Origin of the sequence: Bacillus sp. BD59S, assembly GCF_007363175.1 — a bacterium.
Taxonomy (GTDB): Bacteria; Bacillota; Bacilli; order Bacillales; family Bacillaceae_G; genus Bacillus_A; species Bacillus_A pacificus.
Map to the genome: position 1 here is coordinate 2,210,046 of NZ_CP034686.1, position 115,343 is coordinate 2,325,388.

The window sequence follows — 115,343 nt, forward strand, 5'->3', positions numbered from 1 at the left end:
AATTCAGGCTGATCCCCTTGGCTCATTACAACTTCAACAAAGGTAAGTTGATTCTTATCAATACTTATTTTACTTAAGGCTTCTTCTAACTCTGTTTCATTTTCTACTTTAAATGTTTGGCTTTTTTCTTCTGTTCCGAATACGTTCGCTAGTTTTGTGTAATCCCACATTTGTATGTCATTATACGGTTCGTTTTGGCCGTGAATTGCACGTTCAACAGTGTATCCATTGTTATTAATTAAAAATATAATCGGTTTTAAATTTTGCCGAAGTATTGTCGATAACTCTTGAACAGTTAATTGGAAAGAACCATCACCAATAATTAATATGTTGCGCCGCGATAAATCAGTAAGCTGTGTACCAAGTAGAGCAGGTAATGTATAACCGATTGATCCCCATAATGGTTGCGCTACATATGTAGTGTTATTAGGTAATGGGATAACGGCACTACCAAAGAAAGGCGTTCCTTGTTCTACGATTAAGACGTCATTTTCTTGTAAGAAATGGTACATTTGCTGCCAAAAACGTTTTTGCGTAACCATTTGCATTTTTGGATTAAACTTTTCTGTAATAGAAACTGATTCTGAAATAAACGGCTTAATTTCAAGAGTTCCCTCATTGCGATGCTCAATTAAGTCACTAAAATGTTGTAAAACATCTTTCATTACAACTGGCCCGTATTTTTTATCTATAATTTTCACAGTGTAGGGATGAATTTCTATAACTTGTTCTTTCGTAAAACCTTGTGTGAAACCGCCTGTAATAGTATCAGTTAACTTCACACCAATACTAATAATACAGTCAGATTCATCAATTCTTTTTCTCAAGTACGAAGAACTTACATCACCAGTATAAACCCCTATGAATTGAGGGTGTTTTTCTGGAAATATTCCTTTCCCCATACTTAATGTCGCGATAGGAAACCCAGTTTTTTCTACGAATTGATGCAAATATTCTTCCGCATGAAAACGAGCCACTTCAAAATCAGCTAAAATAACAGGTTTTTTGGCGCTATTTATTTTTGAAATGGCATGTAGAAGCATTTTATCCAGCGCATCTTTATTACTTAAAACTGGTTTATGTAAAATTGGTTCCGTAGGTTTGTTAATAGGTTTATTATACACATCAATTGGTAATTGAATATGAACAGGGCGTTTTTCACTCCAACATGCACGTAACACACGGTCAATTTCTTCAGCGGCATGTTCAGGAATCAAATTTGTTTGTGCGACAGTGATTTCTCTATACATATTGGAAAAATGATGGAACTTTCCATCACCTAACGTATGATGAACGAGTGCTCCATTCTCCATTACTGTTGTTGGTGGTGTCCCCGTGATTTTTACAACAGGTACGTTTTCTGCGTATGAGCCAGCAACACCGTTAATGGCGCTTAATTCTCCAACACCGAAAGTGGTAATAAGAGCGGCGATTCCTTTTATACGAGCATATCCATCAGCAGCATATGCCGCATTTAACTCATTACAATTGCCAACCCACTCTAACTTTTCATGTGCTACTACGTCATCTAAAAAAGCTAAATTATAATCACCAGGGACACCAAAAATATGCTCAATTCCTAATTCGCTTAGTCGGTCTAATAAATATGTACTTACAGTATATTGCGTTTTCAAGTGAATCATCTCCTCATTGTTTTGCTTTCTTGTAATTAACGAAAGCAGTTCTAGAGTATTGATTAAAATATTCATTACTAGATTGTGGTATAATTTACATACAGGGGGAAAGTAGATGACACAACATAAAGAAGAACAGATGAATGAAGCATTAGCATTATTTTACTTTGCATATAAAACATTTACTGAAAAGCCAGATGAAATTATAAAAGAGTATGGTATACAACGAGTACATCACCGAATTTTATTTTTTATCGCACGCTTTCCAGGGATAAGTGTAAATGAGTTATTATCATTATTAGAAATAAGTAAACAGGCTCTTCACGGACCACTGCGTCAACTTGTAGAAAAGGGTTTAATTGAGAGCAATGAAGCTACACATGATCGCCGTGTGAAACAGTTATCTTTAACAGAAAAAGGTGTAGATTTAGAGAAAAAACTTAGCGATGTACAAAGGCAACAAATGAGTACTATTTTTTCAAAATTTGGTGAATCATGTGAAGAAAATTGGCATCAAGTTATGAATGAAATGGCAAATAGCCGAACAGGTTTTGATGCTTGGATATCGAAACGGGAAGTTGTAATCGATCAAAAATAATGAAAACTATATTTGTTTTTATAGTTTGAAAAAGAACAAATTTTATCCATACATTTGGCAACTATGGTTTGGTCATAGAGTGAATGGATAAAAAGATACATTACTAGATACTTTATACGTGTACGCAATGAAACAATAAAATTCACATTTCCGAGAGGGGAATTATCATGATTAAACTTGTACTTATTCGTCACGGACAAAGTTTATGGAATCTTGAAAATCGCTTTACTGGATGGACAGATGTAGATTTATCAGAGAATGGATTAAGTGAAGCGAGAGAAGCAGGAGCAATATTAAAGAAAAATGGATATACTTTCGATGTTGCTTATACATCTGTATTAAAACGAGCAATCCGGACCTTATGGATTGTGCTGCATGAGATGGACCTTACTTGGGTGCCAATACATAAATCTTGGAAGTTAAATGAAAGACATTATGGTGCATTGCAAGGTTTGAATAAAGATGAAACTGCGCAAAAATATGGTGAGGAGCAAGTTCATATTTGGAGAAGAAGTGTTGATGTGAGACCACCAGCTCTTACTGAAGAGGATACTCGATATGAAGCGACGGATCCAAGATATAAAACACTCAAAAAAGGTGAATTTCCGTTAACTGAATGTTTAGAGGATACGGAGAAAAGGGTGCTTGCTTATTGGCATTCAGAAATCGCGCCGACATTAAAGAGTGGTAATAAAGTAATCATTTCATCACACGGTAACACAATTCGCTCACTAGTGAAATATTTAGACAACCTTTCAAGTGATGGTGTAGTTTCATTAAATATCCCAACTAGCATTCCGCTTGTGTATGAATTAGACGAAAATTTACGTCCGATTCGTCATTATTACTTAAGTATGGACGGAGAAGTACCTGAAGGGGAAATTCCGAAACATATTACTTTTTAACATGAAAATTTGAAATGAATGCTTGTCTACATATACAATGTAGACTCATGATAAAGACGTGGCACCTTCTAATGTATATGCGATGTAGCTAAATTTAGAAGCTTGTCCACGTCTTTTGTCATAAAGAGAGTTGCTTGTGCATGTAATGATATCGTGAGTATTTTTTGAATGGAGGGTGATGTCATTGGTGATCTCTAACATTCGAATCGGCTTATTTATTTTAGCAATCGTTTTTCTATTACTTGTTTTCTTCTATTGGAAAAACGAAGAGTTGTACGAGGAGAAGAAGCAACGTATTCGAAAGACTTGGTATGGGTTGTTTATAATATCAGTCACCGTATATTTCATGATAAAAGGAATTGATTTAACCCTCTGGAAAAATCTTTTAATGTTCACTGCAATGGTTATTTTCGTTGATGTTGCATTTATTTTAACACCTAATATTTCAGAAATATGGGGAGCGAAATTTAGCGATATCGGCAAGACGGTTCAATCGATAAAACGGTCATTAATTGCTTCTAAAGCAAGAGGAGAAATATACACAACAATTATTCAAAATGTCAATCCAGCAGTATTCGGTACGATGGAATGGCATACGGAGGAAGAATATACAAAAAGCTTAAACGTATTTTTAGATTCGTACGGGGAAAAGATTGGAGCAAAAATTGTTGTATTTGAAGCGGCAAAGGAATTAAATACAAACTTTCGTGGTATCCGTTCTCAATTTAGTATTATGATTCCGTTAGAGTACATTGAGCAATTGAATGAGCAGAAAGCAGTGCAAGTAGAAAATGTCGGAATTATACCAGCAAAAATAGTGAGTGATGTTTTCATTGTTATTGACGGGAAGAAAAATAATCTTCAAGACCGGGATTTTGAAAATGTATATAATTTAACGATACATCATAGTTATTTTATTAAGTAGGACAGAATCTTCTGTCCTACTCTTTTATACATAAATTCGGACAAAGTTGAATAAAATCGGACAATCATTCCTACACTAGCACGTAGAGGTGATTGTAGTGATAAAAGATTATGACAATGATTTTTTCAAAGAAGATAATGAAGATACAACTGATTTCTCTTTAATAAAAGGAGATACGTTGCAGCAAGTAGAAGAGTTAGAAGAAGAATTAAAAAGAAAATGATACTTGTACACGCTGTCTACATTTGCGATATAATATAAATAGAAGATTGTATCTTTTTGAAAAGGGGGAGAAGAGATGGCTGAAGTAAATGTACAAAAGTCTTCGTTTTTTAAAGAAAAAAAAGAAGAACCAAATACAGATTTCTCTCTTGTGAAAGGTGCGTTAACGGAAAATATAAATCGCTTAGAGAAACTGATGAATAATAGCAGTTCAAAATATATACGAGTGAAAAAAACAAAAGAAAATGCATAGTGCATTTTCTTTTGTTTTTTATTTAATATTAAACTTTTCTTTTATTTTTTCAGGTAAATCTGCTTTCTGAATCTCTTCATAGGATTTTACTTCAATTGATGATATTTCATTTTTGTTCTTATCATCTTGATCTACATAAAGACATAAAAATGCATTTTCATTTAATTTATGTTCGTTTGATGCTTTCTTACTTCTAAATGTAATTTGTTTTTTTACTCCGTCTTCGTCATAAGCAGGCAGTGTGTAGTTTCTTAAGTTTTTACCTTCAACTTTTTCGATAGTTCCTTCGCCTTGTATCTGTACGTAATATACATCTTTACCAATTCGATTTAGTGATGCTCTCTCACAGCCAATAGTAAAACTAGAAAATAATAAACATAGTGTAATAATTGTTAAAAACTTTTTCATTTTCTTTATCTCCTTCAATTTCTTTCTTTACACAGTATACGGTTATTATGAAGTGAGAAAAATCGATATAGATTACAACATCCTTACAATGTTGTAAGAGTGTTGTACATAAAATGAATAACATATTAAAAAGTTAAAAGAAAAGTAAAATAACGAATCATGGTATAATGATAAAAGACCTACATATTATTTTGTTATTTTGAGAGGAGCTTAAAAATGTATTCTACTTTAGAACAATTAACAAAGCATCCTGTATTTTATCATTTTGCAGAAATTTCAAAGATTCCTAGAGGATCAGGTAATGAAAAAGAAATTAGTGATTACTTAGTAAATTTTGCGAAAGAGCGGAGCTTAGAAGTTATTCAAGATGAAGCGTTAAATGTCATTATTAAAAAAGAAGCAACTGTTGGTTATGAAAATGTACCAGCTATTATTATTCAAGGTCATATGGATATGGTTTGCGAAAAAAATCAAGCAACCGTACATGATTTTGAAAAAGATCCAATTGAATTACGAATTATTGGGGACATGTTATATGCAAATCAAACAACTTTAGGAGCTGATAATGGTATTGCAGTTGCATATGCATTAGCTTTATTAGATTCAAAAGACATTCCACATCCAGCACTTGAAGTAGTTATAACTACTGAAGAAGAAACGACAATGGGCGGAGCTTTCGCTGTTGATTCAAATCATTTTGAAGGAAAGATTTTTATTAATATTGATTCTGAAGAAGATCATAAATTATTAGTAAGTAGCGCAGGTGGTGCGAAAGCTGTTGAAACGATTCCAGTAATTTGGGATGAAGCACCCGCGAATATGGATGCATACCGTCTATATGTTGGTGGTCTAAAAGGCGGACATTCTGGTATGGAAATTGATAAACAACGTGGTAATGCGAACAAAGTATTAGGACGAGTATTACGCGATTTATCAGCAAATATTCAATTTGATATAAGTGAAGTTCACGGCGGATTAAAAACAAATGCAATTCCGCGTGAAAGTGTAGCTACAATTTTATTACGTCAAGAAGATGTAGAGAAGGTAGAAGAAAAGCTAGAGTCATGGACACGAGTATTACAAGAAGAAATGCGTGCTGTTGATCCAGATGTTCATGTTACACTTACAAAATTGGATGAGAAAGTAGAAAAAGTATTTGCTAAAGAGACACAAAAACAACTTATTGCATCATTATTCTTAATTCCAAACGGCATTCAAAGTATGAGCATGGATATTAAAGGTCTTGTAGAAAGTTCAACAAATTTAGGTGTTATTGAAACGTTGCAAGATGAAATTAAATTACGTAACGAAGTGAGAAGTTCTGTAAGTAGTTTAAAACAACATGTTGCAGATGAGATTAAATGTATCGCCGATTTAGTTGGTGCAACATTTGAAATCGAGTCAGAGTATCCAGAATGGCCATACAATCCGAATTCACAAATTCGTAATTTGTTTGAAAAAGTGCATCAAGAAAAATACAATAAAGATGTTGAAATCTTTGCTGTACATGCAGGAATCGAATGTAGTGTATTCGTTCAAAAGATGCCTGAATTAGATGCAATTTCATTCGGTCCAGATATATTTAATGTTCACACTCCAGATGAACATATTAGTATTTCTTCTGTTGTGAATAACTGGGGATTCTTTGTTGATGTAATGAAGGGTACGAAGGAATTAGCTAAATAATAGTAATGAAATGAAAAGTAGCCTATAAAACTTTATAGGCTACTTTTTGTATAGAGTTTTATTAGAAATTCGTTTTTATGTAAGTATTTAATTTTTACTTTTATTTCTAAAAGAGATTGTACCAAAGATTGCTCCGGATATTGCTCCGATTAAAGTCATAAAAATTGCACTCCAAGCTGCAATTGACATTATTACACCTCCAAATAATAAATTATTATTTCTTATTCTTTTTAATAGAAATGATGATTGCAACAACTGCTAAGAAAATAAGAGGAGACCAAGAAAAGAAAGACATGTAGCATTCTCCCTTCAATAATTATGTAAGATATTTATATAAATTAATTATCACATGTTTTAAAATCGAACATGTGTAATATGCAATATTGCATATTGAATTGTAGAACTTAAAGAAGTGGAAACAGTTATTGAATAAAAATGATAATTTATAAAGAAAGTAAGGATTTTTTCTAACCTTAAAAAGGCAAACAATCAAAAAACTCCTCTATCTTATATAAGGTAGAGGAGTTTTTTGATTGTTGTTTAAGGAAAATAGTATTCAATATTTATTTACTGGTGAGATAAACGTAAATTATTTTGAGATTTTAAAGCTGCCCCCATAATAATAATTTTCTCCAAGTTTCATAACAGCTACATATGTTCCTGGATTATACACATTAGTAATAGGCGTTACAAATCTACCATAATTATGTTTTAAACCAGTGTCATAAATGGTTTTATATCTATGCAAGTTTATTTCATCATTTCCACTCAATTGATATATTTTTACAATACCAGTATCCTTACCACCAGTATATATAGTAACATCGAATGTATCTCCATGTTTTAAGTCACCAACTGCTAACTCTTCTATAAAATCTGCATTATGATGTAATAAAAAATAGCTTTGCCACTGCCAATTATCTAAAAATCGTGATTCTTTTTGTGTAAGTTGCGATTCAGCAGACACAGGTGGGAGCGTACCAATTGTATTCGAAAATAAAAATCCTCCAACAGTCAATGCACCAATAATTGTAGATTGCCTTAAAAGTTTCATCTTCTAAACCTCCTATTTACTTAAGGATTCAGAAATCGTTTTTGTGAAAAACTAGCTGTGAAATCTAAAGGATGATTATATCTTCTATAATTATATTAACATTTATTGATTTATCAGACAAATTAAAGGGTATAAAATTATATTAAGGGAGTTAAGGGGAATATAAGAAAGAGGTTAGATGTAAAACTAAGCAATCTTTATCATATGTAATTAGGATTTATTATTTCAAAACCTGATTATTTTAATACTGAAATTTTAATTCACACCATAAGTTTGAGTACATAATTTTACAATTTGACTAATATAATTTATCACGATATGATTCCTTTATAATAAAAGAAAGGCTTGAAGACAATGATTCGTCGTTTGAGAAAGCTAAAAAATGTAGCAGTCGTAGTAAGCTTCTAAGTAAATTACAAAAATCTACACTACTTAGAAGCGAGGAATAAAGTTATGGAGCATCCATTATTTAATCATTGGTCGGAAACAAAGTATATAAAAGATATAGTAACAAATCCACTTATTGAAGTAGGAGAGCACTCCTATTATTCAGGTTATTATGGTCATCAAAATTTTGAAGATGGCTGTGTAAGGTATTTGTGGGGGGATGCTAAGTCCCGAACACTGTTCAATCCAATTGAACAAATGGGATGGCATCTTGATAAACTCATTATTGGGAACTATGTTTGTATTGCCAGTGGAGTAGTCATTTTGATGGGTGGTAATCACAATCATCACTCAGAATGGATTACAGTATATCCATTCGCTGAGCAAATCGAACATTCATATAAACCGAAGGGTGATACAGTCATTAAAAGTGATGCTTGGATTGGAATGAATGCTATAATAATGCCTGGCGTTACAATCGGTGAAGGTGCAATCGTTGCAGCAGGATCTGTCGTTAGTAAAGATGTTCCGCCGTATACAATAGTGGGTGGAAATCCTGCTAAGGAAATAAAGAAGCGGTTCACAGATACAGAAATGAATATGCTAATGGAGATGCGTTGGTTTGATTGGGATAGAGCATTAGTTGATAAGGCAATTCCTATTTTATCTAGTTCATCTATTGAATTATTATATGATTTTTATAAAAAGGAAGTAAAAAATAGATAGATCTGTGAAAAAACTACATTCTATATAGGATGTAGTTTTTTTATTATAAAAAATGAATAGTCTAGACTAAGGAAAATTCATCTCTAGTATGAGTTTAGCAAATAACTGAATTAAATAATTAAAATCCTTGATAGATAATAAAACCGGTGTGTCTCGATATTTAATCGGGACACACTGGTTTTATTTTTTGAAAATGTGGAACAAATGTATAATTTTGATTGTCTATTCATTGTAATCCTAAAAAATATGAAAGTACGGATCATCTTGAAAAATACAAGGGTATTAAAAATAGGTATGTGTGTAGGAACACAAAGTATCAGTGCGCCTAAAAGTGTGGGATGAGATGGTCTATATGAAAGCGATCCTAACGTCGTATATGTATATAGAATTTGAGAATACTGTCTATTTTTTGAGGATTATGTAAGAATAACATTTTTTTGAGTACAAAGATATTGGAGGTAACAGAAGTGAAAGGTATGTTTTGCAAGAGAAGTATTTCAATAGTAACAGTGCTTACACTATTTTGTAGCATGGTCGTTACATTTGGAAGAGCATCAGCGGAAACAGTGCCTGCTATAGACGTGGAAGCAGGATCAGCAATTTTAGTAGAAGTAAATTCCGGGAAAATTTTATATCAAAAAAATGCAGATGAATCATTAGCAATTGCTAGTATGACAAAAATGATGAGTGAATACTTAGTTCATGAAGCGGTGGATAAAGGAAAACTTAAATGGGATCAAAAAGTTAAAATCTCTGAATATGCATATAAGATTTCACAAGATCGCTCATTATCAAACGTTCCATTAGAAAATGGTGGCTCTTATACAGTAAAAGAGTTATATGAGGCAATGGCAATTTACTCTGCAAACGGTGCAACAATTGCTTTAGTTGAAGAAATTGCTGGAAAAGAATCCGATTTCGTGAAAATGATGAATGATAAGTCAAAAGAGTTTGGAATGAAAAATTATAAATTTGTAAACTCTACAGGTTTAACAAATCAAGATTTAAAAGGATATCACCCAGAAGGGACAACTCTAGACGAGAAAAATAAAATGTCCGCAAGAGATTGTGCGATTTTAGCACAACGTCTCATTCAAGATTTTCCGAAAATATTAGATACAGCAAAAATCCCCAAAAAAACATTCCAAAAGGATGGCAAATATCCAATTGATATGGTGAATTTTAACATGATGTTAAAAGGTTTAATTAAGCAATACGAAGGTGTTGATGGATTGAAAACAGGAACTACTCCAGAAGCTGGTGATTGCTTCACTGGCACAGTAGAAAGAAACGGTATGCGTCTAATATCTGTAGTGATAAAAGCAAACTCCCATACAGCACGTTTTGATGAGACGAAGAAATTATATGATTATGGATTTGCGAATTTTGAAGTGAAGAATATTTACGGAAAAGGTTCAGTAGTAAAAGGGCATGAAACAGTGCGAGTAGCAAATGCAAAAGACAAAGATGTAGTAGTTCAAACGAAGCAAACTGTTTCACTTCCAATACCGAAGAGCAACAAAGACGTTTATAAAAAAGAATTTAAAGTATTGAATAAAGAACAAGAAGCACCTATTAAAAAAGGTGTAACAATTAGTAAAATGATTATCTCGCCTAAAGATAATACAGATCCTGGGTTCTTATCAGGTAAATCATTACAAATAGACCTTGTAACAAAATCTGATGTGGAACAAGCAAATTGGTTTACACGTTTTATACGTAAAACAGGATCTTTTTTTAGTAGTATGTGGGATAGTGCGATTGATATAGTAAAAAGCTAATTTTATAGGATACAACTAAATGTTTCACTTTATAAAAATTTAATAAAATCTTTTCTTTGTATTAAATATTTTGTTTTAAATTATGTATATAAAGAAATGGAGGTCAAATTAACTTTGTACTGCTTATATTAGGAATTTAAAGAAAGAATATGTACAATTCTCCCACTACATTCTTATAGTGGCCTTTATGAACAGCAAAATTTACAATTTACAAGGAGAACATTTTATGAGTAAGAGAATAAAAGAATTAGATTCCATACGAGGTTTAGCGGCACTTACTGTGGTATTTGGACATTTTTGTTTAATGCTACCATCGTTGCCTAATTCTATTAAATTTTCCCCGCTAAGGTTTTTATGGGCGGGTGGAGAAGCTGTTATCGTTTTTTATGTACTAAGTGGTTTTGTGTTATCTATGGCACTTTATCATTCAAAAATAAATTATTGGGGGTATTTAATTAAGAGATTTGTAAGAATCTATATTCCTTATTATTTTTGGATAATCGTTACCTTTGTTTTATTTATTTTGTTTTCGTCGTATGAAGTGGTAGGACTAAGGGATTGGTTCTATGATAGGTGGCAAGGGTCTACAACAAAATTAGATATTTTAAACCACTTTGTGCTTCTTAATAACTTTTTTACGGAAAATTATAATCCAGTTATTTGGTCATTGGCTCAAGAAATGCGTATATCTATTGTGTTTCCTTTGTTGTTCCTTCTTTTTTATAAACTGAATTGGAAGAAAACGATACTATTTGCTTTGAGCTTTTCTTTAATTAGTGTTGTTCTTAATATGTTGCATATTGGGAAAGCTGAAGGATTTTATAATGGTTATGCTGATACACTGCATTTTACATCTATGTTTATGGTTGGAATGTTACTTTTTAAGTATCAGGAAAAACTTATCTACTCATATAGAAATATGAAAAAATTTAAAAAAGGATTTCTTATTGTATTAGGGATTATTCTATATTTATATTCCATTTTAATTTATGGTTTTTCCCGTAATGATACAACTTTCTTATTAAAAGATTGGGGTGTCGTAATGGGGGTTAGTATATTTATTATAATGGCTATGAGTAACCTAAAAGTAAAAGCATTTTTAAATAAGAGTGTATTTGTATACTTAGGAGAAATTTCATACAGTATCTATTTGTGTCATTTTCCAATCATGATGGTACTATTTAGACTATTGTATACAAAGATACCTATCTTTTTCCTTCTTACTTTGTGCAGTGCAATGACATTACTTTTTTCTATAGTTTCATACCATTTAATCGAAAAGAAATGTATCAACTGGGCAAAACAAAGAACAACAAATTTTTTGAAAAAAGTATAATTCCTAGATAGATTTTATTTTTTTAGTAAATATATGAATATGACCGATTCCTAAGTATACTTAGGAATCGGTCAATTTTAGATTCTAAATGTAAATATAGTAAAGTGGAATATAATTGAAATCAAAAACTACTTAGAAATAACAATTACGGTGTGAGCTATTGTATAGTATAGATATGGTTAATAATAAAGGGGGAATACATATGTGGAAGCGATTTGTAGCAATTGGCGATAGTTTTACAGAGGGGATAGGGGATGAAGTTGAGGGAATTGCATTAAAAAGCTGGGTAGATCATTTTGTTCAACTGTGTGAAAACGATATAGAATATGCCAATTTTGCAAAGCGTGGGTTAGTAACTAAAGAAATTCGCTCGCAGCAATTGGAAAAGGCGCTAACTTTTAATCCAGATTTGGTTAGTCTCATTGCAGGGGCAAACGATGTTTTAAAAGGACGTTGGAATCATGATGCATATAAGAACGATATGGAATTTATGATAGATACATTAAGTAAAGCAGGGGCTGATATTATTATAGCAAACCTTCCAGATTTTACAGTTAGGCTTCCTTTTGCTTCTGAAAAAAAACAAGTAATAAAAGAACAATTATTAGAGGCGAATGAAGTTATACATTCATTGAGCAGAGAGTATAAGCTTTATCATGTTGATTTTTGGAATCATCATTTAGTTAATGACAATACGCTTTGGTCTAAGGATTTAATTCATCCAAACTCAAAAGGATATGTAAAAGTTGCTGAATTGATTTTTAGTAGTTTGCCTGTACAGAAGACAAAATAATAGTTTGCAATTTAACAAATATGATATTAATTGTATGAAGCTATGTTTTTTAATAAATGGAAAGAACTAAACATTTAGCAAACAAAGCGTATCTACGATATATTTCTACAGTAGTGCACAAATGCAGAATCACAAGAAAAGATCACCTACGGAAATAGGTGATCTTTAAACATTCTTATACCTAAATTAACATATTATATTACTAAATAAATTCGTACTACATAAAAATTAAGTTCTTTTATAGAAAAAATGATGATACATTAGCTTAAAATATATTATATTTTACAAGAGATTCATAACAATATTATATAATAACATAGTCAAATCATATTTTAGGGATTTATCCCGATTGTGTATAATATGTAATTTTTTTGAAGTAGTAATGTCTAATAAATTAAATAGGTAGTAAATGTATAGGTTCAATACTATATGATTCAATCTTTGTTATGAGTGCATTAGTAATTGTTTACAAACTTCCCTCTTCTAATGCAACTTAAGTGTAAATTTATTTTTTTGTAAATATGGAACAATGTCATTACTAAAAATGTCTATTAAGCGTTGAAACATTTTTTATTTAATAAATTAAGAAAGGAAAAATGATTTTTAATTAAGGGAGAAGATTGAATTGAAAAAATTATGGATGCTGCTTTTCTTTTGTTTTGCAGTTATGTTGGTAGGATGTAATAAAAACGAATCGCCAAAACAATCATTTGAAGAATATATAAATTTATGGAATGATAGAAAATTTGCAAATATGTATGATCATTTATCAGAACATGCTCAAAAAACAATTTCTAAAAAGGAATTCACAGAGAAATACCAAAAAATTTATGAAGGTATTGGCGTTAAGAATTTAAAAGTTAAAACGAAAGGAGAGAATACTAAAGATAAAGAACTTTTTCTTTTTGAAGTTAAGATGGATACGGATGGAGGACCAGCTTTATTTATCCATGAAGCAAAACTCGTGAAAGAAAAGGAATCTTGGAAAATAGATTGGACACCAGATTTCATTTTTCCAGGTATGAAAAAAGATTACAAAGTACGTATGCAAATAGAACAAGGAAAACGTGGAGAAATATACGATCGAAATGGGAAGGGTCTAGCAACGAATGGTAAAGCGACTGAGGTTGGAATTATTCCAGAGAAACTAGGCGCAACGGCGGCACAAACAAAAGAAACAGTAGCGCAGTTATTTGATATGTCTATAGAAGAGGTTGATCAGAAGCTTACAGCGAAATGGATAAAACCAAATTCTTTTGTACCAATTGGGATTTTAAAAGAGGGAACTAGACAGAATGATTATATTGAATTAGAAGGAGTTGCTTCTCGCCCAGTGAATATTCGTTCGTATCCGTTAAGAGAAGCAGCCGGACACTTAACGGGATATATAGGAAAGGTGAATGCAGAGGAATTAAAATCGCTTCAAAAAAGAGGTTATCAAGCTGATGATTTAATAGGTAAGACAGGTTTAGAGAAAGTACTGGAGAATAAATTGCGTGGTGAAAAGGGTGGACGCGTATTTATAGAAGATGGAAACGGGAAAGAAATTAAAAACGTAGCCAAAAAAGAAGCGAAAGCAGGGGAAAATGTTACATTAACAATTGATGCTGCAATTCAAGAAAAAATCTATAATGAGATGAAAAATGAAGCCGGCTCTAGTGCAGCGATCAATCCTAAAACAGGTGAAACAATCGCGCTTGTAAGTAGCCCTGCGTATAATCCAAATACAATAGTTAGAGGAGCATCAAAGGCCCAACGAGAAGCATGGAATAACGATTCGAAACTACCAATGATGAATCGCTTCACAAAAGCATTTGTACCAGGTTCCGTATTTAAAACGATTACAGGTGCAATTGGTTTGGAAACAAACATAATAAATCCTAAGGAAGAATTTAATATTCAAGGATTAAAGTGGACAAAAGATTCAGCTTGGGGAAATTATTATGTAACACGTGTGAAGGATGCAAGTCCAATTGATTTTGATAAGGCAATGAAGTACTCTGATAATATTTATTTTGCTCAACAAGCTTTGAAAATGGGAAAAGATCAGTATGTGAATGAATTTAAGAAATACGGATTTCATGAAAAATTACCAATTGAATACGAATTTCCTATTTCAATCATTGCAAGAGATGGGATAAAAAATGATATTCAACTAGCAGACACGGGATACGGACAAGGGCAAGTATTAATGACACCACTTCATTTAGCATTAACATATGCATCGATTGTGAATGAAGGGAATATTCCGTCGCCTCATCTTTTAAAAGAAGCAAAAGTTACGGGGAATTGGAAAGAAAATGTGATTTCTAAAAAGAATCAAGACATATTAAAGAGTGCATTAATCAAAGTGATTAATGACCCTGATGGCGCGGGGAGAATTGCTAAGATTGATGGTGTAACTCTTGCTGGTAAAACAGGTACAGCAGAATTGAAAGAATCGAAAGAGGCAGACGGAAAAGAAATCGGATGGTTTGCAGCTTTTGATGCAAATGAGCCAGACATGATTGTAACCATGATGATTGAAGATGTAAAAGGAAGAGGAGGGAGCAATGTTCCAGGCGAAAAAGTAAAACATGTTTTTCAGAAATAATAGCTTATCATAAGGTGAAATCTTCTAGTAAATTCACTATATGTTTGCTTAACTCAAAGGTATAAATTGCGTGAAATATAGAACAAATATATTTTGAAAAAGCATTCTTGCTAGTCGAGAATGCTTTTTTACTGTGGCTACAGAAAGTTGATAACACATCTTCATTTTCATTTTTGAAAGGTTGACATTGTAAATAGTAAATAGAAGAATAAAACAAAATGAAATGGACAAGTTTTAAAATTAAACAAAACAGTTATTTAGTAAAACATAAATAGAGCACACAAATAAGCATTCTCAAGAGGATTTTTCTATCAAAAAAAGATAAACAATGGAACAAATGAAATTTGTATCTTGTCTATATATTGAAACCATAATAAAAGTGAGGGCAGTTTTATGTTTATTCAAATAAGTTTGAGGTGTGGAAATGGAACAGACGTTTATTGAAAAGTGTAATCATGATGAGCTGGACTATGTTATAAAAGATTATTGGCAAGATGTATGGAATTATTCATTTATTATTACGAAAGATCCACACTTATCAGATGATATCACGCAAGATGTATTTATAAAGGTATTTAAAAATTGGAATTCATTTCGAAAGGAGTCATCTATTAAAACGTGGATATTAAAAATCACAAGAAATACGGCAATAAACTATTTGAAATCGTCTTATTTTAAAAGAATATCTTTAGTAGGTTTTTTTAGTGATGATAAGCAAACTGTGTCGGCAGAACAAGAATTTTTTAAGCAAGAAGAAATGAATGATGTGTGGAAAGTTGTATTAAAACTACCTAAAAAGCACCGTGAAATAATAATATTGGATGCAAAATATGAATTATCTTATGAAGAAATGGCTGAAACACTAGGAGTATCCATTGGAACTGTAAAATCTAGATTAAGTAGAGCAAGAAGTAAGGTTTCAAAATTAATAGGGGAGGGTAGTAGTGATGAACAATAAACAAAATCCTGACTGGTATAGAAAATTAAAAAAAGGCCCAATGGAACACCGTAAAAACGAAGAAGAATATATTTATAAAATAAAGCAATCTATATATGAAAGTAATGAGGGAGGCTCTCTAAAACAAACAAGACGATTTCGTAAAAAAGCATTGCCAATTGTTGTGGTTTTAGCATGTACATTTTTATTTTTTATTGTTCAACAACCTTGGCTTGATGATAATAAATCACCGGTACAAAGTAGTACACAAATTAAGCCTAAAACAAAAGATGAGTCTGCTCAAGATCCAACATTAAAACAATTCATGAATGAGTTATATCAAAGTACAAATGTAAAAAATAAAAATGAATTGTATAAAGCGTTAAACGATGAAGTTCAATTTAAAGGGAAGAGCTATAAGAAGGATGAATTGAAGTTTGATGAAGATATTTTTCATGAGTTGCAAGTCGCTCTTACAATGGGGGGAGAATTTGCAAATGATACAAAACATGTATATAAAGTACCAAGTGGATTGACAGAAAGTAACCAACCAAAGCAACCTCATTTTATATATGCAACTGTTACTGGAAATAAAACGAAAATTTTAGCTGAACCAAAGCGAGAATCACAAGTTTTATATGAAGTATCTAATGAAATGGTAAAAGCTTGGATTCCAGAAAAAGTGCAGAAGGATGAATATATAAAAATATCGACAATTAACGGTAATACTGGATATGTACAAAAAGAGTATGTTTTAACTGACATTAAATACTCATTTATGTTTGAAAAGAATAATGAAGGTGAATGGAAAATAATAAATATAGATTCTATTTGGTAAAAAAGGAAGGTTAAAGTGAACCTTCCTTTTGGTTTTTATTCTCTTTTTGAAGAGTATTCCAGGACTCTAAAATTTCTGATGTAACGAGAGCAGCAATGTTTTTTTCTGAATTACTACCAGGAATAACGACAGAAACGGCAATCTGTGGATCTTCGGTAGGAGCATATGCAATGAATAGAGAATGATTGATCATTCTTGCTTGCTCATTCGGAAAACCTGTAATACCTGTTTTACCAGCGACGTCGAAGGGCAACTTTTTAATCTCCTCTATATTTTGACTCATTCCACCTTGTACGACACTCCAAAAGTTCATTGGGTAACGATTTGAACTTTCTAAAATTGGTTTAAACTTTTTTGTTTCTTTACCATCTTTACCAATAATAGCACTTACGATTTGAGGTTTATATTTATCACCTTTACTTGCTAAAGTTGCTGCATATTGAGCAAGTTGAAGAGGAGTATGCACTTCATTTCCTCCCCAAGAGGCATTTAATAAAGCGGAAATTCCATTTTCAAACTTATTAGAGGGATGGAATTCATATTGTCCGTCTTCTTCAAAGGGTAAATCAATCCCGGTTTTAGAACGTAGGCCGAATTGCATTAAATAATCTGTCCATATATGTGCCACTTTTTCTATATTTCCATTATTTTGGTTGAATAAGGGCAAAGCTACTTTTGCTGTCATAAATGTGTTAGATGAATTAATGATAGCCTGCCTCGGTGTAATCTCACCTGTTGGTGTTCCAGGTGCATTCGTAATATTATTTTGAGTATCATACTGAAAAGTACCCTTATCTAAGTAAGTATCTTCAGGTTGAAAAAGTTTTTCGTTTAATCCAATTAAAATAGTAAGTGGCTTTATAGTAGAAGCCATATTTACATAAGATTCACCATACTTTAATTTTTGAATTGCTTTATTTTGCGAAAGTGATTTTATGTTATCTATTTTAGTTGATACATGTGTATGTAATATATTTGGATCAAAAACTGCTGAGTTGGCCATAGTTAAAATTGCGCCAGTTTTTGCATCGCTCACTACAGCATAACCAGCTTTAGCATCAGGTGTTTTCTTAATTTGAGACTTTAATGCTTCCTCTGTTTTTTGCTGCAACTCATAGTCTAAAGAAAGCCGGACATCTTTTCCTTTTTGTACTTTTTGAATGTTCCATAAGAACTTTTTATTATTCAATTTAAAAATAAGAGTTTTACCCGGTTTTCCTTTTAAATCATTTTCATATTGCAACTCAACCCCGCTTTTTCCAACAGCCATATACTTTGAATTAAGGTCATGTTCTACATACCCAATTACCTGTGAACCAATTTCATGTTTAGGATAATAACGTATTACTTCATCTTTAATTATTACATTTTTGGGTTTGTTTTTGTTTATGAATGCAAGTTCGTTCTCAGTTATGTCAGAGTATAACGGTATATCATTCATAGTTTGCTTTTTACAAGATTGTTGTAATTGAGATTTTATATTCTCTGTAGAAATATGATGTTGAAACTCGTTTGAAAATTGATTAAAAAAAGCTAATGTGTTTGCTGTATCTTGTTTCGATAGCTTGTCCTCATTAGAAGTGCAATATAAAGACTTAACTTTCTTATTTGTAGCTAGTATTACACCATTTTGATCAAGTATTTCTCCTCTTTCAGCTGAAGAAGTTTCGGTAGTAATTGAAACGAAATGGCTTTTTAATAAAATGATTAAAATAACACCTACAATAGAAATAATCGCTATAAATCTCCATCTTTTTATTTTTGTATGTAACATAAAACCCTCCCTTTTTAGCCTATTTCATATTATAGTTAATTATTTTTTTTGTAAATGTGGAACAACTTTATTATTTAGATTGTCTATTAAGTATTACAGCATGAAGAAAGGAATAAATAGTATGAAATTTTACTTTTAAGATGAGTCGTTATACAGTGTAGCATTTCTAATGCAAACGACAAAAAATAGAGAGAAAACAAGACAGGAGAGTTTTGAACGGTGAGGGTTGATTAAAGTTTCACTTTATAATCGGCCATCGTTACGTAATATATAAGCAAATATATGGAGGATTTATGGAAAAGCAAAAAGGAAATAAGAAGACATATATATCTATTCGATTAAATATCATGTTCCTTTGTATATTTTTACTATTCTCAGCTATTATTATGCAGCTAGGGAAAGTACAAATTGTTGAGGGAGAGGCTTATAAGAACCAAGTGGAAAGTAGTCAAAATGCAATAACGAGTATTCCAGTTCCACGTGGACAAATTTTAGATCGAGAAGGGAAAACAGTCGTTAATAATAAATCTCTTCGCACAATTACGTATACAAGGGTAAAGGGGATTACGAGTGAAGCTATTTTAAAAACAGCAAAAGACTTGGCGGAAGTACTTGAAATGCCCGAACAAGATATAAATAAATTAACCGATATCGATAAAAAGGATTTTTGGATGCAGTTGAATACGAAACGTACGGAAACAATGATTACGAAAAAAGATATAGAAAAGTTTAAAGAAAAGGGAATAGAGGGAAAAGAGTTAGATAAAAAAATAGAAGATTTAAGACGAAGTCGCGTTACAGAAATAGAATTGGGTGAGTTAACAGAACAAGATTTAAAGGTGTTAGCTATTAAAAGTAAAATGAGTTCAGGTTATCAACTAACACCACAAATTATTAAAAAAGATGTAACAGATGAAGAGTATGCGCGGATAAGTGAAAATCTTGCGGATTTTCCAGGAGTAGATGCAACGGTTGATTGGGAGCGCAATTATGTAAATGGTGATTTATTTCGTTCCGTGTTAGGGAATATTACGAGTAGTGAAGAAGGTTTGCCAAAAGAAAATTTAGATTCTTATTTAGTACGCGGATATAACCGTAATGATCGTGTAGGGAAAAGTTACATTGAACAACGATATGAGGATGTGTTACATGGCACAAAAGAAGAAGTGAAAAATATTACAGATAAATCAGGAAATATTATAAACACAGAAATAATTTCTAAAGGAAAAAGTGGTAATAGTTTAACATTAACGATTGATATGGAATTACAACAGAAAGTGGAAGAAAGTTTAGAGAAAAATTTGAGAGCTTTTAAGAGTTCAGAGCCACTATTGGACCGAGCTTTTGTTGTTATGACGAATCCGAATAACGGACAGATTTTATCTATGGCAGGCAAAAAGATTGTAGAAAAAGAAGGGAAAATGGAAATCGAGGATTTGGCATTAGGTAATATGACAACTTCGTATGAACTAGGATCAGCTGTAAAAGGTGCAACTTTATTAACTGGATATGAGACAGGGGCAATACAACCAGGAGATCAATTTTATGATGCACCGATGAAATTTAAAGGTACACAAGCTAAGAAATCGTGGAATGTATCCGGATTTGGTAATATTAATGATTTACGAGCTCTACAAGTATCTTCGAATGTATACATGTTCCAAACAGCTTTAAAAATTGCGGGCGTTCATTACGTACCAAATGGTTCATTGGATATAAAACAAGAAGCATTTAATACGATGCGCTATTATTTTAAGCAATTTGGCTTAGGAGTTCCTACGGGTATTGATTTACCGAATGAAATAATTGGACAAACTAGAAAAGTAGATAGCCAGCCTGGGTTTTTACTAGATTTTTCTATCGGGCAGTATGATACGTATACACCATTGCAATTAGCACAATATATTTCAACGATTGCGAATGGCGGTTATAGAATGCAACCTCAAATTGTACAAGAAATACGAGAGCAATCAATAAAAGAAGAGGTTGGCAAAGTTATTCGTTCTATAGAGCCTGTCGTATTAAATCGAATTGATATGAAGACAGAGCATATTGATCGAATAAAAGAAGGGTTTAGATGGGTATTCCAAGAAGGTGATGGAACTGGCGTGAAGCATTTCAAAAATGCTTCATACAAGCCAGCAGGAAAGACAGGGACAGCTCAAACTGTATATGGCGGAGAAGACCCAATTGGCAGAAATGCAAAAGGAGAACGTATGGAATGTTACAACTTAACATTAGTTGGATATGCTCCATACGATAATCCAGAAGTAGCGTTCTCAGTAGTAGTTCCGTGGCTTCATAATGATAAAAGTGGAATTAATTCTATAATTGGAAAGGAAGTTTTAGATGCATACTTTGATTTAAAACAGAAACGTATACATGGTGAAGCTGCTAGTACAGATGGTTCTAAGTAAAATTAGTAATATTCGAGTGCTTTTCTCAGGGAAGAGAACCTGTTTATATAAAGGTATTTATAAGTGGAAAATGAGATGTGAAATAAGAGATAGCGGCGATCATAGCTACTATTTCTTATTTTGTTAATAACTCTCATACTAATTATAAATTTTTTAGTTTATGGAACAAATTTGTTTCGGTGATTGTCTATTATGTGTACGTATAAAGAGGTATTAAGAATTTGAAAGGAATGATGATTTTGAAAAACAAGAGTATACTAAAGATAGGAATATGCGTTGGTATATTAGGTTTAAGTATTACAAGTCTACATGTTTTTAAAGGAGAGACATTGCAAGTTGAAGCGAAAGAAAAGACTGGAAAAGTGAAACATAAAAATCAGGCGACGCATAAAGAGTTCTCTCAACTTGAGAAGAAATTTGATGCACAATTAGGTGTATATGCGATTGATACTGGTACAAATGAAACAATTTCTTATCGACCTAACGAAAGATTTGCCTTTGCATCAACTTACAAGGCTTTAGCGGCAGGAGTATTGCTACAGCAAAACTCAATTGATACATTAAATGAAGTTATCAAATTTAGGAAAGAAGACTTAGTGGATTATTCACCTATTACAGAGAAACATATAGATACTGGAATGACGCTAGGAGAAATTGCAGAGGCTGCAGTTCGTTATAGTGATAATACTGCAGGAAACATTTTATTTCATAAAATAGGCGGACCGAAAGGGTATGAAAAAGCGCTTAGACAGATGGGGGATCGGGTTACTATGTCTGATCGCTTTGAAACAGAATTAAACGAAGCTATTCCAGGAGACATTCGTGATACTAGTACAGCGAAAGTAATTGCTACGAATCTTAAAGATTTTACGGTCGGAAATGCGCTTCCAGATGATAAACGTAAAGTACTTACAGATTGGATGAAAGGGAATGCAACTGGAGACAAGCTTATTCGTGCGGGCGTACCAACTGACTGGATAGTTGGAGATAAATCGGGTGCTGGCAGTTACGGTACAAGAAATGATATTGCTATCGTTTGGCCGCCAAATAGATCACCAATTATCATCGCAATTTTATCTAGTAAAGATGAGATAGAGGCTACCTATGATAATCAACTCATTGCAGAGGCGGCTGAAGTTGTCGTTAATACTTTTAAGTGATAATCTCTCAATTCTTTATGTAATGTAATTGAAAATATGAACTTGGAAAGCGATTCTTTTTAATGTGAAAAGAATCGCTTTTTGTATTCCTAATACATTTATAATCCAGCTAACAAAAGAATTAAATATTTTATATGTAGTATTACGAATAGCTATACTGGTTAAGATTCCTATGAAGGCGCTTTATCAGTAAGAGAAATATGTAATTATACATATTTCTTTTTTATAATGTTTTTATATACAAAATCCCTTACATATGCATTATCGATTATATTCAAAATGTCACAGGCCTTGATATGTCTGTAAAAACGTATCAAAATTTTACTTTAAGACACACGGTATATAAATTTTTGATTGGGCAAATTCCTCTTTTTTAGGAAGAGTAAAAACACCTACTATAAAAATTTTCACAACAGAGCCAGATAACGTGATAAAGTATTTATTGCTGTGCATGTAAATATCAAAAAAAGCCTTACAAAATGATGTTTGTATTGGTGTAGCTTATACAATTTTAGGAAATTAATAGCATTTTATGACGTTATTATTAACCTAGTTTTCAAGAAATAGAGGTGAGTGTAGGATGACTAAACCTTTTAAAAAAAATAGTCGTTATATGGTAGGGTTGGACAGTCTAAGGGGTCTAGCTATACTAGGTGTTATTTTGTATCATATTAATTTTAATTGGATGCCTGGAGGGTTTTTAGGAGTTACAGTATTTTTTGTACTTTCAGGTTATTTAATTACAGATATTCTAGCCATGGAGTGGAAGAGAAATAAGAGAATTGATTTGAAAAAATTCTGGCTTAGTAGGGCAAGAAGATTGCTTCCAGGAATGCTTGTTATGCTCGTTATAACATTGGCATGGATTACGATTTTTCATAGCTCTTTACTTGAAAAAATGCGTGGAGATTCATTAGCGGCATTATTTTATGTTAGTAACTGGTGGTATATATATCATAAATTATCCTACTTTGATAATTTTAACCAGATTTCGCCATTAAATCATTTTTGGTCGTTAGCAGTCGAGGAACAATTCTATGTTGTCTGGCCGTTTATTATTAGTTTAGGACTTTACTACATAAACAAACAATCCCGTATGATTTTATTGATTTGTCTAGGAGCATTTGCTTCAGCTTTAGCAATGGCAATTTTGTATGAACCTGGAGTTGATCCGAGCAGAATATATTATGGTACAGATACGAGGGCCTTTTCATTACTTATTGGAGCGGTACTTGCCTTAGTTTGGCCAAGCAATAGGCTTGCTAATAAAATTATCCCGAAGGCGCGTTTCATTCTTGATGTAGTGGGTGGCATTGCTCTTATTATTATTTTGCTTATGTTTTGGAAGACCAATCAATATGATCCATTTCTATACAAGGGAGGAATGGTTCTCTTATCAATTGCAACAGCATTGTTAGTGGCAAATCTAGCTCATCCAGCTAGTCGCATTGCTCAATTTTTACGATTTAGACCTTTACGTTGGGTAGGGATAAGATCGTATGGCATATACCTCTGGCATTATCCAATTCTGACATTAACGACTCCAAAAGTAAATGCAGGGGATTTTTCAATAATAAGAGCAATCCTTCAATTTCTTCTAATAATATTGATTGCGCAAATTTCATGGAAGTTTATCGAAAAACCAATCCGACAAGGTGCGCTCCGGAACATTCAGTTTAAGAACTTAAGACTTCAAAATGTCACTTTAGGTGTTAAGTTAGCTTTAGTTTGTTCATTATTCTTTACGTCAATGGCAGTTTTAGGCTTATCAAATGCTAGTAAGGCTAAGGGGAATTATCAACAAGATAAGGTGGAAGCAGTACAAACACAACCGGCGCCACATCCAGTTGCTGTTTGGGAAAAACCAAATCAAGAAACGCCTCTAAATCAAGGGGAATCAAAAGAAGTAAATTCTGCACACCCTAAAAATCCGCTCACAGTTACTGCGATAGGCGATTCCGTTATGATTGATATTACTCCATATTTAAAAAATACTTTTCCTGATATTAGGATTGATGCGCAAATTGGCCGTCAGCTGTCAAAAGCGATTCCAGTAGTTGAACAGTTAAAAAATGAAGGGAATTTAGGAAACTATGTCATTATCGGATTAGGTACAAATGGAGCCTTTACTACTGAGCAACTTGTTTCATTAATAAAATTAATTGGAAACGAACATAAAATAATATTTATTAATACGAGAGTGCCACGTCCGTGGGAATCAATTGTGAACGAGAGACTGAAAGTAACAGTAACTAAATATCCTAATGTAACTCTAGTTGATTGGTATGCAGCAAGTGCTGGAAAGAAAGACTACTTTGCACCTGATGGTGTTCATTTAACCAATGTAGGTGCAGAAGCATACGCAGTCCTTGTGGCTAAAGCGGTTAATCAATAATTAATTATATTTGATCAAATTCTTTTGCAAAGTTAGCTGAAATAAAAAAGATCTATGTTTGAAGAAATAAACTTTTGGCATTTAGCAATAATTCCTGTAATTCATAATACAATGACAAGCGAAGTTTGGTTGAAGACTTCGCTTTTTTGTACAGGACATGAATGGTCTCTATACCTTTTACTATACCATAACAAAAATGTTGAATTCCTGTGGTTTTAACAAAATGGTTGTCACTTTATATGTTAATAATCCTGTTCTGTAGGGTTCGCCGTTTTTTATTATATGTTATGTTGTAGTTTTTATATAAAGCATATTAAAAAGTGAGCGTTTCTTTCTGATAAATTTTGGGGTTAATTTACTAAGGACTATGACAAATTTAAGAACAAGAAGAAAAGTATTTGATACTAGAATTCTGGAAGCGCTAGGATAGAAATTAAATGTTTTTGTAAAAAAAGAATTGACTTATATACTAGTTGTAACTAGAATAGTTACACGAAGGTGTAATCAAATAAGTTACATATGGTGTCTGTTTTTTGAAAAAAATGTGCACAGTTATCTTTTGTTAAAAATCAAATTTAATCTTTTTTGAAAGGGTTAGTTTTGAAAAATATATTAAGGTAACTCAAAAAAGAACAAGATATAAAAAGATGTACTTATATAAACCCGAAATTTAGCTGAGCTGGATAATAAAAATAAAGGTAGGAGATTTAAATGGAGACGAAACAAGATAACCTTATTTATGTATGGGACGCTTATTGTGGATGGTGCTATGGCTTTTCAGAAAGTATTAAAGCCGTTTTATGTGGAGGTTTATTTTTAGATAATTTACCAATGAAAAATTTCTCATATATAGAAGAGGGAAATAAAAGAATTAATCAACTCACAGGTGCAGAATTTGGTCCTTCATATCAAAAATTGGTGGAAGAAGGTACTTTTAAAATGAATTCGAAAGATGCTGCAATTGGTTTTTCGGCATTACGCTCATTAGCTCCAGGCCGTTTGTTAGAATTCACTTCGGCTATGCAAAAAGCGTTTTATTATGAGGGACAAAGTCTAAGTGATCCTGAGACATATCGTAAGATTGCAATCGAGCATGGTTTGGACCCTGAACAAGTATTAGAACGCTTAAACGCTCAAGAAACAGTAATAGATGTCCAAAATGATTTCAATAAAGTTCGACAGCTTGGTGTTAATAGTTATCCTTCATTACTTTTACAAAAGGATAATCAAATTATTCCTATTGGTGGCGGGGTAATGACGCCAGATAAAATCGAAGCACGTTTTAAAAGTTTATATTAAAAAATCTTAAGCTACAGTATATTGCATGTAACGTTTTAAGAAAAACTACTATAAGTAAATGGACTAAACCTTTTTTATAATAGTTGGTTTCAATTTGTATTTAAATAGTCCAATTTTATTATAGGCCATAGTAATAAACATATTATCTTACACCAACTGACATTTATCTCCCGAATAAATGTTTGTGCTGTCACACTTTCAGGTGAATTGAATAGGGAGTTTCTATTTGAACAAGAAAAAATGTGTGATTTATTTCATAACTTTAACAAAAGGAGAGAAACATTCTATGTTTAAAACAATCGATACAAATCAAAAAGATGTAAAATTGACGGTGTTTAGTTCAGACGAAAAAAGTTTCATGGTCACTGCAACCTTAGTTGAGAAAGCAGGACATGCATTTTTAATAAACTCAAAATTTACTCAGTCTGATTCGAAAGAAATAATTGATTATCTGAAAAAAAATAGCTTATCTCTAGATAAAATCTTTATTATTCATGGGGATCCAGACTACTACTTTGGATTAGAGAGCATTAAAGCTGCTTATCCAGAAGCTATAGCGTATGCTACAGAGTCTACTGTTGAACATATTGTTCATTCTGTCTTAGGAAAATTAAAAGTTTGGAAAGATGCACTTGGAGAAAATGCACCAAGTAATGTGATATTACCTCAAGTGTTTAAGGAAAAATCTATTGGTTTTCAGGGACTAACATTTGAACTAGTAGGCTTAGATCATTACAGAACTAGCCTGTTTAATAAAGAGCTAAAATTATTAATTGGTGGTATTGATGTATTTAACGAAATACATGTATTCTTAGCAGATACTAGTTCAAAAGCAGCAATGGAGGCATGGATTGAGAACTTGAAAGTGTTACAAGCATTACAAGCTGACGTAATTGTACCTAGCCATGGATCAATTGAAAAATCATTAAATAATCAAGCAATTACTGAAACTATGGATTATTTAAGAACTGCAATTCAAGCTTCTGAGGAAAGTAAGAATTCAAAAGATTTTGTAGCAAAACTTGATGCAGCATATCCAGGCTATGCAAATAAAGGTGTATTAGAATTAAGTGCAAAAGTTGTAACAAAAGAAATGCCTTGGGGTTAATGCTATGAATGAATATCAAAAACTATTACACGAAACGTATGTGTTAACTGGCGAAGGAAAATTAGATACTTTTAAAACGTATTTAAGTGAAAATATATCTTGGACAGAAGCTGCTGGGTTTCCATATGTGGGCACTTATGTAGGTCCTGATGAAGTAGTTAAAAATGTACATGAACGTCTTGGGACTGAATGGGATAACTATAGCGATAAAGATGAAATTTATGCTTTTAATAACAATAATGTTATCGTGTATGGAAAATATAGTGGAACGTATAAAGTAACAGGGAAATCATTTGTAGCAGATTTTTGTCATCTTTATGAGTTTGATGAGAACGATAAGGTTAAGAAGTTTATTCAAATTGTGGACAGTGCAACTGTTAATGAGGTATTAAGTTAGGATTACTAGTTTCTAACATGCCTCGTATAAGGAGTATTGTTAGAATAAATGTGTTTTCCTAACAATATCTCTTACATCACATTATGGGAAAGATTTTTCCTGTATCAAAGGTTTTAACGAAGATGAATTATAAAATTAGAAGAGGTAGGTATATATGAAAGTAGAGAAAAATTTAATAGTAATAATTATTTCTGTGTTTATTTTAGGAATTGTGTCGACTTTGATATTTCAAGCTTCAACTGGTAATACCAAAGGCCATTCAATAAAGGGTGAGAATGCTGCATCGGTATCGAAAGGTAATGTGACAGAAAAAGAAAAGAATAAAAAGATGGTAGTCGATTTCTATAATGAAGTTTTTAACAAACATAATATCGATATTATCCCTAAATATGTAAGTGAAGATTATAAGCAACATAATCCTTTTGTTGCTGATGGCCGAAAAGCCTTCATGAATTTCTTTAAGGAGGACTTTGTAAAAAATCCAAATTCCTCTGCAGAGATTAAACGTGTAGTAGCTGAAGGAGATACAGTTGCCCTCCATGTACATTCTCGTACTAATTCTCAAGATAAGGGAGTTGCTATAGTGGATATTTTTCGTATAAAGGATGGAAAGATTGTTGAACATTGGGATGTAATTCAAGAGATTCCAAATGAAGCCGCTAATAATAATACGATGTTTTAGGTAGAAGATATCTCTAATATTTGTTTAATTGTTAGAAATATATATAATCTTGAAATTTAGACAAGTTATGTTTTAAGATGAGTAAAAATAAAGGGATGTCCTAGATATGTTACTAGGACATCCCTTTTTGTTTTAATAAGATTTAATCTAATATGATGTATAGGGTACTTATTGTATGTATTTTTTATCATTAAATCACTTCATGATTAATGACAATCGCTTATGTCTTGAAAAACTATTCATTTATTTGAAATATAGTTTCATCAGGTCTAGAGAATCCATACAATTTCCTTGCGAACTTTAAAATACCTTTTTCGCTCTCTGTTAAAGTTTTAATATCGTTTTCATAATAACGTCCTATGAGTTCTAATTCAGACAATCTTTTCTTTTCTTTATTTAGTGTAATTTGTTTTTCTTGAATCATTTGTTCTTGCTTATAAATGGAGATTTGAATGGAAATAACCATAGGTAGCATAAAAGCAAGTGCTAATAAAAGGCGACGTCTTAGCTTTTTATTCGTTTGTGGGTTCTTGCTAGGATTAATTTGTATTTTTGAGATTGATTGTTGTGGTAGTGAATTTGGGATACTCCCCATTTTAATGCCTCCATTACCTATGTATAGAATTTAAACTGCTTAAAAGTATTATATATGCTAAATAGATAATTTTGAACTTATTTGTGTAAAGAGAAGTTTTATGAAATTTTAAAAAAATCTCTATTTAGTTGCAAATAAAAAGCGCCATAAAAGGTGCTCAATAACTACCACTGAGTTGATCATGATTATTTTACGTATGTTCCTGATAAATGTGCATTTTTGTATAAAAACTTTATTTTATCAATTTGTAGGTTGATACAGTTCCCCAAACGAAAAGAACCAAGTAAAAAAGTCTTTGTAGTAGGCCTGCAGGTAAGGGGAAAAGAAAAACAAGTGAGATAAGGATTGTTATTACTATTAAGCTTAGTAAACAGAAATATGTCCATTTTCCATCTTTTTTAAGATTCTTAGCAAAAATAAATAATCCAGGAAATACAGTAAGCATACCTATCCAAACTAGAATAGAATGTCCAATTAGGTTTATATCTGCAGGGATTAATCCTGAAACTATAGTAGAGACTCCTATTATAAGTATAAAAAATGTTGCTATTTTATTAATTTTTGTTTTTTCTAGATGTTGTGAAATAAATAGTACTCCAATACAAAATGTTATTCCATTAAGAATAAAGAGTAAATTCATCCAAAAGTGATTAGGGGAGCATATTTCATAAGGCGCTATTTCGTAGGTGAATTCTCCACAGGTTGTTACACCTAGGTCACTCATTGCATGATGCAAATAGTTATAAGGTGCTGTAGAAGTGAAAATAAAGAAAGGTTCAATTAAAAAGTATAGGCAAGTTGCAATCCAGCTAAATAAGCCAATCCTATTTGATATATACATTAGATTCCTCCCTTGAAAAAGTATAGTTCCATTATAGATGGTTACAATATTGAAAGTGAAAATTGTAAATTGAGAGTCGATAATTCTGTTCAATAATATAGGATTTTCTGGACAAATATGCTTAGCGGAAAGACGTATAAAAAATGGATGGAGCAAAACTTAACAAAATAGTTATTTGAAAATAACTAACGGCAAAAACGTCAGGCAAACAATTAAGTTGCCTGACGTTTTTGCATGGTAAAGGATAGATTCCTCTACAAAGGAGAGAAATAAAGAAAAATGTTTTTAAATGAAATTCATAAAAGATTGATAGGCACTAACGAGGGAAAATACCGTAGCTATCGCATGTGCAGTCCATTTAGGCTATTTAATTTTAATATGGTGTTGTGTAAGATTCTGTATACGATATAAATGATCAATATAAATGCAATTAATTGAAGTGCTAACAAAAATAGTGGTTGTTCTAAAGCACTAAAGTCAAGTTGTTCCATTAATTTATCACACCCTTTATATTAATATAATTAAAATAAAGGGTGTGAAGGTTTTTACTATAAAGTTTCAAATCTGTATATATTTGATGGTAGATAAGTGAATGTTAACCAAAACCCTACTGTATAAAAAGGAGAAGCGCTTAATCCGGACGCTCCTCTTAATGCCAATATACAATAACTATTCCATTATAATGTATAAGCGTAAAATATTTAACAATTAGCTATTCTTTATACTTACTATTACTAACATTCAATTAAGATAGTTAACGCTATGTGTATAGTGTTAACTAATGTTTAGTGTAGTATACATTCAGAAATCTAGTATTAGATTACAATTTTCAAAAAAGCTAGTAAAAGTAAATAAAATAAACAAAGATCCTGTAAAAAAATACAGGGTCGATTTCTCTAGTAATAAAATACGAGGCTATTTTTTATTTAGTTTGCTCATTTGTAGAAGAGATTTTACAACAAAAGAATTACAAGCACTTGATATTGGTTACGGTTATACAGCTGATGGGGGTAAAACATTCCCGTTTCGTGGAAAAGGGATTAATCTTATGCCAACACTTGATGAAGTACTTACCCATTTTCCAGACCGTTCTTTTCTTATTCATATTAAAAGTGATGATGAAAATGAAGGAATCCAATTGGCTACTCACCTCAAGAAATTACCAGCGAAGCGCCTTAATCAACTAACTGTATATGGTGGCGATAAACCAATTGCTGCGATAAAAGAGCGCATCCCTAGTTTACGAACATTGTCAAAAGCGACCATGAAAAAAAATCTTATTACTTATATGGCATTAGGATGGACTGGCTACATACCTTCAAGCCTGAAGCATGGAGAATTACATATACCAGACAAAGTAGCTCCTTGGCTTTTGGGGATAGCCAAATCGTTTTCTTAATCGAATGGATAAAGCAGATACTCGAGTTATCATTGTAGGAGGAAATGGGTCTGGGTTTTCAAGTGGATTTGACTCATCTGAAGATATAAAACGTCTTCCTGAAGATTATACAGGTGGAATTTGGACAAATTGCATTGATAAAATAGCACATGTATATAAGAAATAAGGGATAATATAACAGTCGAAGTTTTTTCATCTGTTTAACCATTTATATTTTAATAGAAGACTTATTAATAATTTTAAAGGTTTATATACCGATAAACACCCCTAATTTCCTATGAATAATGGAAATCAGGGGTGTTTTTTGGATGAATGGAACTTATTTTATAAGATGGTTATCATTCAATAGCTGACATTACGGCGAAGTTTTCTGTTAATTCTGGAACGATTAAAAGCTTGGAAAAAGAAGAGAAAGATAGATTTGAGCTTAGAGAGAATTTGTAATTAAAGTAAGATAGGAAGAAGACTAGCATTGAGAAATATAAAAGATGGAAGTAACATAGGAGATTTACGCATAAAGTAATATTGACAGTTAAATTAACAAAATTTTCATTTTAATCAAATAAATACATGGTGTTTTTAAATTATAATAATGTTATTACGATGAAAATAAGGCTACTAAATAGTTATTTTAAAAATCAATTTTAGATAGGAAGAGGATAATGAAGGCCAGAGATAGTTATAAAATTATTGTAATTGGTGCTGGGACTGCTGGAATATCTTCTACTGCACATTTGTTACGAAATGTACCCCTATTGAAAGAAAGTATTGCAATTATTGATCCGTCAAAAAAACATTTCTTTCAACCACTATGGAGTTTAGTGGGGGGAGGAATTGTTTCAAAGGAAATTACGATGCGTGATCAAGAATTGCTTATTCCAAAAGGGGCAACATGGATCCCTAAAAGTGTTATTAAGTTGTTTCCGGATGAAAATAAGCTACTTTTAGATGATGGACTGCTGCTTGAGTATGAAATTCTTATTGTAGCAGCCGGTATACAAATAAATTGGGACGGTATTAAAGGTTTAAAAGAGTCTATTGGGACTAATGGGGTTTGTAGCAATTACTCTTATAAATATGTTGATTCTACTTGGAAAGAAATTAAAAAATTTAAAGGAGGAAATGCGGTTTTTACCCACCCCAATACTCCTATTAAATGCGGTGGTGCCCCACAAAAGATTATGTATTTAGCAGAAGAGTATTTTTCTAATAACGGTGTAAGAAACAAAAGTAAAGTAATGTTTTATACCGCGAACGCAAACATATTTCAGGTTCCACGATATGCTAATACATTAGAACAAGTACTAGAAAGAAAGCAAATTATAACAAATTATAATAAAAACTTAGTAGAAATTATTGCCGAAAAGAGAGAAGCAATTTTTGAAGATACACAAACACTGAAAAGAGAAACTGTACCATACAGTATGATCCATGTTGTTCCACCAATGGGGCCACCTAATTTTATGAAAGAGAGTGAAATAAGTGATTCTCAGGGGTGGGTAGATATAAACCCTTATACTTTACAACATGTGCAGTATAAGAATATTTTCGGACTTGGAGATTGTACCAATTTACCCACCTCTAAAACTGGAGCGGCAATTCGAAAACAAATACCTATCTTAAAACAAAATATTATGGACGTACTTAACGGAAGAGACTTGCAGGCTAAATATGATGGGTATACATCTTGTCCGATTATTACTGGTTATAAAAGTCTGATACTCGCTGAATTTAACTATAAACATGAGCCTCAAGAAACGTTTCCATTTAATCAAGCGAAAGAACGGTATAGTATGTTTTTACTAAAAAGATATATGTTGCCCTATATGTATTGGAATTTTATGTTGAAAGGGATCCTATAAGAGAAAAGAGAGAGTGGTTATAAAAATTAAAATTGAAAAGCAATTTGAAATAACTAATTGGAGGGAATAGCTATGCTTTTAAAATATTTTTATGATGAAAAATTAGCACATGCTTCCTATTTAGTAGGTTGTCAGAAGGAAGGTGTAGCAATTGTAATAGACCCGGGTCGCTATATAGAACAATATATAGAGTTTGCTAAGAAAGAGGGGATGGAAGTAATAGCTGCGGCTGAAACTCACATTCATGCAGATTTTCTTTCTGGGTCTAGAGAACTTTCTACTCTTTATCATGCCAATTTATATGTATCTGATGAAGGGGATTGTGATTGGAAATATCAATATCTTAACGAAGGTCGATACAAATTAGTTAGAGAGGGCTCAGAGTTTAAAGTAGGTCATATAAAATTTAATGTAATGCACACGCCAGGGCATACGCCTGAAAGTATTTCTTTTTTAGTAACTGATACAAGTCAAAATAATTATACGAATGATAAGCCAATAGGAATATTCACAGGTGATTTTATTTTTGTAGGAGATATAGGAAGGCCGGACTTATTAGAAACCGCTGTAGGTATGAAAGATACTGCAAAAATAGGAGCGAAACAATTATTTAATTCTATACAAAAAATAAAAATACTCCCTGATTATTTGCAGATATGGCCATCACATCGTGCAGGAAGCGCATGTGGAAAAGCATTAGGAGCAATTCCAACTTCTACATTAGGTTATGAAAAGATGTTCAATTGGGCATTTCAGTGTAATGAAGAAAGTGATTTTGTATCGACTTTATTGACGGGACAGCCAGAGCCTCCAAAATATTTTTCATTAATGAAGGATTTAAATAAGTACGGTCCACCAATTCGTAAGAAGAGAGAAGTTTTTGCTATTAAAACAGTAAAAGAACTTCAAGAAGTTATGAGGAGTGTTCAGCAAATAGTTGATATAAGGGATGTAGAGAGTTTTGCTTCTGGTCACATCGAGAAATCAATTAACATACCGTATAACAATTCCTTTACAACCTGGTGTGGATGGTTACTAGATTATAAAACAGAAACTATAATCATTCTAGATGAGGAAAAAGTTAGAGTTGAGGAGGTTATTAGAGACTTTGAATCTATTGGGCTAGATAATATTATTGCTTTTGCACCCTTACAAGTTATACAAAGACTTGATAGGTTTGAAAGTTACAAAGAAAAAACATCAATTGAATTATATCCACATATAAAAGATGGAAGCGTTAAGGTAATCGACGTGCGTAGTAAAAAAGAGTGGAAGGAAGGACATCTTTATGATGCAATACATATCCCTTTAGGAAATCTATTTAAGCAGCTAGATTGTATACCAAAGGATTGCTCAATCGTTTTACAATGTCGAACCGGATTGCGTTCCGCTATAGCAGCTAGTATTTTACAAAGAGCTGGTATAAAGGAAGTGGTTAATCTAAAGGGAGGATTTCTTGCATGGAAAAAAGAAGAGCTTCCTTATACAACTTGTAATCTCAATGTGTAGGGAAATAATTTTTTAAATTTATCCGATAAGGAAAATTACGGATTACATAGGAGTATATCTACAAATAGGAGAAATAGATAATTTATTCTTTAGACCTAAATTTATTCAGAATTATGCTGATGAGCAAATAGATATAGTTTTATCAGGACACGCTCAGGGTGGACAATTTAGTTACTATTTATCAGCAAATTAGTGGCTCCAAATCAAGGTGTTTTACCTAAATATACAGTCGGTTTATATAAAAAAACAAAATACGTCTATGGTAGTGAGTATAGGATTAGGTAATAGTATCATTCCGCAAAGAATTTTTAATAGGCCAGAACTTGTAGTCGTACAGTTAAATTGAACTGTACGACTTTTCTATACAGAAAAAATAGGACATATGCATTTTATACAAGTTAACATTACAATTTTGTTAAAAATTTTCTACGTTACATAAAGTAACAAAATTTGACCCGAAGAGTTTGTTATAGTGTAAATAATCAAAAAACTTAAAAATTAGTCGAGTGAAAAATGTGATAAGTAACTCATGTGAAAAAACTTAAAGGGGTGTACACATGCATAAAGAATATGAAATTGAAGAATATACGGCGATTGAGGAACAAATACATTATTATTGCAAATGTTTATTAGTAAGTCATCCTGATCAAATTATAAAGTATTTAGAAAAAAGGTTAGAAAAATATGCGGAAACATTACAATATGCACATTTATATCCTGACACAGTTATTTTACCGTTACAGCAATTAGTTATCGAATATTCTTTAGATGTTGCTAGAATTAGGAAATATATGAATTTAAAAACGTAAAGCAAATTATATAATTTAAATGAAACAGAGTCGACTTTAAGAAAGGATATTCTAATGTCGACTCTGTTTCATTGTTTAATATTGTTGACGGAAAACCATACTAATCAATGAAGTTTGACATATAATTACGCAAGAGTAAAATAAAAGTGAGTACTCACTCATTTTGAAAAAGGGGGAAGAATACGTGCAGCAACCTGCCATTATTTTACGGACTGTATCAAAAAGTTTTGGAAAAAAAGAAGTTTTACACAATCTTTCATTACAAGTTGAAAAAGCAGAGATATTTGGTTTAGTTGGGCCTTCTGGTTCAGGGAAAACGACACTTATTAAATTGATTGCTGGTATTAATGAGCCGACTAAAGGTGAGGTGTTTGTTTACAACACGAACATGCCTAATTTAAATGAAATGAAAAGAATTGGTTATATGGCTCAGGCTGATGCATTATATGAAGAATTATCAGCATATGAAAATGCAGATTTTATGGCAACAATGTATGGATTAAAGGGAAAGCATAAAAAAGAAAGAATTGAAGAGGCTTTTGATCTTGTTCAATTATCACAACATATGAAAAAGCAAGTACAGCATTTTTCGGGTGGTATGAAGAAGCGTTTAGCATTAGCAATAGCACTCATTCATGAACCTGAAATATTAATTTTAGATGAGCCAACAGTGGGGATAGATCCACTTCTTAGAAAAACGATTTGGGAAACATTTTATGATTTGAAAAAGAAAGGTACAACGATAATTGTAACGACACACATTATGGATGAAGCTGAGTTTTGTGAGCGTCTAGGGTTGATTAGAGAAGGAAAGCTAGTTGCGACTGGAGCGCCTGAAGAATTGAAAAATCTGGTATCATCAGGACGGATTGAAGATGTCTTTTTGTTGGAAGAGGTGGCCCTATCATGAGAGTTACTGGTGTAATTATTCGTATTATTCGCCAATTTTTTCGAGATAAGCGTTCGTTAGCCATGATGTTTGGAGCACCTATGTTATTACTTTGGTTATTATCGCTAGTGTTTACACAAAAAGACTATGTACCGCATATCGCAGTTGTTGATATGCCGGCTCAGGTAGTAAAAGTGATGAAAAATCAGGAAGTGTCAATTTATGAATATAGTAAAGAAAAGGCAATGTCTGAGCTAGAAAATCAAATGGTAGATGCAGTAATTCGTTTAGAAAATGGAAAAATGAATATTGTATTAGAAGGTAGTGATTCGTCAAAAAATCGTGCTGTACTTCAAATATTACAAAAAAGTACAGAGAAGAACGATGTTTCGATAATGAAACCTGAAGTGAATTATTTACATGGCTCTAAAGACTTTACAATGTTTGATGGGCTTGGTCCTGTATTAATCGGTTTCTTTACATTTTTCTTTGTATTCATTTTATCAGGGGTGTCTTTCGTAAGAGAACGTTTAAGTGGTACGTTAGAAAGGTTATTATCCACTCCAGTAAGAAGATGGGAAATAGTCGCAGGGTATATTATTGGTTTTGGAATCTTTGCCTTTATACAATCTATTAGTATCGTAAGTTTTTCCGTTTACATTTTAGATTTGTATGTAGCTGGTTCCATATGGCTAACCCTACTTATTACATGTATGCTTTCTTTAACGGCATTAACTTTAGGGACGTTTTTATCAGCGTACGCAAATAATGAATTTCAAATGATCCAGTTTATACCGCTTGTCATTGTGCCACAAATTTTCTTTTCTGGTTTGTTTCCAATTGAATCTATGAATAAGTGGCTTCAAATGTTAGGAAAGTTATTTCCGCTCACATATGGCGCTGACGCAATGAGACAAGTGATGATTCGAAATCAAGGATTTACAGAGATTGCATTAGATCTTACTGTATTATTACTTTTTTCACTATTATTTGCAGTAGGAAATGTATTTGCTTTAAAGAAACATCGCAAAATATAATAATGACAAAAAGGAGCTTTATAAATGCAGAAAGATTGGCTAGAAGAATTAATTGTTGCAACTAATACGGATAAACGAAATGAACGTCAAATGCGTATATTAGAGGCGGCTGTTGATATGTTTGGAGAAAAAGGCTACGCTTCAACTTCAACAAGTGAAATTGCAAAGCGGGCTGGTGTAGCGGAAGGAACAATCTTCCGCTACTATAAAACGAAAAAAGATTTATTGTTAGCAGTCGTTATGCCGACATTAACGAAGTTTGCTGCACCATTTTTCGTACAAGCATTCGCAAAGGAAATATTTAAATTAGAGCATGAATCATATGAAGGGCTTCTAAGAGTTGTTATTCATAATAGATTTGAATTTGCAAAAAAGCATTTTCCAATGATAAAAATATTAATTCAAGAAGTACCATTTCAGCCGGAACTGAAAAATGAAATACAACAGTTAGTTGAAACAGAATTATTTTCACATTTTAAAAAGTTGATTGCAAAGTTTCAAGAAGAAGGGGAAATTATTGAAATGCCCCCAACTGCTGTTTTACGACTTACTTTATCAGCTGTATTAGGTTTATTATTAACACGATTTTTATTATTGCCTGAAGAAAAATGGGATGATGAAGCAGAAATTGAAAATACGATTCAATTTATATTGTACGGATTAACACCAAGAATTTAATCGTTGAAGTGTGAATCACATGCTTTCCAATTTAAGTGGAATGATAAATCGCCTTTAAAAAGGCGATTTATATCCATTATATATTTTTGATAAATAAGTACTTGTTTACGAAAAACATTCTAGATTAACGTACTTCTTTGTCTCTTCTTCTAAGACCTAATAATCCTGCTAGTCCTAATAAACCGAGCCAAGCCCAATTATTATTTCTATCACGATTATCATTTAAATCATTTGTCGTATTTACATTTCGAGTTCTCACATCATTATTAACTCTGTCTAAGTTATTGTCATTAACTCGAGTTGAAATATCAGTGTTATTAACTCTATTCATATGATTTCCATCGTATTCAGCTTGGGCAGATGTACCTAAAAACATAATAGATAGTGCTAAAACACTTAAAATAGATGATAATTTTTTCTTCATAAATTTCCCTCCTTTCTTACGTATTACATTCTCCAACTCTTTTGTGCATTATTCATTTGTGATAGTATCAAACCATGATTTTAAATCGAACATCTTTACGTCGTAGAGCTAAATAACTGTTAAAATGGCATTGGATATGTGCATTAAAATATAAATAAAACAAACTTTGATTACGATACTAAACTTAGTACAATTTATATAGTACGGACTAGTACAAAGGAGGTAATGAAATGCGACAATTCGCAAAACCAACAATTGTTGTAAGTAAATGTTTAGAATTTGATGCTTGTCGTTATAATGGAGAGATGATTCCGGATGTAACAATACGAAACTTACAGCCATTTGTTACATTTATACCTGTTTGTCCAGAAGTCGAGATTGGATTGGGGACTCCTCGTGAAACGATACGAATTGTAGAAGAAAATGGTGTGAATAGACTTGTGCAACCGTCGACACGAGAAGATGTAACTGAAAAAATGGAGCAGTTTTCAAATGACTTTTTACAAACGATATCAGATGTGGATGGTTTTATTTTAAAGAATCGTTCGCCAAGTTGTGGTACGCGTGATGTGAAAATTTATTCTGGTTTTGAAAAAGCACCAGCAAAAGGAAAGGGACCTGGTTTATTTGGCGGAGCAGTAATAAAAAATTTTTCGCATCTTCCAATTGAAGAAGAAGGTAGATTGTCGAATTTTATTATTAGAGAACATTTCTTTACAAGGTTATTTACAATCGCATATTACAAGATGATGAAACGGAATAAAAATATGAAAGACCTCGTATCATTTCAATCGGATAATAAATATTTATTTATGGCATATAATCAGGTAAAACAAAAGGAATTAGGACGTATTATTGCAAATCACAAAAATGAAAAGATTGAAGTTGTATTTGAAAACTATGAGAAGACTTTATATGAATTATTTATGCGCACACCCCGCTATACATCGAATGTAAATGTATGTGAGCATATTTTTGGATACTTTAAAACAAAGCTGAAAAAACAAGAAAAAGATCATTTTTTAGATCTGATACAAAAATATAAAGAAAAGAAAATTCCGCTTAGTAGCTTACTTGCAATTTTAAAATCATGGGCTCTTCGATTTGATGAAAAGTATTTATTAAGACAAACATATTTCGAACCATATCCTGAAGCTTTGGTAGAGATTTCAGATTCAGGTAAAGGTAGAGATTATTAAACAAAAAATTACATAATTCGACAATAAAACTCCTATGTTGTTGTAGAACAATGTAGGAATTTTTTTGTGCATTAGTACAGGCATTAGTACAGAATCTGTTTTAAAATTAAATTATGACAGAATTATAACAATTATCTAACTAATATTCTTGTCTTTTCATTCGTAATGTTTGTAGTAGAAACTCGCACGCTGTCGAAACTCAATATTCGATAAGGGGTGTGTAGCGGAATGGAATTTACTCTAACTCGCGAAAAACAAATGATTAAAGAAATGGTACGTGACTTTGCTGAAAAGGAAATCGCACCGAAAGCTGTATATTATGACAAAACTGCAGAATTTCCATATGAAACATTTCAAAAAATGGGCGAACTAGGATTATTAGGTATCCCATTCCCAGAAGAGTATGGAGGTTCAGGTGGCGATACTGTATCGTACGCGTTAGCAGTTGAAGAAATTGGTCGTGCTTGTGGTGGAACAGGATTAAGTTACGCTGCAACAATTTCATTAGGTGCTTCTCCAATTTATTATTTCGGTACAGAAGAACAAAAACAGAAATATTTAGTTCCAATGGCATCAGGCAAAACGTTAGGTGCTTTCGGACTAACTGAGCCGAATGCTGGATCTGATGCAGGTGGTACACAAACGAAAGCTATATTAGATGGAGACGAGTATGTTATTAGTGGTGAGAAGTGTTGGATTACAAATGCAGAGTATGCAAACACAATTATTGTAACCGCTGTCAACGGTGTTGAAGAGAATGGTAGAAAACGTATTTCTGCATTTATCGTACCGACTACTAGTGAAGGGTTAACGATTTCAAGCCCTTACGATAAGATGGGCGTACGTGCTTCTAATACATGTGAAATCGTACTTGATAGTGTACGTGTACCGAAAGAAAACATACTTGGTGATGTAAATAAAGGATTTAAACAATTCTTATATACACTTGATGGAGGACGTATTTCAATCGCAGCATTAGCTGTTGGTATTGCGCAATCTGCATTTGAACGTGCACTGCAATATGCGAAAGAACGTCAACAATTTGGAAAGTCAATTTCTAATTTCCAAGCGATTCAATTTAAATTAGCTGATATGGCGACTGAAGTAGAGCTAGCGCGTAATTTAGTACATAAAGCAGCTTGGTTAAAAGATAACGATAAACCTTTCGGTAAAGAAGCGGCTATGGCAAAACTTTTCGCATCTGAGGCTGCTAGTCGCATTGCAAATCAAGCGGTACAAATTCACGGTGGATACGGCTATATGCGTGAATATGAAGTAGAACGACATATTCGTGATGCAAAACTATTAGAAATTGGTGAAGGAACTTCTGAAATTCAACGTCTCGTAATTGCTAGACATTTAGGATGTAGATAAAAAGGAGGAATCACTATGTTTCAAAAAATATTAATTGCTAATCGCGGGGAAATCGCAGTTCGTATTATGAAAACTTGTCAAAAACTTGGCATTCGCACTGTTGCTATTTATTCTGAGGCAGATGAAAATGCCTTGCATGTAAAAATGGCAAATGAAGCTTACTTAGTAGGTGGGCCGCGTGTCCAAGAAAGCTATTTAAACCTTGAAAAAATTATTGAAATCGCTAAGAAGACAAATGCTGAAGCAATCCATCCAGGATATGGATTATTATCTGAGAATCCATCTTTTCCGGTTCGTTGTAAAGAAGAAGGAATCGTATTTATCGGTCCATCAGAAGAAATCATTACGAAGATGGGAAGTAAAATCGAATCACGTATTGCGATGCAAGCTGCAGATGTCCCAGTAGTTCCAGGTATTACTACAAATATTGAAACTGCTGAAGAAGCAATTGAAATTGCTAAACAAATTGGTTACCCATTAATGTTGAAGGCATCCGCAGGCGGCGGAGGCATTGGAATGCAGTTGATGGAAACTGAGCAAACGCTCACCAAAGCATTTGAAAGCAACAAAACAAGAGCACAAAACTTCTTCGGTAACGGAGAAATGTATTTAGAGCGCTATATTGCAGATGCACATCATATTGAAATTCAACTTTTAGCAGATACACATGGTAACACAGTGTATTTATGGGAGCGTGAATGTTCAGTACAGCGCCGAAATCAGAAAGTAATTGAAGAAGCACCTTCACCATTTTTAGATGAAGGTACACGAAAAGCGATGGGTGAAGTTGCTGTACAAGCTGCTAAAGCACTTGGTTATACAAATGCAGGTACAGTTGAGTTTCTTGTAGATGATCAGAAAAACTTCTATTTTTTAGAGATGAATACGAGATTACAAGTAGAGCATCCAGTTACAGAAGAAATTACTGGTTTAGATCTTGTAGAACAACAACTTCTAATTGCATATGGTGAAAAATTATCGTTTACACAAGATGATGTAAAACGTAGTGGTCATGCCATCGAGGCACGTATTTATGCAGAAGATCCGAAAACTTTCTTCCCATCACCTGGGAAAATTACAGATTTAACGCTTCCAACAAATGTACGTATCGATCACTTTTTGGAGAATCAAGTAACGATTACACCTTTCTATGATCCAATGATTGCGAAAGTCATTGCTCATGGTGAAACGCGTGAAGAAGCAATTTCCAAATTACATGATGCATTAGAAGAATTAAAAGTAGAAGGTATTAAGACGAACACGCCAATGCTACTTCAAGTATTAGAGGACGAAGTGTTTAAAGAGGGCATTTATACAACAGGTTTTGTAACGAAACAACTTGTTAAAAAATAAGATTTAACAATACTAAGGGGGAAAAATGATGACGAAAGTATATGCATCGATGGCAGGAAACGTTTGGAAGATTGTTGTAGGAGTAGGGGATACAGTAGAGGAAGAACAGGATGTCGTCATTTTGGAATCTATGAAAATGGAAATTCCAATCGTTTCAGAAGAAGCTGGCACAGTTATGAAAATTAATGTGCAAGAAGGCGATTTTGTAAATGAAGGAGATGTATTACTAGAAATTGAATAGGGAGATATAGGGGGGAAGCGAATTGAAACTACCTAATTTTGCTGTCATTAAAGAAGTCGGGCCACGTGATGGCTTACAAAATGAAAAAAAGATTGTTGGCACAAAAGATAAAGTAAAATGGATTCAACTACTTACAGAGGCTGGATTATCGTACGTTGAAGTTTCCTCATTCGTTCACCCTAAATGGGTCCCTGCATTAGCAGATGCAAATGATGTGTTTTCTGAGCTGAAAAGGGATCCAAATGTTACATATGCAGCGCTTGTTCCAAATCAAAATGGTTTGGAACGAGCTTTTTTGCAAAATGTAGATGAGGTGAATGTTTTTTTATCAGCAAGTGAATCTCATAATAAAAGTAATATTAATAAATCAATTCAAGAAGCATTAGTTGTAATTGAAGATATAACAAAACAGGCATTATTCGAAGGGAAAAAGGTAAGGGGCTATGTTTCTACTGTATTTGGATGTCCTTATGAAGGGGATATAAGTCTCGTAGCAGTTGACGAATTATGTGATCAATTATTTTCATACGGCATTTATGAAGTATCTCTTGGCGACACAATCGGAGTAGCGAATCCTTTACAAGTAGAGCGAGTATTAGAGCATTTATTAAAGAAATATAATGCTTCACAGTTTGCAATGCACTTCCATAATACGTACGGAATGGCTCTTGCGAATGTAGTAAAGTCTTTAGAATATGGTATTACAACATTTGATAGTTCTTGTGGTGGTCTTGGCGGTTGTCCATATGCACCAGGAGCATCAGGAAATGTTGCAACTGATGACTTAGTTCATATGCTCCATAAGTTAGGTGTCCAAACGAATATTGATGAAGAGAAGTTATTGAGAGCGAGTCAATTTATTCAAAGTAAATTAAATATCCAATTACCGAGTCATGTGTATAGAGCGCTTCAACATAAAACGATAAGTAGGTGAGAAGATGCTACAATTACAAAACATTTCAGTTGATTATGTAACACCTCATGTTGTAAAGATTGCGTTATATCGTGAAAGACAAGCCAACTCATTATCTTTAGCGTTATTAGAAGAGTTACAAAACATATTAACTCAAATAAATGAAGAGTCAAATACTCGTGTAGTTATTCTAACAGGTGCTGGTGAAAAAGCGTTTTGTGCTGGTGCTGATTTAAAAGAACGCGCTGGTATGAATGAAGAACAAGTTCGCCATGCTGTTAGTATGATTCGCACTACTATGGAAATGGTTGAACAATTACCACAGCCAGTAATTGCTGCTATAAATGGAATCGCGCTTGGTGGTGGTACGGAATTAAGTTTAGCTTGTGATTTTAGAATTGCGGCTGAATCTGCAAGTCTTGGTCTTACTGAAACTACACTTGCAATTATACCAGGAGCGGGTGGTACGCAGCGATTGCCAAGATTAATTGGTGTTGGTAGAGCGAAAGAATTAATTTATACAGGAAGACGTATTTCAGCACAAGAAGCGAAAGAATATGGTCTAGTAGAATTTGTTGTACCAGCTCATTTACTTGAAGAGAAAGCAATTGAAATAGCAGAGAAAATTGCTAGTAATGGTCCTATTGCTGTTCGATTAGCGAAAGAAGCAATTTCAAACGGTATTCAAGTTGATTTACATACCGGATTACAAATGGAAAAACAAGCGTATGAAGGTGTAATCCATACGAAAGATAGATTAGAAGGATTACAGGCATTCAAGGAAAAACGCACACCAATGTATAAGGGGGAGTAAATATGTTAGATCAAAAACAACAATCGGATACATTTGAAGAACGAGTTGAAACGATTAAACAAGGCGGCGCACCAAAATATCATGAACAAAACAAAGCGAAAGGTAAACTATTCGTTCGAGATCGCTTAGCTCTTTTATTTGATAATGGTGAATATGTAGAAGATGCATTATTTGCAAATTGTGAACAAACAGGGTTACCCGCTGATGGTGTTATAACAGCAACGGGTAAAATACATGGTCGTACAGCATGCGTAATGGCAAATGATTCAACAGTAAAGGCTGGATCATGGGGCGCACGTACAGTCGAAAAGATTTTACGTATTCAAGAAACGGCAGAAAAATTACGTGTTCCATTATTTTATTTAGTTGACTCTGCTGGAGCACGTATTACTGATCAAGTTGAAATGTTCCCAGGACGCCGCGGTGCAGGAAGAATCTTCTATAATCAAGTGAAATTATCAGGTAAAGTTCCGCAAGTATGCTTGTTATTTGGACCTTCTGCAGCTGGTGGTGCTTACATTCCAGCCTTTTGTGACGTTGTAATGATGGTTGAGGGAAATGCATCTATGTATTTAGGATCTCCTCGTATGGCTGAGATGGTTATCGGTGAGAAGGTAACGTTAGAAGAGATGGGCGGAGCTCGTATGCATTGCTCTGTATCAGGATGCGGAGATGTTTTATGTAAGACAGAAGAAGATGCGATTACACAAGCAAGACAATACATTTCATATTTTCCAAATAACTACTTAGAAAAGACTCCATTAGTTACACCTCAAGAACCGAAACAATTCGATAAAACGTTAGAAGAAATCATTCCAGAAAATCAAAATGCTCCTTTCAATATGAAAGATCTTATTAATAGAGTTATTGATGAAGGTTCTTTCTATGAAGTGAAAAAATTATTTGCTCAAGAACTAATTACAGGTTTAGCACGTATTGATGGTAAGCCAGTTGGTATTATTGCAAATCAACCGCGAATGAAAGGCGGCGTATTATTCCACGATTCAGCTGATAAAGCAGCGAAATTTATTAATTTATGCGATGCATATCATATTCCGTTACTATTCCTTGCAGATGTACCTGGATTTATGATTGGTACAAAAGTAGAACGTGCTGGTATTATTCGTCACGGTGCAAAAATGATTTCCGCAATGAGTGAAGCAACTGTACCGAAAGTTTCTATCGTTGTTCGTAAAGCATATGGTGCTGGTTTATATGCGATGGCAGGTCCAGCTTTTGAACCAGATTGCTGCCTAGCATTACCAACAGCTTCTATTGCGGTAATGGGTCCAGAAGCCGCGGTCAATGCTGTATATGCAAATAAGATTGCAGCTTTACCTGAAGAAGAGCGTGATAGCTTTATTGCTGAAAAACGCGAAGAGTATAAGAAAGATATTGATATTTACCATTTAGCATCAGAGATGGTCATTGATGGTATTGTTCATCCGAACAATTTAAGAGAAGAGTTAAAAGGACGATTCGAAATGTATATGAGTAAATATCAAGTGTTTACGGATCGTAAACATCCTGTTTATCCAGTTTAAAAGCCCTATTTAGGGCTTTCTTGCTCAAAAAGCCAAGGAGGGGAAAACATTGAAACAAGCAGTTTGGTTTCCAACAGAAGAGTATAAAGAAAAAACACGTTTATATGGTTGGATGAAATCATTGGGGTATGAAGATTATGAAACGTTTTATAATAAGTCAATTGAAGAAACAGCTTGGTTTTGGGGAGAAGCTGAGAAAGCAGTTGGCTATCAATGGATGAAACCTTATACAGAAGTGCTAGATTTAGAAAATGGTACGCCGTTTGCACAGTGGTATAATGGCGGAACATGTAACGTTGTAGAATCAGTGTTATCACGCTGGCTTGCAGATGATGAAACGAGAACACAACCAGCACTTCAGTATGAAGGAGAAAATGGAACTTCAAAATCATTTACATATGAAGAACTCGATAGCTGGGTAAGTCGCGTTGCAAACGGTTTGAAACATGCGGGTATTGAAAAAGGTGACCGTGTCACAATTTATATGCCGATGATTCCAGAAACAGTTGTTGCGATGCTAGCGGTTATGAAGATCGGAGCAATTATTTCACCAATATTCTCAGGATTTGCATCTGATGCAGTCATGACACGTGTACAAGCGGCAGGGTCTAAAATGATTATTACTGCAGATGGTTTTTCACGCCGAGGTAAAATTGTTTCATTAAAAGATGAAGTAGATAAAGCTTGTGAGCATTGTCCAACTGTTGAAAAAGTTGTTATCGTGCGTCATGCAGGAAATGATTTTACACCGCATAATTATGATTTCTCATGGAGTACGTTAGAAAAAGAAAAGCCATTTGTACATGCTGAAGAAATGCATAGTGATGATCCATTAATGCTCATTTATACATCAGGTACTACTGGAAAACCGAAAGGGACAGTACACACTCATGCTGGATTTCCTTTAAAAGCAGCTTTTGATGCGGGGTTTGGAATGAATATCAAACAAGGTGACCGCGTATTATGGGTAACTGATATGGGATGGATGATGGGACCATTTTTACTATTTGGTTCTCTCATTAATGGAGCAACGATGGTTATGTATGAAGGTGTTCCGGACTTCCCAGAAGCAGATCGTTTATGGGAGACAGTTGATAAATATGAAATTACACATCTCGGTATATCACCAACATTAATTCGTGCGTTAATGGCAAAAGGTGATAAGTATGTAAATAAACATTCACTTAAGAGTTTAGAAGTATTTGCTTCAACAGGTGAGCCTTGGAATCCAGATCCTTGGATGTGGCTATTTGAAACAGTTGGAAAAAGTAATGTACCAATTTGTAACTATTCAGGCGGGACTGAAATTTCTGGTGGGATTTTCGGGAACGTCCTTATTAAACCAATTGCACCGATTAGCTTTAACGCTTCTTTACCAGGAATGGCTGCGGTTGTGCTCGATGATCAAGGCAATCCGATTCGTGATGCAGTTGGAGAATTATGTTTAGAGAAACCTTGGGTTGGTATGACGAAAAGTTTCTGGGAAGACGATGAGCGTTATGTGAACACATATTGGTCACGTTTTGAAAATAAATGGGTTCATGGTGACTGGGTGGTTTATGATGGTGAGCAATATATTATTACAGGACGCTCAGATGATACGCTAAACATTGCCGGAAAACGCATTGGACCTGCTGAATATGAATCTATTCTAGTAAAGTATAATGATGTCATAGAAGCTGCCGCGATTGGAGTACCAGATGATGTAAAAGGTGAAGTTTGTCATTGTTTTGTAGTATTAAGAGACAATGTAACATTTACTGAAGAATTAAAGAAAGAATTAATGAGTTTAGTAAACTCTCATATTGGAAAAGCATTATGTCCAAAAGATATTCACGTTGTAGGAGATTTACCGAAAACGCGTAATTCTAAAGTAATGCGACGCGTCATTAAAGCCGCTTATTTAGGAAAAGAATTAGGCGATTTATCATCACTTGTGAATCCTGAAGTAGTTCCGTTTATTCAGGGGTTGCAGTCTAGTAAATTATAAAGTTAGAAAGGAGCTCTATATAAATAGTGCTCCTTTTTTATTTTTATGAAAAGAGAAGAAGTGCAGTTGATGAAGAAGAAAAATTCTACTATTGGTGTTAAGTATGTTTTATAGTTTTAATCTAAATACGATATTATGGGATGTTTATTCGGAGAAATACTAATTTACAACAACAAGGTGATGACAAAGCGTGACTGCTTATATGTCTGTTTAAACCTTTACGCGTTAATATATAAAAAGCTGACTATACTCAGTCAGCTTTTTATATATTACATTCTAGTATTTATCTTGCTATTTGCCGGACAGTAATGCCCCCACCTCAAAATTCAGCGAAAGCAAGGAAGTAGGTGTGGGATCAATTTTCCGGAAAAGCCCGATTGGTTCCAAAAGACATATTCTTACCTTTAAGTTGACATCGAAAATATTACCAATTTTTCTTTTTTCAATGGCAACAAATAAAGAAACATTTACAACGACACTTATTTCGTTTAGAACTCCAATCATCATCACGATGACACTTTTCTTTAGATTTCCACCAATCATCATTACAATGTTTTTCCTGAGAACTCCAATCATCATCACAATGACACTTTTCTTTAGATTTCCACCAATCATCATTACAATGCTTTTTCTGAGAACTCCAATCATCATCACAATGATGCTTTTCTTTAGATTTCCACCAATCATTACAACAATGCTTTTTTTGAGAACTCCAGCAATCATTTTTCCAGGACATTCATTTCTACCTCCTTTCAATAGTGTTCATATTATTCTATGTTTTAATAAAAAAATGGCTTGTTTATTAACCTACTATTTTACCTTTATATGATAGAGTGCTTTCTACTTGATATAGAATTCATACAAACTATGCTAATTTCCAAGAGATAGTAGAGAGAACTATTATTTATGATATTGTTCAATAAACACTTGTTGAAGAAAACGTTTTGATTATAAATAATATCTTATTTTTAAGTACGCTTTTCTGAATGTATATTTCATAATAGCGAAGGAAAAACATACTATATTAGCGCAAACAAAGTCTATGTATATGTGAAGCGATGGAGAAATCTGGTGCACCTTTAGGGAGTGACTTATTTAAAAGAAAAAAGATTTGTTTTAGAAAGTGATGCTTAAACATTAAATGAAGTAGGACTAAATTCACGGCCTCTAATTAAACAAGCTTTTAATTAGGAGAGGTATGTTTTTATAGTTAATAATGAAAGAAAAGTTTAGTACAATCGTTTGTTTTTTTCTTTCTATGTGTTTGCCTCGTACTCTTTTAAGCTAGTGGACATACTTTACTAATAGAAAGGATTAGGGGGTGAGGTATTGGGTTCTCGATTTAATAATTGTAAAAAGAAGTGTACATGTAAACAGGATGATTGTTGGGAAGTATTCGAAGAGTGTAAAAAAGAACAGCATGAGAAATGTAATAATTCTTGTGTACAAGGAATTAGAGATGAACTTAAGAAATTAATTAATCGAACAGTTCAAATTAATACAGAGGGACGTACTTATGTAGGTACTGTTTCGTCTGTAAGTTGTGATGTAGTTAAGCTTGCAGCTATTCCTGGATCGGTTGGAGTAATTATTTCCATTTGCAAAATTGAAGCAATTTTCCCACCTGTTACAACGGTTACTGCTGAGTTTGATTTTAACGGTGTCGATGTAGCAAATAAAGCATAATTATGCTGTTTATTTGTAAAGCCATTCATATGAATGGCTTTATTTTAATTTTGTATAAAAGGAGAATCTATTCTTTACGTAGAATTAAGGTTGAGGCTAGAAATAATGCTTTAAGAAAGGAGAATAGGAATGATTGGACTAGAGCCTTTTAAAAGAAAGGATTTTAAACAGTTAATAAACTGGATTCATTCTGAGGATTTTTTAATACAATGGTCAGGAAATGCATTTACATATCCTTTAAATAATCAGCAATTAGAACAATATATAGAAAGTACAAATACACTTCCATTCAAAGTAATAGATGAAGAGAGCAAAGAAGTAATTGGTCATATTTCACTTGGGCGAATAGACAACATAAATAAGTCTGCAAGGATTGGAAAAGTGCTAGTTGGTGATACGAAAATGAGAGGACGTTCTATAGGGAAACATATGATGAAAGCAGTTCTTCATATTGCATTTGAAGAATTAAAACTACATAGAGTCACTCTAGGTGTCTATGATTTTAATACGGCGGCCATTTCATGTTATGAAAAAATAGGATTTGTAAAAGAAGGTTTATTAAGAGAATCAAAAAAAGTAGGGGAAACGTATTGGAATTTATGGGAAATGAGTATGTTAGAATATGAATGGAGTGAAGAAACTAATAGTTTTTTATAATTATGTTATGTTAATTAAAAGGGGTATGGTGGGAAGTTATGAATAAAAATACTAAAGTAATTTCAATTGCAGCTGTTTCAGGCGGAGGTAAAACTACTGTTACAGAAAGATTAACAAATGAGTTGAAAAATTCAAAAGCTCTTTATTTTGATAGTTATAAATTTGATAACTGTCCTGCAGATATTTGTAAATGGATTGATGATGGAGCGAATTATGATGAATGGGTACTCACGCCATTAATTAAGGATATTCGGCATCTTATACGAGATAGTAATGTAGATTATATTATTGTAGATTATCCTTTTGCATACTTAAATAGTGAAATGCGACAATTCATTGATGTAACTATATTTATCGATACGCCTTTAGATATTGCGATGGCTAGAAGAATTTTGCGAGATTTTAAAGAGGATACAATGAGTGAAATACATAATGATTTAAAGCATTATATAACATATGCTAGAAAAGCTTATTTAGAGGCGCTTCATACTGTAAAGCCAAATTCAGATATTGTTTTGGATGGATCTTTATCTGTGGAGGAAATAATTAATCAAATTGACGAGGAACTGAATCAGAGAGAAGTAATCGTCAATGGTTAAATGTATAGAGGAATATATACAAGTTGATGATTTTAAAATGTATTCAAAAGTATTCCAAGGAAAGAAGTTGCAACCTGTTATTATAATGGAGGCAGGTTATGGCGATTATTCAAAGGCATGGGATCATATTGCTGAAGGGCTGACTGAATATGGGACGGTACTTACATATGATCGAGCTGGATTGGGGAAAAGTGGGAATAGTTCCAACCGACGTATTAGTTCTGAAATGATAAAAGAATTAAGAAGTTGCTTAGAGAAATTGCAACTGAAACCGCCCTATATTTTCATAGGACATTCTTTTGGCGGTATAAATGCACGTTTATTTACGACTTTTTATCCCGAGAATATGATGGGAGTAGTTTTAGTTGATTCGACACCAGAAAATTATAAAGAAGCTTTTTTGCCGATCATGTCTCCTGAATTTCAAGAAGCTTACTATAAACAATTTGTACATGAAAGTTCTTATGAAGAGTTTATGTTTAGTCTAGGTGAAGCAGATAAACATTGTCAGTCAATGAGAAATATTCCACTTATCGTGTTAGCTGCTGGTAAAAAAGCCTTTTATTCGCAAGAAGCACAAATGAAATGGTTACAATTGCAAGAAGAATTATTACGATTATCGAGCAATAATAAGTTTGTAATTGCAGAACAAAGCGGTCACTATATTCAAAAAGATGAGCCACATTATATTATAGATGCTATTAAGTGGATAATTGAGGTAGGGGAGAGATAAATGTGTACACTTTATTGCAATATAATTGGCAAGTAAGAGATGATTGGTTTAAGTGGTGTGAGCAACTTTCAGAGGAAGTATTACTTCGCAAGCGTGTTGGTGGTGTTGGAAGTATTTTAGAAACATTATTTCATATTGTTGATGTTGAGTATAGCTGAATTAATGCGCTTAAAGGAAAAGAAGATAGTGAACCGCAGTTTAAAGATTATCAATCAATCCAGAAAGTGAAAGTGTTATCTGATTTGTATAAACGAGAATTAGAAGGTTTTTTACAAGTATGGTCAGCTAACTTAGAATGTAAAATATTAAAAGCTTCGTGGACAGATAAAACATATACATATGGTGAAGTTTTGAGACATGTAATTGTGCATGAAATTCACCATATTGGCCAGCTATCTATATGGGCGAGAGAGTTAAACTTTCAGCCTGTTTCAGCGAATTTAATTGGAAGAGGACTATAGATTTAGAAAACGGCTTGCACTGTAAATACAAGCCGTTTTTTATATAAGAAAATTTCCTAATTTAAATCCTCGGATTTTTTCTGACGTATATGTAAAAACATTAAAATTGTAATAATGAAGAAAATCAACAATGTTTGTATAATTAAATTTTTAAACTGAAGCAAAACTGTCCAAGATGTAACAGCATCTTGGAACGCTTGGAGTGCAGAGTAAGAAGAAGGATCAAAGCCGTACTGAAGTAACTTTTTTGTTTCAATAAACGTACTGTTTTCATTTTCGGCGTCTAATATTACTGAAATAAGTCTAGTATCTCCTCGTTTTGCGGTACTGACAAAACTATAATTACCATTAGTTGAAAAACTAGTTTGTAAGCCATCAACACCTTGGAGTTTAATGTTTTTATTAAGGGAATATATCATTTTATTAGTGTTGAAAACTTTCGTATCTTTGAAGGAGAACTGGTAAGAGGTTAGTTTTGTAACGTTCAGTACATCTGGAAAGTCTGTTACTAATTCTGTTGCTAGTTTAGCAACTTCAATTGCTGTTGTAGTTGAAAGTTTATTTGTATCGTTATTCATTCCAGTAGCGTTTAGAAACGGAGATGGTTGTGATAACTTTAGACGTTTTGCTTTTTCATTCATTAACTGTGTAAAATTATCTTCGTTTCCAGCAATATGTTCTGCAAGGGCAAGTGCGGAACGATTATTCCCTGTCAATAACAATGCATGTAGTAAATCACGAACCGTCGTTTTATCTTTCGAAGTTACTTGTATAGGACTCGTTTCTGCTTGGAAAACTTCGTTACTTATTTTTACGACTTCATCTAACTGTATATTTCCTTCATTCAGTTGTTCTAGTGCGATATATTCTGTCATTAATTTAGATAAAGTAGCCGATTGTATAGGAGTTTCTTCATTTTTTGTATAAACAACTTCACCTGAATGAGCATCTATTAAAATAGCTGATTTAGCTTGAATAATTGGGCCATTTACATAAAGGTAAAAATATAAAACGATAAGTGCGGTAATAACAAAAGATAATAATAAAATTGTGAATTTTTTTAAGAATTGCATAAGCGATCCTCCTATTATGACGTCGATAATAATATTGTAAAAAGGAATGCTTAATTAGGAAGAAAGAAAAGGTAAAGAATTTCTAAAGAATTATAAAGGATTATTAAAATTTGGATGTTGCTGGAAAATGAAAGGTCCAATTTCTTATATTGTAAGAAATTGGACCTAAAATTAAGCTGTATTAACATTTGTATGGTTGTAGTTTTACAGTGAATGTTGTTTTTTTGTCATCACTATACACTTCAATTGTTCCTTTATGCAATTCGACAATACTTTTTGCAATTGCCAATCCGAGTCCAGATCCACCAGTGTTTGTAGAGCGCGATTTCTCAACGCGATAAAAACGTTCAAAAATATGAGGTAAATCGGTACTAGGAATAGGTTGGCCGTAATTGGTTATATCGATTGCGATCATATTATTACTTTCATAAGCAGTAATATCAATATAATCACCATCGTTACCGTAAGCGATAGCATTAATAATTAGATTTTCAAATACGCGCACTAATTTGTCTCCATCAGCTAATACCATTAACTTATTTGATGGGAAAAAGGGGCGACAATCAATATTAGCCTCTTGAAGCTGTATTCGAAATTGAACAGTTAATTGTCCAAGAAGTTCTACAATATCAATAGGGACAGAATATAAACTTAATTCTTTATTTTGAACACGCGTATATTCAAACAAATCATTCATTAATGCATTAAGACGAGTTACTTTATCGTAAATGACTTGTATATAATGCCGTAATTCTACTTCATCTCTATAATTATCATGGTGGATTAAATTCACGTATCCAACTATAGAGGTAAGAGGAGTACGTAAATCATGCGATACATTTGTAATCAATTCGCTTTTTGCTTGTTCTGCCTGTCTTTCTTCATCAATCGAGACTTTCAATTGTTCAACAATTTGATTAACCCCGCTTGCTAACTCTTCTAGATAATTATGGTTTACGATAGAAACTTTATGATTGAAGTTTCCATTTGCAATATAGCGGATCTCTTCTATCATTTTTTTAATACAAGTTTCATAGTAAAGCTTTCGTTCATGACGATAAAAAATGTATAGGTAGGATGAGAAAATAGAAAATAAAAATAAATAAGAGACAATCATCATCCATAGAGATTCTTTTATTCCTTTATATTTTTCATAACCAAAAATTCTAATGAATTCTTTACCAAGTTCGCTTAACGTAAGCGAACTCTCAATTACACTCGTAACGAGGCGATATATAATTAATTCAGTAATAGGAGTGAGTGTGATAGCTAATAAGAGCCAAAAAATGAGTTTCCATTTCGGGATATCTTTTAATATATCAAATGCTTCATTTCTCAATTTTGTAGCCTACTCCCCAAACAGTATGAATAAACTTTTCTCCATTCATTCCTGTTTCAAGCTTATCTCGTAAATTACTAATGTGGACCATTACAGTTTTATTTGAACCATAACCATCTTCATTCCAAACACGTTCAAATATTTCTTCAGAACTAAATACTCTTCCTGTATTACTCGCGAGTAAATATAAAATATCAAATTCAATAGATGTAAGCTTAATATATTCGCCATTTACTTTAACGGTATGATTATGTTTGTGTATTTCAGCAGAACGAATGCGAATCATACCATCTTCATTCTTTTGGGAAGTGGCCTTTTGGAAAGCTGATCGTCGTAGCAAAGCTTTCACTCTAGCTACTAATTCTAATGGATTAAATGGTTTAATCATATAATCATCAGCGCCTGTCATAAGTCCTAATATTTTATCCATATCTTCTGCTTTTGCACTCAGCATAAGAATAGGTACAGTATTATTTTCACGAACTTCTTGACAAACTTCTAATCCATTTCGTTTTGGCATCATAATATCCAAAATCATAAGGTCAACTTCATATGTAGAAATCATTTGTAATGCTTCATCGCCATCATATGCTTTATAAATGTTATAGCCTTCATTTCGCAAATAAACAGCAAGTAATTCAACAATTTCTTTATCGTCATCAATAATTAATATATTTTTATTCATTATGTAGTTCCTTTCCTTACAAATCATTAACATTACTATAATATCAAACATTTATGTGTTTTGTAGCAATGATTCTACATAAAATTTCATGTAACGTATAAAAAGGGATTAAAACATTCATAACGAATACAAATAAAAAGGATATTTAAATACAGCGTTATATTGAAGGTTAGGAAGAAGGGGACATACGATGCTATAAAAGGATATATACTCATTTACTCCAACTGGAGAAATTGAAAATGATATAAAAGCTTTTCTATTAAAATACAAGAAAGAAGTTACATATAAACATTCAATTCGAGTCGCAAATGAGTCTCGTAAAATTGCAGTTATGTATCATGTAAATGAAGAAAAGGCAGCAATTGCAGGATATTTACATGATATTAGTGCAATCTTTCCGAATGGAGATCGGATTGTAGTTGCTGAGCAATTCGGAATAGAGATATTACAAGAAGAGCGAGAGTTTCCAATGATTATTCATCAAAAATTGTCGAGAGTAATCGCAGAACAGATATTTAAAGTAACAGATGAAGAGATTTTAAATGCAATTTGTTGCCATACCACGTTGCGTAAACATGCAACGAAGATGGATTTAGTGTTATTTGTTGCTGATAAAATAGAATGGGATCAAAATGGGACACCACCATACTTAGTAGAAGTAAAAAAGGGGATAGAAAAATCTTTAGAACATGCTGCTTTTGCATATATTTCATTTTTGTGGGAAAGAAAAGAAACGTTGAAAGTTATACATCCTTGGCTAAAAGATGCATATTGGCAGTTAAAAGAAATTATAGAGTAGAAAGGGTATACGAATGCAATTAAAAGAATATGTGAATCAAACATTCCCTGGGGTTACATTAGTGCCGTACATTTAATAAACACTTATTTGAAGATATATTTTCAAAAGAAGATAAAGTGTTTTTAATAACAAATGGTTATCGATTGAAAAAGGAAAATGTGGAAAATCTACAGAAAATAAATATATAGACGATTTATTTAGAAAAGAGACTTAAAGCATCATATAAGGCAAGAAACAATGCCATTTTTATTTAAAGATGAAGAAGTTGACTTGTATTGTACATATCATTTTTCATTAAAATGGTTCACTGGTGATATAAAGCATAAGCGGCCTATTTAAACACCGAATCATAAAGATCTTCCAAATCTTTTTCCTCGTTTTGGACGAAAAAAAGAAACTTCTTATCCAGATGTATTTCTCATAAATATAACAAAAGATATTATTATGTTTATGTATGATGATAGAGGAAGTGAAGTAATTACGAAGAATAAAGAAATAATACGAAGTTTATCCCGCTTTAATGGGCAGTAAGACCCTCACCTCAAAATTCAGCGAAAACAAAGAAGTTAGGTGGGAATCGGGCTGCCCATAAAAGTCCGATTGGTTCAACTAATAATCAGTGGGGGATGAAGAAAACCCCCACTGATTAAAGTTTCACTTTATATGAGCAATATAAAGAGTGGATTCCAGATTATGAACGAGAGAGTATAGATAAAGTATTTACATGATAACAATAGGGGAAGTGAAGCGTGTAATGAAACGTATTGCAATCGTAGCAGCTTGGGAACCTGAACTTACGTATTTGCATCAATATTATCCAAGTAAACGCATTGAAAAAAGAGCAGCTTGGGAATTTCATTTTCATACTATAAATGATCTGGAAATTATTTCAGTTATAACGGGAGTTGGGAAAGTAAGCTGTGCAAGTTGTGTACAATTATTAATTAGTGAGTTTCAGCCAGATGAGTTGTTTATGACAGGAATATGTGGAAGTCTATCAAATAAGGTGAAAAATGGACATATTGTAGTAGCTCTTAATGCAATACAACACGATGTTACTGCTGCTGGTTCGGGGGAAGATGTTTTTAATTTATATAATGGTAGGACAGCACCTATTGAAACAACAAAGTCGCTTGTAAGAAGAATAAAAAAGATACGATCATATGATCCGATTCATTATGGTACATTTTTATCTGGAGATCAACGTATTCGTAGTTCAGAAATGAGATATTTACTCCATACTGTATATGGAGCATTAGCGGTTGATCAAGAAGTGGCAGCTTTTGCTTATGTGTGCCAAATCAATAACAAACCTTTTCTATGTTTAAAAGCTGCTTCAGATCAAGCGAATGATAAAACGAAAGAGGAACAAAAAATCTTTAAAGTGTTAGCATGTGAACGAGCATGTGAGCATTTAATTGCTTTTTTACGTGTATATGAGATTAATGTAGTAAATCATAGATAGTAAGAGGGGATAATATTGGAAAGTACAAATAAAATAGCTATTTTGGGCGCGAACGGAAAAGCTGGGAAATTTCTTGTAAACGAAGCGTTAGAAAAGGGATATCAAGTAAAAATATTAACAAGAAATTCTAATAATATCAAAATAACAAATGAAAATTTAGAGATTATTAATGGAGATGCACGTGATTTTGCTTCAATACGTAAATTACTTAAAGGATGTCGAGCTGTAATTAATGCAGTAGGTCAACCCAAAAATGAATTTTATATTTTTAGCACAGTAACGAAGCATATTTTAGAAGCAATGAAGGAGTTTGAAATAAAAAGATATATTGTAATTTCCGGAGGTTCTTTAAATGTTACAGGAGATCAAAAGGGAATTGTAAATAAAATAGGGGCTACCTTATTTAAAGTTTTTTTATCCAAAATGATGCAAGATAAATATAAGGAATTACAAATTATCCAAAGTAGTGAAGTAGATTGGACAATTGTTAGATTACCATTTGTTATAGAGGGAAATGGTATTGGACATATAAACGAGAGTTTAGTAGATATGCCAGGAATCAAAATTCAAAATAGTGATATTGCACCGTTTGTTATAAAACAAATTAATAGTGACAGATATGTGGGGAAGTGCCCGTTTATTTCAAATTAAATGGTAGGATTAAAAATTAAAGAATGATGGGTAGAGTAGAGCTAGTACATTTTATGTATTTGAATGTTAAGTTTAACACGAGTAAGTGGGGGGAATTTTATATGATTCAATACAAAAGGTGCAGTGAAGTAAGTATAGATTTAGTATATGAAGCTTTTAGAGATGGCTTTTCAGATTACATTATTAAAATGGAAGTTTCAAAAGAAGATTTTATAAAAAGATTTTTTGGAGCTGAAGGGAATTCGTTAGAACACTCGTTTCTTGCTGTAGACGGTGACAAATCAGTTGGTGTAATACTTGGTGGAATAAAGGATTATGAAAACATAAAAACAATGCGCTGCGGAACATTAGCGGTTCATCCGAATTATCGCGGTATTGGTGTGAGTCAAAAGTTATTTGAACTGCATAAAGAAGAGGCGATTCAAAATGAGTGTAAGCAACTTTTCCTTGAAGTCATTGTAGGCAATGACCGAGCGATTCGTTTTTATAATAAATTAGGCTATGAAAAAGTATATGATCTATCTTATTATAATTTAAAAGATATGACTAAAATAATAAATAAAGATTGTAAGGGAATTGAAGTAAAACAATTAAATTTTCCAACTTTTAAAGTTGAAATTCAAAAATGGTTACATTTCCATATAAATTGGCAAAATGATATGGATTATATTGAAAAAACAAATCATACATTTTATGGCGCATATGTCGATAATGATTTAAAAGGCTCAATATGTATGAATGAACAAGGTAAAATTAGTTTTCTTTTCGTAGACAAAGACTATAGAAATCGTGGTATTGGATCAAGATTATTACAAATGGCAAGAGAAAACTTAAATGTGTCAAGTTTATCAATTGGGTTTCCAAACAATAATTTACTAGAAGGATTTTTAAAGAAAACCGGATTTGAAAAGAATGCTTTAGCACAATATGAAATGTATGTATTACTGTAAAAAGCGAAAGAAGTTATTCTTTCGCTTTTTATTTTTGTACTATATTGATATTTTACTTTGTATAATATTCTTTTTTTATGTAGAATAGATAGGATGGGAGGGGATGAAATGAATAATGTATTAAAGTTTAAGATTTTTGAGTTGCATTGTTTCGTTCAAAAGACTTATTCTGATATGAAAATATCATGTGATATTGCTATTTACCAAGAAAACACTTCTAAATATTTAATTTCATTAGGGTTTTTAAATAAATCATATATAACTTATATAGAAGCAAAAAGATTTTATCGTGAAAATGAAGAACTTGTAAGTGTAGAATTTGATAATTTCTTTGATACATATGATAAATTAGAGCAGGAATTAAAAAAAGTTATTTCAACTGAAGATAAAAATCCTTCATTGCTACATAGTAGATTTGATCAGTTTCAGCAGAAAGTTGAAAATATAAATGACCTAATAAAAGTATTGCAAAATGCTCGTTAATGAATGATTTTTCTGTTTTATATAGAAATTATGCATTAAAAATATATTAGGTATATTACATATTGAAGAGATGACTTTTGTTGATTACAGAGGTCATCTTTTTATGTTAGGAATAGATTATATAAATTTTAGCGGTTTCATATTTCAGGAAATGATACGAGGGGAAAAACATGAAAAATAAAAAAGAAATAGCTATAGTTGCATTAACAACAGGTTTAGCTTTAACAAGCGTAACACCATCTGGAGTAGGTTATGCAGAGGAAACGATTCAAATGCAAGTTGATGTTCAAGAGGATTTGTTCCGCACAGGAGAACTTACACAACCATCACAAAAGACGCCAGAAAATGTAGTGAAAGACGCACTTAAGGAAAAGACGGAGCATGCTTTGTCTCCAAAACAAGTTAGTGGAGACAAAGGGGTAGATTATAAGGTTCTTCAAAAACGTGTTTCATATGATGGGACTACACTTGTGCGTATGCAACAAATATATGAAGGAAAAGAAGTATATGGACACCAATTGACTGCTCATGTAGATAAAAAAGGTATTATTAAAAGTGTTTCAGGGAACAGCGCACAAAATTTAGCAAAAGCAAATTTAAAGAATCCTATCAATTTATCAAAAGAAGAAGCAAAACAATATATTTATACGAAGTATGGAAATGATATTAAATTTATTTCTGAGCCAGAAGTTAAAGAAATTATTTTTGTTGATGAAAATAATGGACAGGCTAGTAATGCATATCAAGTTACATTTGCTGCTGTAACACCAAATTATGTATCTGGAACTTATTTAGTGAACGCTCAAAATGGTGATATGTTGAAAAATATGGTACAAGAATCAGCTTTAACAGTAAGTGAAGAGCATGTTGAGTCTTTAAAAGAAACTAGAAAAAGCAATTTCATATCATTAACTGGAACGGGAAAAGATGATGTCGGTATAACTCGCACATTTGGTATTTCAGAACAGAGTGACGGAAAATATGCGCTTGCTGATTACACAAGAGGACAAGGAATTGAGACGTATGATGTAAATTATAGAGATATTACTTTTGAAGGAAGGTATTATCCGGGTATATTAGCAACTGGCACTTCAACAACATTTAATGATTCAAAGGCGGTAAGTGCCCATTTCTTAGCAACAAAGGTATATGATTTTTATAAAGATAAATATAAGCGTAATAGTTTTGATAATAAGGGGAAAAAAGTAGTATCAGTTGTGCATGCATGGGATTCTGGAGAAACAGATGATCCTAAAAACTGGGGGAATGCAATTAGTGCTAATATTAACAACGTTAGTATGCTTATATATGGTGATCCAATGGTTAGAGCGTTTGACATAGCAGGCCATGAATTTACACATGCGGTTACATCTAGCGAATCTAATCTTGAATTCTTTGGGGAATCGGGGGCAATTAATGAAGCATTATCTGATATTATGGGAACGGCTATTGAGAAATATGTAAATAATGGAGAATTTAATTGGACAATAGGAGAACAAAGTGGATCCGTTCTTCGTAATATGAAAAATCCATCTTCAGTCAAATTTTTTGATGGAGTACCATACCCAGATGATTATACCAAATACAGTGATTTAAACGGAGAAGATAATGAGGGCGTTCATTTTAACTCAAGTATTATTAATAAAGTCGCGTATTTAATTGCACAAGGCGGCACTCATAACGGTGTAACTGTAAATGGTATTGGTGAAGATAAAATGTTTGATATTTTCTATTATGCAAATACTGATGAATTGAACATGACTTCTAATTTCTCTGAATTAAGATTAGCATGCCTTAAAGTTGCAACGAACAAATATGGTGCGAATTCAATTGAGGTTGAAGCGGTTCAAAAAGCATTTGATGCAGCGAAAATTAAAGGAACAGTGAAAGAAAATGAAAAAACTGAGGCAAATCAAGTCCCAGATTTAACAGTACCACCAACAATTATACTACGTGTCGGTGATAAATTTGATCCAATGAGCAATATAAAAGCTATTGATAAAGAAGATGGTGATTTAACAAATCGAGTAGAACATAAAGGTGATGTAAATACTTCTAAACCAGGAAAATACATTGTGGATTACTCTGTCGTTGATTCTCAAGGTGGGAAAGCAACGGCAACACAGACTGTAATTGTAGAGGGAAATGGAGAAACATCAGATTTAAACCCTACATTAACAGTTCCTGATGCAGCGACAATTACTGTAGGAGATTCATTCGATCCAATGGTAAAAGTAAAAGCTATTGATAAAGAAGACGGCGATCTTACTTTTAAAGTAAAAGTTGAGGGTGAAGTAGATACCTCTAAAGCCGGTACTTACGTAGTAACGTACACAGTGACAGATTCTCAAGGCCATGAAGTAACTGCGAAACAAACTGTAATGGTCAAAGTTAGAGAAGAAGTTGAAAATGAATTACCAATACTAAAAGTACCTGCTACAACTACAATCACTAAGGGAGAAAAATTTGACCCAATGGTAGGAGTATCAGCTACTGATAAAGAGGATGGTGACCTTACCTCTAAAGTAGCGTATGAAGGAACTATAGATACCTCTAAACCTGGTACACTCGAAATAATATATAGTGTCAGAGATTCTGCAGGTAATGAGGTAAAAACAATACAAAAAATATTTGTGAAAGATAAAGACACTAGCAAAGCTAATGGTCTTGTTAATAACACTAACAACAGTAACTCCGATAAAAAAGAATCTACAGATAGAGAGCTTCCCCATACGGGTGCAAGTACAACTAGCAGTGCAGCAATGGGCATATGGCTGGTTATTGCTGGTACAGTACTCACCTTGTTAGTAACAGATGAAAAAGGAGAAGCGATATCAAAAGATTTGCCAATAGGTAACTATACCTTAGTGGAAGTAGAAGCACCAAGAGGTTACGAATTATTAAAAGATAAAATAGCTGTAAAAATAGAAAGAGATGTAGTAGTAGAAATTAAAATAGCAAATAAGAAATTACCAGATCCGACTGGGCAAATTGAAATTGAGAAAGTCGATGATAAGGACATTAATTTAAAACTAAAAGGTGCTGTATTTCAAGTCTTAGATAAAGAAGGTAAAGAAGTTAGTAGATTAACAACGGATGAAAAAGGAAAGGTGATTTCCGACCAATTAGCACTTGGAAAGTATACGATTCAAGAAATAAAAGCACCAAACGGATATATGTTACTTAGAGATCCAATAGAAATAGAAATTATAGAAGAGGTAAGGACACAAAAACTAACAGTGAAAAATGTGAAAAATAATTGGGTAATCCCTAACACTGGTGGCAGTGGAACAACAAGTTTTTACGTGATTGGTTTTATGTTAATGTTTGTTGTTTTATGTTTATGTAAGAAAAATCGTATATAAATTGTATAAAAATAGTTGTATTTCATGAACTGATTCTATAAAGTTAGAAAATCGTTTTGTTAGACGAATTTCAGGCATGAGTTCGGTATTGTACTGTACTCATGCTATTAAATTGGTTGAAGAAGGAAAGATAATACTAAACATAGAACATATTAATAAATTAATATGTTTATGAGGTGAAAGTGTTGGCAATAAAACAAGACGAAATTAAAGTAGTAGTCGGAGCTGGAGAGTTTAATAATAATCCAGGCTGGATTCAAACGCAAGAAGATGAACTTAACCTACTAGATAAAGCTACGTGGGAAGAAAGATTTGAATACAACTCTATTTCAGCTATTTTAGCAGAGCATATATGGGAACATCTTACTTTTGAAGAAGGTGTAAAAGCAGCTGAAATTTGTTATGAATTTTTAAAGCCAGCAGGGCACATTCGGTGCGGTGTTCCTGATGCATTTTTCCGAGATGAAGCGTACCAAAATATAGTTCAAATAGGCGGACCTGGCCCGAAAGATCATCCTGCAGCAAGTCATAAAATTGTTCATAACTATAAAACATTAACGAAAATGTTTGAAACTGCTGGATTTGAGGTGGTTTTACTTGAATATTGTGATGAAAATGGTCAGTTTTATTACAATGAATGGGATGCAAACGACGGTGTGATTTTCCGCTCGAAAAGATATGATTCTAGAAATAAAGGCGATAAACTTGGTTTTCCGTCTTTAATTGTTGATGCGATTAAGAGGTAAATCATTCAACAAAAGCAGGAGTTAATTTTATAATTTCATGAGTCGCAAATGCGGCTCTTTTTATTTGTGCGTAAGTCTATATTTAATATACATGATAATTAATTCTCACGATTATATAACTCGATTTAGAAAATATTTAAGTTTTTCTCATCACCATTAACTTTAAATTAATACTTCATTGACATAAAGATTTATTTTATATTTATATTCGTGTAAAATGAAATAAGAACATACATTCTATAAAAGGGGGCAATCAATATGATAGCTGAAATTGGAAAACTAACTAATGGATATATTGTAAAATTTGAACGCGAATTTCCATATACAATAGAGGAAGTTTGGTCTGCTTTAACAGAAACCAGTAAGCTGAAAAAATGGATGTCTAATTTACAGGTTGAAAGCCTTAAAACAGGTGGAGTCATAAAGTTTGATATGATGGATGGTTCATTCATAAATATTGATATTTTAGAATGTCAAGTAAACTCAGTACTTGAATTTACTTGGGGTAAAGATCGTGTCCGATTTGAAATACATAAAGAGGAAAATGGTTCTCTTTTACTTCTTAAAGAATACATTCATGAATTAACTGATCATACACCGAAAGATATAGCAGGTTGGCATATTTGTTTAGATCTTTTTTCTGCCGTTCTAGAAGGAGAAGAAAAAGAATTTTCTAAAGATGAATGGCAACAATGGTTTGAAATATATAAAGATAAGGTTATTGAAGTAAGAGGATAATTACCTTAAAGGTTATATTCATTGTGTAATTATTATATTATAAAAGTGATTATTAAGATTAAAAACAGTTGATAAGTGGTATTGTTGTTTGTTAATCTTTTCGTTTTATTGTCTGTTTTTTTGCATTTAACAGAAATATATACTTGAATGAAGTATATATTTCTGTTAAATTTATCCTATGGATAGAACAAGCTTAATTAAAGGTCATTTAGAAATGTGTGTATTATCTATTTTGTCAAAAAAGAAGAGTTATGGTTATGAGATTATGAAAGAACTTGAAGTAAACAATTTAAAATTGAAAGGAGTAGGAAGTATTTACCCCATTTTAACTAAGTTGAAAAATCAAGAGTGGGTTAATACTTATCAAGAAATAACAGACAGTGGTAAAGTTAGAATTTATTATGAAATTAATGAAAATGGGAAAATACGTCTTGAAAAGAAAATTAATGAGTGGTTAGAATTGCAAGCAGACATTCAAACACTATTAAAAACCGGTTTGAAAGGAGAACTTCTGAAATGAGGAATGGATTGATAAGTAAAGAAAAGCAATTTTTAACAGACGTACTAAAGGAATTAAAGCAATACGATATTAGTTTAGAAGAGAGGGAAAATATTAAGAGACAAATATTAGAACACATTCAAGAATGTCGTGAACATGGTGAAGATAGTATAGATGATTTAGGTACACCTCAATTATTTGTTCAAGATTTTATAGAAATAAATGAAATTGATTTGCAAGTTAAAATGAAACAACTTCAAAATGAAAAAGGAAAATCTAACACACTTATCTTACGTGACATATTCATCGCAATTATTACTTACCTCGTCTCGCAAACTATATTTTCAATATTTTTAACTGAATCATTTAATCCAACTAATAGTAAAAATGCATTTCAGTATAATCTTTTATATCGCATATCTGAGAATCAATGGTGGAACGCATTATTAATAATGACTAGTTTGACGCTCTCTGTATTGGTATTTATTAGCTTAGTAAGTTATAAAAAAAGAAAGCATCTAAAGTATAATGAAGAATACGATCTATAAAATGTCTCTAATTTGTCTTCTTTGTAATGTATTAATATTATGTATCACACCTTCAAAAGTTTACGCTCAGCAAAAAGTTAAAGTTACATTAGATAAGTATATTGAAAAATTTATAAAGGAGCAGAGCATTCCGGGAGCTTCTGTTGCAATTGTACATAATAAAGATATATTCTTCACTAAAACGTGGGGGATTACTGGAGAATCTGAAAAAAAGGTAACTAGTAAAACTCCATTTGCAATCGGCTCAATAAGTAAATCTTTAACAGCTTTAGCTATCGTGAAATTAATAGAAGATAAAAAAATAAAATTAGAAGATCCCGTTCAACGATACCTCCCCTGGTTTAAACTAAAAGATTCTCAAATATCCTCAACTATAACAATCCAACATCTACTAACTCATACAAGTGGAATAAGCACATATGAGGGCTTATTATTATCAGATAAGCAATCCAAAAGTTCTACAGCATTAAAAGAAAATGTAATGAAGCTTTCAAATGTAAAAGTAACTGCTCCACCAGGTGAAAAATATCAATATAGTAATGCAAATTATATTGTTTTAGGCGCACTTATTGAAGAAGTCGCAAATGAAACATATTCATCATATATGCAAAAGTATATTTTTCAGCCATTAAATATGAATGGCGCGGCAGCAAGTAAAGAAACTGCATATGAAAAAGGTTATTTAACAGGTTATCAGTCTTGGTTTGGCATTCCAAGAAAAAGTGTAGTGTCCTATGATAATACCGGGGCACCGTATGGCTATATTACTGCAAATTTAGAAGATATGATTCAATATATTATGTTTTTGAATCGTCCAGAGGATCCTCAATTATTAAAGAAAGAAAACATGGATCTTTATCTATCACCACTTTATAAGATAAATTCAGAAAAAAGTTATGGTTTTGGATTAAGAACAACAAATATAAATGAAAGTGAAACGATGATTTGGCATTCAGGATCAACGCCTGATGCTCGTGCAGAAATATTTATTTTAAATAAAAGTGGCTGGAGTGGTGTGATTTTAACAAATAAAAATCATGTATTAGAAGAAACCGCACTATCAGTATTGAAAAAGGGGATTATTAGTATTTTGAATGGAGAAGAACTTTTGTTGATAGTTACTCTCATACTTTTCATAATATCAATTATGTTAATTAAAAAGTATAAACATATAAAAACTGGAAAAAAGGTAATTTGGTTATTCATAGGGAGTCTATCCCTACTAATATCTATTGTTTTCATCCCACTACTTACTTATAGTACAAGTTCACCATGGCGTACGATTAAAATATTTGCGCCAGACGTAGCTTTATTTACAAGTATTATTGTAACTTTATTAGCTGTGAACGGACTAATATCAATTCTTATAGCCTTAAGAAGGAAGTAAGTATAAAGGGAAAGAATGAAAGAAATATAATTTAAGTGTTATAAACAGTTGACTCTCACACAATGTCATTGTTTAAGATGAAGTTGAGCTTCGAAGTAGATGTAACTTATAGGAGGAAATCATGTTTAAAATAGGAGACTTTTCAAAACTATCTTCAATTAGTATTCGGATGTTGAGACACTACGATAAAGTGGAATTATTACAACCAATAAAAGTTGATGAGCAGAGTGGGTACCGATACTATTCAGCAGCCCAATTAAAGAAAGTAAATCAAATTCAAACGTTAAAAGATATGGGATTTAATATCGCTACCATTAAAGAAATAATAGAATGCGATAATATAGATGGTATTAAGGAGCAATTTTTAAATCGTAGTGCTCAAATTAAAGAAGACATGACTAACCTCCAAAAACAATTACGTCTCCTCGAAGATTCAATGAAATCGATGAGAGAGGATGTAGTTGAGATGAACTATCATGTTTCAATAAAGGAAATTCCAGAAAGAAATGTAGCTAGTGTTAGAAAGATTATTCCATCTTATAATCGCGAAGAGGATTTATGGGGTGTATTAATGCAAGAAATACAAATGAAAAATATTAGTATTGCCCATCCGAGTTATAGTATTGCAGTTTTCCATGATCGTGAATACAAAGAAAATGATGTAGATGTAGAAATACAGCTAAGTATTTTAGGGAATCAAAAAAATACAAAAGACGTTGCATTTAAAAATGTAAAATCAACCAATGTAGCTTCCATAACGGTTAATGGAAGTTATGAACAAATGACAGCTGTAAATGAAGCTGCGGCAAAATGGATTGAGACAGAAGGTTACGAATTAGCAGGCCCAATGTTTAATATTTATCATGTGAGCCCAGCGATGGAATCGGATCCTAATAAGTGGGTTACAGAAGTTTGTTATCCAGTAAAATGATGATAAAGAAAAAGGCATTATGATATGCCTTTTTTCTTTATCAACTTATCCGTAATTACAATTAACCAATCATATATAATTATCTTTCCTTCTATTATAGTTTTCGTATCGGACTATATAGTGCAATAAGAACTTCAAGTAGCTTCGTGAAAGCAGCTAAAGCAAATACATACACTGGATTATAAGCTGAAAGAATGCCTCCTACTAATGCCCCGAGTGGCATAGCTAATCGTGTAAGTACACGTGAAAATCCTAAAACTCTTCCTTGCATATTTGATGGAACTGTTTCCTGACGGACTGAGGCTACAATGGTATTCCATGCAATATTGCAAGTCATTGCAATACCGAAAGCAATTCCGGGAGCGAGCCAATATGTGCTCCAAAGCGCAAAAGTTAAGCCAATTGCTCCAACAAATAGGAGTAAAGGAATTAGTATACCGCGCTGCAACCTCTTTTCTAAAGGAACTGCAAACAAGCTTCCTAAAAGACCACCTATTCCAATTAATGAATAATTAACCCCACTTTGTTCTGGGGTAAGTTGTAATGTGGATAATAAATAATACATGAATATACCTAAAACTGCACTTGCTCCAAAGTTTCCTATCATAGCTTGAAAAGATAAAGCTAAATTTAAGCGGTCATTTTTGAGCCATTTAAATCCATTAACCAAATCAGATAGTATATTTTGAAGTGTATTTTTATCTTCACATTTTTTATTTGTGGTTTTCATAGACGGTAATAACATCACAGCAACTAATGTTGCAATAAATGAAAGAACATTAATCCAAAGCAAATGAAAGCCGCCAATAAAAGAAATGAAGACCCCAGCTATCATTGGACCAAATAAACTAGCCAATTGATTGACCATTTGATAGAAAGAATTGGCCTTCGTTTAGGATGCTCCAGCAATTTGCGGAATGACTGTAACAGTTGTTACATCAAAAAGCATGGACATAACTGCTAAGATAAAAGTAATTATGTATAAATACCAAATTTCTAATAGATGTAATGAATGTAGTATTGGAACAAGACTTACTAAAATAATATTGGTAATATCCGCTACCAAAAGTAACTTTTTTCGATCATAACGATCAATTATTACACCAACTAAAGGACCAAATAAAACGATTGGCAATACGTTAATAGCAAATAAAGAACTCATAATGACAGCTGAACCGGTTAATTGATAGGCAATCCAAGGTAACGCAAAAGTATACAATGAGTCCCCAATTCGTGAAATGAGTAAACCAAAAATAAAAATCTTATATTCTTTAGAAAAAGTTGTCTTTACGGTAAGGCTACGTTCTTGTATAGGTTTCACACTGTTTATACCACCTTTATGATAGAGGAATTTGAAAATCATCCGTCCAATACTTGTTATATTTATAATTCTGTAATTTTTTGGTGAATCCTACTTTTTGCATGTATTTTAAGGAGGAAATAAAAATAAAGGCTTTGGATTGAAGATTATTTAAAAACATAATAAAATTATAGTAAACTGGATTGTGAGATGGTTAATTTTGGAGGGGGAATATTGATACATATAGATAAGAATGTACGAACATCTGGTGCATATGTAATGTATAAGAATTTATTTGTTTTTCAAGTTGGACCAACGAGTAAAAGGGATACATTAGGTGTAGTAAGACTTGGAGGACATATAGAAGCGGATGAAACAGCAGTAGAAACTGCTAAAAGAGAGGTGGAAGAAGAAGCTTCTATCGATATTACTATATTAAATTCACCAACTACATATTATAAAGAGAGTTGGAATGCACAATCTAAGAAAGTAAAAGTAGAAAATGAAGTCAATCCAATATTAATTATTGATAGTCCAGATGAGAGTTTATCTATCATGTATGTTGCCTATTCAAAGATGCTACCTAAACCATCTTCTGAAACGAATGGACTACTGTTACTTTCATTAAATGATATTGAATTAATTTGTACGGGGAAAATAACATTAAATGATTATATAAATCAAGGCGGAGTTTCTATATTGAAAGAAAAAATGGATAATGAGTTAATTTTACAACCTTTTCCACAACTTATGTTTTTATCAGAACTTTTAAAAGAGGATCCTGTATTACTTCAGCAGTTTGTAAATTAGCAACGAAAGATACCTTAATAAGGGGTTTTTGTTGCTAATAATTTAGTGGTATGTGTATTGTCCATCAGGAAACAATACATTGTCTGTAGTAATCTATTTTACATAAAATATAGTTTATCTGAACATGGAAAAACAGTTAGTATTATGTTCCATAGTAAGTGTAGTTGGGGGAGAGGAAATTTAGAATATACAGTTAGAAATAAAGCATAAAATTATTATGTAAATTAAGTGTGGTATAGAATAGGGTTTTCTTGTAATCTTTATTTTATTATATTTTAATAAATAAATTTAAAGATTACTATTATTATTAAGTATAATAGTAAGTAAAAATATTTTGGTAGTTATTGAATGTAATTAAAGGCGGTTATTTGGAAGGAGTGATGTTTTATGAACAAACAGAAGAAAACAAAATATGCAAAAAAGCTCTACATAAAGAAAAAAGTAAAAGATATCACCTGTTCTAGCGTTTTATAAGGCTTGGCTTGCATATTTAGAATAAATAATTGATGACTCATTTTCATTAAGAATCTATAGAATATGTAAGCATCAACAAAGGGGGAAGTATAAGGTGAACGAATTAGAGTACAAAAGCTTTTATGATAAAGTAGGAAGATTAAATGGATGGGATTTTAGTAAAATAAAATGTGAAACTGTAGGAGATACGTGGGACTTTTATGGAGAAGTGAAAGAAAGATGTAAACTATCAGACACTCTACTTGATGTTGGTACAGGTGGAGGAGAAAATGTACTTAACATAGCATCTTCAGCCAAATTATTAATTGGAATAGATAATTCTAATGGCATGATTGAAAAGGCACATTCCAACTTGAAAATATCAGGTGTACAAAACGTTGAGTTTTTTCAAATGGATTCTGAAGCATTAACTTTTCCGCATGAGTATTTTAATATTGCTTCTAGTTGTCATGCTCCGTTTATAGCATCTGAATTAGCAAAAGTAATGAAACAAGGTGCTTTTTTCTTAACGCAACAAGTTTGCGAACATGATAAATTAAATCTTAAGGAAGCATTTGGACGAGGACAATGCTTAGGTGAAAGAGATGGCACATTAAAAGAAAAGTATATGAGTGAACTTATTAGTGCAGGATTTGAACTCGTGCAAGTACGTGAATATGATGTGACTGATTATTACAGTACGCCTGAAGATCTTATTTTCTTATTAAAACATACGCCTATTATTCCTAATTTTGGAGAAGAGGCAGAAGATTTTACGATTTTACAAAGTTTCATTGATGTTAATAGTTCTGAAAAAGGGATTCGTACGAATTCAAAAAGGTTTATGATTATTGCTGTAAAATCATAATATGTTTTATTGTAAAAGCTGCTCTTCGTTTAAGAAAAGGCAGCTTTTTTTGTATGGAAACAATGCAGGATAAACTTAAATATTCATACTAAAGTTGTAGTTTTCATTTGAAAAATCCATCCTTCCGTTTGATTCTATCTATTTATAAATGTAATACAATACGAATAGATAATAAGAACGAGGGGGAATGTAGTGTGATTACACATATATCAGATATAAAACTACAAACAGTTTCTATAGAAGGGGTAAAACAAGTTTATAGGGAAGTATTATCTTTTCCAATAAAAAAAGAAACAGCATCCTACATTCAATTTGAAGTAACACCGTATACAACAATTAGTTTTCAAGAAGTGTATGAGCCAATTGCACCTGCGCACTTCGCCTTTGAAATCCCATATTCAAAATTTTATGAAACTGCAAGATGGCTAAAAGAGTCTGGATTACTTATTGCGAAATGGAAAGATGGTCATACAATTGATGAAGAGGATGGCCGATTCAATTTATACTTTAGAGACGGAGATGGAAACCTTCTTGAAATTATCGCACATAGTTATGTTAAAGAGGAGGTATTAGTACCACAGTCACCTTTAAACATTTTATACGTAAGGGAAATTGGTCTTCCTGTTAAAAGTGTTCCTGTTTTTAGGGAATGGCTGAAATCAAATCTAAATATGAAAACGATGGAAGATGGGGACATTTTTAACTTTGTAGTTGGAGGCACTGCATATATTGTTGCAACATGGTGGCAGCGACCTTGGATTCCGATTGCGATGAAAGCTTTACCACCGAAAGTACATGTTTCTTTCGGAACACCGGATCCCGCATTTTTACAGCAGGTCCAAATCAACTTTAAGAAAAATAGTATACCATTTGAATGTAAGAATAATGAAATATCATTTATTGAACAGGGATATACATTTTCGATTGTGCATACAACAGAGTTTCCTTCCGATATTCCTAGTAAATTAAACTTACCGCTTTCTATTTAAGGATAGAAAGTGGTAAGTTTTTTATATTTTCATGGAGAAGGGTTTCAGCCTAATTACACTGAATTTATAGAGTAGTATAAGATGTTAGCTTAATTTACTGTAAGGAGAGAAATAAATTGAATTTAGGAAATCCGATAGCAAAAGGGAATACTGCGGAAATTTACCTCTATGAGACTAAAGTTGTAAAATTATTTAAAGAATATCTTCCAGATACAGAGTCTATGAATGAAGCAAAAAAACAAAAATATGCTTATTCATGTGGGCTACCAGTTCCAAACGTATTTGAAGTGACAAAGATACAAAATAGACAGGCAATTATTATGGAATACGTAAAAGGAGACAGTATAGGTGAGCTCCTGCTTAATAATCTAAAAGAGGCAGACTATTACATAAATATTTGTGTGAATGAACAAAAAAAGATTCATTCTATTTGTGTAAAGTCAGATGAAATAGAATCAATGAGAGAAAAGTTAGAGCGTCAAATTAAATCTGTACATAAATTAGATGAAAAACAAAAAGAAAATATATTGAATAAGTTACATTCAATCAAATTTGAGCCTAGATTATGTCATGGGGATTTCCATCCGTTTAACTTAATTATGAGTAATAATAATGTGAAAATTATAGACTGGGTAGATGCTAGTTCAGGTGACATTCGCGCAGATTTGTTTCGGACATACTTGTTGTACTCACAATCTTCGGTAGAATTAGCTGAAAAGTATTTGCATATTTATTGCAGAAATACTGGATTATCGAGAGATGAGATTTTTCAATGGGCACCTATTATTATTGCGGCTAGAATATCTGAAAATGTAACTGCTACAAACATTGAATATTTAAATGATTTGGTAGCGCAGTATTGTAATTAAAGAAAAGCTCTTCCTAAATTTATTTTTTATTATATCCGTTCTAACAATGCAAATGGATGAGTAAGGTTATTGAGATTTGTAATCGGTTATTACATTTGTAAAGAAGGAGTCCATTTTATGAAAACTGGTGAACCAATTTCAATGCATACTGAATTTGAGCAAGTTGCTCCAGCACTACAGCTTTCGAAACTATATAAGCGTTTCGGAGAATTTATTGCAGTTAATCATATTAATTTAATTGTGCCAAGAGGATCTTTTTACGGAGTTGTTGGGCCTAATGGAGCAGGAAAAACTACATCTTTATCGATGGCTGTTGGTTTGTTACGGCCGGATGGAGGGAACGCTAAAGTTTTTGGGATTGATGTTTGGAGTAATCCAAAACAAGCTAAAACGCTGATTGGAGTATTACCAGATGGATTAGCTTTACCGGAAAGACTTACTGGTCGCGAATTATTAACATATATGGGATTGTTAAGAGGGATGAATGCCAAGGAAGTTGCTAAGCGGACAGAAGAACTACTTACAATATTAGAGTTAAATAATACTGAGGGAACTCTCGTTATTAATTATTCTACTGGTATGCGTAAGAAAATCGGCCTTGCACTTGCACTTCTTCATGCGCCAAAGTTACTCGTTCTTGATGAACCGTTTGAGGCGGTAGATCCCATTTCTGCAGTTACTATTAAAAAGATTTTACAGAAATTTGTTAGTTCGGGTGGTACTGTAGTATTTTCAAGTCATGTCATGGCGTTAGTTGAACAACTTTGTGATCACGTTGCGATTATTTCGAAAGGGGGAGTGGTTTCGTCTGGAAAGATGGAGGATATTTGTGGTGAAGAAAAACTAGAGGATATTTTCATTCGATTAGTAGGAAAACCCGCCGCTAAAGGAGGGGAATTGTCTTGGTTAGTGTTCTAATGCAAATGAAGTTATCAATACTTAAACATTCAATGAATGGTGGCAGGAAAGTTCTATTTATTATGACAGGATTAATAGGTTTATTGCTAGCAATTGGAACCATTATTCTTTTTTCCTTTTATCCTACGGAACAAGCCATATCAAAAAACATTCTATATGTAACGTTCACAATTTGGACAGTAGGATGGATGTTAGGTCCGATACTTAGTGGGGGAGATGGAATATTGCGTACAGAATATTTTGTATTGCTTCCACTTAATCCTTATAAATTAGCTAGAACGCTTCTCGTTGTATCTTTTATAGGATTAGGACCAATCGTTAGTTTTATTGCTTTTATAGGATTATTAATTTACGCAGCCAGAATTAGCTTATATGCAACTATAGTTGCAGTTCCAGCAATTATTTTACAGTTAATTTTTGTGGTGTTGTTATCGAAAGTTATAATTAGTCTTATGGGGGAAGCGATGAGATCAAGAGCAGGTATGGAAATAGGAGCGATGTTTATTGGTCTCATCATTGCATTTTTAAATGTGGGTTGGTATGCACTTCCAGTAATCAATAGAATAATATTTCATGATACCGCGATATTTTACATGCTTCCATCTAGTTGGACAATACTTGCTGTAGAATATGCAATTCAATCTAATTGGTTATTAGTTTTTGTATTCTTAAGTGCGATAACAATATTTTGTTGGTTTCTTTTATTTATATGGACTACATTATTGACTAGAAGTACAGTAAGAAATTCTAAAGAAGTTCAAGGGAAGATTACAAATAAGCATTATAAAAAAGTTTTTAAAATCTTTTATGAAACTAAAATAGGAGCAATCATAACAAAGGAGCTAAAAAGTTGGGGGAATGATCCACAACGAGGTCGATTCTTACGGATGGGCATATGGATAGGCGTATTTTATGGAATTATAGTTACAACTGCTGATATACCATACTTAATACCCTGGGCAGGGGTAATTATGATTGTATTTACAAGTATGTTCACTTGTAATTTATATGGCTTCGATGGAAGTGCATTATGGTTAACATTGCTGACACCTGGGGCAGAAAGGATTGACGTGCGTGGTCGTCAATTAGCTTGGTTGATAGCTATTGGTCCTGTAGCAATTTTAACTACAATAATTTTCACTTTTACTAGCGGACTTACTTTCGTTTACCCATGGGTCTTTGCAGTAGTCCCAGCTTTACTTGGTGGGGCAGTCGGCCTTATTGTCTTATTTTCTGTAGTTAATTTAATTCCAATTACTGATCCACATCGTCGTGGAAGAGGAACGATAATATCTGGTGACGATATGAATGCGAGTAAAATGTTTATAACCACGTGGCTCATGCTGCTGATGGTGCTAGTAACTACGATACCCGCTTTACTAGTTGTATGGTTAGGAACATCATTACATATACAATTCATACAATGGTTAGGTGTACCGACTGGAATTTGTACGGGGGTGTTTTTAGCATGGCTATTTGGGCGCATCGCTTACACAAAACTTGAAAGGAATGGCCCTGAGTTGCTATTTGAAATGAAAAGTGGGCTGAAAATTAACAGTGATAATCACAAAAAGAAATTTTACAATAAAGCAAGTGAATTACCGAAGAACAAACTTGCTGTTGTTGTTCTTCTTGTGTTTATGGGAATCTTTTTCTTAGTTCACCAAAGTATAGTGCCGATTGTCTTTGAAATGTTTGATGTGGAAGAAAGAGTCCGTCTTTTCTTTCTTCCGCGCTACCTTCCTCATATTGCTCGTATTCCTGTAAGTATCATTTTCGCTGTACTAGGTATTACGTTTTTGTATAAAGCAATATTAATTAAGAAACAGCACGTTAAAGAATCACAACTAATAAAAGATGATATGTAAAACATTCCTAATCAATCGAGTTTTTAGCGGATGTTGTTCAACTATAGTTACGTAGTTAAACAACATTCGCTTTACATATTTATTAAGGAATAATTATTTTCAAGTTTTAACCTATAAAGATTCATTATCCGTATTTGTTCCTCAGTTAATTCCTCTTTATTCCAATACATATGCATTAAACTATATTCAAAAATCTCCTTTAATTTTATAAACAATGGAAACTTGTCTATCATCTCTTTTGGGAGTTCATTTTCTTCTTGATATCCTTCAAATAGTGCTTTTGTAATAGAATGCTCGTAGTCAACGATATTCCCATTTCCAACAAATGAGTATTCTATCGCACTATAAATAGGAACGGCTAAATCGAATATATAAAAATGTTTTTCGCAGTCTTGAAAATCTATCATTGTTAAGTTTGAATTATTTTCGACTAAAATGTTTTCTAACCATAAATCTCCGTGAATTAAGCCGTAATTTGAAGGAGATTTTTGGAGCTCTTTTATGGAAGTTAAAACGTCAGATGCAATTTCTCTTATTGTATTTTCTACTTTAGGGATATATTTAAGAAAATTATATTCTTCATTTTCATACCAATCGTTTATATGTTTTACTGGTTTAATCTTTTCAAAGGTTTTAGATATACAATGTAATTTTCCAATTTGTTTACCAAGCTTTTTAAATATATTAGAATCCCATTCGTACTTTGGTAAATGTATACCAGGCGCAGCTTTATATAATACGGCAAAAATCTCTTTATCTAATGTTAACTTTTCTACAAAATTCCCTTGCAATGAAGGGATGATTGGTGGAACAGCTAAACCGTTTTGGTATAAAAAATTCGTATATGTAACTTCTTCTAATTGTTCTTCATACGTTTTTTAGTTTGTAATTCTAATGAAGTATGTACCTTGTTCAGTGAGACATTTATACATTTCATTTGTTATTGGTGTAATGTTAATAAAATTCAATGGATATAGTTCATTTATGAATTGAAGTATTTCTTTTTCTAGTTTGTTCATTGTAACGTCCTTTCTAAACTTTTATTTTTTAATTAGAGAATTAAAAGGATCTTATTTTACAAAATTCTAGTTTCATTTTTGAAATCCTTTAAAATGAAATATGATGTAAATTGACCTTTAATAATTAGTTAGGTCTTGCCAGCATACGAATGAACACTAAATTGAAAAATGAATAGAATGTATGTCAAAATAAGATAGGTAAAAAATATAAAACTAATACTCATATATAGATTTTACAGAATGTCTCATGTTATAAAACACAAGAAATATCAAAAGAATGAAACACACTTCTCTTATACTTTTAAATAAGGAGTGAAGGAAATGAATGAACATATACAGCAGATGATTGATTGGATTGAGAGCAATTTAAAAAAGAGATTTTCATTAGATGAATTATCTCGTTACATGGGATATTCTCCTTATTATTGCTCTTTTAAATTTCATCAAGTAACGGGTTTCAATATTAGACGTTATATTCTTCTTAGAAGGTTGTATTTATCTACGGAAGATTTAAAGAATGGTAGGAAAATAATTGAGATCGCATTGGATTACGATTACTCTTCCCAAGAGGCTTATAGTAGAGCTTTCAAAAATGTTTTTGGAATGAATCCAAGAGAATACCAACTTAGCAAAATGCCTATTCAATCATTTGTTAAACTCAATTTAAATAATGAAGGGGCGTTTCATATGAATATTTCTAGAAAAATAGAGGTTGAACAGTTGCAAAATAGGAAGAGTGAGCTATTTGATAAAGAGGTACTTAACATATTAAATGGTCAACTTATGTATGAAGAATTTAAAAACGAAAAGCTAATGGGTGATTCTGACTATGCGCCATTTAATGAGGCGATGTGTGTGAACCCAGTTACTAAACAAGTTTTTAATGAAGAGTTTATTAAAATAAGAGCAGAAGGACACAACAGTTCAGTAGAAAGTTATACAAAAAAGGTTATAGATCCGTTAGAAAAACTTTTTATGAAAAAGTATAAATGTATTGTTTTATGGTTTGGTGAAGATATGTTTTGCCAAATGAACCTACTTACCATACTTTCTCACCTTGAACAGTCTGCTTATGAAGGGAAAGTATACTTAAATAACTTTAGAGAGGATGAATTTAAAGTAAATCAAATTGAACTTGAAATGGGGAATTATTCTTCTATATACAATGAAGTATTAGTAAACCATAAAAAGCCCTCCCATAAGGTACCGCCTGTCATGTATCAGGCTATAGATTTATTTTTAGAAATGCTAAAAGAAGATAATGCTGTATTGAAATTTATCTCTAAAAATAAAGATTTATCAACTCGTGAATTATTAATAAAGTTGTTTCATCTTTTTCCAACAATCGGATATGGAGATACTCAGTACATAGAGCTGATTAATAAAATAAAGAAGAAAGCTACACCTAAAATATAGGTGCAGCTTTCTTCTTATATTTGTTCAAGTACTTCTAACTCTTTTTCCACAAATCGCATCAGTTCTTTAATTGTTTCACCAGAAAAATCAAAACGAATTCCAGCTGCATCATACACTTCTTTTATAGATTGCGAGCTTCCTAGTGATAATGCCTTTTTATAATTTTCTAGTGCTTGCTTAGGATCCTCTTTATATTGTTTATACATTTGTAATGCACCAAGTTGGGCGATTGCATATTCAATATAATAAAATGGTACTTCAAAAATATGGAGTACAGGTAACCAACTCGTTGCTATCCAGTTTTCGTAGCCGTCAATATGTATGACGTTAGACTGATAATGTTTTTGAAGTTGTAAGTATTTTTCATTTCTTTCTTCAGAAGTATGAGTTGGATTTTCATACAGCCAGTGTTGAAATTGATCGACAATAAGCATAACAGGTAAATATGAAATAACATCTTTAAAGAAGTTAATTTTTGCTTGTTTTAAATCTTTTTTGTCTGTATAGAAGGTATCCCAATAATTAAGCGAGAATAATTCCATTGTCATACTGGCTAGTTCAGCTGTTTCAGCGGGAATTTCTATATACTGTCGTAATTTTAATGATTTTATAAGTTCGTTATGAATACTATGCCCCATTTCATGTATAAAAGTGATAATATCATCCTGTGTATAATTTAAGTTCATAAAAATAAATGATAATTGTGAAGCTGGTAAGTACTCACAAAAGCCTCCAGCTGCTTTTCCTTTGCGGCTTGTTAAATCAAGACAATCGTGTTTATTCAATCGGTTTAATAGTGTTGAAAATTCAACATTTAGTTTATTAAAGATATGAGTGCTCTTTTCAATTAAATCATTTTCATCTGCAATTGGTTTAAGTACTTTTTGATCTGGAGTTACAGCTGATACATCCCACGGGCGAAGCGTATCCACTTGTAGTTTCTCTTTTTTCTCTAGTAATATTTTATCTTTAAGAGGTACAACATACTTACGTATGGATTCAGCTAGTTCATAGCAATCTTTTGCTGAATAATCAAAACGTTCGTATTTCTTGAACATATAATCACGATAATTCTCTAGTTGAATATTTTTTGCTTTTTGGTGGCGAATTTCAATTAATTGATTTAATATGTTTTGGAGTTCTTTTTCAACAGATAAAAATTGTTCAGAAATAATGGTTTTTGCCTTTTTACGGATGACACGATTCGAATCTTGTAAATAGGATTGTAATTCTGTTATCGTTTTTTCTTCTCCGTCCCAAATTCCACTTAATCCTCCAGTGATTTCAAAATACTCTGTGACTAATTTGTCTTCCTTTATTTCTAATTCGATATTTTCCTCACAAAATAACTTTTGAGCATTTTTTATTTTTGTATCTAATAAACCATATACGTTAGAATCTAATTCCATTCGAAAAGGTGACTCTAAATATTTATTATCCAATAAATTTTGGTACCGCTTTAAAAGTGGCTTTACAAATTGTTGATCATGTTCAAAAGTATCCTTTGTTTTTTCAACATCCGTATTACATTGAAAGGCGATATAATGTGATCTTAATTGTTCTTCGATTTCCCAAATTACTTTTGACTGCTCTCTTAACCAGTTTTCTAGGTCTAGTTTTGAAGAAATCATTTTATTTAATAAAGACGAAAGAGTTTCTTCTAATTGTAGTACATTACTAATATCAATCATATTTACACGTTGCATTATATATCCCTCACTTTTTATTTATTCATGAAAATATTCTACTTATTAATTGTAATTTCCTTTTTAAGAGGAGGAAATGTGAAATAATGTTAAATCTTAAAATTATAGAAGGTATTTATATGTGAAAGTAAAAGTTTATCGTAAATGAAAATTTACGGAGGGAAGTACAATGAAAAGAGGAAAGAAGTTGATTGTATTTTTATTTTCAATTGCTTTATTGTGTGCTTGTGAGCCTGAAATGGAAGAATCCAAAAGTGAAGATTCTATAGTGATAGATATTGCTACAGCAGCGGTAAAGGAGGAATCTTTTTTTAGTGCTGCTATATGGGATGGAAAAGCAAGAATAGTAGATTTAGAGATTGCTGATAGTGAAAATGCTAACGAAATAAAAAAAGAAATTAATAAAAGATTGCAAATTCAAGGCATTATGTCCTATAAAGTAAATATATCTCAAAGAAACAAGGAGATTGTAGATACAGAACAAAGATGGCAGTTAGTTTTTGGACAGATATTTGATGACGTATTCAGAAAGAATGGATATGAAGGGGTTGGTATTCAGCAAATAAATTATAAAAAGAATCAACCTGTTACCATAGATATAAAAACTAAGATTAGCGATGATGAAGTAGGGGCGAGAGAACTTGGACAGAAAATAGAAAAAGAAGTTGAAGGTGTACTTAAAACAGAGGTAGTAAAGAAATGGATTGAAAATGATTCATATGCTATTGGGATTTACGATATAGATGATCGGAAAATTAACTAATTGAGGAATGAATGTTATGTAAATTAAAAATCTATATAATTACTGAAGGAGGTGTAATATGTATAAGTATTTACATATTTTAAATGATATAGAAAAAATGATTCAACATGGAGAGATAAAAGAAGGACAGAAATTACCATCAATACGGTCACTTGTTGCGCAATATGAATGTAATAAGGCGACAGTTATACGTGCGCTTCATGAATTAGAAAAGCGTCATATTATATATTCTGTCCCTCAAAGTGGATACTACGTTGTTAAGAAATCTGGGAGTACTATAGAAAATAAAGAAATCATTGATTTCGCTTCTTCAGCACCAGATCCAGATGTTTTCCCGTATTTAGATTTTCAGCATTGTATTAATAAGGCAATTGATACTTATAAAAATGATTTGTTCGTATACGGAACACCGAAAGGATTACCATCTTTAATTCCAGTCATTCAAAAACAGTTGGCAAATTATCAAGTGTTCACGAAAGAAGACAATATTTTTATAACCTCAGGTGTGCAGCAAGCACTTGCAATATTAACTTCAATACCATTTCCAAATGAAAATGAAACAATATTAGTTGAACAGCCAACGTATCATTTATATATAGAATATCTAGAAATAAATAAAGTTCCTGTAATCGGTATTAAACGTACGAATGAAGGTATTGATTTAAATGAATTGGAGCGTATTTTTCGAACTGGTAAAATAAAATTCTTTTATACAATACCAAGGTACCATCATCCACTTGGAACTTCTTATTCTAAAGATGAGAAAGAAAAAATCGTACTATTGGCTAAGAAATACAATGTATTTATAGTAGAAGATGATTATTTAGCAGATTTAGAAACAGCTTCACAAGCCGATCCGTTATATAGCTTGGATCATGGTAATCATGTTATATATTTAAAAAGTTATTCGAAGATTATTTTTCCTGGTTTACGAGTTGGTGTAGCAGTTATCCCACCGTCTATTGCAAATGATTTCTATACATACAAAAAGATATTAGATATTGATAGTCCAATGATATCTCAAGCTGCTTTAGAAATTTATATAAAGAGCGGTATGTTTGACCGTCATAAAAGTAAAATTAATTTTTCCTACTACAATAGATCAACAAAACTAGCAGAAACATTAGAAAAAATACAAAATGAAAATCCATCTTTATTTACATATAATAGACAGAACACATTTGGAATACACACTTGTTTAGAAATACAGAAAAACATAGTTGCAGAAACACTTATACAAAAATTAGGGAACATTCAAATAAGTATCGATACTATTGATAAGAATTATATGAGGAATTTTCCTAAAGAAAAACTGTTAAAGTTAAATGTTTCGAATGTAAAAGAAGATAAGATTGAAGAAGGTATTCGTAAAGTATTTGAGGAAATCAAGCAATCAAGACAGTTGAATTTTCAGTTTAGAAAAGAATAATTTGAATAAGGAGGTTTGTTGTGAGACGCTTATATATTTTTTAAGAGCACTCTTAGCAAAGGGTGCTCTTTTTCATCATAAATATTTACTTAGCATCTTTTTAAAGTGATTTTTATCATAATTTACATATTGTGTAGCTGTATTTCGTATGGGATCTCCCGCGTAAAATCTTTCGTATAATTCGTGTCTTGATCCTAATGGGCTTCCAATAATATCCCAGGCTAACTTAAATAATTTAGTGCGTTGTTCGGCATCTATATTTGTTCCTTTAAAGTGCTTTTTTAATAAATCAGCTATTGGACTCTGGAAATCAATCGAGCTTGAAGGAAGTTGAATGAAGCCACCTGCTCCAATTAATTGTAAAATTTCTATTGCACGGGGATAGTATTTAGAACCAAGATTCCTTGCAGTCTCGATATATTTAAAGTTTGGTAAATAAGTTTTTGTTTCATTTGTAGTACCTTCAACTTCTGCAGCAATTAAAAGTGCGCGAATTGTTTCGATTTGCATAATTAATTCTCCGAGTTTTTCTTGAACATGCAAATAAGTGTGAGCTCCAATTGCTTCAGCAATTTCAAAAGCAATCGCAGTTATAAATTCTAGCTTTATTAGTAATCGTACTATAGCTTGATGATAAGCTAAACTACTAGAGGCTGTATCTGATTTTATAGCCCATATTGCTTCTGGATTATTATAAAGTAAAACACGTTCCCAAGGGACAAATACATTATCAAAGATTAATAGTGCATCCATTTCATCGTACTGTGAGCTAATGGGGGAATCAACTGTGCTTGAAGTTGTATTCGCATACGGTTCTCTACAAACCATATGTAATCCTGGAGAATTGGCTGCCACGATAAGAAAGTGAGCTAAATCTTTTTGAGCGTCAGTCAGTTTTGTTAATGGGTAGATTAATAAATCATTTGAATACGGGGAAGCAGTTCCTATCATTTTCGCACCACTTAAATAAATTCCATCAGAAGTTTCCTTTGTAACTCTTAGCAACCCTAAGTCATTTGCATTCAACATTGATTCTGTTGAGCGATTTATTTGTGGATCACGTTGGACTACACTTAAAAACAAGTGATTATCCCTAGCTTTTTCGTAATAAGCTGCTATTTTATCTGGAAACTGTGCATCGAACTTTTTATAAAAATCTCTTGATACGTACCAGCCAGTAAGTCTCGATCTTGCGTAATCAGATAGTCTACTCATTACACCGTCTGTAGCATAACTCCATGTTTCAAATGCAGTTCTTCTCATTAATAATTCATTATAGGAATTCGGAACTAAAAATGATTTATGAACAAAGTCTTTCGTTTTTGGGCTCACATATCCAATAGAATCTCTCTGTTTGGGATCATCAAATAACGAAAATAAATTAGAAATGGTACATAGTGTCCCCGCAAAATTGTTGTCTGTAGTTACATCTACTTTTTTTCCATAGAGCCAAACATTTCGACCATCTTGTAAGCTCTTTATATAGTGATCCTTTAAATTTTGCATATTTCCTCCTTTTAAAGACTACTCATATATTTGTACATCTTTTAATGGTGGTGAATATACATGGAATGTTATTGCTGTTGAATCTGTAGCATTATACATTTTATGCACAGTATCTTTTTTTACCGTGAAAATATTTCCCTCTGTAAACTCTTCAATCCGTTCTCTATTTTTTTCGTACGTAATATTTTGTAGCGTACCATTGACTATTAATATACATCCTATAGATATTCCGTGATCATGAATAAGAGTCTTTGCTTTGCTAGGGAAATTTAATACTAAAATCTCCACAAATTCAGACTTATAGATAACATTTCTTCCGTATTCAAGGTTAAGTGGTGAAGTAATAAAAGGAGATATTTTATGAAGTGTAATATTTAATGATTGAATAGCGGATATTAGATTTGCCGTATCGTAGTCACATAAGTTATGGAACGCTTTTTTTATGTTATGAATCAATTGCATGTAAAACTTCCTCCTAAGCATGTACATTAAAAGAAAAAGTAATCTAATATTATATAGAGCGTAGTTAATTACATAATATTGTATTGAAACATTAAAAAAAAGTGACTTCTTTTACTTAGGAAGATTATTTAATTTGAAAATTAAGGTAATTACTTCCATTAACATGATATGCTTGAACTATATACTTTTTTATTGGAAAGGTGATGAAATAAATGGCAGTTCTTTTAGTGGAAAATCTATATCAAATGTCTATTGTTTTATTACTTCTATTTTCATTTTGTTTTTATAGATATTTAAAGAAAATCAAAAGGGAAAGAAAGCTTACAGGTTTTGAAATTACGATGTATATCATGACGCAACTTGCGTATTTCATTTGGGCGGCAACAACTTTTCTTAAAATGTTATCAGAATAGTAATCGTAATGTATGGTTAATTGTTTTATTAAATGCTGGGCAAAAATGTACAATAAACGAAGGCAAAGGACAAGGATAGGCTTATCAATTAGGTAAATAAATATAGTCGTTATCTAAATCGATTACAATATCACTTATAACGTCTTTACAAAAAGAGTGGGGAATACGTTCATAATTATGTCGAACACAAAACAGATCGATAAATGACCAGATACAACGAGTTGTGTAAACAAAGAAGAGGTTTTGCTTTTCGAATATGTACAAGTAGCATATTATCTTTCTCAATGTACATATTAAGTAAAATGTTTTATATCATGTACATAAAAGGCGGGGTAATATGGATAAAAAAAAGAAAAATGAAGAATTGATTAAATTTAAGAAACAATGGTTTAATGAAGATAATCAACCAGTAGCTGGAATAGAGTTAGCTTTACCACCTGATATAGGCAGCATGTTAGACTCCAAATCAGTTGATGATGAAAGTAAAGAAAGTAATAATGAATAAGTTTAATCTATATGCATCCATTCGGGTGCTTTTTCTTTTTTTGACAATGGAAGATGGACCATCAAATCCTTATTGAAAAAGGTTGATTAAAATAAGTTCTTTTTCAGTATATGTAAGTTTGATTTTCACAAAAAAGTTTAATTAAAATACATTTAGAATGCTATATGAAATGGGAATGCTAGTAACATTCTCCATTAAAGGATTGGGCTATTATGAATATGATTTTTGAAAGTATTATTTTAATTTTCACTGGAATAATTGCATTAAAAATGACAGGCAGTACATCTGTTAGCCAAATGACAAGAGCTGAAATCATTATAGTAGTATCCATTGGACGTATTATTGTGGAGCCTGTATTAAGTAGGAAAGTAGGCCCATCTATATTTGCAGCTGTAATATTTGCAAGCATACTTCTTATCATTCATTTTTTAGAATTGAAATCAAAGAAGATGGAACAATTCCTAAATGGCAGCAGCATTATAATAGTAGAAAATGGAGAGATTGTAAAAGAGAATTTGATGAAGGCGAAAATGTCGGAACAACAACTTTATATGCAATTAAGAGAAAAAGGAATTCATGATTTAAAGAGTTTACAACAAGTTACAGCTGAGCCGAATGGACGTATTGGTTATCAATTAATAGAGAAAGCTCAACCAATAACTTTAGAAATGTTAGAAAAAGTAATAGATCAGTACAATATAAAAAGATAATTTATCTTAAGAAAAACCAATACTACAACGGAAGTATTGGTTTTTCTATTTTTTTACACACTAATATAGGGGGAATAATAAGCCAATCTTAAAATTAGATATAGGCTTATTATTATGCTATATTCAATAAACCTATAGTGAATGTGGTAAAAAAATTAATTTGGCATAGGTAGCCGCAGCACTAAAATTTATAAGTTTTTAATGTGATACTAAAAATAGAATTAGAACAAGGAGATAGAAACATAATGGAATTTTGGGAATCAAGTTTTATTGAGAAACAAACGATGTGGGGTTTTGAACCTACAGAATCTGCAATTTTGGCAAAGGATTTTTTCCTAGAAAAAAACGTTAAAGATATATTAGTTCCAGGTATTGGATATGGCAGAAATGCAAAGGTGTTTATCGATAATGATATAAATGTAACAGGGATTGAAATTTCAAAAACAGCTATTGATTTAGCGAAACAAAACGGATTAGAAGATATTAGTATATATCACGGCTCGGTAAACGAAATGCCTTTTGATAATAAATCTTATGATGGGATATTTAGTCATGCTCTTCTTCATTTGTTAAGTGAGAAGGAAAGAGTGACATTTATTAAAGAATGTTATAATCAGTTAAAACCTGGTGGATATATGGTTTTTACAACTGTTTCTAAAAAAGCTCCAATGTACGGAAAAGGAAAACAGTTGGATCAAGATTATTATGAGATAATGGAAGGCGTAAAAATGTTCTTCTATGATTCTAAATCTATAAAAAAAGATTTTAATCAATATGGATTAGTACAAGTTTCGGAAATTGATGAACCAAATAAGAACATGGCAAATAAACCTTCAATCAACTTTTTAACGATAAAATGTAAGAAAGAACTATAACTAAAAGTTATTAAGAATGATTAAATATGTTTATATATTAATTATAAACAAATAAAGAGGACAAGCATATAATAGAAATACCTTTTAACTTTAAGTAACCTTAACTTTCGTTAATAGGGTATCTCAAAATCCCCAAAAGAGCACTTGCGGAAACAAGTGCTCTTTTATTTTTGTTTAATAAATATTAAAAGGTAAAAATCTCATTCAATAAAAATAAATTAGAAGGAATGAGTCACATCTTAATTATACGATTATTTCTGAACAACAAACGTAATAGCATTTGTTTTTAATTGAATATGCCTTTCATCGCGAACAATATCATAGACTAATGCTTTTATTTCAACTTTAATTTCTTTCCATTCCTTATAAATACTTTTTAATAAATGTATCATATCTTCAGTAGGAAGGTTAATTTCAATTAAAGCATCTAATTCTTCATTTGTATGTAAGTCAATTTCTTGTATGTTCGAATTAATAATTAAACAATTAATACCGCCGCTTTTTGTACCTTCTTTCATAGAATGGAGCACGTTTTTTAAATCTTCTTCTGATTGAACATGCTCTAAACTGGATACTGCAACGATATAATCATAAGTATTACGTTGGATGTAGTAGTTTTCAATTGCTGCTTGTTCTGTTTTAATATTATTAATTACACCATATTCTTTACTATAAGTTTGTAATTTTGTTAAAGCAGAATTAAGTAAATCCACACATGTAACAGTACCACTAGAGTTTTGAAGCTTTTGGGCAATTGGAATACTATTTCTTCCAACGCCAGAGCCGAGATCAAGTACTTGCAAGTTGTTTTGTCCTTCAAAGTAATCCATTAAATCCATAACTGTTTTAACCGGTTTGTACAGCCAAGAACCAGTTTCAAATAGTTTGTATTGTTCATAGCAAAGGTCGTGATATTTCTTTTCTTCTTCTCTTATGTAATCGATACGGTTCATATTGTTTCTGCTCCAATATTTTTATTACAAAATGAATAAGTGAGGCAGCCTTTAACATTCGTTTGAATTCGGAAAATACCACCAGCATGTGGATATTTCTTTAATTCGTCATCCGTCATTCTTGTTCGGGCTGTTGTAACATATAGGTCGGTTAAATTAGGACCTCCAAATGTACAAGATGTTACATTTAGCGCTGGAATCGGGATACTTAATATTTGTTCTCCAGTTGAAGGGTTCCATCTAGTAATCTTTGAACCTCCCCAATGAGCAATCCATAAACAACCTTCTTCATCAATTGTCATACCATCAGGTAAACCTTCATTCTCAGAAAAAAGGATTACATCGCTTGGATTGCAAATTTCTCCAGTACTTATATCATAATGAAAACGAACTATTTTTTTAGTAGGTGTATCAATAAAGTAAAGGCATGTATGATCAGGTGACCAAGCAATTCCATTTGATGTATTTACATGTGAAACTTTTTTCTCTACCTTTAAATTATTATTTAAACAATACAAGGAACCTGCAGCATTAATACCGTATGTATCTGTAGTACCTGCCCAAAAACGTCCTGCTGGATCGCATTTTCCATCATTAAAACGATTATCAGATAAATGTGGTTCAGGGTCAAAAATATGTGTCAGTTTTTCTGTTTTGATATTAATAGAATAAAAGCCATTTTCCATAGCTAGGAGTAGTATGTCATCTAAATATGGAACAACACAGCCAATTTGTTGATTGAGAGCAATTACTCGGTTTGTATTAGCGGTAGGACTAAATATGCATAATTGTTTCTCCACAATATCAACCCAGTATAAAAGTTGCTTTTTTTCATCCCAACACGGTCCTTCGGCTAAAATTGCTTTCGCATCTACAACTAATTCTATATTACTTACCAAGATGTTCACCTCGCTTTATAAGATATTTATATAATTCGATAAGAATAGAGGTAAACCTTTTAATCAGAAAATATTAAGATTTGTACTATGGAAAAACTAATTTTCTCGAGTGATTAAAAATGTATAATTATGGAAAGGGAAATGCATATGATGTTTTATGAAATTGTTTGCTTTTCTTGTAAAAATGTATTTCGTGTTTATGAAGGTAGTGAAAAATATAAGCGATTTAAAGAGAAACCAAAAGGGGTATATTGTTGTGATGAGTGTAGTCATAAAATTCAATTAGAGGCGATAAAGAACTTTTTTAGATAAGTATACGCTTTCAATTCGGAAAAGTTTGACAATAAAACCATTTTAAATTATCATGTGAAAAAACTAATATGTAAAATGGCATGGAAGAGAAGAGTAGTTAAGAAAGAATACGTACAGAGAGCTCTGGTAGCTGAGAAAGAGCGGTATACATCTTAATGAAAAAAGACTTGGAGCTGTGCAAGGAACTAATTTATTTAGGGATGGTGCGACGGGTTCTCCCGTTATAGAGATAGGGTATAAGCATATTTTGCCGTACCTGAAGAGGTTAATATGGCGACATATTAACAAACTGAGGTGGTACCGCGAAGCTAACAACTCTCGTCCTCAAGATGAATAATCTTGGGGGTGGGAGTTTTTTTATTGCATAAAATTGAAAATATGAAAACAAAAAAACGATAGAGGTGAGTAACATATGCATTGGGCGTATGAAGTAGCACACGAATTAATTAGAAAACATCCAAACAAAGAAACTTTTGTTTGCGCATCTGGAATTAGTCCATCAGGTTCTGTTCATATTGGGAACTTTCGTGAAATCGTAACGACTTATTTTGTTGTAAGGGCGCTTCAAGATTTAGGGAAAAAGACTCGGTTTATATTTTCATGGGATGATTACGACAGGTTTAGAAAAGTCCCTAAAAATATTGATTCATCTTTTGCGAAATATATTGGTATGCCATACTGTGATATTCCAGATCCATATGGTTGTCATAACTCCTATGCAGAGCATTTTGAAAAAGAGTTTGAGGAATCGCTTCAAGTATTTGGGATAGAAGTGGAATTCATATATCAACATGCTGAATATAGAAGCGGAAGGTATAACGAAAATATATTAGAGGCTTTTTATAAAAGAAAAGAAATATATGATATTTTAATGAAATTTAAAACGGGAGAGTGTAGTGAAGAAGAGCGAGAGAGTTTTTATCCAGCTACATTATATTGTGAGAGATGCGGGAAAGATGCAACGACAATTACACATTTTGATGAAGCATTAAAAACTGTTCGATATGAATGTAAATGTGGAAATCAAAATGAATTATCAATACTAAATACAACTAAAATGAAACTGAATTGGAAAATCGATTGGCCGATGAGATGGATGATAGAGGATGTTGTTTTTGAACCGGGCGGAAGAGATCATTCATCAGAAACGGGTAGTTATAATGTATCAAAAGAAATTGCGAGAAAAATATTCAATCGTGAAGCGCCTCATTACGTTGCTTACGATTTCATTGGTATTAAAGGGAATCATGAAAAAATGTCTAGTTCCTCAGGGAATAGTATTACACCTAGCGAGTTGCTAAAAGTGTATTTGCCCGAAGTGATTCTATTTATGTTTGCAAAATATAGGCCAGACGCAGCGTTTCATATCGGTCTTGATGAAGATGTGATTCGCAATTATACAGAGTATGAACGATTAAAAGATAGTTATAAAAATAAAACGCTCAAAAATGAAGATTTATTTGATGCAATTAAACTTTCTAGAGTTGATAGCGGATTTAAAGAATATCCGAAATTTAATCAAGTAGCAGGAACGTTGCCGTTATTAAATTTTGACTCATTTATTTTACAAGAGATATTAGAGAAAATAGATAGGAGCTATGCATTAGATGAAATGAGATCGATAAGTAATCGTGCAGAGTATTGGATAAGAAACTTTCAAGCTGAAAAATTAATTGCGGTAAATCAGGAGAAAAATAGAGAGTTTTACAACACATTAGATGAAAGGCAGAAAGAATGGTTAGTAAAAGTTTGCAATATACTTCGTTCTAACAAAGATTACTCTAACTTAATGGAGCAATTGTATTCGATTTGCCATCATGAAAATAAAAAAATAATGAAAGAAAATCAAAAACAATTATTTATTATAATTTATAGGCTTATTATGAATCAGTCTAGTGGCCCACGTATCTCGTTATTAATACATGTTGTAGGAGTTGAAAAATTCATTACATTATTAGATTTTAAAAAAAGCTAAAAGAAACGCAAGTACTTAAAGGTCTAAGTACTTGCGTTTCAAATTTTGCTACCGTGAATACATTTTCGGACATTCATCACCACTAGGTTCATAAAAACAGTGGCTTTTAAATTGTCCTACAAATGGCTGGTTATACCATTCAGGTGGACAAGCACCAACTGGACGAAAATACCAGAGAGCCCATCGTGCTGGCCATCGCCATTCACCTTGTAAAACTTTTCTAGCAATATCTTTTTCTGATTCACGAGCGCGTTGATAAAAATATCCGTATTGCACTGCTTCAAATCCACCGGGACTTTGATATACTGCATCACGTACAGTTCGAATTTGTTTAAAATCTAAGCAATCACAAAATACACGATTAACTACTACGCAGCCAACCAGTTGTTCACCTTGCCGACCTTCTCCTTCAGCTTCAGCACGAATTAAACGAGCTAGCAAATCAACATCGCTTTCATTATATGGAATAAGTGGCATAGTACAACCACCTTTCTTTACCTGTTATAGTAAAGAGTGTATGTATGAAAATAAGCTAGGTGCTTTTCTATATGTAAATTTATTAATTTTTTAACAGGAGCTTTTACGAAAAAAGCTAATTAGTAATTGTAGATTAATATAAAGAGGAGAGATAATATGTATCGAATTCAGAAAGAACATATCATTTACGCAATGTCACCAGAAAATAAACCATGTATGGAAGTGGAAATTGGGAGTCGCCTTATATTTGAAACATATGATTGCTTTGAAAATCAAATTGATTCTGAAGATGTTGTGTTTCAAGAATTAGATTGGAACCGTATTAATCCAGCGACTGGCCCGGTATATATTAATGGTGCAGAACCTGGTGATATATTAGTTGTTACGATTGAAAAGATAAAAATTGCAGAGAAAGGCGTTTTAACTACAGGTGCAAATCTTGGTGTAATGGGTGAAGAGCTACATGAAAATACAGTGAAAATTGTCTCAGTACATAATGAACATGTTTTGTTTTCAAATGAACTACAAATCCCGATTAATCCAATGATCGGTGTAATTGGTACTGCGCCGAAAGAAGAGAGCATTTCATGTGGCACACCGCATGATCACGGTGGGAATATGGATTGTAAAGAGATAAAAGAAGGGACAACATTATTATTACCTGTAAATGTTCCTGGTGCTCTATTAGCATTAGGTGATTTACACGCAGCGATGGGTGATGGTGAAATTGGTGTTAGTGGAGTAGAGGTTGCTGGTGAGGTGACGGTAATAGTTCAGATTATAAAAGGAAAGAAATGGCCACTACCAATGGCTATCCAAAATGAAAAAGTAATGACGATTGCTTCAGAGAAATTGCTAGATGATGCAGCGAATCGCGCTGTACGTAATATGGTGACATTTTTACATGAAGAATTAGAAATGTCTAAAGCTGATGCCACTCTTTTATTATCAGCTGCCGGCGATTTAAAAGTTTGTCAAGTGGTTGATCCGCTGAAGACTGCTCGAATGGAATTAGGGATGAATTATGTGGAGAAATTGGGGTTTACTATGAGTGAATTCCATATTAAATAAGAAATGATAGAAGAAGGATGCTTTTGTATAAAAGTATCTTTTTTGATTTACGGATTATATAAAAAAAGGTAGTATTTATTTTATATAGTTGAATATAAGATTGTGGGTCGAAAAAGGAGTAAACACATGGTTAAAATTATGATTGTAGAAGACGATATGAAAATTGCAGAACTATTATCAACACACGTTGCGAAATATGGGTATGAAGGAATTATTGTATCGGATTTTCAAAATGTATTAAATATTTTTTTAGAAGAACAACCAGAGTTAGTTTTATTAGATATTAATCTACCGAGTTTTGATGGGTACTATTGGTGTCGTCAAATTCGCGGAGTTTCTACATGTCCGATATTATTTATTTCAGCCCGTGAAGGTACAATGGATCAAGTTATGGCGCTAGAAAACGGTGGCGATGATTTCATTTCAAAGCCATTCCATTACGAAGTTGTAATGGCTAAAATTCGAAGTCATTTAAGACGTGCTTACGGAGATTATGCACCGAAAATAGAAGAACGGATGGTTGAACAACATGGTCTTTGTTTATATCCTGAAAGGCTTGTATTGAAGCTTAAGAATCAAGAAATTGATGTAACGAGAAATGAAGCTATTTTATTAGAAATGTTAATGAAAAATTATCCGCGTGTTGTGGGTAGGGAAGTGTTGTTAAATAAATTATGGGATAGCGAATCTTATGTTGATGATAATACATTGAGTGTAAATACAACGCGTGTGCGAAAAAAGTTAAAAACGTTACATATTGAGGATGCGATTGAAACGATTCGTAGTGTTGGATATAGATTGCATATTACTTGGGATACAGGTATAGAAAAATGATAAAGCTGTTTATACGTGATCATATACCTCTTATTTGTTTTACATCAATCCAACTACTATCCATATTTCTCGTATATTGGTTTGATGGACATAAGCATATCGCGACGGCATTGTATGCAATGTTTTTAGGTGCCTTTTTTATGGTAGGCTATTTAGTATTTCGTTACTTTACTCATCGTACTTTCTATGAACGATTAGCAAACCCGATGCAATCTTTAGATGAATCGGTTCAAAAATCTGATTTTGCAGCTATATCTGCTGCTCTTCAAGACTTGCTTGAGGTACAATATCGCCATTATCAAAATCAACTCCAGATACAAGAGAGAAAAAATAATGATCATTTAACTTTTATGAATCAGTGGATTCATCAAATGAAAACACCTTTATCTGTAATAGAATTAATTACACAGGATGAAGTGGATCCACGTTTTGAAAGTATAAATGAGGAAACAGATAGGCTGAAAAAGGGATTAGAGATGGCACTGTATGTCGCACGTTTAGAAGCATTTACACAAGATTTTTATGTGGAAAGAGTACAATTACATAAAATAGTGAATGATTCTGTGCATGAACATAAACGCTTCTTTATCCGGAATTTTGTATATCCAGAGCTTAAAATTGATAAGGACATTACAGTAGAAAGTGATGCGAAATGGTTACAATTTTTAATTGGACAAATACTATCAAATGCGATTAAATATTCATCTGGTAGTAGAGAGAAGATTAAAGTAAGAGCTTGTAAGGAAGGTAATAATGTTATACTTGAAATTGCCGATAATGGTGTAGGAATACCGAAGCAAGATTTACCAAGAGTGTTTAAACCTTTCTTCACAGGAGAAAATGGTAGAGATTTTAAAGAATCAACTGGAATGGGGCTATATCTCGTATATGAAATTACGAAGCAATTAGGACATAGTGTAGAAATCCATTCAGAAGTTGGTAAAGGTACCGTTGTACGTATTAAATTTTAAATGTGTAAAATGACTCAGGCTAAAGAACTTTTGAAATAAGTTTTTTAGCCTTACTTTATATGGATTAAATGAAATGATATAAAAGACTGGTATGATTCTAATAAAAGGTCGTGTAAGTATGTGTAATGACACAATAATAAATAAGGCTGTTAAATGAGAGGGTTTTAATAATTTATTAATATATAAATAGTTTTTTATAAGAAAAAAGCTAGCTCTTTGAAAGAGCTAGCTTTATGAATTTTAATTAAGTAAACAAACTTAATAATTTATATCCAATTAATCCTAAAATAGTGATAGGAACCATCATTAAGAAAGAAGAAATTCGATTAGCATTAGAGCGTTCTAATACAAGAATCAAGATAATCCCGACTATGACTTCGGTATATCCAACAGGTAACATGTGATTATAGTCTTCAAAATTTAAAAGAATGTGAAGTCCATCTGTTACAAAAACTCCACCAATAAGTGCACTTCCTAATTTATGAAGTGGATTTGTAGTATCTTTCCATAGAAAACCTGCAATTCCAAAGATAGTTCCTCCAATGAATGCACATGTTATCCATACAGAAATAAAATAAATAGAATGAGATACATTTTTAAATATTATTGCATAACCATAGTAGCCTAGTACCATACCGAGTAGTGCAAGGATACCAGAAAGTATAGCTGTACGCTTAGAATAACTAAAGCTAGCCACAAAAAAGGATGGAACTAACCAAACGCTTCCTAGGTTAGCTAATGAATTCCAATGTCCTGGAAGTATACCTTGCCCCAATTTCGTTAGTATACCAACAAGTATCCCTACTATAATCGGGAGGATAAAAATCCTTACAAACATATTTAACTTTGTGATTTCTAATGTCCTGTCCATAAATTCAATCCTTACATTAATATTTTCTGTAAAGATATAATAGCTTATTACAAGAGGATAATCAATAAAAATTTATCGAAAAACAATAAGTGGTTATTGGATAACGAATAAGATTTTGTTTTTATATAAAAATTATTACTGGGGAAATCTAAAGGACGTATTGCAATCAATGTAATTTGTGCTTATTCAACATGAAGTTAAGGAATGATAAATAAATCTAAAAGAAAGCAATCTTTTTAACGGCACATATAATCGCATTTACTCATACAGTACTAGTATGGTACAATATGGTTATTAACGACGGAAAGGAATGATGGGTGGACGATGATTAACTAATCTTATTTTTAAATGTTGAAATTCAATATATTTCAATTTCTAAAAAATAGGATTAGTCCTAAAAAATAGGATTAGTCTGCCCAATTTCCATACAAAGGTATTGCTATTTATGTTGTACAATAGCCTATTTGGGTATAAATATTTTAATGACTAATCCTGCCAAATTTATTTGGGAGGATTTTTTTATTCTCCCTTAATGAAAGGGATCGGTATTATGAAAGAATTATTAAAATTAAATGATGTTTATGTTGAAATAAAGGAAAATACTTTGTTAGAGAAAATGAATGTGACAGTAAGACAAGGGGATGTTATCGGATTAATCGGCAAAAATGGGGCTGGTAAATCAACGTTACTTCAATTAATAAATGGGAAGATTGAACCATCAAAAGGTACTGTTGAATGGATGCAAATGAATATGACAACAGCATATGTTGAACAAGAAAAAGAATCTTTCGTTAGTAAGGATATAATTGCAAAAGAGGCGGAACTTCTTGCGAAATGGGGTGTGCCAACGAATGATTTTCTTACTTTAAGTGGTGGTGAAAAGCTAAAAGTTCGATTAGCAAAAGGATTTGCTGAAAATCCTAATGTCTTAATATTAGACGAACCGACAAATCATCTAGATGAGATGAGTACGGAATTTCTTATTAAACAAATAAAAAATATGAAAGGTACAGTTATCGTCGTATCGCATGATCGATATTTTTTAGATGTTGTCGCGACTAGAATATGGTCAATTGAGGATAAGAAATTAATTGATCATAGCGGTAATTATACAAGTTATATGAAAGCAAGTGAGCATAAAAGAATGACGCAGCAGCGTGAATATGAAAAACAACAAAAAAAGATAGAACAAGTGGAAACTCATATAAAAGAACTAAGTTCATGGTCACAAAAGGCACATGCGCAGTCTACAAAACAAGAAGGAGTTAAAGAATTTTATCGTGTAAAAGCGAAGCGCATGGATGCACAAGTGAAGTCGAAACGAAAACGTCTCGAAAAAGAGCTAGAGAAAACGAAGGTAGAACGTGTGAAAGAGGACTATTCAGTTGAATTCTCTATTCAAGCGAGTAAAAAAGTAGGGAAACGTTTCTTAGAAGTAAAACAATTGCGGAAAGAATTTAATAATCGGACATTATTTGAAAACGTTAATTTTACCATTCAGCACGGTGAGAAGGTTGCGATTATTGGGCCTAATGGTAGCGGGAAAACAACTTTATTGAAGATGATCATGGGAAACGAAACTGCTGAAGGAGAAGTATGGATTTCACCATCAGCAAACATCGGTTATTTAACACAAGAAGTATTTGATTTACCACTTGATAAAACACCAGAAGATTTATTTTATAAAGAGACATTTGAAGAAAGAGGAAAAGTCCAAAATTTAATGAAACATTTAGGGTTTGAATCGTCCCAATGGAAAGAGCCGATTCGATATATGAGTATGGGTGAACGAGTGAAATGTAAGCTAATGGCTTATATTTTAGATGAAAAAGATGTACTTATTTTAGATGAACCTACGAATCACCTTGATCTTCCTTCACGTGAACAGCTTGAAAATACATTAGCTGAGTATAATGGTACACTCGTTATCGTTTCTCACGATCGATATTTTCTGGAGAAAACAACTAATACAAAACTGGTGTTTGTAAACAATACGATACAAAAGCAACTTGAAGAACCTACGAAAACAAGAGATGAAATTGAAGAGCTACGTTTAACATTAGAAACAGAGAGGCAAGAAGTATTAGGTAAATTAAGCTTTTTAACTTCTAAAGATAAAGAATATAAAGCACTGGATGAACGATTTAAGGAACTTACGAAGCAGATTAAGGAACTTTAATGTAAGTAAGGGGGATTAACATGGGAGAAGAGAGTTTGACTAAGTTATTTAGAATAGATTGTGGAGATCTATACCTACAAGAGTTTACGGTCCATGATGCAGAGAGTATTTATCAAATAGCAAATCAACCGGAGATAGAAAAATTTTTACCGGACTGGAAATCAACGAAAGAACAACGAATTGTTTGGATTGCAAATTATGAAACACCTGCAAACAAAGCGTTTCTTGATGCTGTAAGAACTACGAATAACATAGATGACCATATATTAAAGCTAGGAATATTCAAGAAATCGACGAATGAATTTGTTGGATGGTGCTGCACAGGTATGAAAGACGAACTTCCTTCACCAAATAGAGAAATTATGTATGCTGTTTCAAGTGAATATCATAATAAAGGTTATGCGACGAAAGCGACAAAAAGCTTGATTAATTATTTGTTTAAAAATACAAATGTAGATGTCTTTAACGCAATTGCAGTAATAAACAACGCACCTTCAAATAAAGTTATTAAAAAATGCGGGTTTACTTATTTGAGTCAACAGACGATAGAAAATCAAATTTATAATCATTATGTATTGAGTAAATCCGTATGGATAAAAAATAGTGCTCTTTAAAAGGAGCGAGAATGCAAAAAAAGCTTAGAGCTAAAACTCTAAGCTTTTTTACATTTTGTGCTTTTCACCAAAAACAGATGTATCAAGTTGTACAGGCAAGAACCATTTTATAAACAACATATTCGAAAAGGGGTTTGGAAAATTTTGTCGAATGTATTCATCTGTGAAAACACTAAATTTTTACTCGAATTATTCTGTAAATGAATTACTTTAAGCTTTAATAAAAGCATAAAGGGAAAAAAGAGTTTGTAACTAAAATTAACGGTAAAGTTTTAGTGGAGTACATTTCTTAAAGTATGAAATAGTTTAAAAAAGGGGGAGAAAGCATATTATAATTTGGTTTCGTAACTTACCACAAATAAGTATGGATTTATCAGAATGGAATCCTTTTATACAGAATAATTGGCATAGGAAACATTATATGAAGTTTGTATATGTACTTCAAATCATTATTTTTCTAATTCCCAATTATTTTGGAGCAAGTTTCACTGATCTTAATATATTTTATCTTATCATCATAGGCATTTTGGTCTTCATTATTCATGAATGTCTACATATTATTGTCATAAATAATAAAGGTGATATTAGCTTAACCCGTAGTGGAATATTTTTTTGGCTAAATACGAATGCAATTCTATCCAAAGCGAGATTTTGGACCTTTATGAGTTTACCTATTATTGTACTATCGGTCATTCCGGCCATTATATCATCTTTTGTATCAGGCAATATTAAATCAATCTTATTATTTGTATGTTGGATAAATTCAATAATTTCTGCTTCAGATATATACAATTCTTTGTTAATTGCAATGAAACCGAAGCACTCAATTTTTTGTAGAGGGTATTATAAAGTGAAAGAGAATTAAAATGGTGAGTCAAATACATTTCAATTAAAGGCGTAAGTTAAAAATATAACTTTGGGAAGGAAAAGATCGATAAAGTAATCGGTCTTTTCTTTTTCGTATAATAAAGATAGGATATTGTATTTCCTACCACTATACAATTATTATAAGATAGTTATGCGTTAATTTTAATTTGTAAATAGTGTTATTATCAGTTTTTTTAGAAATCTTACAAGCGTGTAAGATAAATGAAAGATGAATCAATATGAGCGATAAGAGAATTCATTTACACTCTATTGTGAGAAGTGCAAATGAAGGGAGAATAGAAATGGAAATTTTACATGCGAAAAATATTAGTAAAGTATATAAAGGGAAAATACCTTTTAAAGCATTAGTAGATATTGATTTATCAATTCAAGAAGGTGAATTTATAGGGATCATGGGGCCATCTGGTAGCGGGAAAACAACGTTATTAAATATGGTATCTACTATCGACTCTCCAACATCGGGAGAAATAGTAATAAATGGTACGAATCCTTTCCAGTTATCATCTGAAGATTTGGCTTTATTCCGTAGAAAACAATTAGGATTTGTATTCCAATCATTTAATTTACTTAGTACGCTTACAGTGAAGGAAAATATCGTATTACCGATGACATTAGATGGTGTTTCTGTGCAAGAAATGAATAAACGAGTAGAAGAAATTGCAGAGAAATTAAATATTACAGATATATTAAGTAAAAGAACGTTTGAAATTTCAGGGGGACAAGCTCAAAGAACAGCAATTGCTCGTGCAATTGTTCATAAGCCGCAATTATTACTTGCTGATGAACCGACCGGGAATTTAGACTCTAAATCTTCAAATGATGTAATGGAGATGCTGGATACGCTTAATAAGGAAGAAAAGGCAACGATGATGTTAGTTACACATGATCCGTATGCTGCGAGTTTTTGCAGTAGAGTAATATTTATTAAAGATGGTCAACTATATAACGAAATTTATTGTGGTGAAAGCAGACAAGCCTTTTATCAAAAGATTATGGATGTTCTTTCTTTGTTAGGAGGGAAAAGGCATGACTTTTCGTCAGTTCGCATTTAATAATATTTTTCGAAATAAGCGTACATATGCTGCCCATTTTTTAAGTAGTGCATTTTCGATTATGATTTTCTTTACATATGCCCTTTTATTATTCCATCCTGATTTACAGGGGGAGTTGAAATCGACAAGTAAAACAATAAGTACATTTGGTACATTAGGATTTCAAATATCCCAAGGTTTGATTTTTGTCTTTTCATTTTTCTTTATTTTATATTCAGTGAGCTCGTTTTTAAAAACGCGTAAGAAAGAATTTGGCATTTTAATGATGCAAGGTATGTCAATGAGACAGCTTAAGCAGCTATTGTTAATTGAAAATATGTTAATCGGACTTGGTTCGATTTGTATTGGGATCCTCATTGGCCTCATATTTTCTAAACTAGTTTTACTAATCAGTGCCAGTGTATTAATGATTAGTAATGGTTTACCTTTTTATATACCAGTGCAGGCTGTATTATTAACAGTTTTCACGTTTCTTGTCTTATTTTTAATCGTTTCGTTAGTTACATTTAAAACGGTTAAAGTAACCGAACTTGTGGAACTTATTCAAGCTGGAGAAAAGCCAAAGCCTGAACCGAAAGCTTCAATAATATTATCGTTACTTTCTTTAATTAGTATAGGGTATGGATATATTTCAGTATTTCGCTTTATTCAAAATCATAGTTTTATCATGCTCGTAATGGGTGTGCTCTTAGTAATTATAGGAACGTACTTTTTATATACACAATGTAGCGTTTATATATTGCATCTTGCGAAAAGGAGTGAATTTTTCTTTTTAAAGAGAACAAATATATTAACGTTTTCAGAATTAATTTACCGTATGAAAGATAATGCAACTATGTTTTTTATAGTGTCTATTATTTCAGCAGTTGCTTTTACAGCAATTGGAACTACCGCTGCTATTGGGAATAAAGAATTGGTAAGAATGACAAACCCATATACGTTTCTTTATATAGGTCCTGAAAAAGACAAAGTGGTGGATAAACATCTCTCTATTATAAAAAAACATCTTGCTGATGCGAATATTCCATATCGAACAGCTTCATCTTCTTATAAATATACAGAAAGTAATGTATATGTAATGAAATTAAGTGAATATAACGAACTTGCGAGAGCGCTAGGGTATCAACAAGAAACGATTGAAAAAGAAGATGAAATATTACTAATCCCTGGAATGGTATCACAAAAACAAGAATTTAAAAATGGTGACTATAAAAAGAATATTGAAGTCATTGAAGGAGATTGGATAAAGACATTTCGTGTGAAAAAAGCTGTAGAAAATTTAGTTTTACCACATGATACTAGCGGTATTTTTATCGCGGTTCAAGATCGTGTATATGATGGTATTCCTTTTAATATCAATCAAGATGATGTAGTTATTCAACATCGTACATACGGATTTGTTGTAGATGACTGGATAAAGACGAAAGAAATTTCAAATCAATTAAATAGTATATTCAATGCAGATGCAAGAGAAGGTAATTTCTATTTTCAAGCTTTGACTTTAAGTTTGTTAGAGGCAAAACAAACGAATGGATTATTACTTATGGCAAGTGTTTTAGTTGGAATCGTCTTCTTCACATTTGCCGCTAGTTTTATTTACTTCCGGTTATATACTGATTTGGATCGGGATCAACAACAATATAAAATGATTTCGAAAATGGGATTAAGTAAGCGAGAGTTGAAAAAAGTTGTAACGAGACAGTTATTATTAATGTTCTTTTTACCGATTACCATTGCAGTAATACACACAGTGGTTGCTTATATGGCATTGCAACAATTAGTCGATTTTTCTATTTTAAATAGTTCTATTATAATTTTAATTTCATTTATCTGTATACAAGTTTTATATTTCTATATAACTCGTTGGCGTTATTTACAAAAGCTTTATAAAACTATGGAACAGTAGGGAATATGAGTAAGTAAGACTGCATAAAAGCATGTAAAAACAATTTGATTTATGAAAGGAACTGTGATGAAGAAAATATTATCTATTTTCATTTTAAGTATATTTATGTTAATAAGTTTAAGTGCATGCTCTAAAAATGAAAACAGATTTCCAGCTAACGGTGTATTAATCATTGGAGATGAAAATAATACTTTATCAATTATGAATCGTTATCAGGAAATTACGAAAGAAAATGAAGTGTTTTCTGTAAAAACGGGTACATTCGGAAATGGACAAGTTTTAATTTTAAATGAATCTACAGCACAAGCGTTGATTAAAACAAAGGTTTTTCGTGAAAGAGAGGATGGATCCAAATTTAGACCTATAGATACGTTACCTAAGTTACCAAAAGAAGGCTCGATTTTGTTAGCACAAGAAGATGAAAAAAATTTAAAAAGTATTGAATTAGAAGGAAAGGAGTTTGCTGTTAAATACGGTAGTGATGCTTGGATAGGTAACACTCGTAAATATCCAACACAAGCGTATGTAATTGTAGCAAAAGATAGTGTGTATAAAGAATTAAAAGCAAATGAAACGAAAATGCATCTTCTCCACCTGAACAAGTCTTTAGGTGATGAAAAACCTAAAATGTCGACAGATAATACATTAATAAATGAAAAAGTAAAAGTAGAAAAGTTAATTAAAGATCATCAAGGAGAAGTATCATTTCAGTTTGTAACGATTGGAGAAAAATCTTAAAAAAGAGTTCGAGGTTGATAGAAATTTTATCAATCTCGAACTCTTTTTACTTTAGAGCATTCATATAACATAGATTACATTACTTCATTTAATCGAGTCTCGCTCGTTTCTTCAATCGCATTTGAATTTTGAACTGAATTATTTTGAGCTTCTTTTTCTTTACGGGCTTTTTGTAGCATTTCAAGGATGATCCATAAAGGAACACCTTTATCCTTTAACATCTTCCATAAATCTAATTCATTAAATTTATGTTCAGGCTGTTTCATTTCTTTTTCGGATGAACGAATATCGAACTTGATAGGATCATTTACTTTCTTACTTTCAAGTTTAGTAGAAGAGATAGTATTATGCTCAAGATTAGATGGAGTTATTTTAGTAGGTTGAGATAATGTATGAATATTTAATCCGATTTGCATGCTTTTTCCTCCTTTTCAAGTAATGAGATTAGTTTTCTTATGGTTTTTAAATCTTTTTAACATGAGGAAACTATATCTAATTATAAATTCAAATAAACAGATTTACAAGGTGTATTGTAAAAAGTAAATGTTTACTTGAATTAATATTTATCAACATTTGTATATGTTTTCTATATATACAACGTATATAAAATACTTTACATTATGTTTAAGTTATTAAAGCATGCTGTAAAGTGAAAAATGTAAACGTTTTATCAGGGGGAGGAAATATGGGGAAGTTATTTTTAAAAATATGTTTTTTTGCATTAGTGGCTGTTTGTTCATTGGTAGCGAAAATAACATATGCTGAAGAGAGTCAACAAAATAATTATCCGATCATTTTAGTAAATGGGTTTGCCGGATGGGGTAGAGAGGAAATGCTAGGGGTTAAATATTGGGGGGGTGTTCATGATATACAAGAAGATTTGAAACGTAATGGTTATACAGTTCATACTGCAGCTGTTGGACCAGTTTCTAGTAACTGGGACCGTGCATGTGAATTATATGCCCAAATTAACGGTGGAACAGTAGACTACGGTGCCGCACATGCTGAGAACCATGGACATAATCGTTTTGGTAGAACTTATAGTGGTTTTGCGCCGAATTGGAGTGAAACAAATAAAGTTCATTTAGTTGGGCATAGCATGGGTGGACAAACGATTAGAACATTAGTACAGCTATTAAAAGAAGGCAGTTTTGAAGAAAAAAATTATGTGAAAAATCACCCAAACACCAAAATATCACCATTATTTGAGGGCGAGAAATCATATGTTCATAGTGTTACAACATTAGCAACTCCTCACAACGGTACAACACTTGCGGATGGTAGTCTTCTACTACCGTTCGTTAAAGATTTACTCATTACAGCTGCAAGTTTTGGAGGAAACGATAATTTATCACTATATGATTTTAAATTGGATCAATGGGACATAAAGAAAAATGTTGGAGAGTCCTTTTTCCAATACAGTAATCGTATTCTAAATAGTTCACTTTGGAAAAATACAAAAGATATAAGTCAATGGGATTTAAGTACAGATGGTGCAAAGGAGTTAAATAATTGGGTAAAGACGCAACCGAATGTGTATTACTTATCCTATAGTGGACATGCATCACAAGCGGCACCTATAACAGGTTTACATTTGCCTCATATAACGATGAATAAAGTGTTAATGGGGAATGCATTTTTCTTAGGTTCCTATGCAAGGTATGAAGAAAATCGTCCATTAATTGATACTACTTGGTGGCAAAATGATGGTGTAGTAAATACAAGTTCTATGATTGCACCTTCTTCTAATGCTACCGTAAATAATAATGAGTCATTACAGATTGGGAAATGGAATCATATCGAAACGAAAGCAAATTGGGACCATCTCGACATGGTAGGATTAAGTATTTCAGACACGTTAGGTTTTTCTAACATTCAAGAGTTTTATAGAACAATTGCTGAAAAGCTATCACGTTTACCGAAATAGGTAATAATAAAGCGCTCTCGATGGAATTCGAGGGCGCTTTATATTATATTGAAAGAGGGATTTGGTAGAAAAATATGGGGGGATATTATGAAAATTAAAGTTGTACTATCAGGATATGGAACAGTAGGAAGAGAGTTTATAAAATTACTACATGAAAAATGTTCATATATATATGAAACATATGGTATAGAGTTAGTTGTAAGTGGCGTATTAGGTAGAAATGTTGCAATACATAATGAGGATGGATTATCTATTCATAACTTATTAATGTATGGTAGCAGTAGTGCTGCAATTGAAAAGTATATAGAATATCATCCGGAGGAACGTGCAACAGATAACATAAGTGGTACAGTGCTGGTGGAATCAACAGCTACAAACCTTAAAGATGGAAATCCAGGGAAACAATATATAAAACAAGCGATTGAAAAACAAATGGATATAGTAGCAATTTCAAAAGGTGCGCTTGTTACAAACTGGAGAGAAATAAATGAAGCTGCAAAAATCGCAAATGTACGAATTCGATATAGTGGTGCAACTGCTGCGGCATTACCGACACTTGATATTGGTCAATTTAGTTTAGCTGGTTGCCATATTGAAAAAATAGAAGGAATATTAAACGGGACTACAAATTATATTCTTTCGAAAATGAATGAGGAAGATATTACGTTTGAAGAAGCACTGAAAGAAGCGCAAAGTAAAGGGATTGCTGAAACGAACCCAATATTAGATGTAAGTGGTTCTGATAGTGCGTGTAAATTGTTACTTTTGACAAACAGTTTAATGGGAACAGAAAATACGCTTACCGATATACAAATAAAAGGAATTGAACATGTTACACAACAACAAATTCGAAATGCTAAAGAACATAAAAAATATATTAAATTAATAGCTTCAGCATATAAGGATAAGGATGGTAAAGTGGCTCTTCATGTGGAACCGCACGAAATAGATAAAGATCATCCGCTAGCAAATTTAAATGGGACAGAAAAAGGGATTACGTTCTTTACAGATACGATGGGACAAGTTACTACAATTGGTGGTGCTTCTAATCCACGTGGAGCCGCAGCAGCAGCTTTAAAGGATGTTATAAACTTATATCGAAAAGATTTGTCCTAACTGGTGAAGTCTAATAATCAGTGGGGATGAATATTCTCACTGATTAAAGTTTCATTTTATAAGGCCGTACCGCCCTTAATAAAAAATACATATGTAGTGGACCTTTTGAGAATGAAATAAATATGCAAAAATGATTGCAGGGGGTAAGGAATTGTTTAAAGATTTTAAAGTTGTGAAAGATCGTCCCGTTTATATTCAATTGAAAGATTATTTGAAAAAGATGATTATGAAAGGGCATTTGCTCGGGGATCAAAAAATCCCTTCAACAAGGGAACTAAGCGAATTACTAAGTGTGAGCAGAAATACTGTACTCGCTGCTTATGCCGATTTAGAGCAAGAAGGACTCATTTATGCAGTTAAAGGAAAAGGAAATTTTGTTGCGAAGGTTGATATTTCAAACACTTCGTCTGTTGAAATAGATTGGAAAAATAAACTTAATACAGTTACCTTATTAGCGGATGAATTAGATTTAATGAAACATGGTGTCCGCTGGGAAAAAGGAATGATTGTTTTTAATAGCATTGCTCCGGACGAAAAGCTATTTGACGTGGAAAATTTCAAAAGAGCTTTTCTTACTCGTATGTCCATTGAAGGTGATGTCGTATTAAACTACGGCTACGCAAAAGGTTATAGACCGTTAATGAACTATCTACTTCATTATATGGAAATGAAAGGTGTAGATATTTCAAATAAAGATATATTAATTACAAATGGATTTACCGAAGGATTGGATATTGTACTTTCCTCATTATCGAAGAAATCAGGGCGGGTTATTTGTGAGAATCCAACTCATCATGCTGCGTTGAAGCTTTTCCGTTTACATGGACTTGAAGTGCATGGAATAAATATGAATGAAGATGGCATCGATACGAATGAAGTAGAAAAAAGTTTGCGTAAAAAGGATTTTGATTTCGCGTATTTAATTCCTTCTTATCATAATCCAACTGGTATTGTCACGAGTTCGGAGAAAAGAACGGAACTGATGAGATTATTTTCAAAATATAAAATTCCTATTATAGAAGATGGATTTAATGAAGAACTACGTTATTCAGGTTCACATTTAGCACCATTATTAACTTTTGCTGGTGCTGGTAATAATGTGATTTATATTAGTAGCTTTTCGAAGGTACTTTTCCCTGGTTTACGTGTAGGATGGATTATTGCAGATAAAGAACTAATTCATCATTTAGAAAGTGTAAAAAGAGCAAGAACGATTCACACTTCTACATTAGATCAAGCTGTTCTATTTCAATATTTACATGAAGGATATTTTGAAAAATATTTAAAAAAGGCAAGATCAGTTTATAAGAAAAAATATGAGTTAGCTGTTGGGGCATGTAACGAGTACATTCCGTTTCAAAGAATGACCGGTGATGGTGGCCTCCATTTATTTATAGAGTTAGAAGAAAAAATTCATGCCCGTACGCTTTTGCAAAAGTGTTATGAGCAAGGGGTTACATTTTCTCCTGGAGATGTTTTTTATTCTGATGGAGGAGGAGCGAACACGTTTCGATTAGGATTTTCACGTCTGAAAGAAGAAGACATAGTTCGGGGAATCAAAATAATTGGTGATACAATAAAAAATGAAATTTGGAGTTGAGGAAATGAGAATTGGCGTTATTATGGGTGGAGTATCTTCTGAAAAACAAGTATCAATTATGACTGGAAATGAAATGATCGCACATTTAGATAAAAGTAAGTATGAAATAGTTCCAATTACGTTAAACGAAAAAATGGATTTAATCGAAAAAGCGAAGGACATTGATTTCGCGCTGCTCGCATTACACGGAAAATACGGAGAAGATGGGACAGTTCAAGGAACGCTTGAAAGTTTAGGTATTCCTTATAGCGGAAGCAATATGTTATCTAGCGGTATATGTATGGACAAAAATATTTCGAAAAAGATTTTACGTTATGAAGGAATAGAAACACCAGATTGGATTGAACTTACAAAAATGGAGGATCTTAATCTTGATGAATTAGATAAATTAGGATTTCCTTTAGTGGTAAAACCAAACTCTGGTGGATCGAGTGTTGGGGTGAAAATTGTCTATGATAAAGACGAATTAATTTCAATGCTAGAAACTGTGTTCGAATGGGATTCTGAAGTAGTAATAGAGAAATATATAAAAGGTGATGAGATTACATGTTCCATTTTTGATGGTAAACAGTTACCTATCATTTCAATTCGACATGCAGCGGAGTTCTTTGATTACAATGCGAAATATGATGATGCAGGTACTATTGAAGAAGTTATTGAACTTCCAGCTGAATTAAAAGAACGTGTAAACAAAGCGTCACTGGCTTGCTATAAAGCATTAAAATGTAGTGTTTATGCAAGAGTTGATATGATGGTGAAAGACGGTATTCCATATGTAATGGAGGTTAATACATTACCAGGGATGACACAAGCAAGTTTACTACCGAAAAGTGCAGGTGCAGCGGGAATTCATTATAGTAAACTATTAGATATGATTATTGAAACTTCATTAAGAGTAAGAAAAGAAGAAGGGTTTTAAGTAGTGGTATTATGAATACTTTTGACAGTAACATGAAGTGTGTTATGATGAATACAATACGATAATTAAATATTTATCCACTAGGGGGGCCTATTATAGGCTGAGATCAAATGGGAATTTGAGACTCTTAGTACCTGATCTGGTTAATGCCAGCGTAGGGAAGTGGAAAAGACATTGCTATTTTATGTATAAATACTGTCAATTTCACTTTCTTTACGCCTGTAAAGAAAGTTTTTTTATTTTAAAGCGTTAATAGCTGTGGATAAATACTTATATTAAATGAATTATTGGAGGAATTTAAATGACTTTTTCACAATCATTGCGTAAAGAAGTAGATTCAATTTGGGAAGCTAGTTTTCATCATCCTTTTGTAAAAAAACTTGGTGAAGGAACGTTAGATTTAGCTAGTTTTCGCTATTACGTGCTTCAAGATTCATATTATTTAAGTCACTTTGCTAGAGTACAAACATTAGGAGCTGCAAAAGCACTGGAATTAGAAACGACAGCTCGTATGGCACACCATGCCCAAAATACATATGAGGCGGAATTATCATTACATGAGAATTTTGCGAAGAAACTAGGGATAACACAAGAAGAAAAAGATAATTTTATCCCTGCTCCAACTGCATACGCATATACTTCACATATGTATCGTGCTGCGTACGAAGGACATTTAGGCGATATCATTGCAGCCATTTTACCTTGTTATTGGTTATATTATGAAATTGGTGAGCGTTTAAAAGAGTGTCAGCCAGAAGAGCCAATTTATAACGAATGGATTTCTGCTTATGGATCTGATTGGTTCCGTACATTAGTTGAAGAGCAAATTACACGGTTAGATACTATCGCTGAAAAAGTAACTGAATCAGACCGTAAGCGAATGAAACAACATTTTATTATTAGTAGTCAATATGAATATTCATTTTGGGAAATGGCTTATACTTTAGAAAAGTGGCCAGTGGATACAGACGTAAAAGATGTAATTGGATAAAAATGAAAGTAACATTATAGATAGGTATGGATAATGCCTATCTATATATTTTTTCTTGCTAGATTTGCGTAAAGTTGATAGTGTTACGGATACGGCAAAATGTCATATCGATAAGTTAGTTAAGTTAATTTTTTGCGCATTAACTGGTTAAACTTCTGCCACATTTATCCCGCTTTAATGGGCAGTAAGACCCCCACCTCAAAATTCAGCGAAAGCAAAGAAGTTAGGCGGGGATCAACTGCCCATAAAAGTCCGATTGGTGAGGGCTGATAATCAGTGGGGATGAAGAAACCCCCCACTGATTAAAGTTTCACTTTATATTACAAACAAACGGATTAACATATTTCGTTACTGCTCCAACTTCAGATGAACAGCGTAATGGAATGAAATTCTACCTTGAACGTAAAGGGTACGGCATCATGGTTATTGAGAAATGAATTGAACTTAGTAAGCATGAAGATATAACACTAGAATTCAAATTTTATAATTTCTATTTATAAAAATGAGCCCATAGTAAAAATAGGTACATAAACAAGGTGCATCATCTAGTGTTAAGTCATACTTTGTTGGTGTATGAATTGAACTTAGTTTATAGCGCTATTTCTACTTAGATTTAACGAACAGAGATATAGGAAAGCATCGATGAGGTTTTATTTTATAAACGGAGGTTATGAAAATGAATCAGTTTCAACAAGAACTACAAGCGTTAAGCCTTAATGATTACCGGTCTGGAGATATTGTGTATTGGGATCAGCAAAACCAATATCCATATTACTATATTGAAGATGCTGCTCGTCGCTGTGGAGGTTGTGGTCGCTGTGGAGGTTGTGGTGGTTGTGGCGGTTGTGCAGGTCGCTGTGGTGGATTCCGTTGTTTTGGTTGCTTCGGTTGTTTTGGTTGTTTTAGTTGTGGCGGTTGTGGCAGCTGTGGTAGTTGCTCTAATTGTTTTAATGGTACTTCTGATGCTATTGTAATATATGAATATTGACTACATTTATTAATAAAAAACATTAGCTTTATACATGTACATGCCGACAAAGAATATAGCTATCGCTAATGGATATATAGGTGTAAATCAAGGTGAGGTAGATAAAGCGATGACTAGATTTAAAATCTAATCATTGCTTTTTTTATGGATTTATCATCAAATGTCTGTCTAATTTAAGGAGTGATTTCTACTAGCTAGTGTGTAGCTAATGAAATTATTACAAATGTGTAAGGTTAATGTAATGTTAATAGATAGTAAATTAAGAGGCTTGAGTGTATTTTAAATAGGATTAAAAAGTACTGTTTATCTATATAATAATGGGTAAATAATATTTAATTAGGAAGTGTATTAAAATGATTGAATTTAAATCTATTATCCATTCGTACAAACTAAAGAGAAAAATAGCTAAGGATTTATACGGAAAAAGAGATGAATTGACAATGTTATTAAATGAACTTAATTACATGAAAAGTACTGTAACATCTGAAAAGAAGAAAGATAATATATTATCTCGTTTAGAATTAATTTATCAAAATATGAAATTAGATAAGCTGTATCCTCTTCCAGTTGCTTGTAATAGTAAATTATTGGAACGATTAGAAAAAGAATCTCTACATACTATTGAGGATGGTGTAAACTGTCTACATTACATGTTAGATATGAATTATGAGAAAATAAAACAATATGGATCGAATACAAGTAGGTCATTTGTTCCGTTATCGCAGTCTTCCATTTGTCTTGCTGATTGTATTTGTTTAACAGGATTTGTATTAGGTTTACTAGGAGCAATTTCATTTGGAGGATTCATATTATCCTTATGTTCAATTACATAATGGTTCATACTTTTAAGAAGAGCACCGACTTAAGGTGTTCTTTTTTAGTTTTATTGTAAAGTTATTGTAAATGATAAATACATTAAGTTATTTATATTGTATAATTTGAATGTATTGAAATATTGTTTTAAGGGGGCTGTATATGATAATTACTTTTTATTTTAAAATGAGCTGTTTCAATAATATATAATTCGGAGAAATGTTTTTTACTTTTCTTTTAAATACTTGATTTAAATGGATTAGAGCAAGTGCTAGTTTTTTGACAATCAAGACAAATAAAGAAAGGAAGTAATGATTTTATGAACAAACTAAGACTGTTAACATTTGAAAATATAGTAGAACCTCTTTTAAACGAAAGCGTATCATTTATATATTTTCCTATTGAATGGCTCGATATTGTAGAGATACATTATAAGACATTTTTATTAACGAGTAAGTTGAAACGATTAAATGAAAGATTATATGATATGTTTTCTGATATATTATTTATTCAGCATAATCCATATGTATTAAACGAAAATACACCATGGATTGTATGTAAAGAACCTATTAGAAAAGAACAACTCGATTATATTTTTCAAAGTTGGTATGAGATTATTCATGATTGGAAACCGAATAAATTAATAGAATCGCCAAAATATGAATGGCATTACGATTTAATTTCTAATTTAACAGTACTACATGATAAGGAAGTATATACTAAGTGGGTGCCCGCTTTAATTTCACATATTTTTTGTGAACGTCCTGTACAATTAGAAAATATACACGAAGAAGATATATATTTTTCTCCTCTTAGATCACAAAATATTTGTGAGGCGATGTCAGAGCCTATTAAAGATGAAAAAACAGAAGACTATTTCGCCTATGTATTTCGGTTCGAATATATAACGCGCGGAGGAGAGAACATTCCATTATTAAATGTTTCAATAGGAATTCGGAGGTTTTATCAAGAGTATAACCATCCAGATATTCCTTTGCTTTTGAGACGAAAACGGGGCATGATATTAATTTCTACTCCAGAATTTGCATTGAATAATAAAAAATTACGGTTTGTAAAACTAAAAGTACAACAAGCTACAAATGGTATTAAGTGGATTAAAATATTTAGAAATTTAAAAGATGATTTTCATATAGGTGGAGAAGTTGAATTAGAACATATTCTTCAATATCCGAAAGATTATATGCTAGGAGCAAATCTTAGAGTGTTGCTTCCATACAATGAGAGAATATATAAAGTTCAAGGTACTAAAATAAAATCTGGTATAAAAGCAAAAGAAAGAGAGTATCTATTTAAAGGGTTTCAGCAAAAATTTTCTTATTTCACATTACTACCAGAATGTAAAAGGATGGAAACGGATAATAGGAAAGAATTATTCCCTTTAATTGCACCAAAAGGATTAGAGACTATAACGCTAGAAATATGGTCTGAAAAAATATCGCTGGAAGTAGAACAAGCTTTATTTGAAAGTGAAATGGTGTTAGCTCAAATCAGTGAGTCATCATATATATTAAATGCAGATTCTCCAGTATTGTTAAAAATAGTAAGATGTAATATTGAAAAGGTATTGCAAAATCCATATAAAATGCAATACTGCCAGAAGTATAAAATGAATTTAGTAGAGGATGTTATGAAAGCGGTTTATGCTACTGCAGGTGAGCGCAATGATGCGACTTTGGCGTTAATTGCAATGAAAAATTGTGATGGACGTGAAAAAATTGATCCAAAGCAAATTGTTAGAGAAGGATTTGCAAGAACAAACCGTATTTCAGCATTTATAAATTTATTTATAGGCCAAAGTGTATCTCGTAAAACGATTATAAATGGTATTTTGAGTTTATTAGAACAAAAAGGATTTTTGAAACGTAGTTGGAATAAGATAAATTTACCTTGTACATATGTTAATTTATCAATTGAACGAATCTCGAAATTTGATTTCTTACCTATTTTTTCACAAATTAAAGGAAAAGAAATTTTATATAAATTATATGGGAATACAGAGTGGCAAACGATTGATCGTCTATTATTGAATATAAATAAACATACTACCTTTTTACCGCAGCCTTCAAAAAGAAATGATATGGGCATTCAATTTAAACAATTTGTTTCTGAAACATTAGCGGAAATTTTACAACATGCAAAAGAGCAAAATGAGCAAGTATACTTCATTATAGATGCGAATGTAAGAAAACATTGGATAAAAGAGGTGCAAAATGAAAAAATTGATATAGATACTTTCCCTGACATTGTTCCAGATGTGCTAAAGGTTCCAAACTTAAATGCTGTAAGAATAAATACATCTTTTGATGTACCAAAATACGGTGTGATAGAATGTGATGACGTACTGGATAGTACGAGTTTATATATAGATCAAAAGGGAATGTATTATAGCACTGGTGAGTATCTGTGTAATGATAGTGAAACATTGCATCAATATATACTTGAAATATTACCTCTAGGTGTAAAAGCTGTTGAAAGGAACTATATTGCCAAAATGGTACATTATATGTGCTGTAATTCAAGTATGCTTTTGGAAAAGAATATACACATGCCATATTCTATGCATATGGCGAAAGTAATAAAGAGCTATATGACGGATATAGATGCAAGAGAGTTTAAAGAGTTTGATGATGAATTGGATGTAGATATTCTAAAAATAGAGAAGAAAGATTCAATTATTCTACTTTAAATAATAATAGACAAATCCTGTTCATTATATAGGTCAGGATTTGTCATTTTTTCATGTAAATAAGGATATCTTTTGTCATGTATCTTCTCTTTTACATATTTACTTTATTTCCATACAGGATTAAGATGTTTTTTAGAAATGAAAAACTACACCATGTGGAAAAGCAATATGAATTGACTCAAAAGAAATTTGAAAGGAATGAGGAATTGTGAAGAAATTAGATGTGCTATTAATGCTATTAAGCGGCCTCTTTCCAGTTGCAGGAATTATGAAACAAATCCCACTAGAACAATCTTTATATATTGGAGGCCTTTTATTTTTCACCAGTTTCGGTAGTTATTTTGCGAAAAAAATATATTCACGTATATGTAGTTGGATAGCGTATGCGCCATTTATTACACTACTGTTAGTCATTTGGCATCAAGATATTTCAACAAGTTCAATCATAGCGAATGCAAAAATTGCTGCTTGTATCGCTTTAATCCCATGTTTATTCCGTTTTCGTACATATGGGCTTACTTTCGGTTTATTCGCATTATGGGCTGCTTTACTATGGGATATTAAAGAAGTGCAGTCGTTAGTCATACTTGAACGTATGTCGAGTTTAATGACAAGTAATTTCAAATATCTTATGCTTTTAGTTGGTGGACTTATATTAGGTGGATTAATTGCTATGTTATTACACCGTAAAGAAGAGGATTATAAAGAAAATATAACTTTATTTCAACAAAAAAAGAAACGTAAAAAGCGATCATTTAAGATTCCGATCCCAAGATTACCGAAATTTAAGTTAAAATTATTTAAGTTCGGTGGAAAAGTATCGAAACAAAAAACGCCTGAAAAAATACGTGAGCATAATTACGAAGAACCCACTGCAGTTGCAACATATGAAATGGCAGAGCAAATACCTCAATATAAAGAAGAGACTTCTCAAGGACAAACGAGGATGGAACGTCGTAGAAATAGGTATAATGCATAATGAAATTAAAAGCCCTTTAATGATTAATCAATTTTAAGAAAAATCATTAAGGGGTTTTTTATGTTATTAAAAATAGATTGCTAAGGTGAAATTTATAGCATACTCTAAAATCGAGGACTAAAATAAAATAATGGGAGGACAAAATGTTTATTATTACATATATTTCTGTCTGTATATTATTTTTAGTTAGCTTTTTACATGTTTATTGGGCTTTTGGAGGTAAGTGGGCGACAAATAGTGTCATTCCAACAAAAGCTGGAGAAAAGGCTTTTACACCAGGTACAGGGATGACTTTGTTCATTGCGTTTTTACTAAGTATGGCAGCGATAATTTTATTACAACAAACAAATATTGTTCATTTCGCATTTCCTAATATTATTGTTCGAATGGGATCCTGGGTTTGTATGGTTGTTTTTTTTCTAAGAGTAATAGGTGAATTTCATTATTTTGGTATCTTTAAACGAAAAAAAGATACGCGTTTTGCTAGAATGGATACTGTTTTATTTATACCACTTTGTGCATTTCTATCTTTATCATTTTTACTCGCAATTATAATATGAACAAATATTAGTATCAGTTTTTTTCATATTAAATATAAACGTAAATTGGCAAGTGTAAAAGTGTAAAATCTAGTATTAAATAAAAAGGATGTAAGCGCCTTTTTATCGAATTATAGATTATTATGAAAGGCGGGTGCACGATGAAGTATGTAAAAGTCAGTATGAATGGCGGAAGTGAACATAAATTTTCGATGACTTTAGAGCGGTTTGAAAAACTTATTACAACAGAGAATGGACTATTAGAAAATAAATTAGTTAGTATTGAAAATGTAATGATTAATCCTACTAATATATCTTCTGTAGTTGAAAAAATTGGTGTACCGGCTAAGTTTATGGAAGCTTAAAAATTGGTACATAAAAAACATCCACGGAGGATGTTTTTTTTATGTATAAATATGTTAATTGTACAATGAATTTATGAGGAGAATTTAAAGTGATACTTCGTACATGCACAAAAAATAAGTACAAGCATATATTAGATAGTGGGACAAGACCTTCGTGTCCTACTTAATACTCAGAAAAACCTCTATCACATGAGAGCATCTGATTG

At 32.2% G+C, this 115,343-nt stretch carries 103 protein-coding genes, 14 pseudogenes, 1 riboswitch and 1 other annotated feature (1 of these 119 only partly in view); of the genes and pseudogenes, 94 read left to right on the forward strand and 23 right to left on the reverse strand.

The genetic code is table 11. The features are described 5' to 3' along the window. On the reverse strand, positions 1-1,643 hold the 5' portion of the coding sequence (locus tag EKQ63_RS13405; protein ID WP_088328200.1) for an alpha-keto acid decarboxylase family protein. 43 nt of this gene lie to the left of the window's left edge; 1,643 of the gene's 1,686 nt are visible here — the first part of the coding sequence; it begins with the start codon at positions 1,641-1,643; its stop codon lies off the left edge, out of view. A 106-nt stretch (positions 1,644-1,749) separates the two neighbouring features. On the opposite strand from EKQ63_RS13405, the gene EKQ63_RS13410 reads away from it, so the two are divergent. From EKQ63_RS13410 to spoIISB, 5 genes are all read left to right on the forward strand, one after another. Continuing rightward, positions 1,750-2,232: a MarR family winged helix-turn-helix transcriptional regulator gene (locus tag EKQ63_RS13410; RefSeq protein ID WP_088328201.1), complete on the forward strand. Its 483-nt coding sequence runs from the start codon at positions 1,750-1,752 to the stop codon at positions 2,230-2,232. A gap of 167 nt (positions 2,233-2,399) precedes the next feature. Continuing rightward, the gene (gene gpmA, locus EKQ63_RS13415; protein ID WP_087952606.1) at positions 2,400-3,137 is read left to right on the forward strand and encodes a 2,3-diphosphoglycerate-dependent phosphoglycerate mutase; all 738 of its coding nucleotides are present in this window, start codon (positions 2,400-2,402) and stop codon (positions 3,135-3,137) included. Between the two features lie 187 nt (positions 3,138-3,324). After that, positions 3,325-4,062 (forward strand): type II toxin-antitoxin system SpoIISA family toxin, encoded by a 738-nt coding sequence (locus tag EKQ63_RS13420; RefSeq protein ID WP_140168735.1) that lies wholly within the window; start codon positions 3,325-3,327, stop codon positions 4,060-4,062. A gap of 97 nt (positions 4,063-4,159) precedes the next feature. After that, positions 4,160-4,285, forward strand: a complete 126-nt coding sequence (locus EKQ63_RS13425) for a hypothetical protein (protein WP_000588712.1) — start codon at positions 4,160-4,162, stop codon at positions 4,283-4,285. A gap of 75 nt (positions 4,286-4,360) precedes the next feature. Next, on the forward strand, positions 4,361-4,537 hold the full coding sequence (gene spoIISB / locus EKQ63_RS13430; RefSeq protein WP_000852620.1) for a stage II sporulation protein SB: 177 nt from the start codon (positions 4,361-4,363) through the stop codon (positions 4,535-4,537). An 18-nt stretch (positions 4,538-4,555) separates the two neighbouring features. Here spoIISB and EKQ63_RS13435 read toward each other — a convergent pair whose 3' ends face one another. Then, positions 4,556-4,945 (reverse strand): YxeA family protein, encoded by a 390-nt coding sequence (locus EKQ63_RS13435; RefSeq protein WP_087952612.1) that lies wholly within the window; start codon positions 4,943-4,945, stop codon positions 4,556-4,558. A 216-nt stretch (positions 4,946-5,161) separates the two neighbouring features. On the opposite strand from EKQ63_RS13435, the gene pepD reads away from it, so the two are divergent. After that, positions 5,162-6,631: a beta-Ala-His dipeptidase gene (gene pepD, locus EKQ63_RS13440; protein ID WP_087952614.1), complete on the forward strand. Its 1,470-nt coding sequence runs from the start codon at positions 5,162-5,164 to the stop codon at positions 6,629-6,631. Between the two features lie 589 nt (positions 6,632-7,220). Here pepD and EKQ63_RS13445 read toward each other — a convergent pair. Then, complete coding sequence (locus EKQ63_RS13445) at positions 7,221-7,685, reverse strand: DUF5065 family protein (RefSeq protein ID WP_087952619.1); 465 nt, start codon at positions 7,683-7,685, stop codon at positions 7,221-7,223. A gap of 453 nt (positions 7,686-8,138) precedes the next feature. Here EKQ63_RS13445 and EKQ63_RS13450 point away from each other — a divergent pair, with 453 nt between their 5' ends. The 7 genes from EKQ63_RS13450 to EKQ63_RS13485 all read left to right on the forward strand — a co-directional run bounded on the left by EKQ63_RS13450 (position 8,139) and on the right by EKQ63_RS13485 (position 17,076). Then, positions 8,139-8,798, forward strand: a complete 660-nt coding sequence (locus tag EKQ63_RS13450) for a CatB-related O-acetyltransferase (protein ID WP_087952621.1) — start codon at positions 8,139-8,141, stop codon at positions 8,796-8,798. Between the two features lie 467 nt (positions 8,799-9,265). Beyond that, the gene (locus EKQ63_RS13460; RefSeq protein WP_087952625.1) at positions 9,266-10,579 is read left to right on the forward strand and encodes a D-alanyl-D-alanine carboxypeptidase family protein; all 1,314 of its coding nucleotides are present in this window, start codon (positions 9,266-9,268) and stop codon (positions 10,577-10,579) included. 187 nt (positions 10,580-10,766) lie between these two features. Then, the gene (locus EKQ63_RS13465) at positions 10,767-11,915 is read left to right on the forward strand and encodes an acyltransferase family protein (protein ID WP_087952627.1); all 1,149 of its coding nucleotides are present in this window, start codon (positions 10,767-10,769) and stop codon (positions 11,913-11,915) included. Positions 11,916-12,117: 202 nt separating this feature from the next. Then, the gene (locus EKQ63_RS13470) at positions 12,118-12,708 is read left to right on the forward strand and encodes an SGNH/GDSL hydrolase family protein (protein WP_140168721.1); all 591 of its coding nucleotides are present in this window, start codon (positions 12,118-12,120) and stop codon (positions 12,706-12,708) included. Between the two features lie 625 nt (positions 12,709-13,333). Next, complete coding sequence (locus EKQ63_RS13475; protein ID WP_088328176.1) at positions 13,334-15,301, forward strand: penicillin-binding transpeptidase domain-containing protein; 1,968 nt, start codon at positions 13,334-13,336, stop codon at positions 15,299-15,301. Between the two features lie 424 nt (positions 15,302-15,725). Continuing rightward, positions 15,726-16,259, forward strand: coding sequence for an RNA polymerase sigma factor (locus tag EKQ63_RS13480; protein ID WP_000438333.1), 534 nt, complete (start codon positions 15,726-15,728; stop codon positions 16,257-16,259). Next, complete coding sequence (locus EKQ63_RS13485; RefSeq protein WP_087952680.1) at positions 16,249-17,076, forward strand: anti-sigma factor; 828 nt, start codon at positions 16,249-16,251, stop codon at positions 17,074-17,076. The genes EKQ63_RS13480 and EKQ63_RS13485 overlap by 11 nt, the downstream gene beginning before the upstream one ends. Before the next feature lie 10 nt (positions 17,077-17,086). Here the strand turns inward: EKQ63_RS13485 and EKQ63_RS13490 are convergent, their stop codons facing one another. Continuing rightward, positions 17,087-18,850 carry a peptidoglycan D,D-transpeptidase FtsI family protein gene (locus tag EKQ63_RS13490; protein WP_088328175.1) on the reverse strand — a complete coding sequence of 588 codons (1,764 nt, stop codon included), beginning with the start codon at positions 18,848-18,850 and terminating at the stop codon, positions 17,087-17,089. 293 nt (positions 18,851-19,143) lie between these two features. Here EKQ63_RS13490 and EKQ63_RS13495 point away from each other — a divergent pair, with 293 nt between their 5' ends. Together EKQ63_RS13495 and bla are read left to right on the forward strand one after the other, a co-directional pair. Further along, entirely contained in the window at positions 19,144-21,267 is a 2,124-nt protein-coding gene (locus tag EKQ63_RS13495; RefSeq protein ID WP_087996888.1) for a peptidoglycan D,D-transpeptidase FtsI family protein, read from the forward strand. 212 nt (positions 21,268-21,479) lie between these two features. Continuing rightward, positions 21,480-22,427, forward strand: coding sequence for a class A beta-lactamase Bla1 (gene bla / locus EKQ63_RS13500; protein WP_372514601.1), 948 nt, complete (start codon positions 21,480-21,482; stop codon positions 22,425-22,427). Positions 22,428-22,434: 7 nt separating this feature from the next. Here the strand turns inward: bla and EKQ63_RS30230 are convergent. After that, positions 22,435-22,601: pseudogene (locus EKQ63_RS30230) on the reverse strand (undecaprenyl-diphosphatase); the annotation flags it as partial. Between the two features lie 406 nt (positions 22,602-23,007). On the opposite strand from EKQ63_RS30230, the gene EKQ63_RS13510 reads away from it, so the two are divergent. From EKQ63_RS13510 to EKQ63_RS13530, 5 genes are all read left to right on the forward strand, one after another. Continuing rightward, the gene (locus EKQ63_RS13510) at positions 23,008-24,822 is read left to right on the forward strand and encodes an acyltransferase family protein (protein ID WP_087952687.1); all 1,815 of its coding nucleotides are present in this window, start codon (positions 23,008-23,010) and stop codon (positions 24,820-24,822) included. Positions 24,823-25,533: 711 nt separating this feature from the next. Then, positions 25,534-26,121: a DsbA family protein gene (locus EKQ63_RS13515; protein ID WP_143881130.1), complete on the forward strand. Its 588-nt coding sequence runs from the start codon at positions 25,534-25,536 to the stop codon at positions 26,119-26,121. Between the two features lie 286 nt (positions 26,122-26,407). After that, positions 26,408-27,229, forward strand: a complete 822-nt coding sequence (locus tag EKQ63_RS13520) for an MBL fold metallo-hydrolase (RefSeq protein ID WP_087952689.1) — start codon at positions 26,408-26,410, stop codon at positions 27,227-27,229. 4 nt (positions 27,230-27,233) lie between these two features. Next, positions 27,234-27,626 (forward strand): nuclear transport factor 2 family protein, encoded by a 393-nt coding sequence (locus EKQ63_RS13525; protein ID WP_088328129.1) that lies wholly within the window; start codon positions 27,234-27,236, stop codon positions 27,624-27,626. A 154-nt stretch (positions 27,627-27,780) separates the two neighbouring features. Beyond that, the gene (locus EKQ63_RS13530; protein WP_087996896.1) at positions 27,781-28,308 is read left to right on the forward strand and encodes a nuclear transport factor 2 family protein; all 528 of its coding nucleotides are present in this window, start codon (positions 27,781-27,783) and stop codon (positions 28,306-28,308) included. A 235-nt stretch (positions 28,309-28,543) separates the two neighbouring features. Here the strand turns inward: EKQ63_RS13530 and EKQ63_RS13535 are convergent, their stop codons facing one another. From EKQ63_RS13535 to EKQ63_RS13545, 3 genes and pseudogenes are all read right to left on the reverse strand, one after another. Further along, positions 28,544-28,903 (reverse strand): FtsB family cell division protein, encoded by a 360-nt coding sequence (locus EKQ63_RS13535; RefSeq protein WP_087952269.1) that lies wholly within the window; start codon positions 28,901-28,903, stop codon positions 28,544-28,546. A 232-nt stretch (positions 28,904-29,135) separates the two neighbouring features. Next, positions 29,136-29,744 (reverse strand): DUF998 domain-containing protein, encoded by a 609-nt coding sequence (locus EKQ63_RS13540; protein WP_087952268.1) that lies wholly within the window; start codon positions 29,742-29,744, stop codon positions 29,136-29,138. A 285-nt stretch (positions 29,745-30,029) separates the two neighbouring features. Next, positions 30,030-30,235: pseudogene (locus EKQ63_RS13545) on the reverse strand (hypothetical protein). A gap of 455 nt (positions 30,236-30,690) precedes the next feature. Between EKQ63_RS13545 and EKQ63_RS13550 the strand changes: the two are divergent. The 8 genes and pseudogenes from EKQ63_RS13550 to EKQ63_RS13585 form a co-directional block, all read left to right on the forward strand. Further along, positions 30,691-31,309, forward strand: a pseudogene (locus EKQ63_RS13550) (glycerophosphodiester phosphodiesterase); the annotation flags it as partial. 496 nt (positions 31,310-31,805) lie between these two features. Next, complete coding sequence (locus EKQ63_RS13555; RefSeq protein WP_143881131.1) at positions 31,806-33,005, forward strand: FAD/NAD(P)-binding oxidoreductase; 1,200 nt, start codon at positions 31,806-31,808, stop codon at positions 33,003-33,005. Positions 33,006-33,077: 72 nt separating this feature from the next. Then, on the forward strand, positions 33,078-34,514 hold the full coding sequence (locus EKQ63_RS13560; protein WP_143881132.1) for an MBL fold metallo-hydrolase: 1,437 nt from the start codon (positions 33,078-33,080) through the stop codon (positions 34,512-34,514). 82 nt (positions 34,515-34,596) lie between these two features. Then, a pseudogene (locus EKQ63_RS13565) lies at positions 34,597-34,860 on the forward strand (metallophosphoesterase); the annotation flags it as partial. 211 nt (positions 34,861-35,071) lie between these two features. After that, positions 35,072-35,323 carry a hypothetical protein gene (locus EKQ63_RS13570; protein WP_000548621.1) on the forward strand — a complete coding sequence of 84 codons (252 nt, stop codon included), beginning with the start codon at positions 35,072-35,074 and terminating at the stop codon, positions 35,321-35,323. A gap of 184 nt (positions 35,324-35,507) precedes the next feature. Further along, the gene (locus EKQ63_RS13575; protein WP_088328290.1) at positions 35,508-36,233 is read left to right on the forward strand and encodes an ABC transporter ATP-binding protein; all 726 of its coding nucleotides are present in this window, start codon (positions 35,508-35,510) and stop codon (positions 36,231-36,233) included. Beyond that, a complete protein-coding gene (locus EKQ63_RS13580; RefSeq protein ID WP_143881133.1) occupies positions 36,230-37,249 on the forward strand; it encodes an ABC transporter permease in 1,020 nt (339 codons plus the stop codon). Before EKQ63_RS13575 ends, EKQ63_RS13580 begins: the two co-directional genes overlap by 4 nt. Before the next feature lie 24 nt (positions 37,250-37,273). Beyond that, complete coding sequence (locus EKQ63_RS13585) at positions 37,274-37,927, forward strand: TetR/AcrR family transcriptional regulator (protein ID WP_087953720.1); 654 nt, start codon at positions 37,274-37,276, stop codon at positions 37,925-37,927. 124 nt (positions 37,928-38,051) lie between these two features. Here the strand turns inward: EKQ63_RS13585 and EKQ63_RS13590 are convergent, their stop codons facing one another. Continuing rightward, positions 38,052-38,351, reverse strand: coding sequence for a WGxxGxxG family protein (locus EKQ63_RS13590; RefSeq protein ID WP_000728148.1), 300 nt, complete (start codon positions 38,349-38,351; stop codon positions 38,052-38,054). 230 nt (positions 38,352-38,581) lie between these two features. On the opposite strand from EKQ63_RS13590, the gene EKQ63_RS13595 reads away from it, so the two are divergent. The 8 genes from EKQ63_RS13595 (at position 38,582) to EKQ63_RS13630 (ending at position 47,779) form a co-directional block, all read left to right on the forward strand. Further along, positions 38,582-39,550: a YbgA family protein gene (locus tag EKQ63_RS13595; protein ID WP_087953719.1), complete on the forward strand. Its 969-nt coding sequence runs from the start codon at positions 38,582-38,584 to the stop codon at positions 39,548-39,550. Positions 39,551-39,778: 228 nt separating this feature from the next. Next, entirely contained in the window at positions 39,779-40,924 is a 1,146-nt protein-coding gene (locus EKQ63_RS13600) for an acyl-CoA dehydrogenase (protein WP_087953718.1), read from the forward strand. A 15-nt stretch (positions 40,925-40,939) separates the two neighbouring features. Then, positions 40,940-42,277 (forward strand): acetyl-CoA carboxylase biotin carboxylase subunit, encoded by a 1,338-nt coding sequence (locus EKQ63_RS13605; RefSeq protein ID WP_087953717.1) that lies wholly within the window; start codon positions 40,940-40,942, stop codon positions 42,275-42,277. Between the two features lie 25 nt (positions 42,278-42,302). Next, positions 42,303-42,518, forward strand: coding sequence for an acetyl-CoA carboxylase biotin carboxyl carrier protein subunit (locus EKQ63_RS13610; protein WP_001985297.1), 216 nt, complete (start codon positions 42,303-42,305; stop codon positions 42,516-42,518). Positions 42,519-42,540: 22 nt separating this feature from the next. Further along, positions 42,541-43,452 (forward strand): hydroxymethylglutaryl-CoA lyase, encoded by a 912-nt coding sequence (gene mvaB / locus EKQ63_RS13615; RefSeq protein WP_087953716.1) that lies wholly within the window; start codon positions 42,541-42,543, stop codon positions 43,450-43,452. Between the two features lie 4 nt (positions 43,453-43,456). Further along, positions 43,457-44,245 carry an enoyl-CoA hydratase gene (locus tag EKQ63_RS13620; RefSeq protein WP_087953715.1) on the forward strand — a complete coding sequence of 263 codons (789 nt, stop codon included), beginning with the start codon at positions 43,457-43,459 and terminating at the stop codon, positions 44,243-44,245. 2 nt (positions 44,246-44,247) lie between these two features. After that, entirely contained in the window at positions 44,248-45,789 is a 1,542-nt protein-coding gene (locus tag EKQ63_RS13625; RefSeq protein WP_087953714.1) for an acyl-CoA carboxylase subunit beta, read from the forward strand. 49 nt (positions 45,790-45,838) lie between these two features. After that, on the forward strand, positions 45,839-47,779 hold the full coding sequence (locus EKQ63_RS13630; RefSeq protein ID WP_087996954.1) for an AMP-binding protein: 1,941 nt from the start codon (positions 45,839-45,841) through the stop codon (positions 47,777-47,779). A gap of 291 nt (positions 47,780-48,070) precedes the next feature. Here the strand turns inward: EKQ63_RS13630 and EKQ63_RS30580 are convergent, their stop codons facing one another. After that, positions 48,071-48,535, reverse strand: a complete 465-nt coding sequence (locus EKQ63_RS30580) for a hypothetical protein (protein WP_190240630.1) — start codon at positions 48,533-48,535, stop codon at positions 48,071-48,073. A gap of 573 nt (positions 48,536-49,108) precedes the next feature. Between EKQ63_RS30580 and EKQ63_RS13640 the strand changes: the two genes are divergently transcribed. From EKQ63_RS13640 to EKQ63_RS13660, 5 genes and pseudogenes are all read left to right on the forward strand, one after another. Next, positions 49,109-49,465, forward strand: coding sequence for a hypothetical protein (locus EKQ63_RS13640; protein ID WP_087953712.1), 357 nt, complete (start codon positions 49,109-49,111; stop codon positions 49,463-49,465). A gap of 129 nt (positions 49,466-49,594) precedes the next feature. Continuing rightward, entirely contained in the window at positions 49,595-50,122 is a 528-nt protein-coding gene (locus tag EKQ63_RS13645; protein WP_087953711.1) for a GNAT family N-acetyltransferase, read from the forward strand. A gap of 38 nt (positions 50,123-50,160) precedes the next feature. Next, the gene (locus tag EKQ63_RS13650) at positions 50,161-50,721 is read left to right on the forward strand and encodes a nucleoside/nucleotide kinase family protein (protein WP_087953710.1); all 561 of its coding nucleotides are present in this window, start codon (positions 50,161-50,163) and stop codon (positions 50,719-50,721) included. Next, positions 50,714-51,454: an alpha/beta fold hydrolase gene (locus tag EKQ63_RS13655; RefSeq protein WP_087996959.1), complete on the forward strand. Its 741-nt coding sequence runs from the start codon at positions 50,714-50,716 to the stop codon at positions 51,452-51,454. Before EKQ63_RS13650 ends, EKQ63_RS13655 begins: the two co-directional genes overlap by 8 nt. Positions 51,455-51,456: 2 nt before the next feature. Then, positions 51,457-51,915: pseudogene (locus EKQ63_RS13660) on the forward strand (DinB family protein). Between the two features lie 56 nt (positions 51,916-51,971). Here EKQ63_RS13660 and EKQ63_RS13665 read toward each other — a convergent pair. From EKQ63_RS13665 to EKQ63_RS13675, 3 genes are all read right to left on the reverse strand, one after another. Beyond that, positions 51,972-52,988: a D-alanyl-D-alanine carboxypeptidase family protein gene (locus tag EKQ63_RS13665; RefSeq protein WP_087953708.1), complete on the reverse strand. Its 1,017-nt coding sequence runs from the start codon at positions 52,986-52,988 to the stop codon at positions 51,972-51,974. 181 nt (positions 52,989-53,169) lie between these two features. Beyond that, positions 53,170-54,327, reverse strand: a complete 1,158-nt coding sequence (locus EKQ63_RS13670; RefSeq protein WP_087953707.1) for a sensor histidine kinase — start codon at positions 54,325-54,327, stop codon at positions 53,170-53,172. After that, positions 54,317-55,012, reverse strand: coding sequence for a response regulator transcription factor (locus EKQ63_RS13675; RefSeq protein WP_087953706.1), 696 nt, complete (start codon positions 55,010-55,012; stop codon positions 54,317-54,319). The genes EKQ63_RS13670 and EKQ63_RS13675 overlap by 11 nt, the downstream gene beginning before the upstream one ends. Positions 55,013-55,217: 205 nt before the next feature. Here EKQ63_RS13675 and yqeK point away from each other — a divergent pair, with 205 nt between their 5' ends. The 15 genes and pseudogenes from yqeK (at position 55,218) to EKQ63_RS13745 (ending at position 67,574) form a co-directional block, all read left to right on the forward strand. Further along, the gene (yqeK, locus tag EKQ63_RS13680) at positions 55,218-55,811 is read left to right on the forward strand and encodes a bis(5'-nucleosyl)-tetraphosphatase (symmetrical) YqeK (RefSeq protein ID WP_223290801.1); all 594 of its coding nucleotides are present in this window, start codon (positions 55,218-55,220) and stop codon (positions 55,809-55,811) included. 13 nt (positions 55,812-55,824) lie between these two features. Continuing rightward, positions 55,825-56,342: pseudogene (locus tag EKQ63_RS30240) on the forward strand (DUF3885 domain-containing protein). Positions 56,343-56,467: 125 nt separating this feature from the next. After that, positions 56,468-56,539 (forward strand): annotated as a pseudogene (locus EKQ63_RS13690) (DUF3885 domain-containing protein); the annotation flags it as partial. Next, on the forward strand, positions 56,539-57,276 hold the full coding sequence (gene mtnN / locus EKQ63_RS13695) for a 5'-methylthioadenosine/S-adenosylhomocysteine nucleosidase (RefSeq protein ID WP_140421213.1): 738 nt from the start codon (positions 56,539-56,541) through the stop codon (positions 57,274-57,276). The pseudogene EKQ63_RS13690 and the gene mtnN, both read left to right, overlap by 1 nt. A gap of 15 nt (positions 57,277-57,291) precedes the next feature. Further along, positions 57,292-57,927, forward strand: coding sequence for an SDR family oxidoreductase (locus tag EKQ63_RS13700; protein WP_087953702.1), 636 nt, complete (start codon positions 57,292-57,294; stop codon positions 57,925-57,927). A gap of 101 nt (positions 57,928-58,028) precedes the next feature. Then, positions 58,029-58,877, forward strand: coding sequence for a GNAT family N-acetyltransferase (locus EKQ63_RS13705; RefSeq protein WP_087953701.1), 849 nt, complete (start codon positions 58,029-58,031; stop codon positions 58,875-58,877). 108 nt (positions 58,878-58,985) lie between these two features. After that, entirely contained in the window at positions 58,986-59,360 is a 375-nt protein-coding gene (locus EKQ63_RS13710; RefSeq protein WP_087953700.1) for a hypothetical protein, read from the forward strand. A gap of 170 nt (positions 59,361-59,530) precedes the next feature. Continuing rightward, positions 59,531-62,164: pseudogene (locus EKQ63_RS13715) on the forward strand (M4 family metallopeptidase); the annotation flags it as partial. A 12-nt stretch (positions 62,165-62,176) separates the two neighbouring features. Continuing rightward, positions 62,177-62,725: pseudogene (locus tag EKQ63_RS30695) on the forward strand (collagen binding domain-containing protein); the annotation flags it as partial. Between the two features lie 185 nt (positions 62,726-62,910). After that, positions 62,911-63,471 (forward strand): class I SAM-dependent methyltransferase, encoded by a 561-nt coding sequence (locus EKQ63_RS13720; protein WP_048554525.1) that lies wholly within the window; start codon positions 62,911-62,913, stop codon positions 63,469-63,471. A gap of 258 nt (positions 63,472-63,729) precedes the next feature. Beyond that, complete coding sequence (locus tag EKQ63_RS13725; protein ID WP_087953696.1) at positions 63,730-64,209, forward strand: SRPBCC family protein; 480 nt, start codon at positions 63,730-63,732, stop codon at positions 64,207-64,209. Between the two features lie 178 nt (positions 64,210-64,387). Then, positions 64,388-64,729, forward strand: coding sequence for a PadR family transcriptional regulator (locus EKQ63_RS13730; RefSeq protein ID WP_087953695.1), 342 nt, complete (start codon positions 64,388-64,390; stop codon positions 64,727-64,729). After that, positions 64,726-65,256: a DUF1129 domain-containing protein gene (locus EKQ63_RS13735; protein WP_087953694.1), complete on the forward strand. Its 531-nt coding sequence runs from the start codon at positions 64,726-64,728 to the stop codon at positions 65,254-65,256. Before EKQ63_RS13730 ends, EKQ63_RS13735 begins: the two co-directional genes overlap by 4 nt. Then, the gene (locus EKQ63_RS13740; RefSeq protein WP_143881136.1) at positions 65,237-66,643 is read left to right on the forward strand and encodes a serine hydrolase domain-containing protein; all 1,407 of its coding nucleotides are present in this window, start codon (positions 65,237-65,239) and stop codon (positions 66,641-66,643) included. The genes EKQ63_RS13735 and EKQ63_RS13740 overlap by 20 nt, the downstream gene beginning before the upstream one ends. Positions 66,644-66,764: 121 nt before the next feature. Beyond that, the gene (locus EKQ63_RS13745; protein WP_143881137.1) at positions 66,765-67,574 is read left to right on the forward strand and encodes a MerR family transcriptional regulator; all 810 of its coding nucleotides are present in this window, start codon (positions 66,765-66,767) and stop codon (positions 67,572-67,574) included. Between the two features lie 94 nt (positions 67,575-67,668). Here EKQ63_RS13745 and EKQ63_RS13750 read toward each other — a convergent pair. Further along, positions 67,669-68,895, reverse strand: a pseudogene (locus tag EKQ63_RS13750) (MFS transporter). Between the two features lie 213 nt (positions 68,896-69,108). Here EKQ63_RS13750 and EKQ63_RS13755 point away from each other — a divergent pair. From EKQ63_RS13755 to EKQ63_RS13780, 7 genes and pseudogenes are all read left to right on the forward strand, one after another. Continuing rightward, the gene (locus EKQ63_RS13755; RefSeq protein WP_087996972.1) at positions 69,109-69,684 is read left to right on the forward strand and encodes an NUDIX hydrolase; all 576 of its coding nucleotides are present in this window, start codon (positions 69,109-69,111) and stop codon (positions 69,682-69,684) included. A 102-nt stretch (positions 69,685-69,786) separates the two neighbouring features. Next, positions 69,787-69,894: pseudogene (locus tag EKQ63_RS30250) on the forward strand (transcriptional regulator); the annotation flags it as partial. Between the two features lie 358 nt (positions 69,895-70,252). Further along, positions 70,253-71,005 (forward strand): class I SAM-dependent methyltransferase, encoded by a 753-nt coding sequence (locus tag EKQ63_RS13760; RefSeq protein ID WP_087953689.1) that lies wholly within the window; start codon positions 70,253-70,255, stop codon positions 71,003-71,005. Positions 71,006-71,199: 194 nt separating this feature from the next. After that, the gene (locus tag EKQ63_RS13765) at positions 71,200-71,994 is read left to right on the forward strand and encodes a VOC family protein (protein WP_143881138.1); all 795 of its coding nucleotides are present in this window, start codon (positions 71,200-71,202) and stop codon (positions 71,992-71,994) included. A gap of 116 nt (positions 71,995-72,110) precedes the next feature. Continuing rightward, positions 72,111-72,863 (forward strand): phosphotransferase family protein, encoded by a 753-nt coding sequence (locus EKQ63_RS13770; RefSeq protein WP_087996975.1) that lies wholly within the window; start codon positions 72,111-72,113, stop codon positions 72,861-72,863. A 117-nt stretch (positions 72,864-72,980) separates the two neighbouring features. After that, positions 72,981-73,781: an ABC transporter ATP-binding protein gene (locus EKQ63_RS13775; RefSeq protein WP_143881139.1), complete on the forward strand. Its 801-nt coding sequence runs from the start codon at positions 72,981-72,983 to the stop codon at positions 73,779-73,781. Beyond that, the gene (locus tag EKQ63_RS13780; RefSeq protein WP_087953687.1) at positions 73,766-75,649 is read left to right on the forward strand and encodes a hypothetical protein; all 1,884 of its coding nucleotides are present in this window, start codon (positions 73,766-73,768) and stop codon (positions 75,647-75,649) included. The genes EKQ63_RS13775 and EKQ63_RS13780 overlap by 16 nt, the downstream gene beginning before the upstream one ends. A gap of 71 nt (positions 75,650-75,720) precedes the next feature. Here the strand turns inward: EKQ63_RS13780 and EKQ63_RS13785 are convergent. Then, positions 75,721-76,668: pseudogene (locus EKQ63_RS13785) on the reverse strand (phosphotransferase enzyme family protein). Positions 76,669-76,989: 321 nt separating this feature from the next. Between EKQ63_RS13785 and EKQ63_RS13790 the strand changes: the two are divergent. Next, on the forward strand, positions 76,990-78,084 hold the full coding sequence (locus EKQ63_RS13790; protein WP_143881140.1) for a helix-turn-helix domain-containing protein: 1,095 nt from the start codon (positions 76,990-76,992) through the stop codon (positions 78,082-78,084). A 14-nt stretch (positions 78,085-78,098) separates the two neighbouring features. On the opposite strand, the gene EKQ63_RS13795 is transcribed toward EKQ63_RS13790, so the two are convergent. After that, a complete protein-coding gene (locus EKQ63_RS13795; protein ID WP_143881141.1) occupies positions 78,099-79,790 on the reverse strand; it encodes a M3 family oligoendopeptidase in 1,692 nt (563 codons plus the stop codon). A 169-nt stretch (positions 79,791-79,959) separates the two neighbouring features. Here EKQ63_RS13795 and EKQ63_RS13800 point away from each other — a divergent pair, with 169 nt between their 5' ends. Together EKQ63_RS13800 and EKQ63_RS13805 are read left to right on the forward strand one after the other, a co-directional pair. Next, positions 79,960-80,553, forward strand: coding sequence for a DUF4030 domain-containing protein (locus tag EKQ63_RS13800; RefSeq protein WP_087953684.1), 594 nt, complete (start codon positions 79,960-79,962; stop codon positions 80,551-80,553). A 58-nt stretch (positions 80,554-80,611) separates the two neighbouring features. Then, the gene (locus EKQ63_RS13805; RefSeq protein ID WP_087953683.1) at positions 80,612-81,982 is read left to right on the forward strand and encodes an aminotransferase-like domain-containing protein; all 1,371 of its coding nucleotides are present in this window, start codon (positions 80,612-80,614) and stop codon (positions 81,980-81,982) included. Between the two features lie 75 nt (positions 81,983-82,057). Here EKQ63_RS13805 and EKQ63_RS13810 read toward each other — a convergent pair whose 3' ends face one another. Beyond that, positions 82,058-83,488: a 4-hydroxyphenylacetate 3-hydroxylase family protein gene (locus EKQ63_RS13810; protein WP_087996985.1), complete on the reverse strand. Its 1,431-nt coding sequence runs from the start codon at positions 83,486-83,488 to the stop codon at positions 82,058-82,060. An 18-nt stretch (positions 83,489-83,506) separates the two neighbouring features. Further along, positions 83,507-83,950: a cysteine dioxygenase gene (locus EKQ63_RS13815; protein WP_087996987.1), complete on the reverse strand. Its 444-nt coding sequence runs from the start codon at positions 83,948-83,950 to the stop codon at positions 83,507-83,509. Positions 83,951-84,162: 212 nt separating this feature from the next. On the opposite strand from EKQ63_RS13815, the gene EKQ63_RS13820 reads away from it, so the two are divergent. From EKQ63_RS13820 to EKQ63_RS13835, 4 genes are all read left to right on the forward strand, one after another. Then, positions 84,163-84,363 (forward strand): hypothetical protein, encoded by a 201-nt coding sequence (locus EKQ63_RS13820; RefSeq protein WP_143881142.1) that lies wholly within the window; start codon positions 84,163-84,165, stop codon positions 84,361-84,363. Positions 84,364-84,700: 337 nt separating this feature from the next. Continuing rightward, complete coding sequence (locus tag EKQ63_RS29910) at positions 84,701-84,868, forward strand: hypothetical protein (protein WP_190240631.1); 168 nt, start codon at positions 84,701-84,703, stop codon at positions 84,866-84,868. Between the two features lie 212 nt (positions 84,869-85,080). Further along, positions 85,081-85,578, forward strand: coding sequence for a DUF421 domain-containing protein (locus EKQ63_RS13830; RefSeq protein ID WP_087996989.1), 498 nt, complete (start codon positions 85,081-85,083; stop codon positions 85,576-85,578). Between the two features lie 245 nt (positions 85,579-85,823). Further along, the gene (locus EKQ63_RS13835; RefSeq protein WP_087996990.1) at positions 85,824-86,453 is read left to right on the forward strand and encodes a class I SAM-dependent methyltransferase; all 630 of its coding nucleotides are present in this window, start codon (positions 85,824-85,826) and stop codon (positions 86,451-86,453) included. Between the two features lie 251 nt (positions 86,454-86,704). Here the strand turns inward: EKQ63_RS13835 and EKQ63_RS13840 are convergent, their stop codons facing one another. After that, complete coding sequence (locus EKQ63_RS13840) at positions 86,705-87,406, reverse strand: class I SAM-dependent methyltransferase (RefSeq protein ID WP_143881143.1); 702 nt, start codon at positions 87,404-87,406, stop codon at positions 86,705-86,707. Beyond that, on the reverse strand, positions 87,403-88,305 hold the full coding sequence (locus EKQ63_RS13845; protein WP_140421278.1) for an SMP-30/gluconolactonase/LRE family protein: 903 nt from the start codon (positions 88,303-88,305) through the stop codon (positions 87,403-87,405). Before EKQ63_RS13845 ends, EKQ63_RS13840 begins: the two co-directional genes overlap by 4 nt. Before the next feature lie 141 nt (positions 88,306-88,446). On the opposite strand from EKQ63_RS13845, the gene EKQ63_RS13850 reads away from it, so the two are divergent. Next, on the forward strand, positions 88,447-88,617 hold the full coding sequence (locus EKQ63_RS13850; protein WP_140168738.1) for a DUF2197 domain-containing protein: 171 nt from the start codon (positions 88,447-88,449) through the stop codon (positions 88,615-88,617). A gap of 72 nt (positions 88,618-88,689) precedes the next feature. After that, positions 88,690-88,946 (forward strand) — a binding site (T-box leader). An 83-nt stretch (positions 88,947-89,029) separates the two neighbouring features. Beyond that, the gene (gene lysS, locus EKQ63_RS13855; protein WP_143881144.1) at positions 89,030-90,592 is read left to right on the forward strand and encodes a lysine--tRNA ligase; all 1,563 of its coding nucleotides are present in this window, start codon (positions 89,030-89,032) and stop codon (positions 90,590-90,592) included. A 48-nt stretch (positions 90,593-90,640) separates the two neighbouring features. Here lysS and EKQ63_RS13860 read toward each other — a convergent pair whose 3' ends face one another. After that, on the reverse strand, positions 90,641-91,069 hold the full coding sequence (locus tag EKQ63_RS13860; protein ID WP_087953673.1) for a cell wall hydrolase: 429 nt from the start codon (positions 91,067-91,069) through the stop codon (positions 90,641-90,643). 156 nt (positions 91,070-91,225) lie between these two features. Between EKQ63_RS13860 and EKQ63_RS13865 the strand changes: the two genes are divergently transcribed. From EKQ63_RS13865 to EKQ63_RS13875, 3 genes are all read left to right on the forward strand, one after another. After that, positions 91,226-92,140 carry an acetamidase/formamidase family protein gene (locus EKQ63_RS13865; protein WP_143881145.1) on the forward strand — a complete coding sequence of 305 codons (915 nt, stop codon included), beginning with the start codon at positions 91,226-91,228 and terminating at the stop codon, positions 92,138-92,140. A 126-nt stretch (positions 92,141-92,266) separates the two neighbouring features. Next, positions 92,267-92,974 carry a response regulator transcription factor gene (locus EKQ63_RS13870; protein WP_143881146.1) on the forward strand — a complete coding sequence of 236 codons (708 nt, stop codon included), beginning with the start codon at positions 92,267-92,269 and terminating at the stop codon, positions 92,972-92,974. Next, positions 92,971-93,945: a sensor histidine kinase gene (locus EKQ63_RS13875; RefSeq protein ID WP_143881147.1), complete on the forward strand. Its 975-nt coding sequence runs from the start codon at positions 92,971-92,973 to the stop codon at positions 93,943-93,945. Before EKQ63_RS13870 ends, EKQ63_RS13875 begins: the two co-directional genes overlap by 4 nt. 244 nt (positions 93,946-94,189) lie before the next feature. Here EKQ63_RS13875 and EKQ63_RS13880 read toward each other — a convergent pair whose 3' ends face one another. After that, positions 94,190-94,816 (reverse strand): DUF6518 family protein, encoded by a 627-nt coding sequence (locus EKQ63_RS13880; protein WP_000376247.1) that lies wholly within the window; start codon positions 94,814-94,816, stop codon positions 94,190-94,192. A 550-nt stretch (positions 94,817-95,366) separates the two neighbouring features. Here EKQ63_RS13880 and abc-f point away from each other — a divergent pair. The 6 genes from abc-f to EKQ63_RS13910 all read left to right on the forward strand — a co-directional run bounded on the left by abc-f (position 95,367) and on the right by EKQ63_RS13910 (position 102,193). Further along, positions 95,367-96,995, forward strand: coding sequence for a ribosomal protection-like ABC-F family protein (gene abc-f / locus EKQ63_RS13885; RefSeq protein WP_143881769.1), 1,629 nt, complete (start codon positions 95,367-95,369; stop codon positions 96,993-96,995). A 20-nt stretch (positions 96,996-97,015) separates the two neighbouring features. Beyond that, positions 97,016-97,609 carry a GNAT family N-acetyltransferase gene (locus tag EKQ63_RS13890; RefSeq protein WP_088327880.1) on the forward strand — a complete coding sequence of 198 codons (594 nt, stop codon included), beginning with the start codon at positions 97,016-97,018 and terminating at the stop codon, positions 97,607-97,609. Between the two features lie 364 nt (positions 97,610-97,973). Next, positions 97,974-98,474 carry a DUF3267 domain-containing protein gene (locus EKQ63_RS13895; protein ID WP_087953668.1) on the forward strand — a complete coding sequence of 167 codons (501 nt, stop codon included), beginning with the start codon at positions 97,974-97,976 and terminating at the stop codon, positions 98,472-98,474. Between the two features lie 304 nt (positions 98,475-98,778). Further along, entirely contained in the window at positions 98,779-99,549 is a 771-nt protein-coding gene (locus EKQ63_RS13900) for an ABC transporter ATP-binding protein (RefSeq protein WP_000404258.1), read from the forward strand. Next, entirely contained in the window at positions 99,524-101,455 is a 1,932-nt protein-coding gene (locus tag EKQ63_RS13905) for an ABC transporter permease (protein WP_087953667.1), read from the forward strand. Before EKQ63_RS13900 ends, EKQ63_RS13905 begins: the two co-directional genes overlap by 26 nt. Positions 101,456-101,521: 66 nt before the next feature. Continuing rightward, a complete protein-coding gene (locus EKQ63_RS13910; protein ID WP_143881148.1) occupies positions 101,522-102,193 on the forward strand; it encodes a lipoprotein BA_5634 family protein in 672 nt (223 codons plus the stop codon). Between the two features lie 74 nt (positions 102,194-102,267). Here EKQ63_RS13910 and EKQ63_RS13915 read toward each other — a convergent pair whose 3' ends face one another. Continuing rightward, entirely contained in the window at positions 102,268-102,609 is a 342-nt protein-coding gene (locus EKQ63_RS13915; RefSeq protein ID WP_087953665.1) for a DUF3914 domain-containing protein, read from the reverse strand. Positions 102,610-102,878: 269 nt separating this feature from the next. On the opposite strand from EKQ63_RS13915, the gene EKQ63_RS13920 reads away from it, so the two are divergent. From EKQ63_RS13920 to EKQ63_RS13975, 13 genes and pseudogenes are all read left to right on the forward strand, one after another. Continuing rightward, a complete protein-coding gene (locus EKQ63_RS13920) occupies positions 102,879-104,120 on the forward strand; it encodes an esterase/lipase family protein (protein WP_087953664.1) in 1,242 nt (413 codons plus the stop codon). 87 nt (positions 104,121-104,207) lie between these two features. Beyond that, entirely contained in the window at positions 104,208-105,236 is a 1,029-nt protein-coding gene (locus EKQ63_RS13925; protein WP_143881149.1) for a homoserine dehydrogenase, read from the forward strand. Between the two features lie 151 nt (positions 105,237-105,387). Next, positions 105,388-106,836: a MocR-like pyridoxine biosynthesis transcription factor PdxR gene (locus EKQ63_RS13930; protein ID WP_087953662.1), complete on the forward strand. Its 1,449-nt coding sequence runs from the start codon at positions 105,388-105,390 to the stop codon at positions 106,834-106,836. A gap of 4 nt (positions 106,837-106,840) precedes the next feature. Continuing rightward, positions 106,841-107,755, forward strand: coding sequence for a D-alanine--D-alanine ligase (gene ddlB / locus EKQ63_RS13935; RefSeq protein WP_087953749.1), 915 nt, complete (start codon positions 106,841-106,843; stop codon positions 107,753-107,755). 72 nt (positions 107,756-107,827) lie between these two features. Continuing rightward, a riboswitch (TPP riboswitch) is annotated at positions 107,828-107,933 on the forward strand. A gap of 123 nt (positions 107,934-108,056) precedes the next feature. Then, positions 108,057-108,746, forward strand: coding sequence for a thiaminase II (gene tenA / locus EKQ63_RS13940; RefSeq protein WP_087953661.1), 690 nt, complete (start codon positions 108,057-108,059; stop codon positions 108,744-108,746). A gap of 314 nt (positions 108,747-109,060) precedes the next feature. After that, positions 109,061-109,183: pseudogene (locus EKQ63_RS13945) on the forward strand (N-acetylmuramoyl-L-alanine amidase C-terminal domain-containing protein); the annotation flags it as partial. Between the two features lie 239 nt (positions 109,184-109,422). Continuing rightward, positions 109,423-109,734 (forward strand): heterocycloanthracin/sonorensin family bacteriocin, encoded by a 312-nt coding sequence (locus tag EKQ63_RS13950; protein ID WP_143881150.1) that lies wholly within the window; start codon positions 109,423-109,425, stop codon positions 109,732-109,734. A gap of 16 nt (positions 109,735-109,750) precedes the next feature. After that, positions 109,751-109,864, forward strand: a pseudogene (locus EKQ63_RS30700) (site-specific integrase); the annotation flags it as partial. Positions 109,865-110,087: 223 nt separating this feature from the next. Further along, positions 110,088-110,567 (forward strand): homoserine dehydrogenase, encoded by a 480-nt coding sequence (locus EKQ63_RS13955; protein ID WP_172801685.1) that lies wholly within the window; start codon positions 110,088-110,090, stop codon positions 110,565-110,567. Positions 110,568-110,866: 299 nt separating this feature from the next. Then, positions 110,867-113,254, forward strand: a complete 2,388-nt coding sequence (locus EKQ63_RS13960) for an RNaseH domain-containing protein (RefSeq protein ID WP_143881151.1) — start codon at positions 110,867-110,869, stop codon at positions 113,252-113,254. A gap of 208 nt (positions 113,255-113,462) precedes the next feature. Further along, the gene (locus tag EKQ63_RS13965; RefSeq protein ID WP_097610133.1) at positions 113,463-114,233 is read left to right on the forward strand and encodes a DUF3959 family protein; all 771 of its coding nucleotides are present in this window, start codon (positions 113,463-113,465) and stop codon (positions 114,231-114,233) included. A 143-nt stretch (positions 114,234-114,376) separates the two neighbouring features. Continuing rightward, positions 114,377-114,793: a DUF3995 domain-containing protein gene (locus tag EKQ63_RS13970; RefSeq protein WP_087953600.1), complete on the forward strand. Its 417-nt coding sequence runs from the start codon at positions 114,377-114,379 to the stop codon at positions 114,791-114,793. Between the two features lie 140 nt (positions 114,794-114,933). Then, complete coding sequence (locus tag EKQ63_RS13975; RefSeq protein ID WP_014893685.1) at positions 114,934-115,137, forward strand: hypothetical protein; 204 nt, start codon at positions 114,934-114,936, stop codon at positions 115,135-115,137. The last annotated feature ends 206 nt before the right edge of the window (positions 115,138-115,343 follow it).

Coding starts and splice junctions, on each gene's coding strand:
- EKQ63_RS13555 (WP_143881131.1), top strand. CDS start 31,806: ATGAAGGCCAGAGATAGTTATAAAATTATTGTAATTGGTGCTGGGACT.
- EKQ63_RS13835 (WP_087996990.1), top strand. CDS start 85,824: ATGGAATTTTGGGAATCAAGTTTTATTGAGAAACAAACGATGTGGGGT.
- abc-f (WP_143881769.1), top strand. CDS start 95,367: ATGAAAGAATTATTAAAATTAAATGATGTTTATGTTGAAATAAAGGAA.
- EKQ63_RS13665 (WP_087953708.1), bottom strand. CDS start 52,988: ATGCAATTCTTAAAAAAATTCACAATTTTATTATTATCTTTTGTTATT.
- EKQ63_RS13970 (WP_087953600.1), top strand. CDS start 114,377: ATGTTTATTATTACATATATTTCTGTCTGTATATTATTTTTAGTTAGC.
- EKQ63_RS13880 (WP_000376247.1), bottom strand. CDS start 94,816: ATGGACAGGACATTAGAAATCACAAAGTTAAATATGTTTGTAAGGATT.
- EKQ63_RS13805 (WP_087953683.1), top strand. CDS start 80,612: ATGTATAAGTATTTACATATTTTAAATGATATAGAAAAAATGATTCAA.
- EKQ63_RS13490 (WP_088328175.1), bottom strand. CDS start 18,850: ATGTTACATACAAAAATAAAAAGATGGAGATTTATAGCGATTATTTCT.
- EKQ63_RS13485 (WP_087952680.1), top strand. CDS start 16,249: ATGAACAATAAACAAAATCCTGACTGGTATAGAAAATTAAAAAAAGGC.
- EKQ63_RS13870 (WP_143881146.1), top strand. CDS start 92,267: ATGGTTAAAATTATGATTGTAGAAGACGATATGAAAATTGCAGAACTA.
- EKQ63_RS13495 (WP_087996888.1), top strand. CDS start 19,144: ATGGAAAAGCAAAAAGGAAATAAGAAGACATATATATCTATTCGATTA.
- EKQ63_RS13775 (WP_143881139.1), top strand. CDS start 72,981: ATGAAAACTGGTGAACCAATTTCAATGCATACTGAATTTGAGCAAGTT.
- lysS (WP_143881144.1), top strand. CDS start 89,030: ATGCATTGGGCGTATGAAGTAGCACACGAATTAATTAGAAAACATCCA.
- EKQ63_RS13650 (WP_087953710.1), top strand. CDS start 50,161: ATGAATAAAAATACTAAAGTAATTTCAATTGCAGCTGTTTCAGGCGGA.
- gpmA (WP_087952606.1), top strand. CDS start 2,400: ATGATTAAACTTGTACTTATTCGTCACGGACAAAGTTTATGGAATCTT.
- EKQ63_RS13570 (WP_000548621.1), top strand. CDS start 35,072: ATGCATAAAGAATATGAAATTGAAGAATATACGGCGATTGAGGAACAA.
- EKQ63_RS13520 (WP_087952689.1), top strand. CDS start 26,408: ATGTTTAAAACAATCGATACAAATCAAAAAGATGTAAAATTGACGGTG.
- EKQ63_RS13435 (WP_087952612.1), bottom strand. CDS start 4,945: ATGAAAAAGTTTTTAACAATTATTACACTATGTTTATTATTTTCTAGT.
- EKQ63_RS13710 (WP_087953700.1), top strand. CDS start 58,986: ATGAATAATGTATTAAAGTTTAAGATTTTTGAGTTGCATTGTTTCGTT.
- EKQ63_RS13515 (WP_143881130.1), top strand. CDS start 25,534: ATGGAGACGAAACAAGATAACCTTATTTATGTATGGGACGCTTATTGT.
- EKQ63_RS13705 (WP_087953701.1), top strand. CDS start 58,029: ATGATTCAATACAAAAGGTGCAGTGAAGTAAGTATAGATTTAGTATAT.
- EKQ63_RS13595 (WP_087953719.1), top strand. CDS start 38,582: ATGCGACAATTCGCAAAACCAACAATTGTTGTAAGTAAATGTTTAGAA.
- EKQ63_RS13895 (WP_087953668.1), top strand. CDS start 97,974: ATGGATTTATCAGAATGGAATCCTTTTATACAGAATAATTGGCATAGG.
- EKQ63_RS13875 (WP_143881147.1), top strand. CDS start 92,971: ATGATAAAGCTGTTTATACGTGATCATATACCTCTTATTTGTTTTACA.
- EKQ63_RS13530 (WP_087996896.1), top strand. CDS start 27,781: ATGAAAGTAGAGAAAAATTTAATAGTAATAATTATTTCTGTGTTTATT.
- EKQ63_RS13540 (WP_087952268.1), bottom strand. CDS start 29,744: ATGTATATATCAAATAGGATTGGCTTATTTAGCTGGATTGCAACTTGC.
- EKQ63_RS13860 (WP_087953673.1), bottom strand. CDS start 91,069: ATGCCACTTATTCCATATAATGAAAGCGATGTTGATTTGCTAGCTCGT.
- EKQ63_RS13920 (WP_087953664.1), top strand. CDS start 102,879: ATGGGGAAGTTATTTTTAAAAATATGTTTTTTTGCATTAGTGGCTGTT.
- EKQ63_RS13950 (WP_143881150.1), top strand. CDS start 109,423: ATGAATCAGTTTCAACAAGAACTACAAGCGTTAAGCCTTAATGATTAC.
- EKQ63_RS13735 (WP_087953694.1), top strand. CDS start 64,726: ATGAGGAATGGATTGATAAGTAAAGAAAAGCAATTTTTAACAGACGTA.
- EKQ63_RS13655 (WP_087996959.1), top strand. CDS start 50,714: ATGGTTAAATGTATAGAGGAATATATACAAGTTGATGATTTTAAAATG.
- EKQ63_RS13810 (WP_087996985.1), bottom strand. CDS start 83,488: ATGCAAAATTTAAAGGATCACTATATAAAGAGCTTACAAGATGGTCGA.
- EKQ63_RS13975 (WP_014893685.1), top strand. CDS start 114,934: ATGAAGTATGTAAAAGTCAGTATGAATGGCGGAAGTGAACATAAATTT.
- EKQ63_RS13410 (WP_088328201.1), top strand. CDS start 1,750: ATGACACAACATAAAGAAGAACAGATGAATGAAGCATTAGCATTATTT.
- EKQ63_RS13865 (WP_143881145.1), top strand. CDS start 91,226: ATGTATCGAATTCAGAAAGAACATATCATTTACGCAATGTCACCAGAA.
- EKQ63_RS13605 (WP_087953717.1), top strand. CDS start 40,940: ATGTTTCAAAAAATATTAATTGCTAATCGCGGGGAAATCGCAGTTCGT.
- EKQ63_RS13730 (WP_087953695.1), top strand. CDS start 64,388: ATGGATAGAACAAGCTTAATTAAAGGTCATTTAGAAATGTGTGTATTA.
- EKQ63_RS13450 (WP_087952621.1), top strand. CDS start 8,139: ATGGAGCATCCATTATTTAATCATTGGTCGGAAACAAAGTATATAAAA.
- EKQ63_RS13745 (WP_143881137.1), top strand. CDS start 66,765: ATGTTTAAAATAGGAGACTTTTCAAAACTATCTTCAATTAGTATTCGG.
- EKQ63_RS13800 (WP_087953684.1), top strand. CDS start 79,960: ATGAAAAGAGGAAAGAAGTTGATTGTATTTTTATTTTCAATTGCTTTA.
- EKQ63_RS13795 (WP_143881141.1), bottom strand. CDS start 79,790: ATGCAACGTGTAAATATGATTGATATTAGTAATGTACTACAATTAGAA.
- ddlB (WP_087953749.1), top strand. CDS start 106,841: ATGAGAATTGGCGTTATTATGGGTGGAGTATCTTCTGAAAAACAAGTA.
- EKQ63_RS13465 (WP_087952627.1), top strand. CDS start 10,767: ATGAACAGCAAAATTTACAATTTACAAGGAGAACATTTTATGAGTAAG.
- EKQ63_RS29910 (WP_190240631.1), top strand. CDS start 84,701: ATGGATAAAAAAAAGAAAAATGAAGAATTGATTAAATTTAAGAAACAA.
- EKQ63_RS13905 (WP_087953667.1), top strand. CDS start 99,524: ATGACTTTTCGTCAGTTCGCATTTAATAATATTTTTCGAAATAAGCGT.
- EKQ63_RS13725 (WP_087953696.1), top strand. CDS start 63,730: ATGATAGCTGAAATTGGAAAACTAACTAATGGATATATTGTAAAATTT.
- EKQ63_RS13675 (WP_087953706.1), bottom strand. CDS start 55,012: ATGAATAAAAATATATTAATTATTGATGACGATAAAGAAATTGTTGAA.
- EKQ63_RS13625 (WP_087953714.1), top strand. CDS start 44,248: ATGTTAGATCAAAAACAACAATCGGATACATTTGAAGAACGAGTTGAA.
- EKQ63_RS13850 (WP_140168738.1), top strand. CDS start 88,447: ATGCATATGATGTTTTATGAAATTGTTTGCTTTTCTTGTAAAAATGTA.
- EKQ63_RS13740 (WP_143881136.1), top strand. CDS start 65,237: ATGAAGAATACGATCTATAAAATGTCTCTAATTTGTCTTCTTTGTAAT.
- EKQ63_RS13600 (WP_087953718.1), top strand. CDS start 39,779: ATGGAATTTACTCTAACTCGCGAAAAACAAATGATTAAAGAAATGGTA.
- EKQ63_RS13645 (WP_087953711.1), top strand. CDS start 49,595: ATGATTGGACTAGAGCCTTTTAAAAGAAAGGATTTTAAACAGTTAATA.
- EKQ63_RS13590 (WP_000728148.1), bottom strand. CDS start 38,351: ATGAAGAAAAAATTATCATCTATTTTAAGTGTTTTAGCACTATCTATT.
- pepD (WP_087952614.1), top strand. CDS start 5,162: ATGTATTCTACTTTAGAACAATTAACAAAGCATCCTGTATTTTATCAT.
- EKQ63_RS13620 (WP_087953715.1), top strand. CDS start 43,457: ATGCTACAATTACAAAACATTTCAGTTGATTATGTAACACCTCATGTT.
- EKQ63_RS13840 (WP_143881143.1), bottom strand. CDS start 87,406: ATGAACCGTATCGATTACATAAGAGAAGAAGAAAAGAAATATCACGAC.
- EKQ63_RS13525 (WP_088328129.1), top strand. CDS start 27,234: ATGAATGAATATCAAAAACTATTACACGAAACGTATGTGTTAACTGGC.
- EKQ63_RS13820 (WP_143881142.1), top strand. CDS start 84,163: ATGGCAGTTCTTTTAGTGGAAAATCTATATCAAATGTCTATTGTTTTA.
- EKQ63_RS13900 (WP_000404258.1), top strand. CDS start 98,779: ATGGAAATTTTACATGCGAAAAATATTAGTAAAGTATATAAAGGGAAA.
- EKQ63_RS13510 (WP_087952687.1), top strand. CDS start 23,008: ATGACTAAACCTTTTAAAAAAAATAGTCGTTATATGGTAGGGTTGGAC.
- EKQ63_RS13585 (WP_087953720.1), top strand. CDS start 37,274: ATGCAGAAAGATTGGCTAGAAGAATTAATTGTTGCAACTAATACGGAT.
- EKQ63_RS13560 (WP_143881132.1), top strand. CDS start 33,078: ATGCTTTTAAAATATTTTTATGATGAAAAATTAGCACATGCTTCCTAT.
- EKQ63_RS13925 (WP_143881149.1), top strand. CDS start 104,208: ATGAAAATTAAAGTTGTACTATCAGGATATGGAACAGTAGGAAGAGAG.
- EKQ63_RS13580 (WP_143881133.1), top strand. CDS start 36,230: ATGAGAGTTACTGGTGTAATTATTCGTATTATTCGCCAATTTTTTCGA.
- tenA (WP_087953661.1), top strand. CDS start 108,057: ATGACTTTTTCACAATCATTGCGTAAAGAAGTAGATTCAATTTGGGAA.
- EKQ63_RS13910 (WP_143881148.1), top strand. CDS start 101,522: ATGAAGAAAATATTATCTATTTTCATTTTAAGTATATTTATGTTAATA.
- EKQ63_RS13890 (WP_088327880.1), top strand. CDS start 97,016: ATGGGAGAAGAGAGTTTGACTAAGTTATTTAGAATAGATTGTGGAGAT.
- EKQ63_RS13815 (WP_087996987.1), bottom strand. CDS start 83,950: ATGCAATTGATTCATAACATAAAAAAAGCGTTCCATAACTTATGTGAC.
- EKQ63_RS13470 (WP_140168721.1), top strand. CDS start 12,118: ATGTGGAAGCGATTTGTAGCAATTGGCGATAGTTTTACAGAGGGGATA.
- EKQ63_RS13955 (WP_172801685.1), top strand. CDS start 110,088: ATGATTGAATTTAAATCTATTATCCATTCGTACAAACTAAAGAGAAAA.
- EKQ63_RS13610 (WP_001985297.1), top strand. CDS start 42,303: ATGATGACGAAAGTATATGCATCGATGGCAGGAAACGTTTGGAAGATT.
- EKQ63_RS13535 (WP_087952269.1), bottom strand. CDS start 28,903: ATGGGGAGTATCCCAAATTCACTACCACAACAATCAATCTCAAAAATA.
- EKQ63_RS13480 (WP_000438333.1), top strand. CDS start 15,726: ATGGAACAGACGTTTATTGAAAAGTGTAATCATGATGAGCTGGACTAT.
- EKQ63_RS13830 (WP_087996989.1), top strand. CDS start 85,081: ATGAATATGATTTTTGAAAGTATTATTTTAATTTTCACTGGAATAATT.
- EKQ63_RS13790 (WP_143881140.1), top strand. CDS start 76,990: ATGAATGAACATATACAGCAGATGATTGATTGGATTGAGAGCAATTTA.
- EKQ63_RS13445 (WP_087952619.1), bottom strand. CDS start 7,685: ATGAAACTTTTAAGGCAATCTACAATTATTGGTGCATTGACTGTTGGA.
- spoIISB (WP_000852620.1), top strand. CDS start 4,361: ATGGCTGAAGTAAATGTACAAAAGTCTTCGTTTTTTAAAGAAAAAAAA.
- EKQ63_RS13960 (WP_143881151.1), top strand. CDS start 110,867: ATGAACAAACTAAGACTGTTAACATTTGAAAATATAGTAGAACCTCTT.
- EKQ63_RS13915 (WP_087953665.1), bottom strand. CDS start 102,609: ATGCAAATCGGATTAAATATTCATACATTATCTCAACCTACTAAAATA.